Consider the following 115,343-nt stretch of genomic DNA (forward strand, 5'->3'; position numbering starts at 1 on the left):
TGAAAATGTGAAAACAAAACAGCTGAAAAACGGTAAATCTATTCTTTCAGGTGTGCTGCACAATGGTCAACTGGTGCTTGCTACAGAAGAGGGTATTCAAACAATCGAGGTTGATCGCTAATGCAGTCTATTTTAAATCAACTAGTGTATGTCGTTTTTAGGCATCGTTTTATGGTTATAGCGCTGTTTGCGCTAGCGACGGTCTTTTTAGGTTATAAGTCTACACATATCCAGCTTGATGCATCTTTCAATAAAAATATACCTTTAAACCATGATTACATGAAGGTGTATCTCAAGCATGAAAAACAGTTCGGGGGTGCAAACAGTATTTTAATCTCTGTCTGCGATGCCGATGGTGATATTTTTAATCCGGAATTCTTTACACAGTTAAAAGCTGTTCATGATCAGCTTTACTTTATTCCTGGCGTGAATCGCCCTCTGGTTAACTCTATTTTCGCACCGAGTGCACGATTTGTAGAAGTCGTTGAAGATGGCTTTGCAGGCGGTCCAATCATTCCCGCGAACTTTACGGCAGATACTACTGGTTTAGCCATTGTGAAGCAGAATATTGAAAAAGCCAAAGTAGTAGGTCGCATGGTAGCCAGTGACTACTCTTGCGCAATGGTGTCTGCTCAGCTTATGGAAACCGATCCACAAACTCAACAGAAGCTGGATACGCTGGCATTTGCAAAGAAACTAGAATCTGAGATCCGTGACCCACTCAGCACAGATAAGGTATCCATCCATATTATTGGTTTTGCTAAGATGGCTGGTGACATTGCCGATGGTGCGAAAGATGTCGTGATTTTTTTCGCAATTGCGATTTTATTTACCTTTATCATGGTATGGCTATTCTGTAAAAGCTTTAAGCTGACATTGCTTCCTATTGCATGTTCACTCATTGCGGTTGTATGGCAGATGGGTTTACTTTCAGTGCTTGGTTTTGGCCTTGATCCGATGTCAATTCTGGTCCCGTTCTTAGTATTTGCGATTGGTGTGAGCCATGGTGTGCAGATGATCAATGCTATTGGCAAAAAAGTCTCTGAAGGGGTAAGCAGTAAAGTGGCTGCCGAGGCAAGCTTTAAAGCACTGCTGATTCCAGGCGGTATTGCATTGCTCTCTGATACAATCGGTTTTATGACGTTACTTGCTATTGATATCGGCATTATCCGAGAACTTGCAATCACAGCGAGTCTAGGTGTGGCGGTGATCATTTTTACTAACTTGATTTTACTACCAGTACTTGCGTCTTATTATAAGTCGTCAAAAATGCATCGTGTAGATGATGGTAAAGACAAAGCGAACAGTGTATTCACGAAGCTAAGAGAAAGCCTTGTCTTGGCAACAGACAAACGCTATGCGGCGATTATCCTTCTAATCTCTGCAGGTTTATTTGCGCTTGGTTATTGGCAATCGAAAGATATGCGCATTGGTGACTTACATGCTGGTGCACCGGCGCTGCATGAGGACGCCCGTTACAACCTAGATACGTTCCTTATTTCAGACCGCTATGAAATATCATCAGACATTCTAAAAGTATTGGTTGAAGCTTATCCCGCAGCTTGCACTGAGCATGACACTATGGACAGAGTAAGCCGATTCCAGTGGAGAATAGAAAATTTAGCAGGAGTACAATCTGCGGTGTCTTTGAGTTCAGTCGCTCAAGCTGTCAATGCTGGTTATAACGAAGGAAATTTAAAATGGCAAACGCTGCCAAGAAATGGCGCTTCTCTTGTTCAAGCAACATCACGCGTTGAGACCAGCACAGGTCTGTTAAATGGTGACTGTTCAGTGATGCCAATCATCATTTTTATGGATGACCATAAAGCCGAAACCATTGACCATGTGGTGTCGCAAATTAAGTTATTTGCTACAGAAGAAGGTACTGATCGCGTAAGCTTTAAGCTGGCATCTGGCCCTATCGGTGTTATGGCTGCTACAAATGAATCTGTCGCGGCTGCACAATTGCCAATGATGATCTATGTTTATGGAGCGGTGATTATTCTGTGCCTTATCAGCTTTAGAAGCATACGTGCGACAATCGCAGTTGTCTTACCTCTGTACATCGTTTCTACTTTGGCGCAAGCACTCATGGTTAAGCTTGAGATTGGTTTGACTGTGTCGACTTTACCAGTCATTGCTTTGGGGGTCGGTATTGGTGTTGACTACGGTATTTACATCTTGTCTTCAATGATGAATCAGTTGAAGCAAGGTATGCCTTTATCAGTAGCATACCGTAATGCACTAGCTGAACGCGGTAGCGCAGTATTATTTACTGGTATCACATTAGCCATTGGTGTCAGTACGTGGATTTTTTCTGCATTAAAGTTCCAGGTAGATATGGGAATATTACTGACGTTTATGTTCTTGGTGAATATGCTCGGTGCTGTACTGTTGTTACCTGCGATAGGGACTTTTATCTGGCCTGACCAGAAAAAAAAGTGTGAATAATTGTGCTCTTAAATGGCCTTAATTGGCCATTTATATCTACAATTTGTGAATATATGACCAACTGGCTGAAAAGCCTCAAATGTTTTTGTCAAAAAAGCTTTTTATTAGCGCCAGAAAGGTTAAAATCCTCTGGACTCCACGCTAATAATTGGCTGTACAAATAATCTACCGTTCAAAGGTGGTATAGATTAAGGAACACATAATGACACAAAGTGAAGGTCCAGCATCGGTTATCCTTGATAACGTTTGCAAGTTGATCCAGAAAAAAGTTCATGCCGATAACGTGTCGCTCGTTGAAACATTTGCCAAAGCCTTGTACAGCAACATGTCTAAAGAGGACTTGGCTAACCGAAACGACAGCGACTTGTACGGCGCTGCTTTGAGTCTTTGGAATTCTCTAGAGAAGAATACCTCAGATGAAGCAGTGATCCGTGTATTCAACCCTGAAGTTGCAAAAGATGGCTGGCAATCGTCTCACACGATTGTTGAAATCATTTCAGATGATATGCCATTTTTGGTTGACTCAGTGCGTATGGCGCTAAGCCGTAAGAATATTGCTTCGCATCTACTTTTACACTGTCCTCTCAAGATCAACCGTGACCAAGATGATAAAATCTCAGCTGTTTCAGGCTTAAAAACTGAACAAGAATCTTCATCTACAAAAACTGTTTTCTTCATAGAAATTGATCGTCAAACAGACGAAGCAGTTATTGCTGACTTTACCCAAGAACTAGAGTCGGTGTTAAAAGATGTTTCTGTAGCGGTTGAAGACTGGTTATTGATCAGAGATAAGCTGGTTGCTGTTGGTGAAGATATTCCTAATCGCAAGCACAGTTCTTCAAAACAAGAGCTCAATGAGGCGGTTGAATTCCTTGATTGGCTTGCACGTGATAACTTCACGTTCATGGGATACCGTCAGTACGATCTTGTGCCAGTGCAAGGTGACTATGAACTTAAACCTGTAGCAGGTTCAAGTTTAGGCCTAATGAAAAACTCTTCTGAAAGCAGCCGCCTATTATCAGAATTACCAGAAGTAGCTCGTCTTGAAGCCCGCAGCAAGAACCTATTGATCCTGACTAAAACAAATTCTCAGTCACGCGTTCACCGTCCAGCGCATATTGATTATGTTGGTATTAAACGCTTTGACGAAGAAGGGAATGTAATTGGTGAAGATCGCTTCATTGGTTTATTCTCATCAAGTTTTTACAACAACAGTGCATCAGATGTTCCTGTGTTGAAGAGCAAGATTGCTCGTATTATGGAACAGTGTGATTTTGCTAAAGGAACACACGCTTATAAAGCTGTCTTAAATATCTTAGAAACGTACCCACGTGATGAGCTAGTGCAGGCTCGTGAATCTGAGTTATTAGATGTTGCTATGGGTGTATTACAAACCCAAGAGCGTGATATGTGTCGTCTATTCGTTAGAAGAGACGTATATGGACGTTTCTTCTCTTGTATGGTCTACGTGCCGCGTGAGAGATATAACACCGCGCTTCGTCGCGAAACTCAAAAACTGTTAGGCGATGCCTTTGGGTCTAACGAAAAAGTTGAGTTCACTACATTTTTCTCAGAGTCTACATTAGCAAGAACGCATTACATTGTTCGTGTAGCTGACAACAACATTAAGTACAACGTGAAAGAAATCGAAAATAATCTAGTAGAAGCTGCCCGTACTTGGGAAGATAAACTACAAACAGCTTTACTTGCGGGTGAAGGTGAAGCGCGCGGTAATGATCTAAACCGCAAATATGCTACGGCTTTCCCTCGTGCATATAAAGACGAAGTGTTGCCAAGTGCAGCTGTCGTTGATATCTCAAAACTTGAAAAGTTGAGTGATGAGAATAAACTTGAAATGCTGTTCTACAGACCTCAAGAAGAAGCAAATTCACAAATTGTGCGTTTGAGCTTATTCCACAAAGACGAGCCAATTCACCTTTCTGATGTTATGCCAATGCTTGAAAACTTTGGCCTACGTGTAATTGGTGAAACACCTTACGCTGTTAAGACAAGTGATGGTCAAGTCAACTGGATCATGGATTTCTCCATGCTGTTAGACAGCAAAGGCCTAGCCGACTTTGATAAAGTCTCTGCACGTTTCCGTGCGGCACTTATCAATGTATGGAATAACCGCCTAGAGAATGACGGCTTCAACCGTTTAGTTTTAAAAGCGGGCTCTACAGGCCGTGAAGCATCTATCCTTCGTGCATACGCTAAATATATGCGTCAGATTGGTGTGACTTTCTCACAGTCTTACATTGAAAATACCTTCGAACACTATCCTCATATCGCAAACCAATTGGTTGAGCTTTTTGAGAAGAAATTCTGTCCGCAGAAAAACGTTGCGCAAAAATCACTTGATAAGCTAGTAGAGAAAATCTACCACGAGCTTGAAAGTGTCGCGAACCTTGATGATGACCGCATTATTCGTTTATACGTAGCAATGATTGATGCGACGCTAAGAACGAACTTCTACCAAAAAGAAGCTGACGGTTCTAACAAGTCATACGTGTCATTTAAAATCCAGCCAAGCGCAATTCCAGAAATGCCGCTGCCATTACCTGCATTTGAAATCTTTGTATACTCTCCACGTATCGAAGGTGTTCACTTACGTGGTGGTAAGGTTGCTCGTGGTGGTTTACGTTGGTCAGACCGTCGCGAAGACTTCCGTACAGAAGTACTTGGTCTTGTTAAAGCACAGCAGGTTAAGAACACAGTTATCGTACCTGTAGGTTCTAAAGGTGGCTTCGTATGTAAGCAGTTGCCAAATGACCGTGAAGGCTTCTTCCGTGAAGGTCAAGAATGTTACAAGATCTTCATCCGTGGTCTATTAGACATTACTGATAACATCATTCACGGTGATATCGTTCCTCCTGTTGATGTAGTTCGTCATGACGAAGATGACCCGTACCTAGTAGTGGCAGCCGATAAAGGCACAGCGACATTCTCAGATATTGCTAACGGCATTGCTGATGAGTACAACTTCTGGCTAGGTGATGCATTTGCATCTGGTGGTTCAATTGGTTACGACCACAAGAAGATGGGTATTACAGCAAAAGGTGCTTGGGAGTCAGTCAAACGTCACTTCCGTGAAATGGATATTGATTGTCAATCAACTGATTTTACAGCAGTTGCTATTGGTGATATGGCGGGTGATGTATTCGGTAACGGCATGTTGCTATCAGAGCACACGCGCTTAGTTGCTGCATTTAACCACATGCATATCTTCATCGATCCAAACCCAGACGCAGCGAGCTCTTACAAAGAACGTGCTCGTATGTTCGAATTACCACGTTCATCGTGGGAAGACTACGATGCAAGCTTAATTTCTCAAGGTGGCGGTATCTTCTCTCGTGCAGCGAAGTCAATCACACTAACACCAGAAATTAAGAAAATGCTTGGCACTAAGAAAGCAAGCATGACACCAAATGAGTTGATTAAAGCGCTTCTAATGATGCCTGTTGACCTACTTTGGAATGGTGGTATCGGTACTTACATCAAGGCTAAAAATGAAAGTGACGCTGATGTGGGCGACAGAGCAAATGATGCACTTCGTATTAATGGCGCTGAACTTGGTGCTAAGATCTTCGGTGAAGGTGGTAACTTAGGTGCGACGCAACTTGGTCGTATCGAGTTCGCAGCTAAAGGCGGCCGTATTAACACTGACTTCATCGATAACGTAGGTGGTGTTGCGTGTTCAGATAACGAAGTAAACATTAAGATTTTACTTAATGGTCTAGTTGCAGAAGGTGACTTAACGAAGAAACAACGTGACGAGTTACTATATGCAATGACTGACGAAGTATCAGAACTTGTACTTGCAGACTGTTACCGTCAAACACATACGTTGTCTGTTACGAAGTCAAAAGGTCCTGCGACGCTTAAAGAGAAAATCCGCTTCATTCACGCGCTTGAAAAAGAAGGTAAACTTGACAGAAACATCGAGTTCTTACCGAGTGATGAAGAGCTTGCAGAGCGCGCAGCGGCAGGTCTTGATTTAACTCGCCCAGAGCTTTCTGTTCTAGTTTCTTACTCTAAGATGGTACTTAAAGAAACGCTAGTGGTTGATGAAATCACTGAAAACCCTTATTACCGTCAGTTACTAGTAAACTCTTTCCCTGTGCCTCTACGTGACCGCTTTAACGCGGCAATGGATGAGCACCCGCTGAGAAAAGAGATCATTGCCACTAAGCTTGCTAATAATATCGTAAATGATATGGGCTTGAACTTCATGATCCGTATGCATGAAGAAACAGGCGCAACGGAAGCTGAAATTGCACTTTGTTACTCAATCGCATGTGCAACATTCCAGATGTCAGAAACATGGGCTGAAATCTCATCGCTTGATAATAAGATCCCATCTGCGGTTCAAACAGAGATGTTGTATCAATTACGTCGTACAGTTCGTCGTGTAACACGTTGGTTCTTACGTCACCGTAATAAAGCAATGACGATTGAAGAAACAATTGAGTTCTTCGCGCCAACATTTGCAGATCTAAGTGCGAATCTGACCACTTATATGGTTGAAGAAGAGAGCTCACGTCTTGCTGAGAAAGCCGCAGAGTTAACTTCTGAAGGGGTGCCTGAAGCATTAGCTAACCGCATCGTGTCGCTATCTAGCTTGTTCTCAGTCATGGATCTTGCAGAAGTTGCAAACAATGCGAAGCGTGATATCTCAGTGGTATCTAACACGTACTTCAAGTTAGGTGCAAACATGGGTCTACACTGGTTCCTAGAGCAGATCACTGCACAACCAGTTGCAAACCACTGGCAAGCGCTAGCACGTGCTTCATATCGTGAAGAGCTTGACTGGCAGCAGCGTGCATTGTCTGAGGTTGTTCTTAATAGCTTCGAAGGTGATGGTGAAGTTGATGCGCTTATCAATCAGTGGATGGATAATCAGTCGTCATTACTACACCGTTGGCAGCAAATGCTTGCGGAGTTTAAGACTTCTCAAAACCATGACTTTGCGAAGTTCTCAGTAGCATTGAGAGAATTAATGCTACTAAGTCACAACTGTGACACTTCCAAATAAAAATTAACACGTTAAAATACCCCGGCAATTGCTGGGGTATTTTTTTGCCTCAAACTGTTACCAGGAACTTAAGGAGTCACGATGTTTTACGATTTAGCACGTCGTTATATGTTTAATAAAGATGCGGAATGGGCCCACGACTTTGCTCTAGGCAACTTGCGCCGTTTCAAAAATACCCCATTAAGTCTCGCTTGGTCACAGTCTCTGCCTAAAAAGCCGGTTAACTTTTTAGGTTTAGAATTTGATAATCCAGTGGGATTGGCTGCTGGTCTAGATAAAAATGCAGAATGTATTGATGCATTTGGCCAAATGGGCTTTGGGTTTATTGAAGTGGGTACTGTTACACCTAGGCCTCAGGCTGGTAATGACAAGCCACGTATCTTTCGTCTTCCAGAGGCACATGCTGTGATAAACAGAATGGGCTTTAACAATAAAGGCGTAGATAATTTAGTTGCTAACGTAAAGGCTTCAAATTATACCGGGATCCTTGGGATCAATATTGGTAAAAATAAAGATACACCAAACGAGCAGGGCAAAGACGATTACATTCATTGTATGCGTAAAGTCTTTGAACACGCATCCTATATCACTGTAAACATCTCATCACCTAATACTCCGGGTTTGCGTGATTTACAATATGGTGAAGCGCTAGATGATCTTTTACAAAGCCTTAAAAACGAGCAAGTCGACTTAATTGAAAAACACAAAAAATCAGTGCCAATGCTGGTAAAAATTGCGCCAGATGTTGATGCGGTGCAATTAACTCAAATCGCTGAATCACTTGTAAATAACCGCATTGATGGTGTCATTGCTACGAATACAACCTTAGCGAGAGATGCTGTACAGGGCTTGGAATTTGCAAATGAAGCAGGTGGCCTATCGGGACGTCCAGTACGTGAAAAATCGACACATGTTGTTGAAGAGCTAAAACGTCTAACAGAAGGTAAATTACCGATTATTGGCGTGGGTGGAATTGACAGCGCTGAAGCTGCGCAAGAAAAGCTCAACGCGGGTGCAGATCTTGTTCAATTGTATACCGGCTTTATTTACGAAGGGCCACAATTGATCAAAAGGATCGTAAATTCTTTATAAGGATCAGTCATATTACAAAATGATCCTAAACAAATTGTTATTATAAATATTTTTACACTTGCAAAAATCGCGATATACTTCGCGTTACTGGTTGAATTAATTTAATAGTAATGCGGAGGGCGATTTTGCAAGCATCAAAAGAGTGGCGTTGGCTCCAATGTCGCACACAAAACCGTTTGCTTGTTGATTTGGGTGACGAGTTACAACTTTGCACGCCTTATCGTTTACGCCAGCTTACAGCAGATTCAGACGCAAGTCCCACCTTTAGCGTAGAAGAGGCAGCATTCTATCAAAATGTATTTGATTACTTGTGTACTTATTCTGTTTGGTCAGAGGCACAGTGTTGCCAAATTGCACTTAATGCCACTGCGGCAAAATTTCACTTGTTGCCAGTTCAGGCAAAAAGTTGGTTTTTCCAAGCGTATTTTGGTAATGAAGTACTGTGTAATGCCGTAATTAGTCTCAAATCTAAAGTTATGACAGGCGAATGCTTGATTGTTGATCACGAACGCGACGCAAGCCTGTGCATAAATTTAACCGCCAACTTCCAACTTGATGAAAATATTAGCCTAGAGCAGTTCCAAGCCATCAAAGTTTTAAATGACCGTATTCACCCAGTCATGGTGAATAATAAAGTCAGTAGAAGCGCTTAATCCAATCCCAGTCTTTACATAGCTGTGTTATACTCGCGTCAATTGAAATTACAGGGTTATCACATTGCAGTTTATTGCGCTTACATCGATTGGCATCGAAAATTTACTAGTCGAAGAACTTCAATCTTTCGAAATTAAAGTTACTAAGCAAAGCATTGGCTCGGTTCGCTTTGAAGCCGACAATCTTACCGCTCAAAAGTTTTGTATGATGACGCGATATTCGACGCGCGTTATGCTGTTAATTGATGAGCATGAAGATATTAAAAATAAAGATGACCTGTATAAGTTTGCTCGTTTTCAAGGTTGGCAGGAGTGGTTTGGTCCGTCACAAACCTTTGCCGTTGAGTTTAACGGGACGAATAAAGAATTAAAAAATACGCAGTTTTCAGGCTTAGTCATTAAAGATGCGGTTGTGGATTATTTCCAAGATCTATACGAGCAGCGTCCATCTGTAGATAAACAAGACGCTAATGTTCGAATTATTGCGAAGCTTAATAAGCAAAAAATTGCACTATATCTTGATTATTCAGGTCCAAGGTTGTCTGACCGCGGCTATAGAACCAAGCAGGGTAAAGCGCCAATTCGTGAACACCTTGCAGCTGCGCTTGTAACTCGAAGTGGCTGGCTGAATGACACTTCAAAGCCTCTATTTGATCCGTGTTGTGGTTCGGGTACATTGTTAATCGAAGCCGCGAGCATGGCCTTAAATTTGCCAACAAACCTGCATAAAGCATTTGCTTTTAAGCGCCTTCCTAGCTTCAGAGAAGCCAAGTTCAAAGAAATCCAAAAAGAGCTGAAAGCGGAACAAGTCGACTCAAAATTGTGGTTAATTGGCCACGATATTGATGGACGAGTACTCGATACTGCTCAGTCTAATGCAAACCGTGCAGGGGTGGGCGAACTCATTCAATTTAAAGAAGCGGATGCGGGCAAATTGCAGTCTGTAGCAAAACGCCCAGGTACGATTCTGAGTAACTTACCGTATGGTGAGCGCTTGGGCTCAATGGCCGAATTGATCAATCTTTATCGCAATATGGGTGTGAGCTTCAAAAAGCATTATCGTGATTGGAACGCTGCACTGCTTGGTACGGACGATGAGTTATTTAGATTACTCAAACTTGCGTCTAAAAAACGATATAAGTTTAAAAATGGTCCTATTGATGTGACCTTGTATATGTATGAGCTGAATGAAAAGCAAGTTGCGCAAAATCAACAAGCGTCAGAATTGCATTTTGAGCAGTCTCGTGCGTTTGCTAACCGACTCAAAAAGAATAAGCAGGGTTTAAAAAGTTGGTTGAAAAAAGAATCTGTTGAAGCTTACCGGTTATATGATGCAGATATTCCGGAATATAACGTTGCTGTTGATGTATATGGTGATAACGCAGTTATCTTTGAATATGCTGCGCCAAAAGAAATCAACGCAGATGTTGCAGATAAGCGTCTACAAGACGTGATTTCTTTGACTGCTGAAACCTTAGATATTTCACCAAGCAACTTAGCGGTTAAAGTACGTAAAAAACAGCGAGGTGATGAGCAATATACTTCGTACGAGAAACAAAACCGCTATCAGATCATCGAAGAGTTTGGTGCAAAGTTCAAAGTTAATTTATATGACTATTTAGATACTGGGCTGTTTTTAGACCACCGTCTTGCACGTCGATTTATTCAGCAAAATGCCCGAGATAAGCGAGTATTAAATTTGTTTGCTTATACGGGATCTGCATCGGTTCACGCGGCAATAGGTGGCGCTAAGTCGGTTACAACTGTCGATATGTCAAAGACTTACCTTAAGTGGGCAGAAGAGAATTTCGCACTTAATAACCTTAAAAATCCACGTTTTAGATTTGAACAAGCGGATTGCTTGAAATGGTTAGAGCATGCCAAAGGTCAATATGATTTGATTTTCTTAGATCCACCTACTTTTTCAAACTCGAAGAGAATGAAAAATGTATTCGATGTTCAAAGAGATCATATTCAGTTATTGACTTGGGTTAAAAGTATTTTGAGCCCGGATGGTGTTTTGTTGTTCTCGAATAACAAACGAGGCTTTAAAATGGATGAAGTAGCCTTAATGGGATTGGGCTTGAAAGCAGAGAATATTTCAGCAGAGACGCTGTCTCCAGATTTTAAACGAAACAAACAGATCCACAATAGCTGGTTAATTACCCATGGCTAAAGTGATTTTATATCACACAGATGGGTGTCATTTATGTGAACAGGCATACCAATTGGCGGTGTCTGTCCTTACACATGAAGACATTCATCATCAAGATATCTTGGATGATGAAAGTTTGATGACACAATATCAAACTTCTATTCCGGTACTGAAAAATATAAAAACAGGTAAATTGCTAAATTGGCCATTTACCCAACAACAAATTCAAGAGTTTATATAAGAAGATGGATTTAATTAGAATTGCTAAAGCACAACTTGCTTTTGGTTCTCATCCGTTACTAGACAATGCCGACGCCCTAATCGAAGCTGGCGAACGTGTGTGTATTGTCGGAAGAAATGGAGCTGGTAAGTCAACCTTATTAAAAGTACTTGATGGGCAGGTGTTATTGGATGATGGTGAAATAAATCGTCTGACCGGCTTAAAAGTATCTCGCCTAGAGCAAGATCCACCTAAAGGTGCGCAGGGCAGTGTATTCGATTATGTTGCTCAGGGCTTACCTGATGTGGCAAGCCTTTTAATTGAATATAACCATGTCAGCGAAGCGCTTCAAACAGACCAATCTAACAGTTTATTGAATAAGCTTGAGCGCTTATCTGCTGAAATCGAAGCCGCAGATGCGTGGCGCTTTGAAAGCCGAATTAATCTGGTCCTAAGCCAGCTTCAGCTGACCGCGCAAATGCGCCTTGAAAAACTTTCTGGTGGTTGGCTTAGAAAGGTTGCGCTCGCCAAAGCGCTTGTCAGTGACCCCGATTTACTACTACTTGATGAACCGACGAACCACTTAGATATGGCAAGTGTGGAGTGGCTAGAGTCATTTTTGAAAGATTTCAAAGGTGGCATCGTGTTTATTTCTCACGACCGTGCGTTCATCAGAGCCGTTGCGACGCGTATTTTAGATTTGGATAGAGGAAAGTTGGTCTCTTACCCTGGCAATTATGCTAAGTACTTAGAACAAAAAGCGCATGATTTAAAAGTTGAAGAAGCGCAAAATGCGTTGTTCGATAAAAAACTTGCCGAAGAAGAGACTTGGATAAGGCAGGGGATCAAAGCGCGTAGAACACGTAATGAAGGGCGTGTTCGTGCGTTAAAAGCGTTACGTGTTGAGCGGAAGCAGCGAATTGAGCAAGTGGGTAAAGCGGACTTTAATATTGAGTCAGCAGAGCGCTCGGGCAAGTTGGTATTTGAAGCCAATTTTGTGAACCATGCATTTAAAGACAAAGCCATTGTCAAAGATTTTTCTACGCTTGTTATGCGTGGAGATAGAGTCGGTTTAATTGGTCCTAACGGGATTGGCAAGACGACGTTATTGAAATTACTTTTTGGTAAATTAGCAGCAGACAGCGGCAAGATAAAGCAAGGTGTTAATTTAGAAGTCGCCTATTTCGATCAATATCGAGAAAAGCTTGATGAAGAAATGACGGTGCAAGATAACGTTGCTGAAGGTAAACAAGAGGTCTCTATTGGTGGCCGAAGCCGTCATGTATTAGGTTATTTACAAGATTTCTTATTTCCACCTGCGCGCGCTCGAACGCCTGTTAAAGCCCTTTCTGGCGGTGAGAAAAACCGATTGCTTTTAGCTAAGCTGTTTTTAAAGCCATCAAACGTTTTAGTATTGGATGAGCCAACCAATGATTTGGATATTGAAACTTTAGAGCTGCTAGAGGAAATCATTACGCAATATCAAGGTACAATTTTGATTGTTAGCCATGATAGGGAGTTTATTGATAACACGTGTAATAGTGTTTGGGCATTTGAAGGCGATGGCGTTGTGACCGAGATTGTCGGTGGTTACAGCGATTTTGAGGCGTATCGAGATAACAAGCTGGCTCAGCAAAAAGAGCTTGAAAAGTTAGACAAAGAGAAGTCTGCATCTGCACCAGTTAAACGCGATACAACAAAAAACAAATCAAGTAAGCTCAGTTACAAATTAAAACTTGAATTAGAAGCTTTGCCGAGTAAAGTAGAGGAACTTGAAACCGCGCTTGAAGCGCAGCAGACATTAGTTAACTCGCCAGAGTTTTTTAAACAAGAATCTGATGTAACACAACAAGCATTGAACCAACTAGCGGATTTGGAGTCCAAGCTCGAAACCGCGTATGAACGTTGGGAAGAATTAGAAGCTTTACAGAATCAGCAGTAAGGATTGAAATGAGATATTCACTTTTAGCCACCAGTATTGGTTTGTGCTTTTCAGGGCAGCTTTTTGCTGCAACGTATCAGTTAACTGAGTTACCTTCACATAGTACCTCGACAAACACCCTTGTTATCGATGCAAATGAATCTGGCGAAGCAGTTGGCAGGGCGACAGGCCTCTTTGACTTAAAAATTGATACAACATATATCGATTTTAATGATGATAATCTAAAGAATGATTACAACAACTTTAAAGACGCACGTGAAAGAATTGACGACCCAATAAACTTTACATTGGATGACATTGAAAATAATAATGCCGCTGCAACTGATCCTGATGCACATGATTTCATCCGTTCTTATCTTAATCAGCGTAGTGGAAATGCCGAATTTCAAAAGTTGAATTCTAGTGCAAGTTTGTTGTACTCAACAACGACAGCAGATGAGAAAGTACTTTTTGATGTGGAACGAGATTACACCAACAATGAATTGTCTCGTTCAGTGGTATCTTATATCAATGGTGTGGCTTCGGATGGAGCGATGGTTGGTTGGGGTAGTGCGCCATACTCAAAAAGAACAGATTTCACCAAAGATGGTGAAAGTGAGCCTACGGTATTTTTTGAAAGAACGTTTTCTTCTCGTGGTGTGTTTATCACGCCAGGCGGAGAAGTAATAGAGCTACCGCCTGCGTTTGTTGGAGAGTATGGTGGTTTCAGTATTGCGAATCATATTGAGAAGCTGGACGACGGTACATACTTAGTTGTAGGGCAAAGCTCAATCGATGTTGCGATTGATGGTCAACAGCGTTTTGATGATTTGTGCAAAGGCGAAAACGAGCCGGTAAATGTGTGTGTATGGGAACTGCAAAATGGTTCGATTTACTATAACCGCCACGCTTACCAGTGGAAGCTAGATGCGAATTTCAACCTGGTAGAAGGCGAGTCTAAAATTCTCGGTTTAGGTATTGAGCGCGAAGAAAATGAAGAGAGAATTCATTTAGGTACTGCTTTGTCAGCAAACCAGTCAGGCTATGCTGTAGGCCACTCGCAAACTCGTAAAGATGGTGATTTCATCAGTAGGCAAAGAGCGGGTTACTATAAGGATGGTAAGTTCACTCAAATTATTGACCATGATAAGATTTATGAAGCCAGCCGTGGTGTTGATATCAATAACAACAATATCGTAATCGGCTACCGTTTTAATGAGCTTAGTACTTTTCAGCAAGTAAAAGGGTACTACTATGACATCAATAATCAGTCTTTCACTGAAATGGAGTCATTCTTTAATAGCTCTGACATGTATCCTCGAGACATCAATGATGCGGGATATATTGTTGGTCAAGCCGAAGCTGAAGATATTGGTGATACCCCAAGAAGAGAGGCTTTTCTATACAATATAGAAACTGCAGAACTGCAAAATTTAAATGACCTGATACCGTGTAAAAGTGCGGATTTTCCTTACCGTATAGGAGATGCAGTTAAAATTACAGAAGATAATAAAATCTATGCGATTGCAACTAAGACAGTTAAGCGCAGAGACAGCTTAGGTAATGTAACAAAAAACAGTGCCGGTGAAGATGAGTATGAGTCTGTATCGGTGCCTGTATTGCTTACGCGAACTGGCGGTCAGCCGGATACATGTCCGGTGGAAGAAGCTGAGACTTATGAGCGAAGCTCAGCATCGTTTGGTATGTTAGGCTTTTTAGCGTTGCCATTATTGATGCTTAGAAGACGCAGAAATTAAAAATTGAAAAAAGGGCCGAAAGGCCCTTTTTTAATTCATTCATTTATTGAACTCACCCTATTGATTTCTCGCTTCCCATGCTTTGTTGACAGAGCGTCGCCAAAGGTAGTCGATTCCGAAAAATCCGATAACAGCAGCGATGGATGCACAGATCAAAGAGCCAACGATAAAAGCTGGGCCTATCGTAGAGATGCTCTGCGTTAACCATTCCCAGGTAGGTTCAAACTGGAATGGCTGAATTTCTTGACCCAGTGCGAAAACACCGACAAGATAAGAGCAATAAAAGATAGGTGGCATTGTTAATGGGTTTGTGATCCAAACCAATGCAATAGATAAAGGTAAGTTGACTCTAAAAGGGATTGCTAGAGCAGCTGCGAGTACCATTTGAAAAGGGACAGGGATGAACGCAAAAAACAGTCCAACAGAAAAGGCGCCTCTGGCTGAGCGTCGATTAAGATGCCAAAGATTTGCATCGTGCAGTAAACTTCCAAAAATTCTTAACGATTTTTGTTCTTTGATCTTATTGTGATCGGGTAAAAAGCGTTGGATCGTTTTTTTTGCCATATAGAGCAACCATTTACTTCAATATTGATTTGCTGCGGCATCATTTTCGGAAGCCTGATATCCGTATTTTACATGGATACATGGCAGTTACCCGTCAGTGTTGCCTTGCTCGTTTTTGTTAGTAGCTATTTTAAGCTTTTTTCGAACGTTTTGGCAGGTTTTATTTTAGGTATTTTTGTTACTAGTCTTAATTACATTTTGTTTTATCAACTTTCATGGAAAAGCTTGGTTGTTGATAAGCCAATTAAAATTGACGCCAAGGTGAGCCAAATCATTAAAGCGGGCGACAGACCTTATATACAAGTAAAGATAAATAAGCTTGACCAGTTGAAAGTGAAGTCTTGGCAAACTGTACATGCTAACTTGTCAATCGTTGAAGGTGAAAGCGCGATAAAAGTGGGAGATACAATTAGCGGGACTGCCACACTCAAACCATTTTACTCACGAAAAAATCAATATGCTTTTGATAGTGAGTTATATGCATTTCGCAATCATATCTTCTTTAAAGGGAAGCTAAAAGTCGACTCTGTAGCTCGACATCACGGATCTTGGCGTCTTCAATATCAACTTTTTATGCTAGACGTTTTTGATGGCTATCAGTTTGGCTGGCTTTATTATGTCTTGATGACAGGGGATAAATCAAAAATTCCTAAAAGTGACAAAGCGCACTTTCGTACACTGGGCTTAAGTCACTTGTTAGCCATATCGGGCCTACATATCGCTATTTTATTCTCATTGAGCTTATTGTTAATAAAAGTATGCTTGTTCCCTTTTAAATCTTTTTTAGGTCAAACTGTCAATACACATTCAATAGGGCTCATTTGTGCGCTGGGGTGTGCTGGATTATATGTGGTGATGAGCGGTATGCAGATATCGGCTCAACGCGCTTGGTTTATGGCGTGTGCAGGTGTTCTATGTTATTTACTTGGAACACGGTTGAGCTTTATTAGGCTATTGATTTACACGCTAACGATAGTGACTATGGTATCGCCATTTGCGTTGTTAAATCTTGGTCTGTATTTTTCATTTACTGCGGTGGCTGGTATTTTTTGGTTATTATCAAAGCGTAAAGCATATCAGTATGAATTCTCAAGTTGGCTCAATAAATGTGTTTGGTTGTGCAAGGTACAAGTTGTCTTATTTATCGTACTATGCCCGTTGGTAGTGTACGTATTTCATGGCTTGAGTGTGAGCGGTTTGCTCATCAATCTCATTTTTGTACCGCTCCTTTCTATCGTGATCTTTCCGCTTTTGTTAGTACAGATCGTTTTACATAGTGTGAGTGAATCAAATGCGATAATGCTACTCGATAACTGGCTATTTAACTCATATCACTTTCTGATATCTTTTGATTTTCATTGGTTTGATGTGCAGCCAATTTCAACCAGTCAACTGTGCTTGATGATGTTATCATTTATTTTATTAGCTCATGTTTTAACTCGTATCTACGCGCTTATTCCATTAAGTTTACTGTTGGTACATTGGCTGTTATCGCCTAAACCCAGCTGGCAAATCAATGTTTTTGATGTAGGCCATGGCAGTGCAGTACTTATCTCGCAAGATAATAAAGCCGTTTTGTACGATTTGGGTGCGAATTACTTTGGTACATATTCTATGTTTAAGCACGTTGTACTCCCTTATATTAAAGCGAGAAATCTTAAGTTAGTTCATACAATTGTAAGCCATGATGATGGGGATCATGCCGGTGGGCTAATGGACCTTTATAAGCTGGGGTTTGGTGAGTCGTTGAATACTTTTCACCGAGCTACGTATGCGCAACCGTGCTTACTACAAGATGTAATATTAGGTGACCTTACGATACGATCCATTTGGCCGAAGACTTTGCAAAACAATGACAACAACAGTTCCTGTGTGGTTGTGGTCAGTGACGATCGATTTAAACTTTTATTACCTGGAGATATTGAAGCGGATGTAGAGGCTAAGATTATTTCTAAATATAGAAATGACTTGAAAGCAAACTTTTTGTTAGCGCCACATCATGGAAGTCGAACTTCTTCAACTAAGCAGTTTATTAAGGCAGTTGAAGGCGAGCTCGTTATTTTTTCTAGGAGTCGAAATACGGCTTGGCAATTACCTCATACTGAAGTTTTGCAGCGATATAGAGACGCTGGTTATGAAACATACGATACTGCCTTAGATGGAGAAGTACAGATCCGAGTTTTTAATGAACACTTTGAGGTTTACACCGCAAGAAACGCGAAAAATCTATGGTTTTTAAGATAATGCATTCAGTTTTTGCTTGATGGCAGATACAATAAGGGGGTTTTGAAGTTTTAGAGTAACACTATGCAACAGTCTGGAAAGCAAATATATAAAAGGCTTTTGGCTTACACTTACGAATTTAAAGCAGCGTCTTTGTTTGCGATAATTGGCATGCTCGGTTATGCCGCAATGGATGCACTGTTCATACAGTTAATGAAACCTTTTATGGATGATGGCTTAACGCAAGGTAATCAAGAAGTTCTGGCAATGGCCCCAATCGTTGTTATTCTTTTGGTTTTGGGTCGAGGTGTATTTAACTATATGTCCTCATACTGTTTAAGTTACGTTGGCTCTCAAGTTGTTAGAAAATTACGACAGCAGCTCTATGAGCATATGCTGTTTATGCCAGTCTCATTTCACGACAAACATTCCAATGGAGAGTTGGTTTCAAAAATTACTTTTGATACAGAGCAAGTACAGCAAGCTGTCACGCGCGCGCTTCAAGTGGCAATCAGAGAAGGGGCATTTGTCGTCTTCTTACTGTGGGGCATGTTTGCAATTAGCTGGAAGTTGTCATTGTTATTTTTAGTGATTGTGCCATTTGTAGCCATTGTTGTGAGTGTCGTTTCTAAACGTTTCAGAAAAATTTCAAAAAGTATTCAGGATGCCATGGGTGCAGTGACAAGAGGCTCAGAGCAGATGCTTTCTGGTCACAAAGAAATTCATGGTTTTGGTGGTCAGGATAAAGAAATCGCGCAATTTGCCAAAGTGAATAACCACAATCGTCAACAACGTGTGAAAATGGATGCGACGAGGGCTTTGAGTGTTTCTGTCATACAGCTTATTGCAGCCAGTGCGATGGCGGTGGTTTTAGCGATTATTGCTATGCCTGAGGTGCATGAATCATTGACGCCAGGCGTTGTCGCTTCATTGATCACGGCAATGGTCATGATGTTACGCCCTTTGAAGCAATTGGCAAATGTAAACAGTGATTTTCAACGCGGTATTGCTGCTGCCAAGAGCATTTTTGAAGTGCTTGATGAAGAGAAGGAGAAGGATACTGGGACGCACACTGTGGAAACCGTCACTGGCGCTATTTCCGTAAAAGGTGTCACGTTTACGTATCCAACAAAAGACGAGCCAGTTATCGAAAACCTTTCGATTGAGATCCCCGCAGGTAAGAGCATAGCACTAGTGGGCCGCAGTGGCTCTGGTAAGTCGACACTGTCAAGTTTATTACCGAGGTTTTATGACTTAGATAGCGGCTCCATCACACTCGACGGCGTAGAGCTGAGCGAATACACTTTAGCCAGCCTTAGAAATCAATTTGCGCTTGTCTCTCAGCACGTCACTTTGTTCAATGATACGATTGCAAATAACATCATGTACGGCTTAGATGAAAAGCTCAGTGAAGCTGAATTAATTGACGTTGCTAAAAAAGCGCATGTTTGGGAATTTGTTAAAGATTTACCACAAGGTTTAGACACTGAAGTCGGTGAGAATGGTGTGATGCTTTCTGGTGGCCAAAGACAGCGTATAGCGATAGCCCGTGCCATCGTTAAAGATGCGCCAGTATTGATACTAGATGAAGCTACATCGGCGCTGGACACTGAGTCTGAGCGCTTGATCCAAGAAGAACTAGATAAATTAATGGTGAATAAGACTTCCATTGTGATTGCACATCGATTGTCAACCATCGAAAAATCAGATCAAATTTATGTACTAGACAAAGGTCGTGTACTTGAGCAAGGGAAACATGAAGATCTACTCGCCAATGATGGTGCTTACTCTGCACTGTGTAAGATGCAATATGGTGAATGACAATGAGAAAAATAGAACAAAGTTGGTATAAGCCAATGAGTTTAATCAATGTTGTACTGTTACCATTGAGCGCATTGTTTTGGCTTGTAAGCTCCACTAGACGTTTGTTGTTTCGTGTCGGTATAAAATCAGCATATAAGGCGTCTGTACCAGTCATGATTGTTGGCAACATTGGTATTGGAGGCAACGGCAAAACACCATTTGTACTTTGGCTAGTGCCTTATTTACAATCACTTGGCTTGAAAGTGGCAGTTATTAGCCGAGGGTATGGTGCAAAACCGCCTCATACTCCTTACCACGTTACAGATGACAGTACTGCGCAGCAAGCTGGAGATGAACCGCTGTTAATTTATAAGCGATTGGGTTGTGACGTGGTCATAGGTGGTGACCGCAAAGCAAGCATTGAGTACCTTATCGCACACAATGAACCTGATATCATCGTGAGTGATGACGGCTTGCAACATTACCAGCTCGATAGAGATATTGAGATATGTATAGTTGATAATGAGCGTCGTTTTGGCAATGGTTTTTTGTTACCTGCAGGGCCACTGAGAGAGACTCCCAAGCGTTTGAAGTCAGTTGATCTGACGGTGTTCAATGGTTCAATTAAAGAAGATGGGTACTCACTCAATACAACCGGTATTTACAGTGTGAAAACAGGCGCACGAGTGACACAATTTGAACCCAAAGGCATTGCCGTGAGTGCGATAGGCAACCCGTCGCGTTTCGAGAAGTCGCTGAGTGTAAATGGGGTGACAATCACACAAAGCAAACATTTTGCTGATCATCACATGTTCACTGAACAAGACTTTGAGATATACAACAAAAGCAACGTTTTTATGACAGAAAAAGACGCGGTAAAGTGCCAGTCTTTTGCAAAAGACAATTGGTATTTCTTGCGCGTAGACGCTGTTCCGTCAGAGAGGCTTGTAAGCAAGCTTCACAACTTATTAGATAAAAAGGGGATTATTACCCATGGCGTTTGATACAAAATTACTTGAAATCATTGCGTGTCCAGTATGCAAGGGCAAATTGGTATACGACAAAGACAATAAAGAGCTGATTAGCACAGCGGCTAAACTTGCCTATCCAGTTAGGGATGATATTCCAGTTTTGCTAGAAAATGAGGCAAGAGAATTATCTCTTGAAGAGGTAGAAAAGTGGAATTCATAGTTGTCATACCTGCAAGGTATGCATCAACACGTTTGCCTGGTAAACCGCTGGTCGATATCTGTGGTAGATCAATGATCCAAAGGGTTTTTGAGCAAGCACAAAAATCAGGCGCAAAAGCGGTTTACATCGCGACTGATCACCCGCTGGTTTTTGATGAAGCAAAGCGTTTTACCGATAACGTATTAATGACCCGTGAAGATCATCAATCAGGTACCGAGCGCCTTGCTGAAGTGGTTGAACTTCTCAATTTAGATGACGATACATTAATGGTGAATGTGCAAGGTGATGAACCTTTGCTCGAACCAGAAAATATCTCTCAAGTAGCGGAGTTACTGTTCAACTCTTCTGCGCCTATGGCAACATTGAGCGTTGATATTGAAGATGTGGAAGAAGTACTTAACCCCAATGCTGTGAAAGTAGTTAGCGATATTAAGAATAATGCGTTGTACTTTTCTCGCTCACCGATCCCTTTTCAGCGTGACAGCATGATGACTTTGGATAAAGACAGTATTCCACTTGCACACTTTAAGCGTCATGTGGGGATTTATGCTTATCGCGCTGGGTTTATAAAAACCTATCTGGATTTGAGTGTATCGCCACTGGAAGTGCAAGAGTCTTTAGAGCAGCTTCGAGTGCTCTATCATGGCCACTCAATCAAAGTGACCAAAGCGTGTAAACCTGTACATGCAGGCGTTGATACACCTGAAGACTTAAACCGAGTGATTGAGTTTTTAAATGGCTGATATCAAAGTCATTGCGCAGCATGAAGATTTTGTTGTTGCTTATAAGCCTTGTGGTATCAGTTTTCATAGCGAAGAGCAAGCTGGGTTTGTCGCTTTGTTGGAGCAACAGTTGGAGATTAGTTTATTTCCAGTGCACAGATTGGATAAGGTCACATCTGGCTTATTGGTGTTGGCAAAATCTAGTCAAGCGGCTGCTAAACTAACAGAACTGTTCACAAGTCGCGAGGTAGATAAATATTATCTCGCGCTGATTTCAGATAAGCCCAAGAAAAAACAAGGGTGGATAAAAGGCGATATGGCCAAGTCTCGGCGTGGCACATATAAACTTTTAAAAAGCCAAGAAAACCCAGCGATAACCCGGTTTTATTCTATAAGCATTGAACCAGGTCTAAGGGCATGTTTACTGAAGCCGTACAGTGGTAAAACTCATCAATTACGAGTTGCCCTGAAAAGTCTGTCAGCGCCGATTTTAGGTGATGATAGCTATGGTGGTAAACAGTCCGATAGAGTATATTTACACGCGTATTATCTCTCGTTTAATTGGAATGACAAGCGTGTGGTTTTTAGTATTGAGCCTGAAGAAGGCACTAAATTCATGCAATTAATTGAGCATGAAGTATTTTTATCATGGCGTCAGCCTGAGCAGTTAGAGTGGTAATATGACAGATCAAGATACGTCACTTCGATTTGGTGGCATCGGCAGATTATATGGTGACCAACAATTAGCATGGTTAAGTGACGCGCATTTTTGCGTCATAGGCATCGGTGGTGTGGGCAGCTGGGCTGCTGAAGCATTAGCAAGAACTGGTATCGGACATATTACACTGATCGATCTTGACGATATTTGTGTGACGAATATCAACCGTCAATTACACGCAGTGACGCAAACAGTGGGTGAAATTAAAGCAGAGGCAATGAAATCTCGTCTTGAAAGCATCAATCCAAATGGTCAGGTCACTGTAATTGACGATTTTATTACGCAAGAAAATATCAAAGAGTACATTCAAGGCTTTGATTATGTGATTGATTGTATTGATGCTGTAAAAGAGAAAGCGGCACTGATAGCGCATTGTAAGCGTAACAAAATTCCCGTCATCACAACTGGGGGCGCGGGTGGACAAACTGACCCCAGTCAGATTAGTTTTGGGGATGTTGCTAAAACAACTCATGATCCGCTACTTGCTAAAGTACGATATTTATTGCGCAAGCAATATAACTTTACCACTAACCCGAAGCGCAAGTTTGCCGTAGATTGCGTGTATTCTACAGAGCAACTTGTATACCCAACAGGGGATGGTGAAGTGTGCAAAGCGAAACAACAAGCTGATGGCAGTAAAAATATGGATTGTGCGACAGGCTTTGGTTCGGCAACCATGGTGACTGGCAGTTTTGGTTTTTTTGCCGCAGCAAAATCTATACGAAAATACTTAGATAAAAAAGCGCGAGCAAGTAAGTAGCTCCAATTACTGGAGCTTATTTACCTGCTGTTGAATACGTTCGACAATCGCTTTGACACCATTACCTCTCGATGGGCTTAAATGTTTAATTAGGCCCATGTCTTCAAATAGCAGATAAGCGTCGATGTCTTTTGCTTCGTTTGGTAATGTATGGTTGTAGCAGGCCAGAATAATCGCCAATAATCCTTTTACGATACGCGTATCTGAGTCAGCAATAAGCACGAGTCGTTGTAAAGACTCGTCTAGGTCAATGTGTAGCCATACGTTGCTTTCGCAGCCTTTTACAAGCGCCTCAGAGGTCTTCAGCGGCTCTGGCAAATTTGGTAGTTGTTTACCAAGTAACATGATTTCACGGTATTTTGCTTGCCAGCCAGATAAACTGTTTAGCTTTTCTTGGATTTGATTGATATCCATTATTCTTCCAACATCTCAATGGTTTCTAGAAGTGCACTGATAAAAGTGTCTATGTCTTGCTTATTATTATAAAACGCAAGACTTACGCGAATTGTGCCGGGAATATTTAAATGTGTCATTAAAGGCTGTGTGCAGTGATGGCCACTTCTTACCGCGACGCCGTAGGTGTTTAATAGGGTAGCGATGTCAAAGTGATGCTCGTCTTTATAAGTAAAACTGACAACACCGATATTATGTGTTGTGTCGCCCCAAATTTTAACCCCTTCGACATCTTGTAGGCGGGATACCAAGTATTGATACAAAGTATGCTCGTGCTCAATTAACGCATCTCGTTCAATATTATTTAAATAATCAAGTGCAGCACCAAAGCCGAGGACACCGCTGATATTAGGTGTACCGGGCTCAAACTTTTCAGGTGCCTGTCTAAAAGTTGTGCCTGAAAAGCTAACTGTGTCAATCATCTCGCCACCGGTTTGGTAGACAGGCAAGCTATTGAGCAGATCAAAGCGACCGAATAGGCCACCAAGTCCCGTTGGCCCAAGCGCTTTATGAGCTGAAAACACGAAAAAATCACAATCAAGTTGTGTTAAGTCTGGCTTTAAATGCATAAATGATTGGGCACCATCAACGACAGTGATTGTTGAATAGGATTTTGATGCTTCAATCAATGATTTGACGTCATGAATATTGCCCAGCGCATTTGATGCATGGCAAATACTTAAAATAGTCGGTTTAACCTCGTGTATGAGCTCAATAGACGCAGTGTGATCTAGCACCCCATCTTTTGACGCGGGTAGAACAACGATTTTAGCACCTGTTCTGGCGGCTGCTTGTTGCCAAGGCACAATATTGGCGTGATGCTCAAAAGGGGAGAGTACAATGACATCATCTTCAGTTAACTTTTCTGATAGACCGTGGGCGACTAAATTAAGTGAATCGGTTGCTCCTTTGGTCCACACAATCTCATTTCTATGAACATTCAAGTATTGAGCAAGTTTGTCGCGTACCGCTTCATATTTTGTGGTTGCATCAGCACTAAGCGTGTGTGCTCCGCGGTGTACATTGGCATTTTCGAGCTGATAAAAATGGCTTACAGCATCAATTACACTCTGTGGCTTTTGTGTAGTGGCAGCAGAATCAAAATAACACAGCGGCTGCTCATCCACTAATTGGTGTAATAAAGGAAAGTCTTTGCGAAGTTGCTCAATCAAGATAGTTGCTCATTAAGAACCGGAAACCGCCGAATTTTACCTAATTGAAATTCCCTTGCAAGTCTGAACAATTAAATCAGGTGGGTAAATTGAAAAAGGCAGCTTGTTGCTGCCTTAATTGTGCCTTTAGTGCTCAACCTTTGGAGGGAAGTTGGCGAGAATATCTTTGACGGTATTATTAACCGACTCGGTGCGTTTTTCAGGCGATTGCTTTTTGCGTAAGCGACCTTCTTTTGCGCCGCGCCAAACCAGTTGATTTGACGCACTGTCGATAATATCAATAACCAAAGTACCTACTTCGTATTCGCGTGCTTGTGTTTGAGTATGCCAGCCTACGCCCCAGTAGTTCCAACGTGCGGAATAGCTGGTATTAAAAGTATCCACGTCAAGCTTTGTATCTACTGCCGCGTGGAAGTTTACCATCACATCTGCTTTAGCACCTTCTACAAGGGTGATACCGTGCTGCGCCATTTCAGAGATAATTGCATTGCGAACGCGCTTTTCCATCAGCTCACTGATTTGGTAATTGTCTGCACCCTTATCAAAATTGGCAGTATCGGGAGACCACGAAAAAGTTTTGTAATTGGCAAACTCGACAGATTTGTCATAGTCCCAGTCAGGGGTGTTAGAACAAGCACTTAATACAATTAAACTTAGCGCTACGAGCAGGTTACGAGTCATTTTTTACTCCTTAATTAAGGCCTAAAGCCTTGTAATACTAACTGGACCTAAGTCGATAAGCAAAGATGCAAATAAACTCTATAGTCCAGTTAATAAGACCATTTTTAACTACGAATGTTCCACTTCAATCCAGTCTTTTTCATCTACCCAGTTTTGGCTGCCTTTATTCACACTGCGAATTGGCACTAGGTAATCACAACTGATCTGTGGCTTCACCGAAGCAAAGATTGGTACAAACCCAAAGCTTAAAGCAGTCTCTATAATTGCTTTTTGGTTTTGTGGGTCGATATCAGCCGCTTCATCAATATAAATAGGTATACGGTACAAGGCTTGCTCTTGATCAGAAAGCAGATAACGAATAAACAACATACCACACAGTAGCTTAATGGTGATACGCGTCCCGTTTGAGCCGGCAGAGTCAATTTTATCAAAATGCTCGGTTTCACCAGCACGATTGACGACTTCAAAGCGGATGTCGAACAAATCTGTTAGCGTCAGGCCTGCTTTTTCACTCGCCAGCTTGATAATGTGATCTTTTGCTTCATTTACTGCATTTTCGTCCGCTTTGGCTTCACTCAGTAAATCAAAACTTTCCCCTTGCTCGTAGACTTCAGAGGTGCTGATGATGGTATCAATACTGTCAACCAGCATCTTGCGAGGGATGACATTTATCTTAAACGCTTTTAAATTGGAGATACGGTGCTGGCTGATCCCACGGTTGAAACTGTTCATTTCGCGGCGTAAGCGATCTAAGTCTTCCCTCAAACCTTTAATTGTTGCCGCAACCTCTGTCAGTGCAACACGTGCTTGACGCTCTACCGCATCGCGCTCGTTATCAATATTATGATAAGCACTGATCAACTTAGCGTATTTTGTAGATTCATCGGTTTCGTTATCAAACTTTGTGATGCCCGCATTGTAAATGTGTAAATAGGTATTGCGAACATTCACATCAAGGTTTCTAAGCTCTTGGCAATCTTTGTTAAACTGGTGCACAATTTCCGAGAGATTATCAAAATCAATTTTAACATCGATTGGGTAAGGGGTTTGCTTACCTTCATAAATCGCCAAGGTATGGTCGATACGCTCAGACTTAACTTGCTTTAAACGATCGCTTTGTCTTAGGATTAGATCTTGTTTGCTCTTGATGATCGAACGGCGATCTGAAATGGATCCCGCATTGCGTTGTACATCTTGCAAATAGTCATCGACTTGCTCGCGTTCAGCCGTTAATTGGTCTTTAAGCGCAAGCTGTGCTTCAGCTGATTGCTGCATCGTTTGGAATTGCTCGAAGCGTTTTAGAGCTTCCTCAGTTGACATAAGTTCTTGATATAATGCATCGCGCTCTTGCTGTTTATCGGCAACGTTTGCAGCAACCTCTCTTTGCTGCTTAAGTTCTGCCAGTGAGCGTTGCAGGGCTTCAAGCTGAGCTTGTAGCTGTGCTTTATTCTCTCCACTTTGCATTTGCACAGGTGCTAGTTTTTTCAGTTTAATGCTGACACCCGGCAGTTTAAGTTCACCGCCTTTTACAGCGTTTGATAGAAGCGCCAAGAAGTCAGCAAATGCATCTTCATCTTCAATTGTGACTTCACCCTGCGAGGTGGTGGCAAAAGACAGCAGATCAGGATTTAAAATTCGTGAAATCTCTTCAACTTCTTTTAGTGAAAGATCCTCACGCATTCGCGTAAATAGGTTAAATTCTAAGTTTTTAAGCTGAAGCTTTAAACTCTTGATTTGCTTTTGAGTTTCACCAATACGATAGTCAAGTGTATGTAAGCTTTGACCTTGTGCGCTGTTAATTGAGAAAGACAGTTGCTCATATTCTTTTTTCAGCAGTGTAAGGTTAGTTTTTAAAGTAGCATGATTGGTCAGCTCAAACTCAGATTTAAGGGCTTGGTAGTCTGTAAACCACCGCTCAATTTGCGTTTGTTTACGCTCGATATCACGAGATTGTTGGACATAAAGCTGCTGTTTTTGCTCAAAATCACGCTTTTCTTGTTCGATATTTTCGAGTTGCTCGTTTAGCTCATCAATCTGTGTCGTTTGATATTCATCAAAAGCAATAATGGCTTGGTCAATTTTAGGCGCATATGCAGCTAGCTTACCTTTAATGGTCGCTTCACTTTCGATCATTTGCTCAAGGGCTGCAATGGGCTCTTGCATAGACTCTAGTGCATTAAGCTCTCGCTTAGAGCGATTAACCTTGTCGAATGCGCGGCGCCATACTTCGTAAAAATCGACTTTTGAATTTGACATATGACGTTCAAAAACACGTAACATAAAGCGTTTAACATCATGAGCACCCAGTTTGTGCAGGTTTAAAATACGCCTAAAGATCTCTTTGTAGATCGCGGCATCTTGCACATTATTGAGTGGGATCATTTTAAGGTTAATGTCACCGTCATAAGGTGTCGCACCACCGGTTAATAATGCGTTTAATTCAGCTGCTTTGAGTTCAATTGGTTTAAAACCTTTTTCACCAAGGTGATTAAATAACTTGGTGTATTTGATAATGCTTTTGCCTTCGGTAAAGTCATCAAGGTTTAATTTGCCGTTGTAGCAAAAAAACTGATGCGCATAGCCTGCGATTTTACCAAGACCAGCAACACCAATGACAACGTCACCGTGAGGCAGATTGGCTTCGAGCAAAATATATGATTGATCACTAGAGAAGTAGAACTTTCTGGTTTCCTCTAGGTCGTGACCATCCCATTCAGTCAAGCGTAAGTCATTGACTAATGGAAATTGTAGCGCATTAATGACCGAGCTTTTACCCGTGTTGTTAGGCGCACAGATTGATGCGCTTTTATTTAGTGGGATAACACACTTGGCATAGCCCGCTGTGTTTAAAAGCGCCAGTTTGCTTAGTCCATATAATTCGCTCATACTTCTTCCTCTAGCGCTTCAAAATTATCTTCATTGACTTCCATTAAGGCGTCGATATATCTATAAACTGGTGCCAACAATACAAAACCACGCTCGGTTTCTTTACAAAGGCCTAATCTCAACATTCTTAAAAAGACATCTTTTCTTAAATCTGATCCTGAGAAGATCTCTAATTGATCAAATAAGTGTTTGTTAAGTTGGATGAGGGTTTGCATTAGTTCTAAATCGATTTGCTCATCAAAAAGTGCACGTAAAGGATCTTTGCCTTGGTTTGCGTAATACTCGATGAGGATAAACACGGTTAAAGCGATCGCGCGGCTGATTTTACCCATGTTAGGTGTGCTTTCATCACTAGCAAGGTAATAAAAACCGCGAGCATCATGTTGAAGGTCATGGCCAAGTGCTGCAAACAACGCCTGATAAGCTTCAATGTGCTGATCAAGTTCTTGCCACAGTGTCGTATCTTGTTCGCTAATGTGGTAACCACCAGCAAGCTTTTTATTGATAGCTTGCAGCTGTGTTAGGTCATTTAGATTAATTTGTGTCATGGTCTTGTACTTATTACTTTGCTTTTTCAGCGTCGGATTGAGAGTGTTCCGAAGCGCTAAATGGATACAATTTAATTTTGGTATTTGCTAATTGCATTGACTCTTGAGAATCAGACTGCGTGACCGAGAGAGCAGGGTCGCTGATAAGCTTTTGGTATAAAAACAGCATCTCATCGGCTTCTAAATTCGGGTAGCTGTCACTTAGAAATCCAAGTAGGGCCGTGCGCTTTTTACCGCTGGTAGAGAATGACTTTCTAACATCCTGATAGTCGGGGATGTTAGGACTTTGGTATGCGGGTACATCATCGTGATCTGGGAGCTGATATTCTTCATGCTCAAACTCTGCGAGGCTTGCCATGTAAGCAACCATATGGCGTTTTTGACCAAGATTGAAACGTTGTATATCCGATACAAAATCTGGCTGTACAGGCGTGAGCATGCGGTCGACACCATTTTTACGAATAAGCCCCAATACCTTGGCTGCCTGACGGGTAATTAACGTATTGCGCCTGAGCTCTTCACGCAGCGGCATCAGCATATCAGCGCTTTTACTTAAGCTTTCACGACCGATTAAGTGCATGTCTAAAATTCGCGTTCTCAACTGCTCTAACATACGTTTATCATGTGCGCCACGACCAAGCTGCTCAATTTGACTTATTTGTTCGCTGATCTGTAATTCAATTTGGCTAAAGCACGCTTGGAAAGGACCATGAATGTCGACCATTTCAAGCATAGGCTCAATATACTCATCGAATGCTTCTATTACAGCTTGATAGCGTCGTTTGAGTGATAAGTTACTGTGATCAGATTTTGCTTGCTCAACTAAATTGAGTATTGCGCTTTCGTTGTGTTGATAAAGCTTTACAATTTTTCTGACTCGTTCATCCATTATCCGGCTGAAACGTCTTAGCTCGCTGTGGTCGCCTTCATTGCCGGCCTGAGAAAGTCGCTCGCCAAGGCGTTGCAAATCTTTCACCAATACAGTGATCTCTTCGGCTAAACCTAAGTGCTCTTCTTGTAATAAAAAACTTGTAAAATCAGCGACTGCACGATTGATTTCAAGTTGAGAAGACTTGGCCAGTGGAATAATAATTTCTTGATTTAAGAGTCGATTAGTCTCTTTGTAAATCCGCTCACTTGACCAGTTTGGATTTTTTAATTTTATTAAGTTTTGTACATCTTTTATACTGAAATCAGACATTTTAAAGCGTTTAAATAACAGCTCTAAAACACTCCAATGCTCATTTAATGTATTAAGAACTTTTTTAGCTGGGATCATAACTTTCCAGTTTGTATCATTTTTGTGACATCACTAGTTCACTAATTTGTCATAAAGTGTAATTAGCGATAGCAGTCACTTGCCCATAGTGTTAGACTCCGCGCCGATTTACATCGCCTTTTACAAAAATTACATATTATTACAGGTTGTTTACGCGTATGGTCACTTCCATAATCCTAACCCTAATAGCGCTAGCTTTTGTGCTTATCGTTATAGAGGATATTATCCATGTAAACAAGGCCAAAACGACGCTTTTTTTTGGCACTTTATGTTGGATTATCGCTTTTATATCTCCAATTCATGGTGAAAGCTCAGAAACTATACAACATCAGTTAGATCACAACATTTTAGAAATCGCGACCTTATGGCTTTTTTTAATGGCTGCGATGACCTTTGTAGCTTATTTAAACTCCAAAGGCTTTATTCAAAATATTGTGCATCGGATCATGCCAGAGCAAATTAGTGAGAGAAAGTTAATGTTTCTCGTCGGTGCATTTGCATTTGTTTTTTCTTCGATTTCAGACAATATTACAGCGACTTTAATTTCGCTGGCAGTTGTCATGTCCTTGAAGTTGGATGCTAAAAAGCTTGTTAAGTATGCCACATTAATCATATTTAGCGTAAATTCTGGCGGTGTCTCTTTAATCACTGGTGATGTGACGACCTTAATGATATTTTTGGCTGGTAAAGTCACTATCCCTGATTTATTGCTGTTGGTGATGCCCGCTATTGTAAGTGTATTTGCGTTGGCTGCGATGTTATCCATTGGCATGAATGAGCAGTTGTATTTTGCTCGCCAAGAAGTGAGAAGAATCGAAAAAACAGACATCACCATAGCTGTTATTTTTATGTCTACTGTGCTTGCCACATTGTATTTAAGTGTTCAGTATCAAGTACCGCCCATGCTTACGTTTTTGTTTGGTTTGTCTTTTATGTTTTTAGTCGCGCAGTTTCTTATGCGTAAAAAAGACGTCAACAAAAAGATTATTGATTACATACGAGAGATAGAATATGACACGCTGCTTTTCTTTGTAGGTGTGTTGTTGTTAGTGGGCGCACTTAAAGAAGTTGGCGTATTGAGTATGTTTACTGAGTTATATCAATTTTTGGCACCAGAGTATGCGAATTACTTAGTCGGGATATTGAGCGCGGCGGTTGATAATGTGCCACTCACAGCAGCTTTACTTAAAGCGCAGATAGAAATGACTCCTCAGCAATGGTTAACCTTTACGTATGCAACAGGCGTTGGAGGTTCGATGCTTATTATCGGTTCTGCTGCTGGGATTATAGCAATGAGCAAAGTCAAGGCACTGACTTTCATGAGTTATTTAAAAATGGTGTTATATCTACTGGTGGCCTACACCATTGGTTATGCGGGTTCATTTTATATGGGACAACTCATTTAAATAAATTTTTTGATGTCTAGGTACAAAATAGCTTGACACCTAGACGTCTAAAAGATAGTTTTTAAAAGCCTGCTCCAGAAGCAGGCTTTTATTTTGCTCTTGTTCAGCTTAGAACGCGCAAAATAAACAGAAGAGGTGCGATGCTTAGGTAGCTTGTTAGAGGACACGACATCCAAAGACAGCAAGTGAGGGAAGTATTCGCCGAGGAAAGTGATTGGTCGTCACAATGACTTTTCGGTTTACGGGGTTGAATCCCTGGAACTGTCACCGATTATTGGTGGAGAGCTTCTGGCAGTGGTTTTTCAATGTAGTTCTGCATCCTCTTGCCAATGAGTTCTCCTTATTTTTTTGACAGCACTCATGTTGTCACAAGGAGATAAAATGAATTCCCAGTATGTAGTTGCTAAGTTTGGTGGTACAAGTGTTGCCGACTACACAGCTATGCATCGTTGTGCGCAAATAATAAATGATGACCCGAGTGTTCGAGTAGTCGTAGTCAGTGCCAGTGCAGGTGTTACCAATCATCTAGTTGAGTTGGTACAACAAAAGGCCGATGAGACTCAGCGACAAATACTGGTTGACGCGGTAATGCAAATTCAGCAGCGTATTTTGGAACATGTGACACTTGATGCGGATTTACAGTCTGGTTTTGACGACACATACAAAGAGTTCAAAGAAATAGCGCTGTTACCTGCTTTAAGCACACAACAATGCGATGAAGTATTGAGCTTTGGTGAGCGTTTCTCATCCTATATTTTTACCCAAGTGCTGCGTAACTTAGGCGTTAGTTCAGTGCGTTTTGACATCAGAGAAGTTTTAAAGACTGATGATAATTTCTCTAAGGCAACACCAGATATTGCCGCAACAGCAGCCGCATCGTCAGAATACTTAAAGCCATTGCTTGAGGAGCACGTTGTGGTGACCCAAGGGTTTATTGGCAGTGACAAATATGGACAAACGACCACACTTGGCCGCGGTGGTTCTGATTACAGTGCTGCGCTTATTGCAGAAGCAATCAACGCACACAGTGTTCATATATGGACAGATGTGGTTGGCATATTTAGCACAGATCCTAGGTTATGCAGCAAAGCAAAACCAATTGCTAGGTTGAGCTTTGACGAAGCTGCTGAAATGGCAACTTTCGGTGCAAAAGTGTTGCATCCAGCAACGATTCTTCCTGCAAGTCGCAAAGGCATTTCGGTATTTGTTGGTTCGAGCAAAGCACCTGAGCAAGGGGGAACTTGGATTGAAAAAGAAACACAATCACAATCTGGTATCAGAGCTGTTACACAACGTAAAAATCAAATCCTATTGACTTTGAAGAGCCCTGAAATGCTGCTAGCAAGCGGCTTTTTAGCAAAAATATTTACCATACTCAGTAACTATAATATTTCCGTCGACCTTGTTACGACTTCTGAAATCAGCGTTGCGTTAACATTAGACAACGCGCCAAATGCTTCGCGTCCGGAATTGGATCAAGCTTGCCTTGATGAGCTAGGTGAATTTTGTCACGTGTCAGTCGAAAATAATCTCACACTAGTTGCCATGATAGGCTCAGAGATTCAGTTGAGAGGAGGAGATGACTGCTTGGTTGATGTGTTATCTGAATTTGATATTCGTTTGATTTGTCATGGAGCCAGCCGTCATAACTTATGTTTCTTAGTTGAACAGTCGAAATCGGATTCAGTGGTAAAAGCAATTCATCAAAAATTATTAGAAGCAGCATAAACGTGTCTTAATTGAAGAGAGTATACCCGTGTTCCGTATACTCTCTCTAGATATTGCCGGAAATACATAACTTTATAACAAATATTAATGATAAAGTTGCAATAATAGGCGTAAAGTGACAAGCTTATCCAAGAGGAGAGTTTTTACACTGAGGGTGACTTATGCAGTATCAAGATATTTACGAGTTTTGGTTTGTTACATGCTCCGAGCAAGATTGGTGGCAAAAATCTTCTGCATTTGATCAGAAAGTAAAAAGTCAATTTTCAATTCTCCACAAAATGGCACACAACGGTGAACTTGAAAAGTGGCGTGAAACGCCCGTTGGTTCTTTGTGCGAGATTATCGTATTAGATCAATTTCCAAGAAATATGTATCGTGATACACCCCAAGCTTTTGCCAGTGATGCATTGGCCTTGAGTCTATCACAACAGGCTATAGAGAAGGGTTTTGATAAAGCATTGAATGATACCGAAGTTGGCTTTTTGTATATGCCTTTCATGCATAGTGAGAGTGCCGTTATTCATCGTCAAGCGGAGGTTTTGTTTAGGGAACTTCCTGGTTACGAGTTTGAATTAGCACATAAAACGATTATTGATAGATTTGGGCGTTATCCGCACAGAAATGATATTCTTGGTCGCGTTTCAACAGATGAAGAGTTGGAGTTTTTGCAGCAGCCTGGTTCGAGCTTTTAACTGTTGTTTTTAAATCACCAATCCACTTTTGGAGTTCCTGTATCGGGGTTGTAGTGCTCGCATTCTTCGTTTAAAAAGGTATAATCGCTGGCCACAACAATAATTATATTTGTGTTCAATTATGGCTCAGGTACGTGATGGTTTTCAAAGCCGACTTGGCTTTGTTCTTGCGGCGGCAGGTGCTGCTGTTGGTTTAGGTAATATTTGGGCTTCCCTACGCAAGCTGCCAATCATGGCGGTGGTGCATTTTTACTCGCATATTTTATAGTTATCTTTTTATTGGCGTTGCCTGCTTTATACACCGAGCTTTATCTCGGTCATCAAGCGCAAGCAAACCCTGTTAAAGCATTAAAACAAGCATGGCAAGAAAAGCAACCACGGGTGGGTGCTACAGCAGGCTATGTGGGGTTAGCTGGTGCCATTGTGATGCTGAGTTTTTACTCTATTGTGGCGGGGTGGATGCTCGCACATTCTATTGAGCCCGTCACCTCTATGTTAGGCTTAGAGGCTGCTAGCCAGTTTTTGACTGGTGACTCTACACATAGAAACTTTATTTTCACGCCTTTAATGTTGCTACTAACAGCTGCGATTATTCTCAAAGGCGTGAAATCGGGTATTGAGACGTGGTCACGTCGTTTAATGCCTTTGTTACTGTTACTTTTATGCTGTTTGATTGCCTATATGGCGACACTGGAAGGCGCTGAAGAGGGCTTTAGAGCATACTTAGTGCCTGATTTTAGCAAAATCACAGATCCTGACTTAATCATCGCGGCAATGGGTCAAGCGTTCTTTTCTTTATCGCTCGGTGTAGGTTGTATGATGATTTACGGCTCATATTTAAAACCAAATGAAAATCTACCAAAGCTGACTTTTAGCGTTGCTATGCTAGACACAGGCGTGGCATTTTTAGCAGGCTTATTGATTATCCCTGCCATTTTTGTTGCGCAGCAAAATGGCGTTGAAGTATTTCAAGATGGCAAGCTAGCAGGAGAAGGGCGGCTTATTTTTGCAATTCTACCTGAGCTTTTCTCAAGTATGGGCCAAATTGGTATTTGGGTTGGTTTAACATTTTTTGTATTAATGTCAATTGCTTCTCTGACCTCGACAATTTCGTCAACAGAAATACCTGTCTCATTCTTAGTTGAAAATCACGGTATGGAACGAAAGAGCGCGACTTGGGTGGTGACGTTGGTTATTTTACTTTGCTCTAGTTTGATCATCTTGAATTTCGACTGGCTGTTTGGTTTAGTGATTTCGGTGTTTACTCGCTACCAGCTTCCTCTGATGGGCTTGTTCTACTTTGTGACAGTTGGTTGGATGTGGAAACGCGGTAATAAATTGACCGAAAATGCAACCGGTTTACAATACTGGTTTGCACAATACCTTCGTTTTGTCTGCCCTGTCTTAATGACGGCAGTATTTGTCAATGTTGTTGTAAACAAATAAGTTAAGTTTTGAAGGAAAAAGCGCAGCCTGGCTGCGCTTTTTTTGTATTTAGATTCACACAATATTGGGTGTATGAGTTTTATGCTTGAGTGCGTATAGGTTTTTAACCGTCGTCATGGCGATTTCAGTTAATGCTTCTTGAGTAAAGAAACCTTGGTGACCTGTGATTAACACGTTGGGAAAGCCACTTAGTCTTACAAAGGTATCATCTTGGATAATTTCTTCACTACGGTCTTTGAAGAAAAGCTCTGATTCTTGCTCGTATACGTCAAGACCTAAATAACCGATTTTTCTTGCTTTTAGAGCGGCAATACAGGCGTGTGTATCAATTAATGCACCACGACTGGTGTTAATCAACATAACGCCTGATTTCATTGTATTAAAGGCGGCTTCATCGATTAAGTGGTGTGTCGTTTCAGTGAGGGGGCAATGCAGGGAAATAATGTCGCTTTGTTCTAACAGCATCTCTAAAGAAACTTGTGTGTAAGAGCCCTCACCGATATTTGGATCATATACAAGCGTGTGTGCACCAAACCCATTTAAAATAGAAACAAGCGCTTGGCCTATTTTTCCACAGCCAATGAGACCGACTGTTTTGTTATGAATGTTAAACCCTAATAAACCGTTGAGATCAAAGTTTTCCTCTCTCACACGGTTATAAGCCTTATGCGTTTTTCTTGATAATGTCAGGATAAGTGCCATGCAATGTTCAGCAACTGCTTCGGGGCTGTATGAGGGAACCCTGACTACTTGAATCCCTAGTGCATGTGCAGATTCGATATCCACATTGTTATAACCTGCGCACCTCAATGCGACAAATTTAACCCCAAGCTCTGCCAAGTCACTCAACACGCAGGCGTTAAGATCATCGTTTACAAAGACGCACACGGCGTCATAGCCTGAAGCCAAAAATACGGTATCTCTATTTAAGCTATTTTCTATATAGCTTATCTCAATACCACTAAATTTTGAGATAGCGCTGGAAAAAAATGGGTGTTCATATTTTTGCGAACTGAAGAGTGCTACTTTCATCTTGCAACTGACCCTCGATGATCTGCTTTAAAGACTCTGGTTTGGTACGTGGTGCATAGCGAGAGAGCAGTTCACCATCTGTACCAATTAAAAACTTAGTGTAATTCCACTTTATCGCACGATTCTGTGCAATGCCACGAGTATGTGACTTCAGATAATTAAATAAAGGGTGAGCATCGGGCCCGTTTACTAACGTTTTTTCTGCAATTTTAAAGCTTAAGTTAAAGTGTGATTGGTAAAACTCTTTAAGCATTTCGTTTTCTAACGGCTCATTTTTACCAAACTGATTACATGGAAATGCAATGATCTCTAGCCCTTTTTTGTTATATTTACGATACATTTTTTCTAGGGCGGTAAGCTGTGGTGTAAAACTGCATTTGCTGGCTATGTTCACCAAAATAACAGGCCTGTCTTTTAACGACTTTAAAGCAAGCGTCTCACCTGTAAGTAATTTAACACTGTATCTGTAAATATTTTCCATGCTGCAAGGTTCCGTGCATATAACGAGTTCTATTAATGTTCTTCATGTGGCGCTTTTGTATAGTCCACTGACTGCTTTTGAGGTGAAATCCCCTCCATTGTTAAAGCATAGCAGTCATTTTGGTCAATTTTATGTCAAGTCAGTTTAAAATTAACGGAAAGTACACAATTGCAGGTAGGTTTGATTTTGAATGTAGGAAAAGTGCCACGGGTGTGGCACTGAAATGGGTTAAACTAAGCGCTTGAGTAAACTTGAGGTATCCCAGCGGTTTCCGCCCATTTTTTGCACATCAGCATAGAATTGGTCGACTAATGCTGTTAAAGGTAGAGTAGAGCCATTCTTTTTTGCTTCATCTAGCGCAATAGCTAAGTCTTTTCGCATCCAGTCAACGGCAAAACCATGCTCGTAATGGTCATCCAACATACTCTTATGGCGGTTTTCCATTTGCCAGCTACCCGCTGCACCTTTTGAAATGACTTCAACAACAGCTTCGCAATCAATATTGGCATTTTGACCAAATTGCAAAGCTTCAGCGAGGCCTTGAACAACACCTGCAATACAAATTTGATTCATCATTTTTGCTATCTGACCTGAGCCCACATCGCCAAGTAGCTTAGAGAAGCGTGCATAAGTTGCCATGACGGGCTCAACTTGATCATATATGTCTTTGTTACCACCACACATAATGGTGAGTTGACCGTTAACGGCGCCGGCTTCTCCGCCAGAGACTGGGGCATCAATAAAACCGATATTTTGAGCTTCACACGCTGAGAACAGCTCGCGAGCAACATCAGCAGATGCTGTGGTGTGGTCAACTAAAATGGTATTTTCTTTCATTGATTTTAACACGCCGTCTGCACCCGTAGTGACTTCACGCAGATCGTCGTCATTACCTACACATACAAATACAATATCTGCGTTGCTAGCGGCAAGTGCTGGTGTAGTTGCAAGTTGACCCGAGTATGTGTCTAGCCAAGCCTGTGCTTTGCTCGTAGTACGGTTATATACGGTGACATTATATCCTTGATTTGCTAAGTGACCAGCCATTGGGAATCCCATTACACCAAGACCAACAAAAGCAACATTTTTTTTATTTGAAGTCATATTTTACAATCCAGTTGTGGCGAATGACTCGATTGTAACTTAAGTAGAGGATTTGTGGCTGAATATTTTGCATGAAGATGTGAATAGGTCATGCTTTTAAATGGAAAAGTTAATGTAGAGTAGCTTCAGTATTAAGCTACTCTACATGTTATGCAGTTAAGATTTGGTTGTACTTAAGTTTTCCTCAAGCTCTTTTGCTGCATTTGGGTCATTAAATACTGAGTGATCTAATTCACCTTCAGATTTAGCGACAACGCAAGTTACCATACAATCACCAGTGACATTCACAGCGGTGCGGGTCATATCTAATAATCTATCTACACCCATGATAATGGCGATGCCCTCTACAGGCAGACCAACTTGGTTTAACACCATTGCCAGCATGATTAATCCAACGCCAGGCACACCGGCTGTTCCTACAGATGCTAATGTCGCGGTTAAAATAACCATGAGGTAATCACTTAAGGTTAAGTCTACAGCAAATACCTGCGCGATGAACACGGTTGCGACACCTTGCATGATTGCGGTGCCATCCATATTAATGGTCGCACCAAGTGGTACCGTGAAAGACGCCACAGAGTTTTTTGCACCCAGCTTTTTAGTTGCAGTCTCTAGCGTAACTGGCATGGTTGCACTTGAACTCGAAGTACTAAACGCAAACATACAGGCATCTTTCATTTTCGTTAAGAAAATGATTGGATTGAGACCTGTTAGGGTCTTAAGCAAAACGGCGTAATTGACAAGTGCATGGAAGAACAGTGCCGCGACAACCACTAAGAAGTATTTACCCAGTTCGACAATGAGCCCCATTTGAATATCAGTAAATAGCTTAGCCATTAAACAAAATACACCATAAGGCGCTAAGTTCATCAGCAAGGTAACCAGTTTAAGGATAACGGTATTTAAGTCATCAAATACAGCTGCAACGCGCTTACCTGGTTCACCACTGAGTGCCATCGCGATACCGAAAAGCAGGGCAAACACGATGACTTGTAACATATTGCCACTGGCCATTGCGTCAATCGGGTTGGTTGGGAACATACCAATGATGACTTGCGCAAGCGTTGGCGCTTCTTTGGCATCAAAGCTGCTTGTTGTTGGCATATCAATGCCAGCACCTGGGCTAACTAACAGTGCTAGGGAAATCGCAACAGTGATGGCAATGGCTGTAGTCGTTAGATAGAGTAAAATCGATTTTCCGCCTAAACGACCTAACTTTTTGGGGTCACTTAAACTGCATGTTCCACAGACCAGTGATATAAATACCAAAGGTACGACTAGCATCTTTAAACTTGCTATAAAAATCTGTCCGCCAACGTGGAATATCCCATCGACGAAAAAGCCTCTAACAGGAAATTCCGCAAACCCTAGTGGGATTAGAAACTCTGGTTCACCTGCAAGGATTTGCTGCAGAATTATACCGACACCAATACCCGCAATCATGGCTATCATGATACGGGTTGTGAGGCTAAATTTATTTTTATCAGTCATTGTTTTGGAGACGCCCTAAAACTTCTTGTTGTTAAAATGGTTATAGCCTAACAGGATGGCTCAAAATGAACAAAAAAAATTGTCTTCTACTACGAAAAAATTGTGATGTTTTGTCTGGTTTTGAGTTAACATTGTGCAAATAACTCTAATTTTAAATTGTGCGAGGGAGAACTGCGGATGTTTTCAATGCGTTGGTTTAGCACCATATTTATGATATTCCTTCTAACAGCCTGTGGCGGAGGTGGCTCAATTGAGAAAAGCTCCTCTGGTGACGGCGGTACTGATACAGACGATTATGCACTTGCATTAAGTCTTAACTCTCCAAGTGGTTCTTCCGAGCTAAGTGTTTCAAATCCGATTCAAGTTCAGGCCAAAGTAACCAAAGATGGTCAAGCTCAAGCTGATAGGTTAGTCAAATTTGTTGGGGATGAATTCTCTGAATTTAATGGCTCGTCATCAGTTCTAACCAATAGTGAAGGTATTGCTATTGTTGGCATCGTTGCAAACAGTAACCAAGGGGCAGGTGCCATAACCGCATCTTTTGATGTGAATAGCCAAACTCTTACCCAAAGTATCGAATACGCAGCGATGGGCGATGGGGGCATTCAAATTGCACTTGAGTTTAAAGATGCCAGTGGTAATGAAATCAATACTGAAAACAAACTGGCTGGAGAAAATGCGGCAACAGTGATGGCGACTTTGACAAATAATGGAGTCGCTCTATCTAACCAGTTATTGACCTTCACATTTGACGAACTGATCAGCACAACCAGCAATGGTAAAATCGTCACGAACGCCAATGGTCAAGCCAGTGTGCAAGTTAATGCCACGCAGCAAGTTGGTGCGGGGACTATTTCTGTCACTTATGAAGATGCGTCAACAGCCTTAAATTTTGCGTCTGATGGTTATGAGTTCTTCAATCGGCAAGTTTATGATTTGTCTGTTGTGGGATTAGACGCGCAAGGTCAAGAAACCAGTGAGTTATCTCTTAATACACCAATCGCTATTCGCGCCACGTTGACGCTTAATGGTAAGCCTGTCGCTGATGAGCCACTCACGTTCAGTGTTGATAAAGCACTTATCGGCACTGTGACAAACGTATTGAAGACAGACAGTAACGGTTCTGTGACATTCAACCTAATTGATAATAATGAATCTGGTGTGGGGGTATTAAATGTATCCTTTGATGCGCCTGGCGATGTTGAAGATGTGTCTTCCGCATTTAGCTTTGAAAGTGAAGGAGATGGCGGTTTACAGCTGGGTGTATCTATTACAGATTCAAACGGTGCGGTTATCTCTGATCAAAACAGGCTTGGTACAGGAAAAAATGGCTCTGTCACAATCTTGCTTGAAGATAACGGTCAGCCTTTGTCCGACGTGATAGTGACTGTAAATGGAGGTACTAAAGCGGTAACAATTCCTTCAGATGGCAAAGTGGCGACTAATCAACAGGGGAAAGCGATTTTGACACTTGTGCCTAATACGTTGTCTGGCGTTGATACACTGACTGTAACTTATGCGACTGAGTCAGAAACGGTGACTCGTACTGTAAATTATCATTCTAATGGTGATGAATTTTTCGGTATAGAAAAGTATGAAATTGCACTTACTGGTGAAACCGCAAGCGGTGCAACTTCAAATCAGTTGTCATTTTCGAACCCACTTACAGTCCGTGCTTTATTGACGCTCAACGGCTCGCCTGTATCTGGTCAAAACATCAATTTCACGGTTAATGACAAAGGCTTGTTATCGAGCAGTGTTTTGGAAACTGGTACGGACGGCTTTGCTGCGGTGGTATTAAGTGAAAACAATGTTGATGGTGCGGGGGTTGTCACTGCAACTTATACGACAGAAGATAATGTCGTTATCACGAAGGCGTTTAATTTTATCAGTGCCGGTGACGGTGGATTGCAAATGACGTTGACGGTTAACGACCAAACCACTGATAAAAACCCGATAAGTCAACAAAATCCGCTTAACGGCACGACTCGAGGCATGATTGAAGTTACGCTTTCTAATAATGGCACTTTGGTGAGCGGAGCAATTGTTAACGTGGCCGCTGGTGGAAAAGCAGTAACGGTACCTTCAGATGGGCAAGCCGTGACCCAATCCAATGGGCAAGCATCTTTAGAGCTTGTCGCTAATAAAGAGACTGGCATAGGTCAACTGTCTGCTACTTATACCGATCCGGTCACCTCGGAGACTGTAACTGAGCAGTATATCTATTATTCAGAGGGAGATCCTGACTTCAGTGACTCTGAGTTTGAGTTATCAATTGTTGCACGCAACGCCTCGGGCATTGAATCGAACGAGCTATCAGGTGACTCTGAATTGACGCTAAGTGCGACTCTATTACAAAACGGTTCTGCGTTTGAAAATCAGCTAATCCAATTTTCAGTCAATGAATTTGGTACTTTAGACCCTCAATCTGGCTCTGTTTTAACAAATTCATCTGGCGTTGCCGTTATTAAGTTAAAAGACAATTCGGTACAAGGGGCGGGCAGAGTGACTGCCACGTTTACCTCAAGCAGTGGCGTGAATGTATCACGCAGTTTCAACTTTAATAGCCAAGGCGATGGCGGCTTACTATTGGTTATTGAGTCAATCATAGGTAGTAACGGCCAGGCAATTTCACAAGATAATGTGATTAGCAAAGACCAAATAGGCGTAGTCACAGCACGGTTGACGGAAGATGGGCAACCGGTGACCAAGTCACTGGTTACGTTCACGGTAGATGACGTTGCAACTATGGATCCGGAAAGTGGACGTGCAGAGACTGATAGTGAAGGTAGGGCTCAGGTTAATTTATTGACAACACGTGTTGCGGGTGTCGGTGAAGTCTTTGCTGAGTATGAAGGACTGAGAACGAACAATGCCTTGTTCCACTCTAAAGGTGATGCTGAAACGATAGATGGCAATTACAGTTTTGATATTCAGTTGCTGACAGGTTGTAACGATGATTGGGATTCGGTTCGAAATGATATCAATAACCCGATAGATCCCATTACTGGCGGTTGTACTATTGTGACAAGTGTAGATTCAAGTGTGATCCCTGAGTTATTTATTCGCATAACACCTGTAACAGATGATGCAGAAGACGTTGACAATCAAATCATTGAAATCACCACTGATAAAGGGCAGGTGTTGCCTAGTTCAGGTAAAGTACTCACAGATGTCAATGGAATTGCGTTACTGAAATTACAGCCCGGCGACAGTGACGGTGCTGGGACAATTAGTGTGAGTTTTGATAATGAAACAGCCACGGAGAACTTCTCCGTGGGTATACAAGAATTGTATTTGCAGTTGACAGCAGAATTACCATCTTCGCCAACGTCTGAGCAACCTCTGCCTGAATTAGATTCAGGTGACAGCTTCATTATTACGGCGCAAGTTTATACGGATGAAGCATTGACTCAACTGTATCAACAACCCGTTGATATTGGCTTTTCGTCAATTTGTGCAAGCCAACAGCCAGCTGGCACATTAGCTACAATTGACAGTCCTGTTCGTTCGCAAGCTGGTGTGGCAACTTCAACGTATAGAGCAAGTGGTTGTAATGGTAATGATACAATCACAGCGAGTATCTCAGCTGCTGATCCAGCCAGTTATGCATTCTTCGTTAATACTGCACCTGTGCAGTCATTGAAGTTTATAAGTGCAAGTAACCGCTTTATCGGCCTACCACCGGCAACAGGAGGTGTACCGGTAACATCTACGATTACATTCCAGTTGATTGATACTGACGATAACCCGTTGCGTCAAAAGCAAATTGAATTTAGATTTGCGGATTTGACTGGGGAAGCGACTTTAAATACGTATAAAGGCAACACAGACAGCAATGGTGAGGCAAAGACCTTAATTGAAGGCGGTGTGGTCCCTGGTGGGCTGGTTGTTGAAGCGTGTTACCTGCCAGATGATGCTATCGAAGCCGCAGCGCAAAACCTGCAATTTCCTACCTGCTGGCAGTCGAAGATTGACCAATGTACAGCCGATCCTAGCCTAGAGTTTTGTGAGTTACCAGATAACTTATCTAACGGGTTTACGCTTATCCCAGCTGGAGATCAAGTCAATGCGGTTTCCTCTGGTGTTATATTATCGTCGGGTGTGCCTGACCAAGATAGTTTTGATGCAGCGCCGGACAAGTTTATTCTTAATACTCAAAACTATATAGGTGTCACGGCAAATATTAGCGTTTTCTTTGGCGATCAGTTTAATCAGCTCTCTAAAGATGACCTAGTTGCAAATGTGCAAGCTGAAGCGGGGGTTATCGGCAATATTGACGGTTCAGGTGGTGATGAATCTTATCAATGCTTTGCGGATAAAGGGCGTTGCCAAGTGCAATGGCGCTCTCAAGGTGAATTGCCATTTACGGACCCTAAATGGCTTAACCGAATCGGTGATGTGTGTGACACTTATAAAGGTGCCCCTGTGCCATGTATAGGAGACTATCCAGAGACAGTGACCGACGGTGGTGTAACTAGAACAGTGGTGCGCGGTGCGCGTGTGACGATACTTGCGACAGCAAAAGGGCAAGAAAATTTCCACGATAAGCCGTCTACAGATACGATACCACGCAAGAATGGCCTATTTGATATTGGTGAGTTTCAGCCGCTGAATGATGATTTACCTGAAGCGTTTGCCGACTTTAATGGTAATAACCAATTTGATGCGGTTGATTGTGTAGCAAATAATGACGACCCAGCTACAGATCCTTGTGAGCCAACACTGAGTAACGGTGGACACAACGAATTTTATTTAGATGCCAACAATAATGGCGTGTACGATGGGCTGCCGGATGACCCTACAATGGGCATATACAATGGTTTACTGTGTGGTCAGGCTGCTGAAGTAGCTGGACAGTGCAGTAAGGATTTAGTCGATATTAGGAAACAATTTGAAATTGTTGCGTCAAGCGATGTGGTTTATACGCGTTTTGTCGTCAATAAATCTCATATTGATGGTGGAACCTGTAGCAACGATGTCGGTAGAATTGATCCTGGAGATCTAGATTCAGACATTGTGACTTTCCCTAAGGAAGGTTTATTTGGGCTAGAGGACACTGAAAATGCCAATTATTGTGATATTGATGGCATCATGCTCGGCGACTTTGATAATGATAATGAGAATGAAACTGACTCAGTCACGGTTGAAATTTACTTTTCAGATTTATATGGCAACTCATTGCCTGAAGGAACTGAAATTAACATCGCTACAACCAATGGCGTAGTAAATATCATTGAATTATCTAGTACTGTATACTCTAGTGGTGGCTTTGACCGTGGTAAAGCGGTTGTTCAAGTGACGCCAGAGACGTCAGCGAATAGCCAAGATACTGGTAACTTAACGATTACGTTTGAAATTCCCAGTCCATCGGATGATGGAGAAACTATCACGAGAACCAAGTCAATAATTATCCAAGACAACGGTTAAGATTGTGAGTGAAAAGGGCCTTTTTTAAGGCCCTTTTTTATTAACGCTTGAATTTCCTCATATATCCGCTATATTCGCCTTTTTAATGAGTCCAGAGATGCAATTGAGCAAAATAGCAGCAAACATTGCTTAATAAATCGCTGTTCAGATAAAAGTTAGAATGAAAAGCTTGTAACAATAGGTGTTTGTGGATATACCTATAAATAATAACGCCCAATGGGGCACAACAGACAGAATTAGTCAAAATAGGCAAATATGGGCAAATCGCTAGTAATCGTAGAGTCTCCCGCAAAGGCCAAAACTATTAATAAGTATTTGGGAAAAGACTACATTGTGAAATCCAGTGTGGGTCATGTTCGTGATCTACCCACGTCAGGTGCGGGCAAAACCAAAGGTGTTGCTACTAAGTCTCCGGCTGAAGTACGTAAAATGTCACCTGAAGAAAAGGCGGCATATCGCAAACAAAAGGACTACGCTAATTTAGTTGCAAGAATGGGTATAGACCCAGAGAAAGGCTGGGAACCGCATTATGAAGTGTTACCTGGCAAAGAAAAAGTTGTTCAAGAGCTCACTAAGCTTGCACAGGATGCTGACCATATCTATCTCGCAACCGATTTGGATAGAGAGGGAGAAGCAATTGCATGGCACCTTGAAGAGATCATTGGTGGTGATGCATCTAAGTATAAGCGTGTGGTATTTAATGAGATAACAAAAAATGCCATTCAGCAGGCGTTTGAAGCACCAGGACAACTCAATACGGATATGGTTTATGCACAACAGGCGCGTCGATTCCTAGACCGTGTTGTTGGCTTCATGGTTTCACCATTGCTGTGGCAAAAAGTTGCGAGAGGCTTATCTGCGGGCCGTGTACAGTCAGTTGCTGTTCGTTTGTTGGTTGAGCGTGAACGCGAAATTAAAGCTTTTATTCCTGAAGAGTTCTGGGATATCCATGCAGACACTAAGCTGGCGGCGACGGATGTAAGATTTGCTGTTACTAAATACCAAGGCCAAGCATTTAAGCCTGTAAACGAAAAAGAAGCGCTTAAAGCGGTTTCAGAAATTGAAAACGCAAGCTTGTCAGTTGTTAAAGTCGAAGAAAAGCCAAGTAAAAGTAAGCCGAGTGCGCCTTTTATTACTTCAACAATGCAGCAAGCAGCGAGTACACGTTTAGGCTATGGCGTAAAGAAAACCATGATGTTGGCTCAGCGTTTATATGAGGCTGGCTTCATTACGTATATGCGTACTGACTCGACAAACTTGTCTAATGACGCTGTAGAAATGTGTCGTGACTACATTCAAGGCAACTTTGGCGACAAGTATTTACCTAAAGCACCAATTAAATACAGTGCGAAAGGCAATGCACAAGAAGCACACGAAGCAATTCGTCCTTCTGATGTAAACGTGTTGTCGGGACATGTTGAAGGTGTTGATGCAGATGCTAAAAAGCTATATGAGCTGATCTGGCGTCAGTTCGTTGCATGTCAAATGACTCCAGCGGAATATGACCTAACTAATATTACGCTAGGGGCCAATGATTACACGCTTAAAGCACGTGGTCGAGTACTGAGATTTGATGGTTGGACAAAGGTGCAACCCGCTGTTCGTAAGAAGAGCGAAGAAGAGCAAGCTCTGCCGGCTGTGACAGTTGGTGACAGCGTTGACCTTGTAGGTCTAGATCCTAAGCAGCACTTTACTAAGCCACCAGCAAGGTACAGTGAAGCAAGTTTAGTTAAAGAGCTTGAAAAACGTGGTATTGGTCGTCCTTCGACATACGCAGCTATTATTTCGACAATTCAAGAACGCGGTTATGTACGTGTTGAGAATAGACGCTTCTTTGCAGAAAAGATGGGCGAAATCGTCACAGATCGTTTAGTTGAGAACTTTAATGATCTAATGAATTTTGATTTTACCGCCAAAATGGAAGGTCGTCTTGATGACATCGCCGAGGGCGAGCGAGAGTGGACACAAGTATTAGATAAGTTTTATGCAGACTTTTCAAATCAACTTGAGTTAGCTGGCCAAGATGAAGCCGAAGGTGGCATGCGTCAAAATGTCATGGTTGAAACAGATATTGACTGCCCTACGTGTGGTAGAAAAATGGGTATTCGTACTGCTTCAACGGGAGTATTCTTAGGGTGTACTGGTTATAACTTACCACCAAAAGAGCGTTGTACGACGACAATGAATCTGATCTCTGGCGATGAAGCAATCGATGCGGATGTTGAAGATGCTGAAACAGAGAGCCTTAGACAAAAGAAACGCTGCCCAATCTGCGAAACAGCGATGGACTCATACTTAATTGATGAGACTCGTAAAATTCATGTTTGTGGTAATAACCCTGCATGTGGCGGTTATGTCGTGGAGCAGGGCACATTCAAGATTAAGGGCTACGATGGTCCTGTCATTGAATGTGACAAGTGCGGTGCAGACATGCAGCTTAAGTCAGGTCGTTTTGGTAAGTACTTTGGCTGTACTAAAGAAGAGTGTAAAAATACCCGTAAGTTATTGAAAAATGGTGAGCCTGCGCCACCAAAAGAAGATCCGGTTCCGTTACCAGAGCTAGAGTGTGAGAAGTCAGATGCACACTTTGTCCTTCGCGATGGTGCGTCAGGTATTTTCTTAGCAGCGCATACTTTCCCTAAATCAAGGGAGACACGAGCGCCAAAAGTTGCTGAACTGAAGAGATTTAGAGATCGAATTTCTCCGAAGTTTTATTATTTGGCAGATGCGCCAGAAAAAGATGGTGACGGTAATTTAGCGGTTGTGAGATATTCTCGTAAAACAAAGACACAATATGTCATGACGGAAGTTGAAGGGAAAGCCACTGGCTGGAAAGCAACGTTTGTTGAAGGCAAATGGGTCGAAGAAGAGAAAAAGCGCAAGAAGTAATGAGTAAAGGCCAGCAAATGCTGGCCTTTTACTTTATACCGATTGACACAATGTCAGAACAGCCCAGCCAAAGATCACTTCTTAAGTTAGCCACAATATAGACTCTCCGTGTTGCATCTAAATTGGAAACGCTTCCAGTTGACTTGCCAAAGCCTGCCCTCTATCCTAACGCCGACTGTATTAATCGGTTAATACAGGAAAATATCAGCAAAAAAATAACAATACTTGTTGATTAGAATAAGGAAAACAGTAATGAATAAGTACGGCAGTCATTTCGTTAAGTTGATTGGTCAAAGCTTAACATCCCTTGCCATTGTCTATTCAGGGGTATCTTTCGCACAACAAAACAACACGCTTGAAGCCTGTTATGTTGAAGGCCTTGCAGATCGTTTAATGTGTGGCTCTGTGAGTCAGCCATTGTCGAAAAAGTCACCTTCTGAGAATATCGATATCCATTTTGCTGTCATCCCTGCGATAAAGCAATTACATCCCAAAGAAGCGGTACTCGCATTCGCTGGTGGGCCTGGACAGTCAGCCATCGAAGTCGCATCCATTTTTGCTCGAAATTTAAAATACGCTCGAGAGAATCGAGATATCATTCTAGTCGATCAACGCGGGACAGGTAAGTCGAAACTATTGCAATGTGACACAGGTACAATTGAAGAGCAATTTGCGTTTAACGATCACGCTTTGTCATTCGTCACATTCACAAAAGAAGAAACCAGCGTATGTAAAGCACAGTTAGAAGTAGATCTATCCCACTTTACTACTGTTGCTGCGGCCAGCGACTTTGAAGCCGTTAGATTGGCATTAGGCTATGAGAAATTGCATTTATACGGCGCGTCTTATGGCACTCGTATTGCGCAAGAATATCTGCGTCAGTACCCAAGTTCTGTATTAAGTGCAACTTTAGATGGTGTCGTGCCTATGCAGCAGAGCCTTGTTGCGATAGGCGATGCCATAGATAGTGCACTTAACGAAGTGTTCTTAGATTGTATGGCGGATAAAGCATGTTTAGAACAATACCCCACTTTGGCTGATGATTATCAAGCTTTGTTGCTGCAACTAAAAAATGAGCCAATAACGGTAACAGTCAGGCACCCGAGAACACATAAAGAGATCACTCTTGTGATCACTGAAAGCAAATTGCGTGGTGCTGTCAGAATGGCGCTATATGGTCATACATCTCGTTCTTTAATCCCACTAGTTATTGATTCTGCCAAAAAAGGAAACTATCACCCGTTAGTTGGCCTACTCGGAAATGAACAGACTGTAGGTAGTATTGCAATGGGCATGCATAGTGCGATTACTTGTGGTGAGGATTGGCCTGTTTTAACGCAGTCTGACAGACAAAAATACGGTCAATCTTATTTCGGTAAGATGATGATTGAATCACTTGATATGGTTTGTCCAATTTGGCAGGTAGAGCCTGTTGAGCACGATTTTTACAAACCAGTTAAGACCAATATTCCTATTTTGTTGTTATCCGGTGGGCTTGATCCTGCCACTCCTCCTAGCTGGGCAGATCTCGCGATGGTGAGCTTTAGTAACGCGAAACACCTAGTTTCACCTTCTGCGACACATGGGGTTGCGTCACAGACATGCGCAAATAAAGTCATTGGGCAATTCATTAATACCTTGGCGTTTTCTGAACTCACTACGGATTGTCTCGATAAAGATAACAGAAAACAATATTTTATGAATATTAATGGACCCGTAGCTAATCACAGTAATGAGCATAAAAAATGATTGAAGTATTCGAATTAGAAAAGAAAATCGGCTCAGTACAAGCGCTGAACAAACTTAGCTTTCGTGCTGATGATGGAAAAATTACCGGCCTACTGGGACCAAATGGGGCAGGTAAAACAACGTGTCTTAGAACGGTATTTGGACTGCTCCAAGCCGATAGTGGTTATGCAAAAATAGATAACATTGATGTGTATACAGATCCTATGGCCGCAAAACAGCAGCTTGGGTTGTTCCCTGATCCATGTGGATTATATGAGCGTCTGACGCCGAGGGAGTATGTACAGTTTTTTGCTGAGCTAAGCGGTCTTGGGAAACACGCTGCAGCAAAAGCAACTCAAAGTGTACTTGAAAAGCTACAAATGACAGATATTGCAGATCGAAAGTGTAAGGGCTTTTCACAAGGTCAGCGGATGAAGACCGCATTAGCACAAGCCATTGTGCATCAGCCTACCAATATTATTTTGGATGAACCGACTCGTGGTCTAGATGTAATGAGTACGCGTATTTTAAGAGACTTACTTCTGATGCTCAAAGAGCAGGGGCATTGTGTATTGTTTTCCAGCCATGTTATGCAAGAGGTCGCAGCACTGTGTGATCATGTTGTGGTCATGGCTGACGGTAAAGTAGTGGCTGAAGGCTCACCACAAGCGCTATGTGAACAGACACAAAAGGATACGCTAGAAGAAGCCTTTATCGCATTGATAGGTTCAGATGAGGGACTCGCAGCATGATGAGGCTAGTACAGGTTTTATATAAAAAAGAGATGATAGATGCGAGTCGTGATAAACGCTCGGTGATGGCGGGTTTGTATTATGCGATTGGTGCTCCGATAGTGATGTGCTTGCTGTTTACAATTCTACTAAAACAGCTGAGCTCTCCTGAAGCACTTAAAATTAGCATTGAAAATCCAGACGCAGCGCCTAATCTCGTCGCTTATTTAGATGGATTTGATATTAGTCATAGTGATGATGACAGTGTTAAACCGATTAAACTCGTTATTGATTTAAAATACGCAGAAGACATGTCCGAAGGGCGAAGTGCACTGGTCACCATTATTGCGGACAAGTCTGATAATAAGCTGATTAAATCCGTGCGAAGGCTTGAGGGGGTTCTAGCAAGGTACAATTCGGAAGTGGCTGGGCTCAGGTTAATTAGTCGAGGTATTGACCCAAGTATTATGCGTGCAGTTAATGTCCAAACTCAAGATCAAGCAACCCCTGATTCAAAAGGAGGCATGTTCCTGGGCATTGCAACGCTCTCAATTATTATCGCGTTATTTTACTCCGCAATGAATTTGGCTATTGATACCAGTGCTGGGGAAAGAGAGCGAAATTCACTGGCACTGTTACTCAGTCACCCTTTGAGCAGCACACAGATTGTACTTGCAAAAGTCACTGCGATTGCCAGCTACTCTATGATTGGCCTTGTGTTAGTGCTTATTGTGTCAAAATTTGCTTATGGCATGGTGCCATGGGAGCAACTAGGCTTTAGTATTAACCTAGACTTGATGTTTATTCTATTTTGCACACTCATTGGCCTGCCAATTGCCTTGATGTCAGCCAGTTTATTGGTGTTTGTATCGTTTATGGCTAAATCTTTCAAAGAGGCGCAATCTTATGTGGCGTTTGTTTTGTTCGTGCCGATTGGCTTAAGTATGATGACCACATATGACATTGCAACCGACTATGTGCAGTGGGCACCTATTGCGGCTCAGCAATATGCAATGATTGAAGTAATTAAAGGGAATGAGTTGCCCTTGTTGCAAGTAATTTTATCATCGTTAAGTACGTTGGGGCTATTTGCGTTATTCACTATGTTAAGTAGCAAAATGCTTAAAAGTGAAAAGGTTGTTTTTGGACTTTAAGGCGACTTGGTTGGGCATACTTTATGCTCAACCCGCTTCTCCAATAGAGCAAAACCGAAAGCTTGTGGCTTAACTAATTATAGTCTGTATTCCTTGATACAGTTTAAACTCATCTTAAACAGCGCAAACCACTCGATTTCTGCCTGACTTCTTAGCTTGATATAGAGCGACATCTAATTTGCTGTATATTTTGTCCAGGCTTTGTGGCGATGTTTTATAGTAATAAGTTGAAAAGCTCGCCGTAATATGAATTGTCTCTCCAGATTCTGCTTCAATGGGAAGTTTGCTGAGTTCCTCTCTGAATTTCTCAATGACATTTTCGTTATGAGAATGTACTAAATTGGGTAAGAATAGCATGAACTCTTCACCGCCAAAGCGAGACAAAAGGGCACTCTTGCCAAAAAAGTGTTTGGCAAGCATTGCGGTTTGTTTTAAGGCTGTATCTCCGGTTGGGTGACCGTATTCATCGTTAACTTGTTTGAAATGATCTAAGTCGAATAGCACCAAACAATGCTGCTTGCCTATCGCTGGGACGGCAGAGCGCGACACGACATTGAGGAAAGTACTTCGAGTTAGCGCGCCAGTTAAATTGTCATGTTGTGCCCGATATTTGTGCTTAGAGTACCCTCTTAAGCTGATGAACAGCAGTAACAATGAAAATAGAATGATGATGGCTTGAAACTGCTGGCGCTCCTCTAGCTGAGAAATTTGGGCGAGTTGCTTGTTATTATGCTTTTCTAGCCGAATATTCTCCAGCTGCTGTGCTGTGACTTCAAGTTCAGATTCCAATGCCAACATTGCATGCATGGTCTTATGGGTATTAAATTGCTCTTTTTGCGCGACTAATTCACTTTGTAATGTATAAGCTTGCTCATAGTTGGATTGCAGCGCGTATAGATCTGATAGTAACTCTAAGCTGTGAATTAAGTGGGTTTTGTCGCTCACATTGCTTGATAGGTTGTAGGCCAAAGTTGCTTGGCTAATCGCATCCTCATATTGGCCAATAGCTCGCATATTTTCAGCCGCTTGCAAGCGAATGTCTGTGATTAAATTAATGTTATTCGTTAAGCTAATTTTAGATAATGCGCGTTCAAGTGCAATGTTAGCAAGATCGATTTTTTGTGTATTGGTATACACCTTCGCTTTTTGTACAAGGGTATATGCTTGGCGATAAGGGTTGTCGAATTTGACGTAGTACTGATGCGCTTGATTTAGCCACTGCAATGCAGTTTCATAGTTTTGTGCCTTGTTAGCAACAATTCCCAGATTTAACATCGTCAATGCAACCTTAAACTCATTGTTTTGTACTTTTCTTAAGGCTAGCGATTTTTCTAGGTATTTGGTTGCGTCATTGTAATTACCAATTTCTAAATAAGTCAGGGCTAAATTATTATAATAAGGTGCTTTGTTACCTTCATAATTGGCGTTTGCAATGGCTTGTTTGTAAGTTTCAATTGCCTGAGCATGATCACCTAAAAAGTTAGCATTCAGAGCTTTCGCATTGTGTAAAGAGTTCAAACCCCAAAATGGTTTATCAAGGGCATTTGCGTTGCGCTCTACTTCTTTAATATGGTGTTCGAGTTGTATGTAGTTCGCTAATGTAATCTTCGCGTTGATATAAAATAATTCAACGGTTGCTATTAGTGCGGGGTCGTCAGTTGTATAAGCACGCGTAATTGCCTGTTTAAAAGCATGCATGGTTTGCTCATACTCATTGTCATGCGCACTGTGTAAAGCGGTAACAAGGTTTTCTAAGATCTGGTCATATACATTCTTGTCATAGTTGATGAGCATACTCAAGGTGTGCTCTTTTTTTAATGCGAGTGCAGTTCTAGCAAGTGTTGCACCAATATAGACTCGTTTTGCACTGGGGTCCGTAGACTTTATTTCCTCACTTAAGAACTCGAATGCAGAGTGGGTATCTTGCGCGCGTAACATGTCATAGGTTTGTTGCCATGTGCTGTGTGTGCTGCTGAATACGGGGAAATTAATTACTAATGCGAGTGCAAGTACAACAAATAAGCGCAAAGATTTAGCCTTTGAAATAAAATAATTGCAAATAGTAACATAATAGCTTGGTGCTTTTACAGCCAAAACCTTGTTATCATTTGTAACTAGCATGCGGTAAAACAATAAACGCCAGTATACTGGCGTTTATTGTGAAGTGTTAGGCTAGGTCTTCTTGTGTGTCCGTGTGGTCGCGTTTATGATGCGCTGCGATTTCAGTGGCCAGCTCTTGTTTCGAGCGTTTCTCGGTAAACTTTCTTGTGGTTAACCAGTAAAAAAATAGTGGTACGAAGAATACCGCTAAGAAGGTAGCAGCCATCATACCACCCATCACACCGGTGCCAACGCTGTGCCTAGCGCCAGCCCCAGCACCAGAACTGAGAACGAGCGGCACCACGCCTAATATAAACGCCAGTGATGTCATTATGATGGGGCGGAACCTTAGTCTGGCAGCCTCAAGTGCAGCAGCGCTGGCACTCCAGCCTTGTTGGTGTTTCATCAGAGCGTATTCGACAATTAAAATGGCATTTTTACTAGCAAGCCCGAGAAGGGTAACAAGACCAATTTGGAAATACACGTCATTGGTAAGACCTGCTATCCAAATTGAGACAAGTGCGCCAAAGGTGCCAAATGGCAGTGCTAATAAAACGGATATCGGTAAAGACCATCGTTCGTACAAAGCGGCAAGAATTAAAAACACCATGACAACGGCTAGACCAAGCGCAAGCCCAGTTGTGCCAGAACTTCGTTTTTCTTGGAATGCAGACGCAGTCCACTCAAACGTCATATCTGGTGGAAGTACCTCAGCTGCAATGCGCTCGATTTCAGCGATCGCCTGTCCTGAACTATAGCCTGGCGCCGCATTCCCCATTAACTTGACTGCTGACAGGTTGTTATATCTGTGTAAGCTTTCAGGACCGCGAGAAAACTCTATGTCAGTAAACGCAGAGATGGGAACCATATCTCCTTGATTGTTCTTTACATAAATGCGGCCAACATCTTGTGGTGACATTCTAAATTGAGCCTCTGCAGACATGATGACCTGCCATGAGCGACCAAATTTATTGAAATCATTCACATAGTAATTACCTAGGTTTGCTGCAAGCGCATTAAATGCAGCGTTAATATTCACGCCCATCGCTCTGGCTTGCTCTCTGTCCATATGCACTTGGAGTTGCGGTGCATCAGGTCGCCATAGTGTTTGTAATCCCCCCAAAATAGGGCTTTGCTGAGCTGCATTCATCATTAGCTGCATACCTTGCTTTAACTTTTCAGGGTCGGCACCTGTCTTGTTTTGTAAGTAAAACTCAAAACCACCAGTAGAGCCTAAACCAAAGATTGCAGGAGGGTTAAAAGCGAGGACTAATGCTTCTTTGATGTGAGCTGTTTTCATAAACAGCTCACCCACAAGTGCCTTTGAGTCAACTTCACGTTCATCCCAATGCTTTTGTGTAATGAATAAGGTCGCAGCATTATTTTTATAGCCACCCCCTAAAAAGTCAAAACCGGTGAATGCAACAACATTCTCGTTTGCAGGGTTTGACTGCGCAGCTTCAATAACTTGTTTTGTCACCTCTGTCGTGCGCTCAAGAGACGTTCCATCAGGTAAGAAAACAGCGCTGATGTAAAACCCTTGATCTTCATCTGGTACGAGTGAGCCTGGCGTTTTTTGCCACATAAAGATGGTTGTACCAACCATCGCTGACATGAGTACAAAACCCAGTGCGCCGCGACGGATCATAAAGCTCACTGAACCGACATACTTACCTGTAATGCGGGTAAACCAATCATTAAACCATAAGAAGAATCGTGCGGTTTGTTTATCTTCATGTTTTAAAATCAAAACACATAGGGCAGGCGTCATTGTCAATGCAACTACACCTGATAAACTGACAGAGATTGAGATGGTAATGGCAAACTGTCGGAATAGTTCACCGGTTAACCCGCCTAAAAAGGCGATAGGAATAAACACCGAGCATAATACGAGTACAATTGCGACCACAGGACCACTGACTTCTTCCATCGCTTTGTAAGCGGCTTCTCGGGCGCTGACATGTTGCTCATGCATGATACGCTCGACGTTTTCCAATACAACGATGGCATCGTCAACGACAATACCAATTGAAAGTACCATACCGAATAGGGTCAAAGTATTGATTGAATAACCCAGCATGTACAGACCTGCAAAAGTCCCAATTAAAGATACAGGTACGGCGAGCGTTGGAATTAAAGTCGCACGCCAGTTTTGTAAAAACAGGTATACTACTAAGAAAACCAGCACCATGGCTTCACCAAGTGTGATTAAGACTTCGCGAATAGATACTTCTACAAAGCGTGTTGTATCGTAAGAATTGATGTGAGCAAGGCCTTGTGGAAATTGTGCTTTTAGCTTTTCAATTTCAGCTTCAACTTCATTGGCTACATCTAACGCATTGGCGCCAGGTTGTAAGAAGATACCCAGTAATACAGCATCTTTGCCATTGATAGTCCCGTTGAAGTTATAATCTTTTGAACCGAGTTCAACACGTGCAATGTCTTTGAGTCTTAAAGTTGAGCCATCTGCATTCGTGTAACGCGCGCTTTGAAATTGGAAAAAAGTACGTTTGAATTTAGACATACTCATTCCCACCTTTAATTATGTTAAATAAAAACTGTTTATTCTTTTAGCCAACCAAGCGGAGTAGTTGAGATAGATACTCCAAAGCGAACTTTAAAACCATTGTTATCTATCATTGAATTTTGCTTATCAGAAAACTGAAGCTTATCGTCATCTCCCCACGAAGCACCATCAAAGCGCAATTCTTTATAGTAATACTTTATATATGCCTTGCCTTTATGAGAGCATTTTGAAGTTATGAATTTAACTGCAGAAGATGTTTTTAATTGCGAATTCAGTCCTGCTGAGTGATGAGTAACAATACTTTCATGTTCTTCATTAACTGAATACGATGTGATCACATATTCACTGCTTCCAACATTTGCAATGGCAGGCTTGTTAATCAAGCTATGCGCTAAATGTTTACTATCTAAACCCGCTACCTGCACAAAACTTGGTTTCAATAGAAGAGTTGATGTTGTTGGTTGAGTTAGGTTGGCTAACGTACTGTACAGCAAAACAGTAATAGAGTTAGTAGGAGCTACAAACGTTACTGAGCCAGATGTATTATCAACAATATTGCTAATACCAAGTGGGGACCATGTTTCACCTAAATCCGAAGAAATTGCTCCTGAAATGTCTCCTGCAATTGGCTTTGACACTATAAATGATTTCTCTGTACTGTCGGGCGGTGTAGGGATCCACTTACCAACCCAGCCGCCTTTTAAAGTATCACAACGAACTATTTGCTCAGGGTGGCCTATTACGTCACAATTAAGATACTCACCAGAAAAACCATCAAACAAACTTATCTTTACAATGTAGCATTTATCAGTTTTATTTAAGCTCCCTACATAACTTCCAGCATCTTGAGTAATCACGTTGGTTTCATAACTTTGCAATTTGATATGGCCGCTTTCGGCGTGTAACGCACCATAGCCAATATACCCAGTATTCGGTTGGACAACGATAACGCTAGATCCGGATTCAAAGCCCAATGCGACAAAGTCTATTAATGTGCCGGAGTTGTTTTGTCCTGATTTAAAATATACGTTACTGTTTACGTTGTAATGTGCAAAGTAGAAATGCGTGGCTGTCAAAAATTGCATATGAAACTGATTTTCATATCCGCGCCATTGCCCCGACTTGATGAGAGTGTCTGCTTTATGAATTGATTCAGTACATACAGGCAATGAAGAATAGCGCATATCTTTGCAAACCCCACCGCACCCCTCCGCATATATAACACTATGCACTTTGCCATCTGGCCTGCCTGTAGTCGATACATCTTGCCCCCAATCCTCATGACCAAATCCATCAGTGCCAAATGAGAAACAATCTTTGGTAGCAGTTGGGTTTTTATATTTTGGTTCAAACCACTTTGCAGAGCCATTTTTTGATGCGCTGTAAAAACGACTAGTTCCATTTGGGTTAAAAGATGGGTGATAAATACCAGAGTTCAGTCTATTCACTTCCCCGCAAACTAGAAAATATGTTTCGTGCAGTTCGCTTGTAAACACTCCTTTGTTTTCATTGTTGGAATTAGACTCATAAATCGCTGCAAGCTCACTATTCGAAGTCGCCTTGACTTTGACGGTAGAACTATTATTCCCATCGAACGATAAATGTGAGTGAGCTGTTGAATCAATGTGGCTCCAGTTACTATTACCTGAACCTTGAAATGAGCGACCGCGAACACTCCATTGGTAAAATTTACCACTCAAATCATCAAAATAAATATTATTCTTTGGGTCGCTTGCGATAGCGATACGCTGTGATTCGCTGGCAGTTTGCCAATTAATCCCTTTGCCGACACTTAAATCATCTCCTTCAAACCAAGCAAAATACGCTGCAGGGCGGATAGTATCCAAACTTGTTGCAACTCCATTAATTTCATTGGCTTGACTTTGGATAACCCCGTACTTGTAGACAAAAGGGTCGGCATCATTAATTTCCCTTGAAAACAACTCAAAACCGAACATATCACAGCGCTCTGTGACTACTTTATTCGAATCTGTTTCACTTGCAAAAGCGACATCAGATGCAGCGTGAACAACACTTAGCCCTGTTGCACCATCGTAAGTTCGCAAGCCTTTTTCAGCCGGTGGCAACTTGATTGTATTGAACGCTTCGCCAATATTGCAAAGCTGTGATAAATGAGTGATGACGCCAGCTATGTGTAGAACAGGCTCATCAGTAGGTGAGGCCCCCGCATGTGAATAACTAGCACCTAATTGTAAAACATTCAGCTCAGTAGTTTGTTCATAAAGCCCCTCATTGACAGATTTAGCAGAAGCCAAATGTTTACCAAAATGCACAAAACCACCTGCCGCATACTTTTCCAGATTTTGCTGCCTACGCGCTTCAAATTCGACTTTCCGCATCGCCCAAGGGTAGGGATTTACAGCGTCAATTTCGTTTTGCATTTGCCTGAGTGTTTTGACTGTTTGCGTATTTCCATCTAAATCACTGAATTGCACAGATCCTGTTTTTGTTTGCCAATCCAACATGGATTTGTAATTATCATTAACCATTTTGGATGCATTATTGAGTGCAGAGACTGCGGTATTAAAATCCCCTGAAGTGGGCAAAACCACACAAGGCACTTGGCTTTGTGTGGCGTTTGGCCAAGGCTTAATGAGTTCGATGAATGTGCCATGGGTTGTCACGTAAGCTTTGGATATTTCGACAGGGGCAAATGCACCCAGTACTAATGCATCGCTTGCTCGTATGTTCGCAACGCTCTGATTATCATTGATTTTGATGATATTACTGCCATTTGTGGCGTTTGAATTTGTAGAGTTAAACCAGGTCATTTTTTATTATCCTCGTAAGTAGATGACTGCGATTTTTTTAATTTGCGTTGATGATGTGAATGTCACTGAATGCCGAGCTTGGGCGATAGTGAAGGGGCGTTCATAGTCTTGTTCTGCTTGGCGCATCGCTTTGCCAGGCAGGTCACTTGAACAGAGGTAGTCCCCAGATTCGATGTTGCCGCCTTGGCCACACACATTGAGTAGACCTTCACCAAGCGCGTTAAACTCAATGATGTCGTGGCTATCTTTATACTGATTAAATTTAAGTGAGCCTTTAAAGCCTCTTAGCCCTTCGGGAAGATTTTCATTAGTTAGTGCTTTACGGCTAACGTAAATACCACGCACGTTACGTTGTGCGCATTTGGTGGAGGGCACCATTTTAAAGATGGCATTTGAGATATCGGACATATTGACGAGCACATCATCACACACGATATCGCCTGGTGTTAACTGTATAAGTTTCGAGATTAGACCTTCGTGCAAACCCGTAAAAGGTTTAAAACCTTTACCGGCATACACTTTTAGGGGCGTCCACAGTGCAGTTGCCCCATTATTGTTGGCTCTGACATCAATGACGTTATTATTACCGCCAGTACCAACAGCACGAATTGCGTGTTTACCGCCGCTAACTTCCAATCCATTGCCGTAGTTACTGCCAAGCACTAAAGCCGTTGAAAGCGTTGAGCCACCTAAATTTGCAATAATTGCAGCTCTACCAATTCGACTCGCGTTGACGTTTATAACATCAACACTTGTATTATCAGCACTGACTAAAAGGCGACCACTAAACGTGCCTGTAGCTGCTGCTAATTCATGCGCAATAACAGTACCGTCTACCAGTTGATTGCCATGCACATGTAAAGCAAAGGGGAGCCAATGCGTTCCGTTCCAACTTTTTGTTGTTTGGACGCTTGGTTCGTCTTCTTTATACAGCGTGACCACATCATAATGGACCGCTCGCCCTGCGGTGCATGCGGCGTGGGCTAATGCGTCTGTCCAAACACCGTTAGAAGTTGATGTTACAAAACGACCAGCTCCCCGAGCCCCATTTTGACCATTAGTGCCGTTGGTTCCAGAGTCTCCCTTATCACCTTTTTCGCCTTTACTTCCACTTTCACCTTTATCCCCTTTGTTTCCCTTGTCACCTTTTGCACCAGGCAAGCCGTCTTGACCATCTTTTCCATCAAGGCCCCGAATATCTTGCTCTGAGTCAATCACGAAATCACCAAGCTCTAATCGACCTCGAAATACATGAACTGGATTTTGCGGGTCGCGGTTATCAATGTAGGATGTAGGGACGAATGTCTCTCCAACCATGACGCCTTGACGGATGACATCGCCAACTAAATCCAAATTACCGATTTGCCCATCGTTCAAACCAACTACACCAGTGGCACGATCCTGATTGTTTATCAAAAAACCACCACGAGCGATAAGCCTACCGTCTTGGGTTTCAAACGCTTGACGAATATCAGAAATGCTGGCTTTGTCGCCTCTGGCATTTTCAATTTGCAACTTACGAATGAATTCAGCGAGTGGGCCGTCTACCCAACTATGGCCTGCAGCCACACACAGGGTGGCATCGGTCTCACTCGTGAGATTGCCTTGTGCATCGATGCAATATCCAACGGCAGCGCGGGTGTAAGTAATAGCGCTTGCTAAAGTAGCCGTGTCGTCTTGCTCGATTTTGGCAACCAAGTCTTGGCGTTGAGTGGCCATAGCTGAGTCTAGGTTAGAAATAAGCTGAGTCGTTTCTTGAAAAGCCGTCTCAGTGTTAGCTGCGAACGCGGTGAATACTTGGTCTCGCACCAAGTTTGCTTGGTCTATATCTGCAATAGCTTCGGTTACGTCACTAAACGAAGCTTTTGTTGATTGCGTGAAAGCCGCAAAACGCTCATCACGCGAAAGAGACGCTTGGCGTTCGTTGGCAAATGCTTTGGCAACGGATGTGATAATTGCACGGTTTTGCTTATGTATGGCACCCAGCTCCATTGTGTAACTGGCAACACTTTCCAGCTCATTGGTTGTCGCTTTTAGTTGGTCTTGCGCCAATGCCAATTTGACATCTAATTGCTGCAGCTCGTTGTTTTGAAGTAGTGTGTTATAGGCGGTGATAACCTCATTGAGACTATTTTCATCAGCGCCTAATTGCAAACCTTGAACTTGCACGATATTACGGTTTATCTCGCCTTGAATGGCATCGAGTGTATTAGACACGTTCGAGAACTTTTCATCCACACCGTCTTGCTGGGCATTAAATACGGTAATTTGGTCTTTGATATAACCAGCTGCGCCCGCGATAAAACGCTCTGCGGCGTTGGCTTTCTCTAACGTGCCATTGTCGTAAAATGACTGTAGCGCGGTGGTGACTCCGTAAGTCGCATCAAAGGTGCTGATCGCTTGGTTCACTTGACTGGAAGTTTGATAGCCTCGGCTATCGACCATCAGCGTTGCCAGATTCATTGAGCGCTCAACCACAGGGCCATCTACCCACGTATGGCCAGCTAATTCACAGGCGGTGGCATCTTCAATATCAACTCGATTGCCATCACCGTCTATGCAGTAGCCAGTGATGGCACGAGAAAAGTCTTTGGCTTCAGCAATAGACCTTTGACCTTCTTTGGTAATTTCAGCGCGCAGTGTTTCTGAACGCTCAGCACTTGCTTGGCGCTCATTAGCAAAAGCTCTGCCGAGAATATCAATACTGGCGGCACTTTGATTGTGCAGTGCAATCAGTTTGGTAGATTGTGAGGATAGGGCGCTTACCTCATTTGTGACTGCAGTTAATTTATCTTCTGCATGGGCAAGGGTGATAGACTGCTCAGCCAAAGCGTTATCACGTAAAAGTTGGCTATATGCGTCTAGTACTTCATTTAAATTTTTGTCGGCTAAATCAAGCTGAATGCCTTGGATTTGCGTGACCGATTGTTGTATTTCTCCCGCCAGCGCATCTATGTTTTGCTCGGCCGTAGCGAGTTTTTGGTTTATACCGCCTTCTTCATTTAGGTAGCCAATGACTCGGTTTCGAATAGTAGCATTTGCGCCATCAATCCAGGTCTGGGCGGCATTGGCTTTGATGATGACATCATTGTCGTCGAGTGCTTGGAGAACCGCACTGATACTGTACTGTGTATTAAACGAATCAATCAGTGTTTGGACGTTACTTTGAGTTTGAAAGCCTTGATTTGATACCCACGCGGTGGTGGCATATTGACCCATACGGCCCGTACCGGCATCGAGTTCTTGTTCTATAACCGTGGTTCGACTTGTTATATCTTTAAGCGCTAAATCGTTTGCCCCGCGCTTGCCGATTTCAATAAAATCAAGGTCGCAATGGCCCAGAGAGAATTGTAGCCAAGTGATAATACCGCTATAGCCTGCCGTGCCAGTTGCATCAATTTGGATGACTTCCCAATCAAAACTAGTAGGTTCAGGTAAAAACAGTTCGCCATTATTGAATTGGATATGACCTAACCAGGTGCTGTTTTGATGTTTGCGCACGCGTAGCCTGAACATCGGATTGTCGATAGCATCGAGAGAAATGGTAGGGCTATTTAGCGTATTTTTACACACCAAATACCCCAATGCATGATGACTCTCAATCCCAGTAAAACCCTCAGCGCTGCTGTTGAATTGCCAGCTATATGCTGGGGTTAGCGCTGCGATGGCCCCGGCAATGTGGGCATCGACTTCTGTGTGAGTTGCACGCTGTGTAATTTGGCCTGCCTGCAGCTCGATTTGAGCGGTCGCATCAACGAGCTTTTCTTCAGCCTGCTTTATGCGTCGAGACTCAAAATTGATGCGTGCGTGGGCACCGTCTATCTGGCTGACCGCCTCATTAAACTGGGTGTCGGTATAAGAATATGCCCGATTCACGATAGTGCCAGACTCAGCATCCACAAATACCGCAGCGTCAATAAGCCGCTCATTATTGAGCGTGCGTCGCTCGTACTCATGACGAAAGTTGGTGTATCCAGCTGTCACATCTAAGACGCTTTTTTGCATATCAGTCACAGCCAAAGCGGTTTCATCCAGCTTGATTTTATTCAGTGCTATCTGCGTTGGGATACCATCGACAATCGATGTATCTAAAATCTTAGTGACATCTTCCAAACCCTGTATCTGCTCGATGTTTTTAGCAACAAGCGAGGGCAAGTTGTTGTCCGTTTCAGGCCGCAATCTATCAACTTGGGTGTTCAAGTCGTTGATGAGGTCTTGTGCTTCCTGGCTTAACTTAGCCAGCGGTATGTCGTTAATAAACTCAGTTAAATCTACCTCTGTGGTTGAAGCAGATATCTGCACCCAGTCACTGTTGCCAAGGTGGTTTACTGCACGACATTGAAAGTGATACTCAGTCTTCGACTGTAAGCCAATGCGGTTGTAGATTTGCACAAAAGCGGTGTCGCTTTGTTGAGGTGCGTCATTAGAGCCCAAGAACTGCCACTCAAACTGGGTGCCTATCCCAATAGCGGGTAAAGTGGCGGTAAGCGTGATTTGGTTATAGTCTGCAACAAAGGATATCCGGGGGTTAGTCGGCGCTGAAACAGTAAATTGAATGGCCACCGATTTAGAGCGCTGACCGAATATGTTTCTGGCAAAGACTTTTGCCGTATAGGTGCCAAGAGCGAGTTTGGGAATAACAACTTGCGTATAGGTTACGGACTCTTTATACACACGCGTGTCATTCGTGCTGTAAAACTCCACATCGAATTCGTGTACCGCCAGCGGAGCGGGGTGGGTCCATTTAACAATGCCATTGCCATCTCCATCCATCTCCACACGCGCTTGCTCAATTGGGGACGGTTTGCCAATCACATAATCACTGTTTGGGGTGATATCAGACGCTCCTGGCACTAAATCATCTGCCCACAAAAGCGGGCTGTCTTCCACGCATGTCAGTGTTATACCGCCATCTAGCCGAAAGCGCCTTGCAACAACGCGATAGACTTTTCGATTAATACGCTCGTTGGGCAAGTCCACATACACAGTGCGTCCCACAGCAGCACGCAGTGCTTTATGCTTTAGTGGCAGCTCAATAGAGCCCAAGCGAGTTTGCTCAAGGTGAATGGTCGCCAAACGCTGAGCAGCCGTGGCACTGCGAACAAAGGGTAGAGAAATGCTGGTTTCTAATGGTTGATTATCTTTTTCAATGTAGCCTTCAGCGCGCACAGGCGGTGCATCGGTGCGTTCATAATGCTGATTAGGGTCGGTAAAGGTGGCACGGACAATATTGGCTCTATCACGTAGGTCCGCATGCCACTTGATTTTAACGTTGCCCATCACATCCGATTGATTAATCTTATACGTGGGATTGCCATACCAAGCACCAACGCGTACAAACCATTGACCCATTTGGCGGAATATCTTGCCTGCAAAGCAGCGCTCAAGCTGGCCTAACACTTCAATGGGCTTGCTGGTAAACCGAAAGGTCCCGTTGCAGGTGTAGCGAGGCTCATACCTATCAACGCCGTCACTGTCTTGATAGATGGCGTTTTCATCACACACATTGGCTGCAGCTATCCACCAGTTGAGTGGAATACGATGATAGGGCACTTCGTGGGCCCCATAGAATCGAATGTAGTGCAGGGCGCAGAGTACTGCGTTTTGTGACCAGGTCCAAGTTGTTGCATCATCCGGGGTTTGCTCACTATCACGGGGGTCCCAAATACGCGAGCCGCGTATTAAAAACTCACAATCGGAAATACCATCGGGGAAGACTTCACGATTGTTTTCAAGCTCGATAAACACATGGGCTTGCCCATAACCCACATGTTTACTGGTCCAGCCCGCCATCTTAAAAACAGCTTTACTATTGGCAGACGTATGATTGCCATCAGACAATGCATAGTCCCAGCTTTCGGCTGGGTAGTCACTTAGCGGCTTATTGGCAATATACACATCTTCTAAGGCATCGATGGGCGCACCGTTTATAAGCACGATCAACTGCACCCAGTTTTTCTCACCACGTTCAACCGTTGCTTGATGCGCAATCACGCCCCCAACGCGGTCACGACCGAACGTGATACGCCTTGGCTGGTCAATTCCTTTTTGCAAGCCCTTGGCCAGCGTTGCATAGTCTTCTTCAGGTATCTCTGGGCTCATACTGTCCCAGAGTGCGCCCACGGTTTCATCCCAGATTTTTTCGCCGATATCTAAAATCGGGTCGGCAATATCTTCAATAACATCGGCAACTTTACCCATGTGACACCTCACTTTCAGAGCAAGGTAACACTTGAGAAAAGCAGCAATTGACCGCGCTCATTTCTAGCGCGCTTAAGCCAATATTCGTGACACAATAGACATAGCCAAGGGCCACAATGCCGCCTATCAATTCACCCTCATATTCAACCAAGGCGACATCACCGCGCTGAGCATAGGATGTTTCAATGGACTTTAAATGGTGTTTAAACACACTTTCAATACTATTAAACCCTAAGCGAGTTAAACGACGTTTTGCGCCAATGGCCGTGCTGTAATGACCCCGAAAGTCTTGCGCTACATCAACCCCGTTTCGGGCAAGGAGCCAATCAGCAACGAACAGGCAGCAATCAAATTTACCCCATGCAAACGGCTTGTTTTCGCACGAATCTAAATAGCGCTGGAATATAATCGGGCGAGAATTAAGGCAGTGCATAACCATCCCTCTCACCAATTGGAGCGCCTGGCTGTGTGTCTGGTAACACAGTTCCAGTTGCCTCAGCATGCTCATTAAAAAACATGTCGTCTGGATATAACGCTGTTTGCGTCGCATGGTTCCAACGTTGATGTAAACGCGATTGCTTCCAACGCTCAGACTCGCCAGCCACTGACAAGCTCACTTTACTGACTTGGCCGCGCTCTACATCACACGCCACGATATAACCGCTTTCTAATAGCTGAGACTGATTAACACGATAATGTTTGTCGACCGTGGCCAAATAGATTTCAACACCCACGCCAATGGGGTCATTCTCGGCGACTTCAGCTAACACAGTTTCGTTTTGCGTGTGTAGCATTAAGCGAATACGTGCCGCATCATTTTTATCGTTTGCAGGGATTTCACCAATACGACCAAGCATACCTAAGCCATGCCAGGTGTAACCTAAGAACCGACGCTGGCCCACACCGGTATGTAATAACACATCGCCACTTTTAAACGCCAAGCGCACAAAGTAACGGGGGCGGCAATTTGCAAGCTCGGCCACCAACGCGGAATTTAATGCTTCCATACTAAAACGCCTCTCTGCCTTTGATTTTCCATGAGGTCACAAAGCCGTTTTTCACCTGCGCCTCAGCCAACCCTTGCTTGTTATCAAGTAACCTAAAAACACCTTCAGGGCGCTTAAAATAGACTGGCGTATTGCTCGCTGGGATTTGACGCAAAGGCGATTCAAACTCAAGCTCGCACTCACCTTGGCTATCAACCACCACATCCGAAGTAAGAATCTTAAGCTCGGCGTTTTCGCCCGTACCAATCTGAATGCGGTTACCGGCTTTGGCATACACGCTATTCACTGGTAAACCAGTAACTTTCAGCAAATTACCGTCCTGGAAAGAGCTAGTAACGCGGGCAAAACTGTCCAAGTCATCTTGTAAAAACCGATAGTCAAAACACAAGAACCGACCAACTGAACCACGGCACTTGGCCAAGAACGCATCCAACGCCAAGGCATCGGCCTCTAACACGTTGGTCAGCTCAATCTCAAACTCCCAATACGCACCTTCGTGGTCATACACCTCGGAGGCATTATTGGTTTTACTCACATGCAAGTGACTATTAGGAACCAGCCGAAAAACACAGCTTTTTGGGGGCTTAGGTAGGGGAAGGTGCTCCATATTTTTTATCGCTCTTTGCTTTACTGTGTGAGCGAGTTTAAAAAATTAGGAGCGGGGATTTAGGTGGAAAATGTTTTACGTTGTGTGCTCTATTTGATTCCGAGCTTTTCAAAAATCCTTATTCTGCGTTGTTTATCCGGCCATGCATTGAAGTAAAGAAAGATATTACTAAGCTGGTGATCTGTAAATGTAGCTGTCAATTCATGCCTAATATGCTCTAATGCCAAAGCTTCGGCATGTTCAGCTATTGAAATAAAACTCGTTAACGTGCGGGTTATGTTAGTTTCTAAAGAGTCGATTGAATTCAAGTTCGCTTCTGATGCATTCCAAAGCATAATGTCAAAGGCTAAATCCAAATGTCCGCTATTAACCCAGTATGAAGACTTTCGTCTCAGTCCGCTATTTCCAGTATTCAAATGTTCCAACCAGCTTTGCTGTTGAACTCGGTAAATAATATAGTTACTTATATCAATAAGGTCACGCTCTAAACTCTTATTGTCTACTATTGTCATTGGTATTGAGGCAGAAGTACCACTTTTAAAGTCTTTTGAACCCTTGACAAGGTTTAGAAGCTTGCCAACATGTTCAGGTATATATGCTAATTTTCTATCTACTTGCATAGCAACAATTTCCGCATATGATTTGGATGCGTTTTGAGCACAATAGTGCTTCAACTCCATCAATTTTTTTAGTAATAACTCATACTGAAACTTTGCTGTATCTAATTTTTGCTGGTTTTTCAACTGCTCCTTCGTCTCATGCAACTCTGACTTACTTGTTTGCCAGGTTAGGAAAATCAAAAACGATGTAATGGCTAACAACGGTGGGGTCAATAAATTATTAAAGTATGTAGCTGTATCTACCCAGGATTTATGGGGTGCATCAAGGTCAAGGTCAAAGCGATAGAAGTACACTGTGAGCGCACCAAAGAAGATTGATGCCAAAGTAAGTAGGTATATTAAACCGGCAAGTCCATAGTGCTTATCTCTTTTCTTAGTGTAATAGATTAGAGATACAAAAAGCAAAGCTAAACACAACACTGTTAATTCAATTAATGTGTGTTCTCCAGCTAAACATTTATCTTTCAGTAAAAAACACGATAACTTTTGATTGTTAGGTGTTTTGACGGCAAAAAAGTGAAGTAATATCAAGGCAATAAATAGATACAACACGCATGCTGATATAACATTTATTTTCCTCTTATGTGAGTCATTTAGAGACGCAAACCAAGCAGGCTGTGGTAACTCTCTTTTTGAACACAATATTTCAATAAAAAAGTCTCTATGTAAATAAATGAGACCCGTTAAGCCAGGCGAAATTACAATCAAAGCGAATAGAATGTAAAAATGGAGTTCGTTCATAAATATCCTTCTCGACTCTTAAGGTTCGTGTTTAGCAATTCTAGAAACCCATTTTATATGAGGTCAAAATTGACCTCTTACTTGACCTCAATAGGCTTGTTGCACAAAATACAACAACTGTATATATAACCAGTTTTATTATGCCTATAATTCGATATCTACACAATTTTGGAAATCTCTATTTGGGAAGTGATGGTCTTGCTTCGCCTACCAAATGTATTACGGCTGACTACGTCCGGTGTACACTTTTTTATGGCGGTTTTAGATTAGAGAATTTACTTACACGTTTAGAACCAAACAATTCAACCCTGTTGCAGTTCATAGATTAGACGCTGAAATTGAATTAGCGTAAGAGGTGACAATGTTGGTATTTTCATTGAGGGTTGTGTTAACCATTGTAATGAATGATAGAGGCTTTCCGCTTCTAGAGCTTAGTTACTGCAAATCAGATAAAAAATTCTAGGGACAGTAGCTTACTAATCATATTAACGATAAATTTATTATGATTAGTAGTTAAAATGCACCCAATATGCACTATATCAAAACAAATAATACACCGTGTTTACACTCAGCAAATTTCATGCAACGATTGTGTGGTTACTTATCTAGTATTTGTCAAAGATTAAATTGACGAAGAGATTCATTGATTAGGAGAGTTAATTGAAATCTTCAAAAGTAAACGCAGGTGATTGGATCAAAGTCGGCGAGACAGGTATTGATGCCTACGTATTTCATGTTCATAGTGAAGATGAAATCTCGGCTGGATACTATCAAAACAAAGAAAAAGCTATAAGGGAGGACTTTGTCTGGGATGGTCAAAGGTGGCAATTTAAAACAATGATGCCATGTGGTTTATATCTGAGAGGTCATGACGCTACGATTGTTAAAAATGGTCCTTACTTCAACAAACCCTTTAAATAGTAAGATGGGATTAAAATCGTAACTTTGTGTCACCATAGTATAAGAATTCCATAGTAATAATTTTAAGGAGAACACAATGGCATCATTGGAAGAAGCATATAGCACTGAGTATCAGGAAATCATTGATCCTGAGTTAGCATATGATCTCTATTGGGCAGGCATCATAACTGATAAGTCAGCTTTTGAGTGCCCTGGTGATAAATGCGATGCAAAGGTTACATGCATAAACCTCGACCAGGAAAAACAGGATATGCGTCAGTCTCCGCATTTCAGAGGATACAACCATTCTGACAGTTGTGACGCAACATTTGGCCAAGATCGCCCCCCTGGTGAAGAGTCACCTCAAACACCTGCTCAATCAAAATTTGTAAAAAGTGACGTAATATCTGATATCTTTCACTTAAAGCGTCCAAAAAATCAATTCGCAAAGAAAGACCCAAAAGGTATAGACCCAACGAAGGAAAAGAAAAAAAGTCGTCGAAGGGGAAGGAATATAACAGGGGATGAACTCTACGGAGGTTCTAAATATTACTCTGTCCGCTCTCTAGTGTCTAAGTTTATTCGATATCGAAAAAATGACTCATTAACCGAATACAACGTTAATATTAATGGCAAAGATGTTAGCTACAAGTCATTGTTCAAAGGAGTTTATCAACAGCCTTTGGAGGCATTACCTGATGAAAACTTAATTTATTGGGGAGTTGCGTTTATTGATTACTTGGACAAGCAAAAATGCTACAAGATTAGTTTTGTTCAAACATTAGAACATAATGGAGACAATTTACGACCTTCATTTTTTGTATCTGAAAATATGATTGCTGACTACCCAGTAAAAAACCTTGTAGTTAAAAGGTTAAACAAATTGTCTAAAGAAAAAGATAAAAGAGCATTTATTTTCATCTATTCAAAACCCCGCTTTGCTGGAGGAAAATATATTAACTTTCAACTAGATAGTCTAGACTATCTTGAAATACGCTACTTGGATCTTTTTGAAGAGCTGGTAAAGAAGACATAATAACCTGACTTTTCCTTCAGCTTACACCACGCTCCTAATAGCTCTAAACACAGCACCACGGGAGTTCACGCTCTCAACAAATACAGCCTCTATCTGCCGAGTCAAGTTTGCACCAATGACATTGCCTTGCTCGGCATTGGCTGCGCCTTCTACTGTGATCTGATTCGTAATATTAAACACCACATTTTGACCTGCACTTTGTCTGTTACCAGCATTGTAGTGTCTGGCCATGTGGCTAATTTCAACGTTTTGCTTTGGTGAAAGGACGCGTTCACCGCGTTGTAGTACATAGGTGCTTTCGTTTGGTACGTAGTCTAAACCACCATGTGCGATACCTGCTGGTTGCTGCGCCTTTATCATACGCACTTGTTGTAACCCCATGGCTACGGCGGCGGCTGCTGCAGCGGCACCAAGGGCAGGGCCAACGACTGGAATAGGGGCTAATGCTGCATAAGCCCCCGTTGCGGATTCATAGGTCTTAATCATCGCTTGAGTGATTGAAAACGCTTTATACAGTTTAAACGCGGTTTTACTTTGGCCTGCCATGGCTTTAAAGCCTGCTGCACCAAGGCCGACAACAGCGGACGTTTTCTCGCGGGCGTTTTTAGTCTCCCAGTTTGCAAACTGCGTGAGATGTTGTTGCATCGCACCGGTATTGCGGGTGCGGGCTTGCATTAAACGCTCCTGGTGCGCGTATTCATCCGCTTCGCGCTGACTATGGAAGCCTCTCGCCGCGTTCAGCTCTTGCTGGCGCTCTAGGTCTCGAATTTGATTATCAGCGTTGTGTTTGATTTCGCCGACTTCATCGTTAGCAGCAAGGCCGAGCATGCTGCGCCGTTTTGCATCAATACGTGCTTGTTGCTTTGCTTCTTCTACTGCAAGCTGGTTATTGTAGCTGGCCAGTGCTTCACGGTTTGCATAGCCTTTGATTTGCGCTATGCGGTCTTCTAGCTCTGCACGTAAATCGTTTTTACGCTTCTCCACTGCTTGGTTTTGTATACGTGTTTTTTCGGCTTCATGCTTGTCTGCTAGTGCTTGTTGGTCTGCGTGAAGCTTGGCGTCTAGCTGCTTCAAAATTGCATCGTATTTGGCTTTATTGCCCAGGTCATTTTCACGGGCTTGTATGACCATATCTTTACGTTTTTCATAGCTGGCTTTTAGCCTGGCTTCTTCATCCAGTAGCGAGAGTTGCAGCTGCTGAATGTTTTGGGGCAGGGCGTTTGTTGCTTGTTTTGAGTTTTCAGCGATTTGCTTCCAGTCCAGTGCTTTGAGGTTTTGCTGCAGGTTTGCTGCCTGTGCGGCGGTTTTCATTGACTCACTGCGCAGTTTTGCTTGCTCGTTGATGTAACGCTCAATACCTGCAATTTGATTTTGATAGGTGAACTTGGCGCGGTCACTGCCCGCATTATTCATTTGTTGGCGCAACTGCTTAATACGTTTATACGCGTTTTGAATGTTGTTTGTGTAGTTGATTGTTTGCTTTGACGCAGAGGCTATTTGCGCTTTAGCGCTGACGTTATTGACGGAATCGAACGCATCACCCAAATCATACAAATGTGTTTCAAGTCGTTTCGAGCTGGTACTAGCTTTGTCGCCTTGGGTCGCAAAGTAGGCGATGGCCAAACCTGCAGTAACAGCTAACCCAACTGGGCCACCTAGCATGCCCATTGCACCGCCAAGCACTCGGCTGGATAACGCTGCGCGTTTAGACACGACAGTATAAGTGGCAGTTGCTGCGTTTAGGTTGGTTTGTGCAAGTGTCGCCCGTTGATTAGCAAGGGCCAGTTGATGAATGGCTTTTGTTCTAAGGGCTGTATTGCTAGCCATCGCGAGTTGGCGCTGAGCTGCAGCTTGCTCTTGAATTGCCCGTCTGTGTTCTTCTGCGGCTAAACGTTGATTGGACGCAGCTAGCTGTAGGTCTGCTTGCAGTGCTTTGTGTTTTGCCATCGTCGTGGCGGTAAATGCCGCTGTCGCTTTAGCTGCACCGCCTGCAAGCTTACCACCGAGTACGATTGCCAAAGTTGTGGCTGAGGTTGTTAGTCCTTCAACCAGTTCTTGGTTTTCGCGCAGTTCTCGCATACCTGCAGTGACGGCATCGGCTACGCCTGTCACAGCAAAGTTAACTGGCTTTTCATACTCACGAATAAGGCGCTGATATTCATTACTCATCTCTGCGAACGACGCATTGATTTTACCCTCAGTGGCTTCAGCTGCGCCTGCATATTCGTTTAACGCTTTAATTAAATAGCGTTTAAACATTTGGCTGGTTATGCGGCCATCGTTGACCAGTTGCCTAAAACCACCTGCAGCAACACCCGCCGCTTTATCAAGCTTTTGCAAAAGCCCTGGTAAAGGCTCGGTGACCTGGTTAAGTTCCTCGGCTCGCAATACGCCTGCGGTCATACCTTGCGTCATACCAAACAGCGATTGCTCAAGCTGTATATTGCTTGCGCCCGTTTTGGCGGCGGCATTGGCCATGCCTTCTAAGATTGCTTTGCCTTGTGTTTGAGTCACAATACCTGCTTGTTGCAGGTTGAGGATTTTAGAGTAGGAGTCTGAAAGGGTCGTGTAATACGTATTGAGTCTATTAGCCGCTTCAAATAGATAGCTTTGTACTTGTTTGTATTCGCGGGTAGAATCGGTCAACCCTTGCAGCCGAGTATCTAATTGCTGCGCTGCGCCTGTATCGCGAATAAACATGGCCGCAGTACCAATGGATGCAACGCCTGCGAGGGTTATTCCCAATTGCTCATAGCCGCTTTGTAGAACCCCCAGCTGTTTACCCATTGCAGACTGTTGCTGCATCACTTTTGTCTGACTTGTACCTAGTCTCTGATTTGCGGCCACCTGATTTTGGATTGTCTGTGGTACGCGATTTAAGGTGTGGATATGTTGGTGAGCGCTTGAAGCGGCCATTTTACTCATGGCAGCTTGCTGTTGCAGTACTTTAGCTTGGCTTTCACCCAAACGTTGATTTGCTGCTATTTGATTTTTAATAGCATCAGATAAGCGGTTTAAGTCATTAATCGTTTTGTTAGTGCCAGACGTCACCGCTTTGCTCATGGCCGTTTGTTGCTGCATCACTTTCGCTTGGCTTGCACCTAAGCGCTGATTGGCCTTGACCTGATTTTGAATGGCACCCGGTAATCGGTTTAAGTCTTGAAGGTTTTGATTAGTGCCCGTTGAAACAGCTTTACTAACTGCTGTTTGACTCTTCGCGACTTTGGACTGACTTTCACTTAAGCGTTGATTCGCGCCGACCTGACTTTGAATTGCTCCCGGCAGGCGATTTAGGTCCTGAAGATTTTTAGCTGTCCCTGTTGTTACCGCTTTACCGTCGTATCGTATACGTAAGGCCAAATTCAGTTGGTTTTTCATCAGTCTGCCTCAAGAGCTTTATTATTGTTCGTTCTAGATATTGGAGCTTGTCAAAATCAGTGGGGGTCAGGGCAATACCTGCATAACGCCAAGCGATTTCAGCCCTGGCATAATCAAGGGCGAGTTCGACCCCATCTTTGCAGTACTGCCATTGTGTATTTGCTCTTGAAAGCGCTTTAACCGCATTCCAATTTTGTGGGAGTACGTATAAATCTGCTTTGCTTTTTACTGGCTCAACCGGCGCACCAAAATGGGCTAAATCGTCATCCAAGTGTTTGCTATTTGTTGCTAAGTCGCCCACAAACCACCTAGCAACATCGATTAGTTTTTTTCTTGGACTCGATATTGCGCGTTTATACACTCTGCAGATAACCGCCCAGTAATACCGCCAAATTCCAGCATTTCGTGAAGCACGTCTTTTGAAAAAGGGATACTTTTTCCCTCATCTACAAAGTCGTCCCAACCTACAAGTAATTGTTCAACGATGACTTTATCTGTGGTGCTGTGTGGGTCGGTCAGCTTTTCAATGTCGCTATCTGGCACCAACTTGATGTGTGCGTTGAATTTAAACTCCACACCGCCGTATTCAAAATGAAGTGGTGCGTGAATGGTGGCGTCTTTTAATTGCTCTAATTTTTTTAATTTCATAAGGATCACTCAAATACTAAGGTTAATTCGTCATAGCCACTGTCTGAAGGCACCAGCTTGCCGTCCAGTTCGTAGCCTGTGAGCTCGCTTTCTAAGCTGGCATACTTGGGCGTGGGCATTTGAAAGCGTCCTAACAAAGTCACTTTGTTACCTGCGCTTTGGCCATGGTTAAACTCAAAGTTTTGGATACTGCCAGCGAGCTCAAATGGGTTGAAAATGGATAATGAATCACTGGTGACAGTGATATTCGCCGTGGACTCATGACCTGTGATGAGGATTTCTTCGTGATTAATGGCGCGGTCAAACACAACGTTATTACCCACATCGATAGTCAACTTGTGTAATGTGCGTGATAGACCATTTAACTTAAATGCACTGCTATTGGTCACACCCAGTGTTGAAGGTTTTTTCCAACGAGACCAATCCGTGGCAGGCGGGCCGCTTGATTGTACCGGCGCACTGAATAGGCCTTTAAATTGCCAGTTAATCATTGGCTGACCTTTTTCAAGGTTAATGCTGAACGTGCCTAACATCTCAGAGATTTGATGTGTGTTTTGGCCAAAGCGCATTAAACACGTGGCTTTAGTAGCCGCGCCTTTGGTGAAGGTGACTGCATTGGCGCTAGATACTTGTACCATGCCACACGCTAATAAAAGAGGTGCAAGCGCCGGCGCAGAGCCCGCACTACCACTCATGGCCAGTGGCGTTTTAAAGTTCAGTGTCACATGCTCGCCATAGATAATTTCAAGGCTAGAACCTGAATGAGCGCGCTCAACTTCGTCTTTTTCGGTTTCAGCTTCGATGTTAAATTCAACTTCACTGGCGTATATTGCATGATTGCCTGTCAGCGTGGTCCCGAGTGAGTCTGCCATTATTAAACGGTCTTTAAATCGCCAAGTCATGATGATGCTCCTGGTTTAACGGTGTCACCATCCAGTACGAATGCACCAGCGGCATGACTGCGATTGCCGTTTTGCTTCAATGCTTGCTGTACTTGATTGGCTATTTGACTAGGACTGAGCTTTTTAGGTTGTTTGTCTTCTTTCATGTTGGTTCCTTGGTGTTGACTGTAATGTGCCCACTTACTGAAAACTGGCACTGATAAATGAGGTTTTTTGTCTGTTGGTTCAGCTCGACCATGCGGCCCCTGTGTAATTTGATGGGTTCATAAGGTGCGACAGTAAGGCCAGCAAGCGCCGCTTTTACGCGCTCGCGCAGCTGTTCAATTTGTGCGTCGGTTTGCCTGTTGGCGATATGACAGGGGACAACTATCATGACCGCAAACAGTTCAGTAACGGCGTACTCATCCTGGCCTGTTATGCTGTTTGTTGGCTGGTAGTCTTCATCCAACGGCAAAACGTACAACAAAGGGCTGTGCACGGGTTTGCTTCGCGCTTGATTAAAGTCAGGGGCAAAGCCTACTTTGGCAATTCGTGCTTTAGTCAACGCGCTTTCAATGTGGTTTAAATCGAAATTAAACATGCTTTAAACTCCGTTTAAACAAGCCAACTAGTGAGCGTTTCAACAATGGCACCGGCTTGATATTGCTCAATACCAATAATCGGGCGAGCAGGGAGTGTAACCGCATGGCCACGGCCCGTCTTGCCGCCAAAATGGTGAATGGCGGCATAATCCTCGCCCAAGCCATGCACCAATTCATCGCCTTCAACGTTATGGGTAACTGAGCCTGCAAGGTTACGTTGGTCAGTCAGAGTTAAACCTCTACGTTCTTTGGCTGCTTCTGATTGCTCCCACCGACTACCATCTGGCGCAAGTTCATTTAAAAAGCGGGTCGTGACATCCATATCTAGAAAGGCCCCGATATCATCCAGCACATCTTCAGGAACTTGGCTTTTATGGTTGAGCACTTGTAACTTCTCTAACGCATCGCCCGAGATATCAATGAATACGCCCGCCACGGTTTAGTACCTCGCCCAATCAAAATTGCTAGAAACAGGCTTGGTTTGAATAGGCCCAGAGGCAACTGGTGACGGAGTTTTGATTTGAATGGTTCCCGCCTCAATTTTACCAAGCTCTTGCATGGCGTTTTTACGTCTGACCATTAAGCCTTCGTCAGCGTCGTTGTTGCACAGTTCGTAGCGCATGAGATCTGCGGCAATGCCAAGAAGGGGAGAGGTATCAATCTCGGCTTGTGTCAGTTCAAGCTTGGCCACGTAACCCGCAATCGTGTTATTTACATTGGTCGAGGCAGTTTCAAACCAATTTAAAAGGGTGGTTTGAATGTCTGTTTCAGGCGTGGCTAATAGCGCGTTCTCTATGTCTTCTGCTGTGATTTCTTGCGAACCGTAAGCAAGTGAAAAGCGGCCATTCGCGTACTCAACCAACTGATTGACACCCAAGGTATTTACTGTGTGTTGTGTATTTACAAACATAGGTCTTTCCTTATTTATAAAGGGGCCGAAGCCCCATAGGGAGTTAATAATTAGGGTTTAAGTAGATTGGTTAAAATCATGCCGTAGTCTTTTGCGATAGAGAGCTCTTTGACTTTTTCGCCCACCATCACTTCAATAGCACCATCAAGGCCAGCTGCTACATCGCGCCTGCCAGAAATTCTGTCGCCAAACTGGGCAGTAAAGGCAAAAGTCATACGGCCATTACTGGCACTGGCTAAGGGGTCAGAGCGGGTAAAGCTAATGTGGTCATTGCCCCATGCCTCAACAAAGCTCGGGGTTTCGCCTTTTTTGGCTGTGTTTACCCAAGCCTCACCCACGTGCACTTTATCTATACCCAGCGTGTCCTGAATAAACCCGATTGGTACGAGGCCGCTATCACCTAACGAGCCGTTATACGCTTTAATCACATGCTTACATGAGCGGAGCTTAGTTAGGATTTTGCGGGGCAACGTCATGTGATTTGGCGTTACTAACATGTCATCGATGAGCTCTTGAAAGAACTGCAAGATATCGAGACTGTCATCATCCAAATACTTTAAATTGTTCTTACCTAGTTCTCGGTGGTAGCCATAGTTAGTAGGGTTTTTAAATAGCTCTGCCACACGGACTTCACGCGCCAAAAGCATTAAGTCTGAGATACCTTCTGTGGCATGGTGCAACGGGTTGTAATTATGTGGTGCTTCTTTAATGTCTGAATTTGGCACTACATCCGAAAGACCGTGGTCTTCGCAAGATGCACTACCTTCTTCTGTGGTAAATTCAACCTGATTAATGGCAGACTTACGGCCAACGCGCGTATTTGGAATGGTCATACGCTCTGCTTTATCGTACGTTCGATACTCAAATGTGCGCTTACCGACAGGCATACGAGGGCAGACTTCATCCGCAATCATACGTCTATTTCGATAGGCAATAGCAATGGCTGTTTGCTCTATATCAGGGGTAAAGGGCATTCCGTGACTCATCATCTCACTCCTATTTCACGATTAACTGTGGGGTAACAGTGGTTGTGCCAATGGTCCCGAGCTTGCCGCTTTCTTGGGCAACGCCCAAGGTCCATACTTCGGCATCTTCAGCTTTGGCGCTCATATCCAACTTAACGGCACGGCCTTCAGTGTCAGGAACCAGCGTATCTCCTGCGAGAATGTCACCGCCGTACTCAACACTGGCCAGTTGAGTCATAACGACATCAACACGCCCAGATATGTTCTTACCCCATTCAGTCACGCCTGCAATGGCAATATCGCTACCAGAGGCTTGAGTTACTTCAAAGTCAGCGCCGGTATACACCGCCACTCTGAACTTCCCAACTTCACCAGAAGCCGTGTAGTTTTGAATAAATCCAGGATTAGCCATTGTTAGCCTCCTTTTGTACGTGACCGAGTGCGTCACTCACGCTAACCGTAATGCCTTTTTGAGACTGAGCATGTTGATACTCCAAAGCCTTTGCAGCCAGCGCATCAGCCGAGTTATCAATTTCTGTCTCGTCGCTGTCGTCTCCACGGCTAAAGTCTTTGGTAAGTCCGGCTTGCTCAGGTAATGAGAGCAGCAAAGTTTTAAAGAACTCGGCTGGCTTGGCCGACGAGGTTTGATTGCCATCGCTAGCAGCAAATTCAAATGTATTGGCACTGTCTGTTTCAAGGTGTGCCATGAATTCGGCCAAACCGTCTGTTTTGGTGATACGCGGGGCATTGCCACCATTGACCTTGGTATCAATAAACGTTTGCGCATCAAACTTACGTTGATTGAATTCATGCTGGGCGTTTTTTGCGTTCGCCGCGTCCAGTTGCGCCTGCAATGCTTTCTCGGCTTCGGTGGGTTCGTTTTTAGTTTTGTCACTCACTTCTAGTTCCTCGGGGTTATTGGTAGGGGCGCTAAAGGCATGATTGCCATAGCGCTGTTTGTCTTGTTCGTGTTCAGCGATGATGGTTTTGCGGATAAGCCAGTCGGCTTCCCAGTTTGGGATGAGTCGGTTTGCGGTCTCTAGGTCATGCTGCTCAATAACCCACTCACGGAAATTACCCATAAAGTCGGTAAGTAAACGCGCAGTTTGCATGGCAACATCTTCTATACGCTCGCTTGCTTCACTGGCAGCAAACTCAAATACTGCGCCTTTTGTTTCATCGTTAAATTGCCAAGGCATGCCAGCAACAGCAGGGGCTTTGCCACCCAAGTAACCAACGTGACCTAAAAAGTAGTTACCTGGTTCGCCTTCTAAACGAACACTGCGGTTTGGGTAACGCTTTGCTTCGACTGCTTCTGCAAACTCAGCGGCCACGTCTTCGGCTTTAGCAAACAACTTACCGTCTTCGACTTTTAAGTCACTTACCCAACCCCATGCGGGGTCGTTAGTCTTAGGGTGGCCAATGACCAAAGGGCTAGTCTTGGGGATAAAGTTTGTGACCACAGAGTCTAAATCTGCGGCGGTAAACTCCTGTGTATTTCCGTTTGAATCGGTGTGGGTGCCAGCGGTAAAAATCTCATACCAGTCAAACTCAGTGTTTTCCATTGTGGGTGCTCATCGTTGAATCAATGAGCTCAGAGTAACGAGGGAGGAATAGAAAGTTAGGCGTAAAATGTTTTACATATAAGTTAATTAGAGCAATTTAATAGATTAAACAGGCAATCAATTTGGATCAACAAATTCCTATCTTCGTACATGTTTTCTAATAAAAAACCCAACAATTTAGTGCTGAACCTGACTTTTCCAGCCTGGTGAATAAAACCCCTTGATTGTCTGTTGACATATTTATTACATTTAATTTGCCGCCAAAGTCCGGCGCGATAATTTTTATTTAAGGAAAAAGTATGTATAAAAAAACGATGCACACAAGCAGGTTCATGGAGTTAATAGGCCTTTTAGGCGTGCTATTTTTAATCCCGTTTTTACAGTTTCAAATTAATGAAATTGCTAGCTATGAAGACAAGTATCACAGAGAGGAGATAAAGGCCGTTACTCGACAGGTATATAACGATGTACAAAAGCTGATTTGTGAGCAGCTAGGCGAACAAGCTGGTAATCATGATTGCACCAAAGGTGTCTATCAAGATGGAGTCGTTAAGGTCGCGATTGAAGCGCAAGAAGAATTTGCTGAATTTCGTGCTGAGTTTGTTAGAGATTATTGGATTACGGTGGGCATTTTTGGGTTTGTTATTTTGACTGCAGCATATATTGGATTCAGGCGAGAGTACCGTCTTCAAGCTAAAGAAAAATAAACCTAAAGCAGGAACTATGGTAACTTTCACCCGCAAAGTTACCACCTAAACCAGAAACAGACCTTAAAACCAAACTGGGATAGTGTTTAGAAGGTGTTTAACAGACTCTCAGATTGTTTAACCCACTTTTAAATAAGCTACCCTACATAAAATTCCACTTAAACGCTTAGAGCGGCTTACAAGCTTGAAAAGCACATAATTGGTAACTTATTAAGCTACATTTACCAAAAGCGTAAAATCCTACTCATTGCAGGTACACTTATCGCAGTGTTAATATGGTTTTAATTAAATGCCATTGTTAGTAACAAAGGAGTCGGCATGTCTAAGTTATTTGCGCTCATTCTATTTTTTATCTCTAGTTCAACATTTGCCATAGTACCACCATACGAACCAGGCGATTCTATTTCAGACCCTGTTGCGTTCTCAAAGCTCTCGCCCGAAGAACAAGCTAAAGTCGAAGTACTCAGAGTAGAGCGAGAACGGCACATGGCCACAGTGACATTTTGGCTCATTGTGATAGCAACCATAGGAACGCTTTGCCACTTACTTTTTGAAGGTTACAGAGCTGGGAAGTTTGATCGCTTTCTGCGTATCTCTTTTAAATATTCTTGGCTTCGATATCGAGACCCCGAGCAGTTCATAATGGAAATGACGATATTCGTATCGCTACAACTTGAAGACCCTCCATCACAGAGGATCTTCTCTAATGTCATAAGAAACTATTTCACTGCGCTTCACTCTGTAGTACATAAAGACAAAATTAAAGATGATGAGTTACATGACCAACTAGTTGCGCTTGGAAAAAAGCTTCATTACCAAAGCCAATTTTGGATTTCAGATAAAAATTCGAATGTAGATACTTCAGATAGCAGATTCACTTCAATACACCTTGAATTTATGAAGACCATAGAATTGATGTCAGAAAAAATTAGTTACTTTGAATCTGTCGAAAAGCAGTACGTTAAGTTTTTCTCTGAGGGAACAATCAAGCTTCGTATGTGACAATATTCTTGATATTGAATTTGTCTCTTTTCTTTTTTGTGTAAATACTTAATAAAGTGCTGCTTAATTACCACAGCGCTACAAACAGGACCACCTGAATTTATGATAAAAGGGAGCTAGAACATATGAAAGAGCAAGAAGGACAACCAATTGAAATATGCAATGAGTCATTTAACGAAGCATTAAACTCGGGTAAGTCTATTACTCAAACCAATAAAACTGAAAATATGATTATTTATGATCTTACAATCTCAGGGGTTAAAGTGAGTGTAGAACTTGCACCCAAACATTCATTGAGCCTTTCGCTCGCTGACAACAAATAAAAGCCGCAGGTGCGGCTTTGTCCTTTAATTAGTGTTTTTGCTAACTAACCCTCAAGAATACGTAATTCACTGTATGTTTCATCCAGCTCCACAACCTCGCACTCTTTGACTGTTTCTGCAACAAATCCGTTTATCATTTTTAAATTGGTCCAAGAATACCAAGCATCATCTGACTTTCTTCCAGAAGACCTTAAACTATCCTCAATAAAGAGGATTTTTTCTTCTCCCGTTTGCCTCGGCGAAATATCTAAGAGTGAACCATTTTCTTTTATAACAGCGTGAAATTCAGCCTCTATAAAAGACTTTTTTGGATCTTCCCAAATCTGCCAACCATAAACTACTTTAGCGCCAGTTTTCTTGCTCTCCAATTCACAGTTATTGAAACAGTAGCCTGCACGATAACTTTTGTCGCGTGCTGTTAACCTCAAAAACGTGGAGTTCTTGTGATCTAAGTTTAATTCTTGAATTAATGATTTTACTCGCCCATTGATTTTTTTAGGCGTTTTTGGTTTTAAATGCATATTTATATCTAGACTTCTTTAACTTATTTTACGAGAGCCAAAACAAAGCTATCGTTTGCTCTCGTACTTTTTCTACTTCAAAAAAGACTACTGTTGGCCAGTACACTGGTACTCTTTTGTAACCAACCAAGAGTTACAACCATTGGCCGACGGGGAATTACAGTTTTTTGTTATTCCGCCGAACGCCTCTGCGCTTGAATAACCCCATGCCTGACACCGTTTTGACGCGAGTCTTATTGCTTGCTCTTCATTTACTGTAGGCGACTCAAATAACCCATATTGATAAGAAAGCTTTACTGTACCGTCAGATTTACTTCCGCCTGTAGCAGACCAGTCTTTTTGAGTCGACATACAACCCGTTGCGAATAAAGCTACTAGTGATACCATCAATGCTTTTTTCATTTCTATTTTCTCCTCGTCCTGTGAGTGCAGAGTTATTAGGCTGGACGTTAAACCTAATAATCATCAAATCCTTTCAATAAGCTTTTTATTATCGCTACTTTCGCCAACGGGCCTGTTTCGCTCGATAATTGGAAACACCATGCGGATCGTAGAGCCTTTTTTTGAAGCTTTGATACTAAACTTAGTTTTGTACACTTTGGCAATTTGCTTCATGTTGTAAAACCCAGAGCCAAAATTTAGCTTGTCCAATAGAGTGATGCCTCGGCCATCATCTTCAACACATACTTCAATGGTTTTATGTTGCAATATTAAGCTAGCGTTTACGTTCTTGGCTCTCGAATGCTTTATTGCATTTCTTACAGAGTGATATAAAACCAAGTAAATATCGTGCTCTAGTTGGTTATCGAATCTCTCATCTCCAACTGTAGATTTAATTTTTACGTTCATAGCTAGCTGCATTGAAGCATGTATTTGCAATATATTAATACCAGCGGATAAAGGCTGCTTTCCTAAACTGGCAATGTCATGAGCTATTGGTTCTAACTTTTCTATGATGTAGGCCATTTTGACCAACCCTTCCGTTAGCATCGTATCATTCCCGCTGCTGCAAAGTGATTTAGCATCAACCATATTCACGTATGCTTCAGTTACATTAGATTGTTGGAAGTGTTTTTGATTTCTACGATACACACTGTGAAAACTCTGCACCCATTTATAGACTAAATAGAAAGCTGATATACTTAAAATGAACGTAAGTAATAAATATATAGCCAAAGCTGCATTCGATTTATAAAAAGGAGCTATAACCTCAAACATATACTCAGTTACATCACTTATTTCATTTCCCTGGATGTATCTAAACCTCAAAGTATGAGTTTTTTCTTTGAGCTCACTTAAAGTCAATATGGCTGAGTCTAGTTGAATCCAATCACTTCCGTTATGGCTATATTGATAAGTGCCTTTTTTCTCAGACACAAAGTCAAAAGATGAGATCGCAACCTTAAGCTTACCATCACCGAGAGAGAGAAATTCAGGCTCAGGAAGTAGGCCTAATTCAGATTCTATAAACACTATTTTGGGCTGTATAGGTTTATCATCAATTGACTTGGGTATTTCAATAAGACCTTTATCACTTACAGCTATGAGCTTATCACCAACAAGCTTTATACTGCTGGTGCTAAATGAGTCTTGTAAAGTACCTTGTATTGCAATTGTATAGTTATGCGCATTGCTTACTTTGTGAAGACCATTCGTCGTTTTTATAAAAAGCTCTTCCCTTGTTACATTCAATTCGACTATATAGCTAGGGGAGGGAACTGATTGCCATGTATTATCAATTTTCTTGAACAAGCCTTTTCCATAAGTTGACAAAAACAGCTCGTTATTAAGCTCCGCAACATCCGTAACCATTACAGATTGTTCAAAATCCAAAATAGAATTTCCTGAACGGTCTGCAACGATTAACCCACTAGCAGTACTTATATATGTTTTTCCAGAATGCCTATCAACATTTAAAACCTCCAAGGACGGAAGCGAATTATTGTATTGTGATGAATCAAGTTGAGTGAAGTGACTACTGAAAAGTTTTACCCCTTCGCTGTTAGTGGCCAAGTAAAGACTGTTCTCAATTACCGATGCATTAATGACATGACTATCAATTAGCCTTGTTACGGTTTTTGCTGCAACATTAACCTTGAAAGCTCCCAAGCTTGTAGAAACAATTAGGTGACCACTAAAAAGTTCGAATGAATTTATTGAATAGTTCATTTTTGGCATTTTTTCGATTAGCCAGCCAACTTTAATAAACTCGTTATTAACATATTTATATATCCCTTTACTCGTACCTATCCATATTTCACCATTTACATACTCAATAGCATTGTATTGAGAGTCTAAATGAAGGTCCGCAATTTTATTTTGGCCATCAACACGTACAAAGCTGTTTATACCTACTCCCCATAAGGTATTACTTTTATCTACGAATAAGTTACGGTAAGACATTGGTTGGCTCGCAATGTTTTTACGTTTTATTTTTAAGGTATTTATGTTCAACTCACTCACATTGCCAGCACTGGTATAATACAACTGATCAGGTGGTATGAAGGTAAGGTTCTCAGCTGAGCTGATGTCCTCATTTTTTATTGATGATTGTTGACCATTAGAGTAATAATACAATGTTGAATTAATGCTATACGCTACACCATGTGGTGTCGCTTCTAAGTTTCCTTTATGTACTCGACCATTTTCCAGCTTTCTTACACCTAATTCAGAGTACACATACAACCCATCTTCACTTAGAAAATATACATGCCCATAGCCAGAGTCTATATCAAACAACTTGATATCTTTATTAAATATAGTGTGCGCTAATCCGTTATTTACGTTAACTTTTACAATCTGCGTGTCCATCATAGCGAAGATGCTGTTGTTGTTTACAGCCAACTTATACGCACCAATGTCAGATACCTTTGTTGCTTGATAGCCATTTAAATTAACTTTCCAAAGCTCTCCATTTTGGTACAAAGCAATTAAATAGTTAAGCTCAGGCATAAACTGTACATCTATGACCATCCCATTAGGCAACTGCGTAAATCTACTCATGCTCGTAAAATGTTCACCATCGTAGCGGTAAACTCCATCATGAGAAGAAAAATACATCAGTTGCCTTTCATCTTGTGCAACTGTATTTAAATGTTTCATTTGCATAGACAAACAGTTTGCACTGAGCACTAGCGCAAATAGGAAAAATAGACCACGCATAATATTATATCCGTTAATGATCGGCCCTCATGTAAAGGGCCTCACGTCCTAGTTCTTTATTGATTATTTATTGTACTTGGTGAGGGTTATGTATTTTAGTCCCACATCCTGCCGCTAACACTGGCACAAATGTGTCTATGGAAGTTTCACTAACATCTTGACTGTCACCATTATATGAACCCAGTGTATCACGAGTTAACACTTTGTGAACTTTGTTGGTGTATTTATTTTGCCAAACGACAGGTTGCTCTCTTGGAGCAATTACAAATAAGTAGGTTGGTTTTCTTGGGTCGGACTCGTGTTTTTTATTATTCCAAGCGTCCATCACTTGTTTACCGAACTGTTCTCCATACAAATGTGTATAAGCGGCTGCAAGTATTTTTGCACCGGAATCGCTCATGATCATCATTGCAGTATCTTGGTAGTCACTACCACAATCAAATGAAACATCTACATTCATTAGTCTACCATCAGGTAAAAGTAGATCTGCATTCATATGTTGTACACGAGCTCGGTCAGGTAATGGTTCAATGGCTTGTGTGTTTGATGCCAAAGCCCCAGCTAGTAGTGCGAAAATTCCCGAAAGTAATTTCATTTTATCGTCCTTTAAGCCATGTATAGAGCTCCCTCCGCGGCTGTTTTTACCATGACCTCATTGAATTGATATTCAAATGTTTTTTCAAACAACATCGGTCTCAGTTTACCACGAATGAATAATTCCCTATCAGCGGGCAAGTTTTTTACAAACATTAAGTCATCAAGTATTTTTTCCACCAATGCATTTGCAGCAACAGCATCAGATACGTCAAAGGCTTGGGTTTTATCTTGTGACTCCACACCTTGGTTATTATCCCGTTCTACATTCACACCAAATACATGGTTGAGATCGATTTTCCGATCTGCGCAAGTTTTCACGATTCCTTCCCAAGGCAAAGATTGCCTATTTCTTGCGTTCCTGACAGCTGAAGGGGATAAACCTAAAATTTCAGATAGTGCACTATCGCTTGTTACATTGAGCAATTTATACAAACGTTCGTACACAGCCTCAATATCAAAATTAACGGTTTCAGATAACATAGCACACCTTTAATACATATGTATAGTAAAATATATTTGTATCATTTTACTGTAAATAACTTGACTCCGATTGATACAGGTGTATTGTTTATGTGTAGTTTAAATATACAAATGAACCAATGGAGTCATACAAATGAGTAACTCTCAAAAGTTAACATCTCGTGAGATTATAGAAAAGTTAAAACCGAAAGATATTTGCTTAACAGACATAGCTGAAGCCCTTGAACTTAGTCCTAGTCACGTTTCTAGAATAGCGTCAGGTGATGCAAAATCTCTTCGTGTCGCACAAGCAATTTGCAACGCTCTAGAAATGCCAATCCATGAAGTATTTGGCAAATCCTATGAACCTAAAAATAGAGGCCCGAGAAAAAGCCAAATTGTCAAAGCCATTAGGCAGGGCACACCAATACCTCCTCCTCTAACAATTACACAGCCCTCAGAGTAGAGACAGGTTTATTTAAGGAGATTTTTACATGTCTAATAATGAAAAGTTCGACAGCGTTTTTAGTTGCCATACACCACCCGATTGCGTGGTTTTACACCAGTTTATACACTGCGTTAACGCTTGTATGCGTCGCTGCGGCTACACTCGTACTGGGCTGGCGGAAAGAATGAATGAAGCATTAAAAGTGCATCAAATTGAAGTAGATGAAGGTAAATTGAATAAATGGTTCGCTCCAAGCCAGCCTACAGCTATGCCAATCCATTACCTACCAGCGTTACTGTGGGCTGTTAAAAGTACGGAACCTGCTGATGTTTTACTTGCTCCATTAATGTATACGGCTGTAAATGAGCGAGCCCTTAAGCTCAAAGAAGTTTCTGAGTACGAAGTTCAGATCAGGAAGTTACAGCAAGAAAAAGAGTCACTCCTCGACGATATCAAAATCGATACTTAATTTTGAGGTTTATACCTATGCCTATCAAAGACCAAGATCTGCCTAAAATTTGGAGCTCCTATGTCTAATCAGCATGTAAAGGAACTAGTAAACCAAGAGTCTCAAAATGAAATCAATCATCAGATTGCTCAGATAGATTCTCCACTTAACATTGTGATGCCAAGCACAATAGAAGAGGCGATGGACCGTGTTGTTTTTCTCGCAAATAGACAATTTACTGACAATGCCGAAATGGGGTTTCTCTTACTTAAAATCAAAGCTGAGACAGATCACGGGAAATTCAATTCTCTGCTACATGAGCGAGGTATTCATCGCCGTACAGCAAGTAGGACTATGGCAATAGCAAAAATGCTAAATGGGCTACCAAAATCCAAAGTGGACACAGTGTCCCTTTTGAATTTTAGTCAAAGACAGCTTACAGAGCTTGCAAAAGTTCCTATAGAGACTCTTAAAGAGCTAGATGATCAAGATTACGAAATCTTAGCTGAAACCTCTGGAAGTGCTATCAAGCAACAAGTTGCAGATCTGATGAAGGAACGTGACGGCTTTCAGGAAGCAGCAGCTAAGGCCATCAACGAACTTGAACATGAAAAGCTGCGTAAAGTGCCTTCTGTTCGGTTCGACATGCCTGTGTTTATAAGCGAAATGCGCAAGGACGCGATTTGTAATACGGAGCTTTTAGATGAAGCACTGGTAAATACGATCACGCAAGTGGGCCAGCTTTGCGATAACCGACAATTGGACTTTGATACCCGCGTGAGCGCAGCGCAAGTTTTGCACCACACCTGGGCCGCGATATATAGCCAAGTTGGCAATATTCTTGAGCGTTTAAGTGGCGAATTCTCGGGTCATATTGAAGGCATTGAACACCTACCAAAATTTACCAAAGCAGAGTGGCAATACGTAGATACTGAACGTAGTCGGCTACTTGAACAATTTCTTTTAGAAAAACAAAGCAAGGAGGTACGCTAATGCATCCTGCTGTTATTAAATTCAATAGTTTAAAGCTCGCAGACAGTGATATCACTTGGGCTAATGCGACTGATAAAGCACGTAAAACAGCGCAGAATAGGACCATTTTTGTTAAGCATTTGCTGTCTAGTGGCTTAAGCATTGATAAAGCAAGACAAGCTCTTGTGACTGCATTGGACCAGCACTTGGTTACGCCTGCATTACACCAGGCAATAAGTTATTTAGGCAAAGTGCCAACACGAGCCACGGCACATAACTGGGTAAAAGCCTATAAAGAAAAGGGCACTGAGGGGTTACTACCTAACAATAAAGGGAGGGTTGCAGCACCGCCGCCATGGGCTGCAAAAGCGCTCGAAATTTATCATAGTCCTAACTCTTTAAGCTTTGCGTTTGTAGCAAGGGACCTAAATAAAATGGGCTATAAAGTCGATGCGGCCCAAGTGAGGCGTTTTATAAACTCTATGCCCCACGAGCTAGGCCCACAAAGCCCGTATCGGGTCGGCACTAAAATCTATGCTGATAAACACAAAGATTTTAAGTTGCGAACGACAAAGAATATACCCGCCGGATTCATATATAACGGTGATGGCCACACAATAGATGTGCACCTTGAGCACACCGAAAGTGGCGAGTCATTTAGGTATGAGTTAACGGCATTTCAAGATGTTCGCAGCCGAAAAATAGTCGCTTGGGATTTGAGTATTGCTGAGAACTCGTTAGCAACACTACGAGCACTGACTGACTCAATAAAAGACTTAAATCATAAGCCTTATTTGATTTATGTTGATAACGGCTCTGGCTACAAAAACCACATGATGTGCGATGAAAACTGTGGTGTGTATACCCAGTTAGATATTGAGCCTATTTTTGCAATCCCTGGGAACGCGCGTGCTAAATGGATTGAGCGTTTTTTTCGAAACATGGAAGAAAACGTGGGTAAACGCTTCGAGACATATTGTGGCCGTGGCCATGATAACCGCCACTTGCTTAAAGTGCTCAAAGAAGTGAAACAAGGCAAGCGCAGTTTACCCACACTAGAAGATTGGATTGCCGAGTTTGAAGCCTGGCTTGAGGAGTATCACAACAGTGAGCACCCAGAAGAAAAGGGCAAAACGCGCAATCAAGTCTGGGAAGAAAGCTTTGAGCAAAGTATCCCTGAAACCATCAATTTTGAGTATTTACCTAAGACCATTGTAAACGTACGCAAAGGTCAAATTAGGTTCGATAACCGCATCTATTCAGCTGACTTTTTATATCAGTTTAATGGCAAACAGCTAGTTGCTGGCTACAGCATGAAGTCATCTGAGCGCATACACCTGTACGAAGTGACGGGCGAGTTTTTAATGTATGCCTTTCTTAAAAGCAAGGTTAAGGCTGTGCCTGATTCTCGTATCGACCAACGTAGGCTTGAACGTAAAGAGAATCGCAAAAAGCGCTTGACTAAAGAAATCCAAAAAATTGAGCGTGAAGACTCTCTCACACGCATTGTGGATGTTGAAGAAGTCGAGCTCATTGAAGCTGAGACAAAAACACTGCCACTCAAGGAGCCTGAGCGCCTTGATATGGATATTGCAGACTTTGTGATTGAGCCAATACCAACACCGAAGCAACCCAACTCTATCGACTTATTTGGAGAAGACCAATGAACTTTACTGAGCACTATAGCGAACTGCAGCAAAAACAAACCAACCTCGTAAACGCAGAAATTGAGTTTTATAACTTAGGCCCAGAGGACTATACATGCGGCTTTAACTTAGAAGATGTAAAAACTGTATTGGCAGGCAAGTCACCAATTAATCCTAAGAAGATTATCAATGCAGTATGGGAACTGTGCTTTGGTGACTGCGACCCAAAGGCGTTTTCAGAAGAAAGTGGCTTTAGTCCCGTTTATAAAGAAGATGATAAGTTGATGGTTGCGCGTATTAAGAAGCGTATGCGAGCCTCTGATATTAGCGGGCAAGGCATAACCAGCGCAGACTTAGCGCGCAAAATGGGCCGCACAGCAGGCTTTATTAGCCAACTATTAAACGGAAAATACACAGCAAACCCCACACAGCATCTACATGACATTTTTGCACAAGTATCACCGATAGATACCAGCGAAGTTGAGGTAACAAATATCGCTGAAGAAGAGCGTATACGTCTTCGCTACGGTGAATACCCATTCGTCGAAACCAGTATTTCTAAAACCATTAATGTGTCTTGCCAACAAGCAAGAGAGCGCCGCCGTATTTCTGTTTTTGCAGGTCAAGCTGGCCTTGGAAAGAGTATGGCCGCAAAGCAGTATGCTGAACAACACAGTGACGACACGATACTGATTGAAGGCTCTGAGCTCACAACTGTGACTGAAATATTAGAAACGCTTTGTATTGCATTGAGTCTTACGCCCAAAACATCTGGCTCACGTAACGTTAAAGCAATTTGTAAGGCGCTGCGTGGCTCTGACAAGTTAATCATCTTAGACGAAGCAGATAAGTGTAAACCGAATTCTTTGGACCCGCTAAGAACCATATCTGACCAAGCCTATGTTGGCGTGATGCTGATTGGCAACCTTGAGTTAGACGAACGTATTCAAACCAACCCTAGATACAACCTTATTCGAAGTCGTGTGAGCTTTTTCTATAAACCTCTAGGCGAAGTGCCAGTGAACGATTTAAAAAGCATTTTTTATGGCTTAACGAGGAACACCGTGCCTGTTGAAGACGACAGCGACACATTTTGGAATTGGTTGCACAAGCGTGTCGAAGGTAATGCTAGAACACTCGGAGACAATCTGCTCCCCCATGTGCTTACGCAATTTTATAAGTACCCAGAGCGCAAGTTTAATCAAACCATGGTGAATCAAATCCTCACCACGTATTTGAATAAACCGTATTAATCGAAGCTAAACGGACATGGAACCAGGTAATCGAAAGGCCAAATCCCTTCTTTAGTGAGGTGGCAATTTTGCTGTATTTCGCTCCAACTAAAGATTTGATCGGGTTTTGTATCTTCCAGTTCTAACAAAGTTGAATTGACCAAAGGAGTTAGTAATGAAACAGCCTCAGACAAAACATGCATGCAAGCTAAGCGAATTTTTAACTGATGAACAGATTGCGGTGATCTGCAGGAGGCAGAATTCGCCTTGTATAAAAATTCCTTTACGTGTTCGGCATGCTCGTCGCGCCAGGTTTCAAAGTCGAAATAATCAACGCCATCAAGCTCAAGTCGAAGTTGATCAACCTCATCTTGAGAAAACGCATTCTCCATCTGAGACAGGAGATCAGTCGCATAAGAAAGATACTTTCGATGATTAGGGTATCGAATCATTTTATTAAATCCCTTTTTTGTAAAGCGAGCCTAGCGGCAACTAGGCTCATCATTAAATAAGGAAAACACCATGATAAGAGTGAAAATTTATCAGCCCATATTCGGCGGTCATTTTGTCCTAAATGACACGCTGACCGATCAACATATGCTCAATGTGCTCGCCATGAACGACCCAAAAGGACGTATTCTGGATAGCGTAGAAGGCAACGTTGCCGTGGCTTTTTGCATCTTCCTTGGGGAAAGGTTATACGAGTGCAAGCAATTAGTGAAGGTAAAACAACAGGTAAGTTTTACCACGCTTTTTACCCGTCTATATTCAAACGTCGCAAAAATCTGTATCGACGATACAAAGCCCTGGGACTTCGAGTTAGAAGAATTTGCTGTATTCCCGAATCACCAAGTTTCTCAAGTGGAGCGTGCAGCATGAACCCGATGATTAAAGCAATAAAAGCAGCACAACGCGCAGCCGGTATAGATCAGGTATGCCATGTAAAAAACGTTAAACAGATCAGCGGTGGTCTCACAAATAGTTGTACTGGCCTTACTAAGAACCAACAAAAGGCATTATTACGGCGTTATCAGTATATGGCGCCAAAGTATGAAATGCCAAAGCAATTGAAATTGATTTACTCGTTGTGGGGGCAATTGGCCAGTGCAGGGAAAGTCGAAAAAGACTCAAAACAGGCATGTGATGCTTTTTGTGAGAAGTATTGCAATGGACTGCGCTTGTATAAAGCTGAGAGCCATTGGTCCGCCATTATAGAAATCCTGAAGCAATGGTTACATCGTGGAGGGCCAGATCATGCCTAGAGGTGAATCTATCGTGATCAACCCCGACAGACCGCTCTATGAAGAGGCCGAGTACGACAACCTGCCATTGGAAATTAGGCGTGTTGGCAAGCTAAGAACCAAGTGGGATGAAGTTCGTGAAATGAAAGCGGCTTCGAATGAGCATAGTTTGGAATCGTTGCTAGAGGAACTTGAAAATGGCTGAGCATGATATTGACCTGAGCTTGTTACCGCATGGTGTGCGTAAGTTCGTCGAAGTTCTTGGGGTTGAGAGGGCTGTTTCTTTATTAAAGCAGCATCAGCTAAGGATGATGTATATCCCGCTAAACCCAAAACCAGAACACGAATTTTGCCAGGTCTTTGGTACTGAGCTAGCTATGCACTTAAGTGAAAATCATGGTGCAAAAAGTTATCAGATCCCAAAGGTAGATAAAGTGCTCTTGCAGTTTAGAAACCAGGAGATCATTAAAGCGCATGAATTAGGCGTACAAGTTCAAGAGTTGGCTGAGCAGTATGGCTTAACCAGGCAATGTATTTGGTTAATCCTTAGTGGCACAGCATTAAGCACTGGTGACCCAATTGCTTTAGAGGCTCAACTGGATCTGTTAGGCGATAAGCACAGGCAAATAGATTTACCGCTTTAGGAGTAACAATGCACAAAAATAATTTTGTGTTACTCACCGCGCAGCAGCTATCTGGTAAATGCTTACCTTCCAAGGTGCAATGTCAGATAGCGCTGCAGATAACCGAAAATTACATAGCTGGTAGAAAGGACTTAAAGCTACCGCTAAATAACCTCGAAGCTGATTTAGCTGAGGCGAAAAACGAAATAGGAAATTGATATGTTAATACAAATGAAAGAAGAAAACGGAAAACTCGAAATCAACGATACATTGGTGCATGGCAAGGAGATTGAGATCAGAGGCAGTGAACTTATTGTTGACGGTAAACAGCTTAAAATAGATACCGACCAAAAAATCTCTATCCATGTATATGGTAACGTGGAAAATTTGGGTGTGTTACACGGCTGTGTAGAAGTTCACAATGCCACCACGGTAATATGCCGCTCTGGTGATGTGATATGTGGTGATGTCGTAGGCTCCGTAACTAATACCTTTGGCAACATAGAATGTGGTGAAGTTGAAGGAAGCGTGTCGACCATTGTAGGTGATGTAAATCACGGCAAAATTGTTCCAGGCTTATTTTGAGGTGATGTATGGGTATTTGTAAGAAAACACTTTTCAATTCAGCCATCGAAAAATGGGGTGTTAAAACCCAAGCAAGTATGGCAATGGGTGAATGTGGTGAGCTAACCGCTGAATTAAATAAATTGTTCATTCAAGAACGAATGGGACACCGCGACAATGTGATTGAAGAAATTGCCGATGTTGCGATTATGAGTGAACAAATTATACATATGCTTGGGGCTGAAGATGAGCTCGAAAAAGTGAAGCTCAAAAAACTAGAAAGACTCAGTGGCATTATCAACGACACCATTTATCACCCACATAAAGAGGTGCATCATGACGAAATTTAGTAAGCTAAACCTTGGTGAATGGACAACGGAACTACCAAACAAAGACGGTATGTATTGGCATTGGTGGGGAGATGACAGCGCGCCTTTTGCATTTCATATTGGGAAGGCAAGCAATGGACGTTGTTTTATCCAAATGGGACAGGCTGGGTATACAGAGCCTAAGTATTGTGACGAATACGGTGGTTTATGGGCCCCGTGTTTACCACCAAACACCTTTATAATTGAAAATATGATTTGTGAACTAACTGAGTTTGCAAAACAACTGAATGTTTAAACTCACTTTAAACATCATTTAAACGGTCATTATTGCAGTAGACCGTTTTTTGCTTTAGCCTAATATATCCACATCGCTTCAAATCACCGCAAAACATTTTACACCTAATTTCCCGAACTTAATTTGCCAGACTAACCATGTAACTCACGACATGGAAATGGCATGGAAAAACTAAAAAAACAATTAATCAGCCATGAAGGGTATGAACGAACCGTTTATATGTGCCCAGGCGGCTACAAATCGATAGGTGTTGGCAGGAACCTTGAGCAACGAGGCCTAACCGACGACGAAATCAATTATCTCCTTAACAACGATATCGCTTATTTTACTGCCCAAGTTGAAAAGCATATAGACACATCAAAATGTAACCCCGCACGCAAAGCTGTACTCATCAATATGGCGTTTAACCTTGGCATTCATGGGCTACTCAACTTCAAAGAAACCATTGCCGCCGTAGAGCGCGGTGATTGGGACAAAGCGGTAATTGAAATGTTCGATAGCCGCTGGGCTGTTCAAGTTGGAGAGCGTGCAGACCAATTGGCTGAACAGATGAAAACAGGGGAATGGTATGACGCCTGATAAGGAAAACGAACTATTCCAATCTATTGGTCAAATTCAAGCAACCCAAACATCTATTTTGAACGAGGTCAAACAGATCAAAACAGACCTCAATGCACGCGTAGATAAGCTAGAAACCCGTGTAGATAAAGTGGAAGGACAGCTCACTAATACTCGCCTAAAAATAGCGGGGGCAAGTGGCCTTACAGGTATTGCTGCGGCTATTACATCTGAGCTGATGAAGCTAGGAGGCGGTTAATGGCTCATGGTGATGAAGTGATGACTGCGGTCCGTGATAGCTATGTGAACGGCCTTTTAAATATAACCCTTTCAGCACGTAAGCACGATGTGCCCGAAAGCACAGCACGGCGCTGGAAGCTTGATGCTAAAGCGGCTGGTGATTGCTGGGATTTAGCCCGAGCAGCTGCTAGAAAAGCGACTGGCCCAGCTGGCGAATTTACCGAAATGTTCATTCAGGAGTTCTCGCTTGAAGTAAGTTCAGCACTTGAAGCCCTGAAAGAAAAGGGCGATGACATGCCTTTGGCCGAACGAGCAAAGGTGCTAAAGCAGCTAAAGGATATGTACACATCTGTCATAGATTTAGCTGGCGGTGATAAGAAGATCGGTAAACTTGCTGTAGCTGCAACGGTTATCAAAGAGTTTGGCCAGTACATCACGCACCATCACAGTGAACACACCGAAACCTTTGTAAAAATCATTGATGGTTTTGGGCCATACATAGCTAGAAAGTTGGAAGAGTAATGGCCAAAGACATCAATTCAAAAGACTTTTTAAAGGAAGTCGAAGAGCTTACCTCGTCACTCAGAAGAGACATTGAAGCAAAGCACCGTGATATAGATCCCAGTCCAAAAGCCATAAAAGAACGGCGTAAGCGTGTATTGAGAGGCGACTTTGAATTCTTTGTTTATACGTACTTTCCTCACCATATGTGGTTGGATGAAGGGCAAAAACCGAGTGAGTTTCAGCAATATTTTATGGATTGGTTTCCGGAAGCCATTGCGTTAGAGAACGGTTGGAAAAACTGGTTTGTAGCACCCAGAGGCGAAGGAAAATCAACGCTAGGCGTTAAGCTAGCACCTGTTTATGTATCTGTTTTGGCCTTATTACAGGACGAAGAAGTGTGTAATGATCTTGGCCTTGTAAAGCCAGAGCTGTTTATAGATTACGTTATTTTATTTGGTGCTGAAGCCAAAATGCCAGCCAAAACGCTTGAGGTGGTTAAAACTGAGCTACTAAACAATAGTAACTTAATGCTCGACTTCCCTGAGGTTTGCCAAACATCTCCTGTATGGAAGATTGGCGAGTTTGTTACAGCGCAAGGCGTTCGCTTTGAAAGCCGTGGTGCTGACCAATCAGTTCGGGGCGCTTTCCATGGGGCAAGCCGCCCTAAGTTATTGTTAGCCGATGACATCATCACCGATAAGGAAGCACGCTCTGCAACTGAGCGAGATAGCCGCTGGGCATTTCTTGAAGCAGCAGTACAGTATCTTGGCCCACCAGATGGTTCGGTCAAATTCTTAGGTGTTAACACCGTACTCAACAGTGACGACCCTATCTCTCGTGCGGAGCATGCACCTGGTCATTTAGTTCATAGATTTAAAGCCATTTCTCAGTTCCCTGAAAGAATGGATTTATGGGAGCAATGCCGTGAGCTCATGCTTTACAAAGACAAAGAGTTTGAGAAAAAGGCAGCAGCCAAAGGTCGAGCTGTTTCAAAAGAAGAAAAGCCCAGCTTTAAGTTTTGGGTTAAGAATAAAAGGCAAATGTCTAAGGCCGCTAAAACCAGCTGGCCTAGCGTACGGTCTTTGTATGACCTAATGGTGATGTGGGCATCAAATAAACGAGAGTTTAACCGTGAGATGCAAGGTATTGCCAAATCAGATGAAGAACAAATTTTCTATCAATTTGAGTTCTGGGTAGACCGCCTTCATCTCTGGAAGCCATATGGCGCATGCGACCCATCAATGGGGAAAACCGCAAGTGCAGATCCAAGTGCTCTAATGGTAGGTTTTTGGGCTCCTGAGCTTGCAAAACTTCATGTCGAACACGAAAGCCGCAAAGTACGCGGCCCAAGCAAATTACTAAACGATTTAATACGGCTACAACGCGAATACAACTGTTTGGTATGGGGGTTTGAAAATAATAATGCGTTTGAATACATGCGCCAAAGCTACATAAAAGAAGGTCTTGAGCAAGGTATAGCTTTACCACTTAGAGGCATAACTGCAACCGTATCACAGGAAGAGCGGATCGAAAGCTTAGAACCTTATATAACTAATTCACCAGCCCAAATTGCATTCCATAGTCGGTGTAGGCAAACCATAGATGAGCTCGAAAACTGGCCTGATAAACAGAGTACCCACCATTACGATTTAAGCTGTGCACTCACACTTTTGTGGATGGTTACAAGCACAGGAGCAGGCGGCATTCCAAAAGTAAGAAGCCGTAAAGTAACCAAATCAATAGGGGGCTACCATGTCTAAACCCCATTTAAGTTATAAGGGCTATCGAGCACTACAAAAAGCCTTTTCAATGAGCAAAACAGACCCAGCACTATGGGCCATGATGCGTGAATTACCAAACCCTGACCCGATCTTACGCAAAGCAGGTAAAAGCTCACTGATATATGACGAGATAGCCCGTGATGCCCATGTAATCGGTGAATTACGTAGTTTGCGCTCTGGTATGTTCGCATTCAATGCTGAACTGGTGCCTGGTGGTGATGATTCAGCAAGCATGAAAAGCTATGAGATTGCAAAGACCCTCATGGCATCAAGCCCTGCCAAAAATACTCAATGGATGGACATCGACTGGCACAACTATAGCGCGATTTTACACGGGTTTGCAGTAACCCATTTAGGCAAATTCGAAAAACAAGATAACGCCTGGATACCTTCCTCCATCGAACAGTGGCAAGCAGGGCGTTTTGCGTTTAACTCTGACCATGAGTTGCTCGTTAAAACCCGCGAAACTCCCGAAGGTGAGCATATCAATGAAGACCGTTGGACATGTGTTCGCCACATGCCAGAGGCTAAAAACCCTTACGGAATTGCCCTACTCAGTAGCTGTTTTTGGCCTTGGATGTTCAAGCATGGTGGCTTTAAGTTTTTCGTTCAGTTGTGCGAGCGCTTTGGTGTACCTTTTCCTGTCGGAAAGTATCCAATTGGTACGCAGGACAAGGAAATTGGAGAATTACTTGAAGGCCTAGCTAAGTTGATCACTGAAGGTATTGCCGTCATTCCAGATGACTCAAGTTTAGAAATCATTGAAAGCAAAATGTCTGGTGAGCCTGTCCAGTTGCAGCTTATTAATTTGTGTAACTCAGAAATGAGTAAAGCGCTGACTTCCCAAACACTCGCCACAGAGCAAAAAGCCGGTGCACGTGCAGCAAGTGAGACACACGCTAAACGCGCGGGTGAAAACCAACGTGCCGATAGGGCGCTCGTATCTGGTTATCGAAACCAGCTATTAGAAACCATCCATAGAGTGAATTTTGATGGTGGCGAACCACCCAAATACGTCTGGCGAGACAAGAAAGAGATCAACCTCGAAACAGTAAACGTGATAAGGGAGTCAGCCCGTATGGTGCCTGTTTCAGAGGACTATGTATACAAGACTTTGGGCATTCCAAAGCCACAAAAAGGCGAAGCGCTGTTAGAAATAAAAGACGACGGCCAAGGCATTGCTAGCGCACCAAAACAAGACTTTTCGAGTGATAAGCAGGGCGCTGACGTCTCTGTTTTTGACGAGTTTGACCAAGCAACTGACGCCGAAATAAAGCAGATTTTTGAGTTTGCCAAACAAGCAAACAACCTCGACGAACTAAAACAAAACGTCCTCAATGAGTTCCCAAATATCTCTAATTCAGCCCTAGCAGAAGTAGCCACAAAGGCCCTTGAATTGGAGGTTTTAGAGGGAATGAACGAGGCAAATCAACAGGAGATTTAATATGCCAACAAACAATATTGTAGTGATTACTAAAAAAGAAGATGGTGAAACTAAAAGGAAAGCAGCACCCGCCTTAGCTGAACTTGCGCAACGTGGGTGGGAGCTTAAAACAACCATTGATAATGCACAAAAAGAAGTGAAAGAGATAAATACTGAGATACTAAAGAAACTGAAACCTGGTCAAGCGGTAGTCATTGAAGAAGTAGGGCGTTGCACCGTTGTTGAAAGTACATCCTATAAGATATCTGATGCTGATGAACTTAAATCCATTCTTGGCCCTCGCTTTAAAGATTTAACCAAACAGACTGTAAATTATTCCGCAACACCAAAGCTAAAAACAATGTGCATCGACGCTGACGAACCTAAACAAATGCAAATCAACGCCTGTTTCACAGTTTCAAGCTCAACAGCTGCAAAGTGGACTGGTGAAAAAACCAAAGCTAAAGAAAAAGCTGCTTAAAAAAGCTAACAAATGTCCGATACAACACCTCAATATGGCCAACTCGTGAAATTCGATGAGGCCATTTCAAATCTAAAATCAAAAGTACAAATACCAAGTGAGTCATATAAAGATTTACTTGGGCACATACATGCAAGAGCGTTTACTGTTGCCGGTGCAACAAAAACAGAATTGTTAAATGACTTATACAAAGATGTACTTACTGCAATTGAAAATGGTGAGACAATCACTGACTTTAGAGCGCGCTTTGATAAAACCATTGCCAAACATGGTTGGTCATACAATGGAAAACGCGGTTGGCGAACTCAAGTAATTTATCAAAACAATAAAAACACCGCGCGTGCAGCTGGCCGATGGCAACAACAAGAACGGATCAAACATCGTAGACCATATCTTTTATATTTAACTGCAGGTGACTCGCGAGTAAGACCGCAGCATAACGCGTGGAATTACATTCTTTTACCAATTGAACATAATTTCTGGCACACGCATTATCCGCCTAACGGTTGGAACTGTAGATGTAAAGTCGTGAGCTTAAGTGATGCTGACATAAAGCGCATGGGTTTAACTGTAACACCTGATTCCGCTTTGACCTCATATCAAAAACCATTTACCGAAGTTGATCCAAAAACAGGTGAAGAATTAGAGCGATTGCCTGGTATCGACCTCGGTTGGGATTACAATCCTGGTCTTGCATGGTTAGGCGCAGACAAGTCAACAGGCCAAATGCTAGCGAAACTCGATCACCAAATTCGAGAAGTGGCTACGCCAATTTTTAATGCCGCAATTAACGAAGGCCAAAACCATTTTAAATCTCAAGTTGCAAAGGTCGCAGCCAAACAAGCCTTAGGAAAACCTGACTCTGGAACAAAATTAATAATAGGGTACTTGCATCCAAAATTATTCAAATCAGTTTTAGATGTTGCGCCTGAAACAAAAAGCACGCTGGTAGTTATTGATGAAGCAATGCTAAAGACAGCGATTCAAGTTATCGGGTTTGAGCAAACGACCGAGTTAATGAAGTTAGTCCAAGCTCAAACAAATTCTACATTTAACCAGAGTGTTTTGCAGTTCATAGCGAATGGAATTCAGGTCACAATTCAAGTCGACCCAGATATGAACCGGATTGTTGAAGTTAAGCTTCTTGATGTTTAAACCGTATTTAAAGCGGCTTTAAAGTCTTTTTAAAGGGCGTTTAAACGTTTTTAAAAATGGCGATTTTTAGTCTAATTCTAAACGTATTGTGAGCAGGAATGAGCGCAAAATGATATGGAATGAGCGGGTTTTGTCTAAAAACAAATGTATTTTTAATATTTGAGATTTTGGCTCGAAAATTTTAAAGGTCTAGTAACTACGGGGCTTACAGAGGAATCAAAAGTTGAATTTCATGGTTTGGCTAAATCTAGAAATGAACGACCCCTTACAATTCGCACGAATGATGATATTGTCAAACTCTTCAGGTGTAGAGAGTCGCCCTTGAGCGGTGACACTGTAAACCAATTCTTGTGCGCTTGTTGATGTGGGTGTAGCGCCAATGCTACCCGCTGCATATTGTGAATTTTGCTCACGGATTGCGTTGGTGACTTCTTCAACTGTGACTTTCAATTGACTCATGATGTCCGGTCTAAGCCATATACGCATCGCGTAGTCACGCGCACCGAATATCTGTACATTGGTCGTGCCAGGAATACGTTTAATGTTATCCAATATATTCATGGTGACATAATTCGATGTCCATAAACTTGAACGGCTGTTATCAGGCGAGTAGAAAGCGTGAACTTGCAAGAAGCTGGATGAACCTTTGGCAACAACGACACCCTGACGCCTAGTCTCTTCAGGTAATCGGGCTTCGACTTGTTTTACTCTGTTATTGACATCGACAGCTGCTTGGTCAACGTCTGTCCCAATCTCAAAAGTCACTGTGATGGTCGTTGCGCCTGCGCTACTGCTGATTGATTCCATATACATCATGCCTTCAACACCGGTGATGGCATTTTCTATAGGGGCAGCAACAGTCTGCTCTAGTACATCGGCCGATGCACCAGGGTATACTGCGGTAACTTGTACTTGAGGAGGGGATATTTCAGGGTATTGTGCCACAGGTAAAGTTCGCATTGCGGCAAGGCCTGCTAGCACGATCACAATTGAGATCACAAAGGCAAAAATAGGCCTATCAATAAAGTATTTAGAAAACATAGGGCTTATTCTCCTTGAGCCGCTACGTTAACGGGCATGCCGGGGAAAAAAATACGTGCCATGCCTTCAACAATGACGGGTTGATTTGGTTGAAGCCCGGAGCGAATGACCCACATATTTTGACCATTTAATTGTACCCACTCACCGACTTCAACTGGGGCAGGCAAGGCAACCTTCATACCTTGCTCATTCTCAGCAGCAATGTAAACGAATTTACCCGTACCATTATCTAAAACGGCACGTTGAGGCACAACGATGGCGTTGTTTCTAACCGCACCACTGAGCTGCACACGTACAAATTGACCAGGCCTTAATTCACCTTTTGGATTGGCGATACGCGCTTGCAATTCAGAGGTACCAGTAAAGCGGTTGACTCGAACATCTGAGAAATTCACTTTGCCTTGCTCTGAGTATGTTGAGCCATCTTGTAAAATGACAGTGGCGTCAAACTCGTTATTGTTTGGTAGGGTTAATGTACCAAGCTCTACATCTTTTCGCATAGCGAGCTGCTCACGCTCAGAAAATCCGAATCGCGCTCTCATGAAGCTGGTGTCAGTAAGTTCAGTTAACAGCACCGTTGGGCCTGAGATGTAACTGCCTTGAGATTCTCGTTCACGGCCAATAATGCCGGATACAGGCGCTTTAACTTGTGCATATTCAAGGTCAAGCTTGGCTTCGTTTAAAGCAACTTTTGCAGACTCTAAATTAGCAAGTGAGATATCGTAAGCTGAAACGGCATTATCGAAATCGCGCTTAGAGACGGAACGCTCATCTTTAAGTTTTTCTAATCTATCTCTTTCACGCTTCGCTTGTGCCACATTTGCTTGTGCGGCGTGGAGATCAGCTTGTGCTTTTTCAAGTTCTAGTTCAAATGGTTTTAATTCGATGGTGAACAGGGAATGTCCAGCTTTTACGTATTGTCCCTCATCAAAGTTTCTGGATTCAATCAGCCCTGATACTCGAGCACGTATTTCAACTTCTTTGTCGCCAAGAAGTGTCGCTGGTAATTCAATTTTAAACGGTACGCTTTGTGTTGAAACATGAGTCACACTGACTTGAGCAGGTTGCATACCGAATCCTGCTTGTTGCTGTGGAGCTTCTGAGCAAGCACTTAAAATGCCTGCTGTAAAAAGTGCTAAAGAAAGGTGTTTAACTTTGCTTTTGAATGATGCTGGATACATGAACACTCCAAATCCTATTAACTATCGTGCTTCCAAACTGTCGCTGGTATTGCTCATCACAGTTTAGCTTACTACCTTGTATAAATTATTCCACATAGGGTGTTAGTGGGCAGATTGTCCATTTGATACCTTCCTCACACCAAAGTAAAGGTTATAAACTCGACAACCATACAAGTAAACGCTAGTGTATACTTGTTTAATATAAAGGTAAACGATATCGTGTACTTTTTATTTTATAGATAAACGCAACCGTATACTTTTTATTGTCCCGATAATTGGTTAAACTGGTGTTAATTGTTAAAAGTGAGAGAAATAAATGACACAATTGTCAGCCAAACAGCAAGCAATCGTTAGTGCCGCGATAGAACAATTTGCGCTAAATGGGTTGCAGGCCACAACAATGGAGGCGATTTGCCAAAAGGCTGAAGTATCAAAAAGGACTTTATATAAGCACTACCCGAATAAAGAAGCGCTATTTGATGCTGTTGTTAGTTTACTTATTGAAAGAATAGAACCATTAACTGCAATTCAGTTTATTCCGAACTATGACTTTGAAGTGCAATTAAAACACTTAGCGACCAGTGTTGTAAGTTTGCTGTGCGACCCTGACTATATCCGGCTATCCCGTATTGTGATGATTGAGTCAATGCGAAGTGAGACACAAGCACACCGATTAAATGAAAAGTTCAGTCACTGTGAGCAGTCAATGGTAGTGTGGTTTGAAGAAGCATCGAGTGCAGGCTGCCTAGGCGATCATGATGCCCACTTTGCAGCAGCCTTTTTTTGGGGTGGGTTAAAAAGACTCACATTTTGGGAGATGGCCATCAGGTGGCAGCCCCCCGTAGATGATCAACAACTTGAAGCATTTATTGAACAAGCCTGTAAATTGTTTTGTCGTGGTGTTAGTCCACGCCAATAAACCCGCCTGTTTGATGTGCCCAGAGTTTGGCATATATGCCATTTTGACCTAGTAACTCTGTATGTGTGCCTTGCTCTACAATGGCGCCTTTTTCAAGAACGATCAAGCGGTCCATTTGTGCAATAGTCGAGAGTCTATGGGCTATCGCAATGACCGTTTTTTCTTGCATTAGCTCATCTAAACTGGCTTGTATCGCTTGCTCTGACTCAGAGTCGAGGGCCGATGTCGCTTCATCGAGCACCAAAATAGGCGCGTCTTTAAGTAAAACGCGAGCAATGGCAATGCGCTGTCTCTGGCCTCCGGAGAGTTTGACTCCTCGCTCACCAACTTGTGCATCCAGTCCTTGATTACCCTGGCTGTCTTCCAGATCCCATATAAATGAGCTGGCTTGTGCTTTGTTGAGTGCTTCTAGCAGCTCTTCTTCAGTTGCTTCAGGCCTGCCATACAGTACATTATCTCGGATACTGCGATGTAACAATGCGGTATCTTGAGTGACCATCGCAATCTGCTTCCTTAGGCTTTCTTGGGTTACGCGGCTGATATTTTGGTCGTCTATTGAAATATTGCCTTGTTGAATATCGTAAAATCTGAGCAGGAGATTCACAAGCGTTGACTTACCTGAGCCGGAGCGTCCTACAATACCGATTTTCTCTCCGCTCTTTATCTCTAGAGATAATCTATCAAACACTGTGGTCGATAAATTTTTATCCATGCGCTTGTAGGCAAAAGTGACATCTTTAAAGTTGATCCGTCCACTGGTTACGATGAGATCGTTTGCATTGGTTGTGTCGGCGACTTCGATGGATTTTGAGAGTGTATTCATACCATCTACGACGGTCCCAATATTTTCAAACAAGCTGCTAATTTCCCACATAATCCATTGGGACATGCCATTTAATCTTAACGAAAGGCTAATAGCGATGGCAATTTCACCCGCTGAAATCACGTTTTTTGACCAAAGGTATAGGGATAGGCCGGCAATGGAGAAAACCAAAAGGTAATTTAAGACTTGAATACTGACATTTAGGCTCGTGACTAACCGCATTTGTCTATAAACGGGTTGCATAAACACATCCATGCTGCTTTTGGCATATTCTTCTTCTCGTTTGGTGTAAGAGAAAAGTTTCACTGTAGAGATATTGGTATAGCTGTCTACGATGCGTCCTGTCATTTCAGATCGAGCATCGGCTTGCTCTGAAGAAACCTGTTTAAGCCTTGGCAAAAAATAGACTTGCACGCAGATGTAAAAGCATAACCAAATGAATAGCGGAATGAGTAAGCGTATATCACTGCTCCCAATAAGCACCAATGTGGCACTAAAATAGACAACAATATAGACCAATACATCGAGCAGCTTCATGACCGCTTCTCTGATTGCTAAGGAGGTTTGCATTAATTTGGTTGAAATTCTGCCAGCATAGTCATCTTGATAAAATGACATACTTTGTTTGAGCAAGTATTTATGCGCTAGCCAGCGAATTGACATGGGGTAATTCCCGAGCAAACTTTGATGTAAAAATGCGCTATGTACAAAAACTAATATTGGAATTGCTATTACGGTTATTGCAGCCATAGTCATTAAAGTCTGGCTTTTGCTGCTAAAAAGCTGCTCTGGGCTCATGGTTTGCATCCAATCAACCATGGTACCCATAAAACTGAATAAGATGACTTCCAGAGTTGCAAGTGAAGCGGCGCATATTGACATAATGATCAGTGGGTATTCCATGCCACGGCTGTAATGTCGACAAAAAGCATAAAGGGAATTAGGAGGTTGGTTTGCATCTCTTGTGGGAAAAGCATCAGTGAGTTTCTCAAACAACTTATACATTAATACATCCTTTTTTATTCCAACTTGCGCGAATAATTTAGCGCTATTTTTCGAGGTTAGCAGAAAATGAAGGGTATAAGTATGCGTTTATGAGAATAGTATTGATGAGGGTGAAATGACGAAAAGGAGGAACTGTAAAGGTGAGTAGTGACACTCACCTTGAAATACGTGTATTGACGATGCAGTTTAAGCTTGCTCATCCTCTATATCATGTCCATATGTTTTACGCATTATCAGTACGTAAGCATTAGTGAACGCTTGTTCTTGGTATTTTCGTAAACCAGTGTCAGCATAATCAACAGGAACTGGATTGCGCTTTAATTGCTCTTTCACTTCAGTTGCGTTGAGTAAGTGCACCTCGGTGTTTGGAATAAGCTGAAAAGCCGCTTCCATTTTAAACCCTGCAGCACTACCAGCAAACTTTCCCTTGTGTGCTCTTTGACGAATAGCAATGGTGTCGATTTGGTAATCTTCTACCAGTTTTGATACATCAAAGTGAAATTTGCGCATTGCTTCTTGGTCTTGGCCGATGTTTGCCAATGTGAAGCGAGTTTGTCGAATATCCCTAATGTCGAATACGTCGTTCTCTTTTGATAGAAGACAAAGCATCGCTTCGCTACCAGTAATTTCAACACCTAATGTTCTCATTATATTTTCCAATTTATACCTAATGGCAGGGATAATAGCATAGCTTTTTTATTTAATTGTAATTTCTATCGCAATTGCTGCATGATCTGAATATCTTATGTCCTCTTCGTCTCTTTTAGGGTCCAAGTGGCTCGCATAATTGTGATAAGTGAGCGAGTTAACACGAGTATTTGGATCTCTTGGTGAAAACTCCTTCGACGCCAAAATATAATCTAATACGTTACCTTCACCATGGTAGTAATGAGTTGGAGGCTTTACTCCCAGCTCAGGCTGATTGTCTGCAATGGCAAAGCTTTCAAATAACCCAACACTACCCAATTGAGTAGATTCACTAATAATAGGAAATTGCTCTGTCATAAATGACAAAGCAGGGCTGGTTATGTGCGCATTGAAGTCGCCCATTACTAATGTTGCCGAATTTTTCTCTCTTTGTGCTTTTAAGGCGTCGTAATACACAATGGACGCTTCTAAAGAACGAGATATTTGCGACTGCATTGTTCCCACGGTTTGATTGAGCATGACTAAAAAGGGATCTTCTTGGTCTGGATCTCCAAGTAATTGCGCCATTGAATGAATACGCTGAGATTTAAAGTGTACGGCGTAAATTGTTAGCAAACCAAAGCCATCTAGTTCAAAGGTGCACTTGATAGGCGTGCGATTAAATTTAAAGTGCGCGAGGTTATTTAAATATTCCAATAACTCATGACAAGGTTCGAGTGGTTTGCATTGCTTAAATGGTATTTTTGAAGCGATGGCGACCACTGGATTAAATAGCACATTAGAGTAAACGGCATCCGGTTTGGGTGAGTCAACTGTTGCAAAGTAACTTAGGCCCAAGTCCTCGCAAAGTGAGGCTAATACATCAGGGTTGAACACCTCTTGGAATACGATGACTGTTGGGTCAATGTGTTGGATCAGGCCTGTAATGAATTGCGTTTTTGTGGCCCATTGAGTGTCATTATAGGTTTCTTCTGGTTGATAAAAAGCATAAGGAGGCGATGCAAAATTCAAAAGATTGAAAGACGCAAATTTGAAAGTTTTTCGCTGCTCCATAAAAATCCCTCTGCTTTCCATTAATAATGACTATTTAATCTTAGTCTTTTCCTTGCAACTCGTCACGCATCAGGTCACAATAGCCGCAGGATTGAAAGACCCCAGTCAAATTTAGCATATCACTGAATAACCAATGCTTATTCGTAAAAGCGTTGATGGGCAACACTAACACTTAAAATTGATAATAGATACATGTGACGCGGCGTAGGTGTCACCACTGTAAATAGGATTAAAAATGCCAGTAATTACTCTTCCTGACGGCAGTCAGCGTATTTTCGAAAACCCTGTTTCTACTCTTGATGTTGCTAAAGACATCGGCCCTGGTCTTGCAAAAGCGACCATTGCTGGCCGCGTAAATGGCGAGCGTGTAGATGCATGCGACATCATTGAACAAGATGCGAATCTTGAAATTATTACCGCAAAAGATGAAGACGGTTTAGAGATCATTCGTCACTCATGTGCGCACTTAATTGGCCACGCGGTAAAGCAGCTTTTCCCAGAAGCCAAAATGGCGATAGGTCCAACTATCGATAATGGTTTCTATTATGACATCGACATGGAGCATTCATTAACTCAAGAAGACCTTGATGCTATTGAAAAGCGTATGTTGCAGCTAGCTAAAACAAATTATGATGTTGTTAAAAAGAAAGTAAGCTGGCAAGAAGCGAGAGACACGTTTGAATCTCGTGGTGAAACTTACAAGATGGAAATTCTTGACGAAAACGTTGCTAAAGATGATCGTCCAGGCCTATACCATCACGAAGAATACATTGATATGTGTCGCGGTCCTCACGTGCCGAACATGAAGTTCTGTCAACACTTCAAAATTATGAAGGTTGCAGGCGCATATTGGCGTGGTAATGCAGACAACAAAATGCTTCAGCGTATCTACGGTACTGCTTGGGCAGATAAAAAGCAGTTAAAAGCATACCTTAAGCGTTTAGAAGAAGCTGAAAAACGTGACCACCGTAAAATTGGTAAAGCATTAGATTTATGGCACTGGCAAGAAGAAGCGCCAGGCATGGTATTTTGGCACAACGATGGTTGGAGCATCTACCGTGAGCTAGAAGACTTTGTGCGTGAAAAATTGCGTGAATACGACTACGAAGAAGTAAAAGGTCCATTGATGATGGACAGAGGACTTTGGGAAAAGTCTGGTCACTGGGATAAGTATTCAGATGCAATGTTCACGACTGAATCTGAGAAGCGTGAATATGCAATCAAACCAATGAACTGCCCAGGTCACGTACAAATCTTCAATCAAGGCTTGAAATCATACCGTGATTTACCACTGCGTATGGCTGAGTTCGGTTGTTGTCACCGTAATGAGCCGTCAGGCGCTCTACACGGCCTAATGCGTGTCCGTGGATTTACTCAAGATGACGCCCATGTATTCTGTACAGAAGAGCAGATCATGGATGAAGTTTCATCTTGTATTAAAATGGTCTACGATACGTATGAAACATTTGGTTTTGAAAAGATAGTTGTAAAACTGTCTACTCGCCCTGAAAAGCGTATTGGTGAAGACGAAATGTGGGACAAAGCTGAAGCTGCACTTGCTGAAGCGCTTAAGTCTAACGACATTGAGTTTGAATACCTGCCGGGCGAAGGTGCGTTCTATGGACCTAAGATTGAGTTCACACTGTACGATTGCCTAGAGCGAGCTTGGCAATGTGGTACAGTACAGCTAGACTTTGCGTTACCGGGTCGTTTGGGCGCGACATATGTCGCTGAAAACAACGAGCGTAAAACGCCTGTTATGATCCACCGCGCAATTTTAGGTTCGATTGAACGTTTCATCGGTATTTTAACCGAAGAGTATGCTGGTTTCTTCCCAACATGGTTAGCACCAAAACAGGTTGTGATCATGAATATCACGGATAAACAGGCAGATTATGTCCAAGAAGTTGTGCAAAAACTAAATAAACTTGGAATAAGAGCTTGTGCTGACTTGAGAAATGAGAAGATTGGCTTTAAAATTCGCGAGCATACTTTAAAACGTATACCTTATTTACTTGTTGTTGGCGATAAAGAAGTCGAACAACAAGAGCTAGCAGTAAGAACGCGCAAGGGTGAAGACCTTGGCAAATTCTCTGTAGATGATTTTGTTGCTAAAATTAGCGAAGAAATCAAAAACAGAGTTTAATTTTTGAAACCCGTGCGGCAAACATATTTACAACAGTGCCGCACGTTTAATTTTGGATTTTTTGGAGGAACGTACCATTAGAGGCGGCAAAAAAGGGCAAACTACTGCTCAAAAGAATCGTATCAATGATGAAATCACAGCGAAAGAAGTTCGCTTAATCGATGCTGAAGGTGAGCAAGCGGGCATTGTCTCTACGAGAGATGCGCTAGCGCAAGCAGAAAACGCAGGTTTAGACCTTGTTGAAATCAGTCCAAACGCTGAGCCACCAGTGGCTAAGGTAATGGACTATGGTAAGTTCGTTTTTGAAAAAGCAAAATTACAAAAAGAACAGAAGAAAAAGCAAAAACAGATCCAGGTTAAAGAGATTAAATTCCGCCCTGGTACTGACGAAGGTGACTATCAAGTTAAACTTCGTAACTTGCGCAAGTTCTTAGAAGGTGGCGACAAGGCGAAAATCACCATCCGTTTCCGTGGTCGTGAAATGGCTCACCAAGAAATCGCAATCAGCATGCTTAACCGCTTAAAAGCAGATTTGGAAGAGATCGCTCAAGTTGAGTCTTTCCCGAATCGTGTTGAAGGTCGTCAGATGGTTATGATGATGGCACCTATTGCAAAAAAAGCATAAGTCAGGCATAATTCGCGCCGATTTTTGAAAGAATTTAACACAGGTATTGAAAGTACTCAGGTTTTTAATCTGAAGTCACCTGTGTTGACCGGTAGTAAGTAAGCTGTTTGTTTACATTCAGCTTCGCCGGAATAGGGTGTAAGTTGGGCCTTAAAAGTGATGTTCGCATCCGCCTACTTACATATATTAAACGCAATATCATTTGGAGTTATTGCAATGGCTTACAAGCTAAAAACACACAGAGGTGCTGCAAAGCGCTTCAAAAAGACTGCTTCAGGCGGTTACAAGCGTAAACAGTCGCATCTTCGTCACATTCTGACTAAGAAGTCATCTAAGCGTAAACTACACCTACGTGCTAAGTCTATGGTTCATAAGAATGACCTAGGCCTTATCGATCGTATGTTACCATTCGCTTAATAGAGGATATCAGAAATGGCAAGAGTTAAACGCGGTGTTATCGCACGTGCACGTCACAAAAAAGTATTAAAGCAAGCTAAAGGTTACTACGGAGCACGTTCACGTGTTTACCGCGTAGCGTTCCAAGCTGTAACTAAAGCTGGTCAATATGCATACCGTGACCGTCGCGCTAAGAAACGTACTTTCCGTCAACTATGGATTGCACGTATCAATGCTGCAGCACGTCAAAACGGCCTATCTTACAGCCGCTTCATTAACGGCCTTAAAAAGTCGTCAATTGAAATCGATCGTAAGATCCTAGCTGATATCGCAGTATATGACCAAGTAGCTTTCACTGCTCTAGTAGAGAAAGCAAAAGAAGGTCTTGCAGCTTAATTTATTAATTAAGTATAGCGATGTTTAAAAGGAGCCTGTGGCTCCTTTTTTAGTGTTTACCTATTCAGTTCAGTCTGTCCCACAGGCTTGGTTTTCTTCACGCTATCATCAGCGATTCTTTAGTAATAATTTGTCTAACCAGCGTGAACTTAAAATGCGTTTTAAGTAACCCATCAAATAAGTTGGAAACGTCACATAATATCTCGCTTTTGCTTTTGGCGACTCAATTGCATGTAGAAGTTTGTCGTAGACCGCTTCTGGGCCGAGCGTGAATTTCTGCGGCGCTGTTTGGGCTTTGAGCCTAGTTAATTGTGCTTGATATTCATCTTTATGATAACTGGATTCAATATCGATATGTTGTTCAAATGCTTGGCGAGCATTTTTTCTAAAATCAGATAAAATTGGTCCTGGCTCAATGAGACTAATTTGTACATTGGTGTCTGAAAGCTCCATTCTGAGCGTGTCAGTAAGTCCTTCGAGTGCAAATTTGCTGGCGTTGTATGCACCGCGATAAGGCAATGCCACTAAGCCAAGAACAGAAGAGTTTTGAATGATTCTACCTTGCCCTTGCGCTCTCATATGTGCGACAGCAAGACGGGTTAGGGTATGCCATCCAAAAAAATTAACTTCAAATTGTTGTCTTAGCACATCCGTTGGTAAGTCTTCGACCGCGCCGGGTTGACCATATGCGCCGTTATTAAAGAGCACATCGAGTTTTCCGTCACATAAGTCAAGTGCTTGTTGGAAACCTTGGTTTATTGACGTCTCGTCTGATAAGTCGAGCAAGATACAAGGAATCCCGAGTTGTTCAAAGTGCGAGAGGTGCTTTGAGTTTCTCACTGAGGCGATAACCTTGTACCCGGATTTATACAGTGTTTCTGCACAATACAAACCTATGCCTGTAGAGCACCCTGTGATTAAAATACTTTTACTCATTGGTTTTGTTAAACTTTCCTTAAGTTGACCGCGAATTAGTGCGTTTAACTGTGAATTTTTGTTGAATCACCGCACATTGTAAGCTGTTAAATAAAATATTGATATAATCATCTTTATACAAAAAAGACACAAAGAATGTTTATGAGTTTAGGTATTGTTCTGCTTTCCGCAACGCTTAATTTGAATAGTCATCTCCCTCCATTGCAACTTTGGCAAGGTCAAAGTGAGGCTTTGATGCAGCAAGAGGGACCTCTGACAACAGACTTTGAGTTAAGCGGTGGATTAGAGTCCCCGAATTACGAGCAAACAAATGCGTTTTTAAAGCGCTTAGTCGCCTCTAATCCAACGCAGTTCCAGTCGGTCAAGATTGGTGTGAGTGATCAGGGAAGAGACATTAATATGCTATTAGCTGTTGAAGATAGTCAATTTTCTCCAGCGATGATGAAAAATAATAATAAACCGACACTGCTGATCCAAGCGGGTATTCACGCTGGAGAAATTGACGGTAAAGATGCCATGTTTATGTTGCTAAGAGATATTGCTACAGGAAAGCGCCGCGATATCTTAAGTAAAGTGAATATTTTGTTTATTCCAATACTGAACGTAGATGGTCACGAGAGAAGCAGTGAATTTAATCGTATAAATCAACGTGGCCCCGTGACCATGGGCTTCAGAACAAACGCAAAGAATCTAAATTTAAACCGCGATTACACAAAATTAGACACACCAGGTGTGCGTTCGGTGTTAAAAGTCATTAATGATTATGCCCCAGCGTTGTACGTAGATGTTCACGTCACTGATGGCGCGGATTATCAGTATGACGTGACCTATGGCTTCAATCCTAGTTTTGCGAGTGAATCTCCAGCAATATCGAAAGTACTAGAAGAGCAATTTACGCCAATCATTGACACAAAGCTGGCAAAAAGTGGACATATACCTGGTCCGCTTGTATTTGTAATGGATAAACGTGATCTTGAGAAAGGTCTTGCTGGCTGGGTAGCATCGCCAAGATTTTCAAATGGTTGGGGTGATATCAAAGGGTTGCCAACTATTTTAGTTGAAAACCACTCATTGAAGCCTTATAAACAGCGTGTACTAGGTACCTATGTATTTATTGATGGTGTGATTGATGCGCTTGCGCAGCAGCATAAAGCATTACACAGCGCCGTGGAAGCTGAAAAACAGTCTCACCCTAAAGAACTTGTTGTCTCAAGGTCTTACAGTCAACAGCCTGATTATATACCTTTCAAAGGCATTAAGTATAAAAGCTTTGAAAGCGCTTTATCAGGGCATAAAGAAGTAAAATACCTCGGTGAGCCAATCAATTATGAGAAATTGCCCGTATTTTGGCAGAAGGATGTTAAAACGATTGTGCAAGTCCCGGAAGCGTTTTACATTCCACCACAATATGCTTATTTAGTTGATAAACTAAAGCTACATGGTGTAGAAGTTGAGGTACTACCAGCAGGGACGTCTCTAGTAGGTCTAACCCAGCTCACGGTCGATGATCATAGTTTTGCTCACACACCATTTGAGGGACGATTTAGAGTAGATGCGACATTCAAATCTAACCTGTTAAATGAAGAAGTTTCTCTTTCAGGATGGACTAAAGTTTCGACAAAACAAGCGTACTCTGAACTTGTAACACACTTACTTCATCCAGTAGCGCCTGACTCATTTTTTGCATGGGGAGACTTCCATAGTATTTTCCAGCGTACAGAATATGTTGAAAATTATGCACTTGAGCCATATGCTAGGAAAATGTTAAAAGAGAGTCCTAAGCTTGCTTTGGCATTTGATAAAAAGATCCGCGAAGATAAAAAGTTTGCTAAAAGCGATAAACAAAGGCTTGAATGGTTGTATGAAAAAACACCATACTACGATAAAGCATATTTAAAGTATCCGATTTTAATGTCGTATACGGGGCAGTAACATGAAAGTTTTAACAATACCGGTAACGCCGTTTATGCAAAACTGTCGAGTTATCGCTTGCGAGTCTACAGGAAAAGCTGCCATAGTAGATCCCGGTGGCGATGCCGACAAGATTATTGCAGCTGTTAAGCAATACAACCTTGATGTAGATCTGGTTTTGCTCACACATGGTCACTTGGATCATGTGGGTGTCAGTGAGGAGCTTGCCAAACAGTTTAATGTAGACATTGTTGGACCTCACATTGATGACACGTTTTGGTTGGAGGGGTTACCTATGCAGGCGCAAATGTTTGGTTTTGCACCGCATGAACCATTTTTTCCCCAACGTTGGTTGAATGGAGGGGATATTGTTGAGCTTGGAGAGCTAAGCTTACAAGTGAGACATTGTCCAGGTCACACTCCTGGGCATGTTGTTTTTTATGAACCTGCAAGTGCGACAGTACTGGTTGGTGATGTGCTGTTTAAAGGTTCGGTGGGGCGTACTGATTTTCCTAAAGGAGATGCCTCACAACTTAAGCACGCTATTAAAACACAGCTTTTTACCTTGGATGATGAAACTCGGGTATTGAGTGGTCACGGAGAAGATACCACAATAGGGTACGAGAAGCGTAATAACCCATTTATGAGCGGTCGCTTTGGGTAACGCTACGTGAATAGCGTAAAATTTAACATTAAAATATAAAGAAAAATATGTCATTAAATCAAGTTGATCGTCAGATACTAGCGTTGTTACAGCAAGATGCAAGTTTGTCTACTGCAGAAATTGCAGACAAAGTAGGATTATCACAATCTCCTTGTTGGAGACGCATCGCTAAATTGGAGCAAGATGGGTTTATCAAAGGGAAAGTTGCGCTTCTAGACGAAAAGCAACTTGGCTTCGATATGTTAGTGTATGCTCATGTGAAATTGTCAAACCATGGCCGTAGTAACCTTGCAGAATTTGAAAAGTTGATTATGAGCTATGATGAGGTTACTGAGTGTTACACTATGGCCGGCACTATGGACTTTATGCTTAGGATAGTTTCAAAAGGCATAGAAGGATATGAGCTATTTGTTCGTGATAATTTATTAAACCTAGAATATGTACAAGAAGTTCACTCTAATGTGACCATGACATGCGTTAAGCGTTCAACTGCCTTACCAATTATATAGTGTCATACAGACATCTCAATTTAACACTATAATGTATCATGTTTGTTAAAAGCGCTGGATTTTGATAGGATCCAGCGCTTTTCTGTCGTAGTAAAAACACTTGGGGATATAAATGTTTAATCTTATAGGCAAAGCGCCAAGCTCTGCTAAGAACGACGTGCTTTCTGGTTTAACTGTTGCATTAGCATTGGTACCAGAAGCGGTCGCATTCGCATTTGTTGCACAAGTCGACCCATTGGTTGGCTTGTATGCAGCATTTATCGTTGGATTGATCACGTCTATTTTTGGTGGTCGTCCAGGAATGATTTCAGGTGCAACTGGTGCACTTGCAGTAGTTATGGTAAGCCTTGTGGTTGAACATGGCGTTGAATACCTCTTCGCCACTGTATTATTGATGGGTATTTTGCAGATATTAGCGGGTATATTTAAGCTTGGTAAGTTTATCCGAATGGTCCCGCATCCTGTTATGCTTGGCTTTGTTAATGGTTTGGCTATTGTTATTTTCTTAGCGCAATTAGGTCAATTTAAAGTCATGGATGAGTCAGGCACACTTCAGTGGATGCAGGGATCTGAGCTTTATATTATGGCGGGTTTGGTTGCTTTAACTATGGCAATTATTCATTTCCTGCCAAAGCTGACAACGGCTGTTCCATCAAGCTTGGCAGCTATCCTAGTGGTGACGGGTATTGTAATTGGTTTTGATTTAGATGCGCGCAATGTACTAGATTACCTAAAAGACATGAGCGGTAATGCAGATGCAACAATTGCTGGTGGTTTCCCTGCTTTCCATATCCCTGATGTACCATGGAACCTTGAAACACTTAAAATTATCTTCCCATATGCACTTATCTTGGCTGCTATTGGCTTAATTGAATCGCTACTAACATTAACACTGATTGACGAAATCACAGAAACTCGTGGTAATAGTAACCGTGAGTGTGTTGGTCAAGGTGCTGCAAACGTAACATGTGGTGTGTTTGGTGCGATGGGCGGTTGTGCGATGATTGGTCAATCTATGATTAACATTAACTCAGGTGGTCGTAGCCGATTATCGGGTATTACTGCGGCTTTGTTATTACTTGGTTTCATTTTATTTGCGGCAAGTTTAATCGAGATGATCCCACTTGCGGCACTTGTCGGTGTGATGTTTATGGTTGTACTTGGCACATTTGAATGGTCTAGCTTCCGTTTAATGAAGCGTATTCCAAAGAGTGATGCGTTTGTCATTGTATTGGTATCTGGTGTGACTGTGATCACAGACCTTGCAATTGCAGTTTGCGTGGGTGTGATTGTCTCAGCGCTT

The 115,343-nt window shown here is 42.4% G+C and carries 99 protein-coding genes, 2 pseudogenes and 1 riboswitch (2 of these 102 only partly in view); of the genes and pseudogenes, 59 read left to right on the forward strand and 42 right to left on the reverse strand.

Annotation, left to right across the window (positions count from 1 at the left end; translation table 11 throughout):
- The 9 genes from JF50_RS12965 to JF50_RS13005 form a co-directional block, all read left to right on the forward strand.
- Positions 1 to 121: the 3' portion of a YCF48-related protein gene (locus JF50_RS12965; protein ID WP_039609872.1), read on the forward strand. It extends 878 nt beyond the left edge of the window; only the last 121 of its 999 coding nucleotides appear in the window; its start codon lies beyond the left edge, outside the window; its stop codon occupies positions 119 to 121.
- Complete coding sequence (locus JF50_RS12970; protein WP_039609873.1) at positions 121 to 2,451, forward strand: efflux RND transporter permease subunit; 2,331 nt, start codon at positions 121 to 123, stop codon at positions 2,449 to 2,451. Before JF50_RS12965 ends, JF50_RS12970 begins: the two co-directional genes overlap by 1 nt.
- Before the next feature lie 202 nt (positions 2,452 to 2,653).
- The gene (locus JF50_RS12975) at positions 2,654 to 7,486 is read left to right on the forward strand and encodes an NAD-glutamate dehydrogenase (protein WP_039609874.1); all 4,833 of its coding nucleotides are present in this window, start codon (positions 2,654 to 2,656) and stop codon (positions 7,484 to 7,486) included.
- An 81-nt stretch (positions 7,487 to 7,567) separates the two neighbouring features.
- Positions 7,568 to 8,578 (forward strand): quinone-dependent dihydroorotate dehydrogenase, encoded by a 1,011-nt coding sequence (gene pyrD, locus JF50_RS12980; RefSeq protein WP_039609875.1) that lies wholly within the window; start codon positions 7,568 to 7,570, stop codon positions 8,576 to 8,578.
- A 122-nt stretch (positions 8,579 to 8,700) separates the two neighbouring features.
- The gene (locus JF50_RS12985; protein ID WP_039610164.1) at positions 8,701 to 9,231 is read left to right on the forward strand and encodes a cell division protein ZapC domain-containing protein; all 531 of its coding nucleotides are present in this window, start codon (positions 8,701 to 8,703) and stop codon (positions 9,229 to 9,231) included.
- Positions 9,232 to 9,295: 64 nt separating this feature from the next.
- Positions 9,296 to 11,407 carry a bifunctional 23S rRNA (guanine(2069)-N(7))-methyltransferase RlmK/23S rRNA (guanine(2445)-N(2))-methyltransferase RlmL gene (gene rlmKL / locus JF50_RS12990; RefSeq protein WP_039609876.1) on the forward strand — a complete coding sequence of 704 codons (2,112 nt, stop codon included), beginning with the start codon at positions 9,296 to 9,298 and terminating at the stop codon, positions 11,405 to 11,407.
- The gene (locus JF50_RS12995; protein ID WP_039609877.1) at positions 11,400 to 11,627 is read left to right on the forward strand and encodes a glutaredoxin family protein; all 228 of its coding nucleotides are present in this window, start codon (positions 11,400 to 11,402) and stop codon (positions 11,625 to 11,627) included. Before rlmKL ends, JF50_RS12995 begins: the two co-directional genes overlap by 8 nt.
- 4 nt (positions 11,628 to 11,631) lie before the next feature.
- Positions 11,632 to 13,548, forward strand: coding sequence for an ABC transporter ATP-binding protein (locus JF50_RS13000; RefSeq protein ID WP_039609878.1), 1,917 nt, complete (start codon positions 11,632 to 11,634; stop codon positions 13,546 to 13,548).
- A gap of 8 nt (positions 13,549 to 13,556) precedes the next feature.
- Entirely contained in the window at positions 13,557 to 15,284 is a 1,728-nt protein-coding gene (locus JF50_RS13005; protein WP_039609879.1) for a DUF3466 family protein, read from the forward strand.
- Positions 15,285 to 15,341: 57 nt separating this feature from the next.
- Here JF50_RS13005 and JF50_RS13010 read toward each other — a convergent pair whose 3' ends face one another.
- The gene (locus JF50_RS13010; protein WP_039609880.1) at positions 15,342 to 15,848 is read right to left on the reverse strand and encodes a DUF2062 domain-containing protein; all 507 of its coding nucleotides are present in this window, start codon (positions 15,846 to 15,848) and stop codon (positions 15,342 to 15,344) included.
- 72 nt (positions 15,849 to 15,920) lie between these two features.
- Here JF50_RS13010 and JF50_RS13015 point away from each other — a divergent pair, with 72 nt between their 5' ends.
- The 7 genes from JF50_RS13015 to tcdA all read left to right on the forward strand — a co-directional run bounded on the left by JF50_RS13015 (position 15,921) and on the right by tcdA (position 23,265).
- On the forward strand, positions 15,921 to 18,092 hold the full coding sequence (locus tag JF50_RS13015) for a DNA internalization-related competence protein ComEC/Rec2 (protein WP_052262284.1): 2,172 nt from the start codon (positions 15,921 to 15,923) through the stop codon (positions 18,090 to 18,092).
- A 63-nt stretch (positions 18,093 to 18,155) separates the two neighbouring features.
- Positions 18,156 to 19,892, forward strand: coding sequence for a lipid A export permease/ATP-binding protein MsbA (gene msbA, locus JF50_RS13020; protein ID WP_039609881.1), 1,737 nt, complete (start codon positions 18,156 to 18,158; stop codon positions 19,890 to 19,892).
- A gap of 2 nt (positions 19,893 to 19,894) precedes the next feature.
- Positions 19,895 to 20,878: a tetraacyldisaccharide 4'-kinase gene (gene lpxK, locus JF50_RS13025; protein ID WP_039609882.1), complete on the forward strand. Its 984-nt coding sequence runs from the start codon at positions 19,895 to 19,897 to the stop codon at positions 20,876 to 20,878.
- Positions 20,868 to 21,065, forward strand: a complete 198-nt coding sequence (locus JF50_RS13030; protein WP_039609883.1) for a Trm112 family protein — start codon at positions 20,868 to 20,870, stop codon at positions 21,063 to 21,065. The genes lpxK and JF50_RS13030 overlap by 11 nt, the downstream gene beginning before the upstream one ends.
- Entirely contained in the window at positions 21,053 to 21,808 is a 756-nt protein-coding gene (gene kdsB, locus JF50_RS13035; protein ID WP_039609884.1) for a 3-deoxy-manno-octulosonate cytidylyltransferase, read from the forward strand. Before JF50_RS13030 ends, kdsB begins: the two co-directional genes overlap by 13 nt.
- Positions 21,801 to 22,466 carry a TIGR01621 family pseudouridine synthase gene (locus JF50_RS13040; RefSeq protein ID WP_039609885.1) on the forward strand — a complete coding sequence of 222 codons (666 nt, stop codon included), beginning with the start codon at positions 21,801 to 21,803 and terminating at the stop codon, positions 22,464 to 22,466. The genes kdsB and JF50_RS13040 overlap by 8 nt, the downstream gene beginning before the upstream one ends.
- A 1-nt stretch (position 22,467) precedes the next feature.
- A complete protein-coding gene (gene tcdA / locus JF50_RS13045; protein WP_039609886.1) occupies positions 22,468 to 23,265 on the forward strand; it encodes a tRNA cyclic N6-threonylcarbamoyladenosine(37) synthase TcdA in 798 nt (265 codons plus the stop codon).
- A gap of 6 nt (positions 23,266 to 23,271) precedes the next feature.
- Here the strand turns inward: tcdA and JF50_RS13050 are convergent, their stop codons facing one another.
- The 6 genes from JF50_RS13050 to JF50_RS13075 form a co-directional block, all read right to left on the reverse strand.
- Entirely contained in the window at positions 23,272 to 23,679 is a 408-nt protein-coding gene (locus tag JF50_RS13050) for a SufE family protein (protein WP_039609887.1), read from the reverse strand.
- A complete protein-coding gene (locus tag JF50_RS13055) occupies positions 23,679 to 24,890 on the reverse strand; it encodes an aminotransferase class V-fold PLP-dependent enzyme (RefSeq protein WP_235423426.1) in 1,212 nt (403 codons plus the stop codon). Before JF50_RS13055 ends, JF50_RS13050 begins: the two co-directional genes overlap by 1 nt.
- Positions 24,891 to 25,016: 126 nt before the next feature.
- A complete protein-coding gene (locus tag JF50_RS13060) occupies positions 25,017 to 25,571 on the reverse strand; it encodes a DUF4136 domain-containing protein (RefSeq protein WP_039609889.1) in 555 nt (184 codons plus the stop codon).
- Between the two features lie 108 nt (positions 25,572 to 25,679).
- On the reverse strand, positions 25,680 to 28,457 hold the full coding sequence (locus JF50_RS13065; RefSeq protein ID WP_039609890.1) for a hypothetical protein: 2,778 nt from the start codon (positions 28,455 to 28,457) through the stop codon (positions 25,680 to 25,682).
- Complete coding sequence (locus tag JF50_RS13070; RefSeq protein ID WP_039609891.1) at positions 28,454 to 29,005, reverse strand: condensin complex protein MksE; 552 nt, start codon at positions 29,003 to 29,005, stop codon at positions 28,454 to 28,456. The genes JF50_RS13065 and JF50_RS13070 overlap by 4 nt, the downstream gene beginning before the upstream one ends.
- A 13-nt stretch (positions 29,006 to 29,018) precedes the next feature.
- Complete coding sequence (locus JF50_RS13075) at positions 29,019 to 30,284, reverse strand: hypothetical protein (protein ID WP_039609892.1); 1,266 nt, start codon at positions 30,282 to 30,284, stop codon at positions 29,019 to 29,021.
- Between the two features lie 158 nt (positions 30,285 to 30,442).
- On the opposite strand from JF50_RS13075, the gene nhaD reads away from it, so the two are divergent.
- The 4 genes and pseudogenes from nhaD (at position 30,443) to JF50_RS13095 (ending at position 35,556) form a co-directional block, all read left to right on the forward strand.
- Positions 30,443 to 31,690, forward strand: coding sequence for a sodium:proton antiporter NhaD (gene nhaD / locus JF50_RS13080; protein ID WP_039609893.1), 1,248 nt, complete (start codon positions 30,443 to 30,445; stop codon positions 31,688 to 31,690).
- Between the two features lie 122 nt (positions 31,691 to 31,812).
- Positions 31,813 to 31,986, forward strand: a riboswitch (Lysine riboswitch).
- 85 nt (positions 31,987 to 32,071) lie between these two features.
- The gene (gene lysC / locus JF50_RS13085; protein ID WP_039609894.1) at positions 32,072 to 33,418 is read left to right on the forward strand and encodes a lysine-sensitive aspartokinase 3; all 1,347 of its coding nucleotides are present in this window, start codon (positions 32,072 to 32,074) and stop codon (positions 33,416 to 33,418) included.
- A gap of 161 nt (positions 33,419 to 33,579) precedes the next feature.
- Positions 33,580 to 34,110, forward strand: coding sequence for a DUF924 family protein (locus JF50_RS13090; protein ID WP_039609895.1), 531 nt, complete (start codon positions 33,580 to 33,582; stop codon positions 34,108 to 34,110).
- A 121-nt stretch (positions 34,111 to 34,231) separates the two neighbouring features.
- Positions 34,232 to 35,556 (forward strand): annotated as a pseudogene (locus JF50_RS13095) (sodium-dependent transporter).
- 54 nt (positions 35,557 to 35,610) lie between these two features.
- Here JF50_RS13095 and JF50_RS13100 read toward each other — a convergent pair.
- The 4 genes from JF50_RS13100 to JF50_RS13115 all read right to left on the reverse strand — a co-directional run bounded on the left by JF50_RS13100 (position 35,611) and on the right by JF50_RS13115 (position 39,664).
- The gene (locus JF50_RS13100) at positions 35,611 to 36,588 is read right to left on the reverse strand and encodes a 2-hydroxyacid dehydrogenase (RefSeq protein WP_039609896.1); all 978 of its coding nucleotides are present in this window, start codon (positions 36,586 to 36,588) and stop codon (positions 35,611 to 35,613) included.
- Positions 36,554 to 37,069 carry a glutathione peroxidase gene (locus tag JF50_RS13105; RefSeq protein ID WP_039609897.1) on the reverse strand — a complete coding sequence of 172 codons (516 nt, stop codon included), beginning with the start codon at positions 37,067 to 37,069 and terminating at the stop codon, positions 36,554 to 36,556. The genes JF50_RS13100 and JF50_RS13105 overlap by 35 nt, the downstream gene beginning before the upstream one ends.
- Positions 37,070 to 37,297: 228 nt before the next feature.
- Complete coding sequence (locus tag JF50_RS13110) at positions 37,298 to 38,173, reverse strand: NAD(P)-dependent oxidoreductase (protein WP_039609898.1); 876 nt, start codon at positions 38,171 to 38,173, stop codon at positions 37,298 to 37,300.
- A 156-nt stretch (positions 38,174 to 38,329) separates the two neighbouring features.
- Positions 38,330 to 39,664 carry a dicarboxylate/amino acid:cation symporter gene (locus JF50_RS13115; RefSeq protein ID WP_039609899.1) on the reverse strand — a complete coding sequence of 445 codons (1,335 nt, stop codon included), beginning with the start codon at positions 39,662 to 39,664 and terminating at the stop codon, positions 38,330 to 38,332.
- Positions 39,665 to 39,841: 177 nt separating this feature from the next.
- On the opposite strand from JF50_RS13115, the gene JF50_RS13120 reads away from it, so the two are divergent.
- The 5 genes from JF50_RS13120 to JF50_RS13140 all read left to right on the forward strand — a co-directional run bounded on the left by JF50_RS13120 (position 39,842) and on the right by JF50_RS13140 (position 51,596).
- Complete coding sequence (locus JF50_RS13120; RefSeq protein ID WP_039609900.1) at positions 39,842 to 45,094, forward strand: Ig-like domain-containing protein; 5,253 nt, start codon at positions 39,842 to 39,844, stop codon at positions 45,092 to 45,094.
- 255 nt (positions 45,095 to 45,349) lie between these two features.
- Positions 45,350 to 47,983, forward strand: a complete 2,634-nt coding sequence (topA, locus tag JF50_RS13125; protein ID WP_039609901.1) for a type I DNA topoisomerase — start codon at positions 45,350 to 45,352, stop codon at positions 47,981 to 47,983.
- A 252-nt stretch (positions 47,984 to 48,235) separates the two neighbouring features.
- Positions 48,236 to 49,732, forward strand: a complete 1,497-nt coding sequence (locus tag JF50_RS13130; RefSeq protein WP_039609902.1) for an alpha/beta fold hydrolase — start codon at positions 48,236 to 48,238, stop codon at positions 49,730 to 49,732.
- Positions 49,729 to 50,463, forward strand: coding sequence for an ATP-binding cassette domain-containing protein (locus tag JF50_RS13135; RefSeq protein ID WP_039609903.1), 735 nt, complete (start codon positions 49,729 to 49,731; stop codon positions 50,461 to 50,463). Before JF50_RS13130 ends, JF50_RS13135 begins: the two co-directional genes overlap by 4 nt.
- Positions 50,460 to 51,596, forward strand: coding sequence for an ABC transporter permease (locus JF50_RS13140; RefSeq protein ID WP_080760234.1), 1,137 nt, complete (start codon positions 50,460 to 50,462; stop codon positions 51,594 to 51,596). The genes JF50_RS13135 and JF50_RS13140 overlap by 4 nt, the downstream gene beginning before the upstream one ends.
- Positions 51,597 to 51,710: 114 nt before the next feature.
- On the opposite strand, the gene JF50_RS13145 is transcribed toward JF50_RS13140, so the two are convergent.
- The 8 genes from JF50_RS13145 to JF50_RS13180 all read right to left on the reverse strand — a co-directional run bounded on the left by JF50_RS13145 (position 51,711) and on the right by JF50_RS13180 (position 68,191).
- Entirely contained in the window at positions 51,711 to 53,624 is a 1,914-nt protein-coding gene (locus JF50_RS13145) for a tetratricopeptide repeat-containing diguanylate cyclase (protein ID WP_160290475.1), read from the reverse strand.
- 139 nt (positions 53,625 to 53,763) lie between these two features.
- Positions 53,764 to 56,220 carry an efflux RND transporter permease subunit gene (locus JF50_RS13150; RefSeq protein WP_235423427.1) on the reverse strand — a complete coding sequence of 819 codons (2,457 nt, stop codon included), beginning with the start codon at positions 56,218 to 56,220 and terminating at the stop codon, positions 53,764 to 53,766.
- A 38-nt stretch (positions 56,221 to 56,258) separates the two neighbouring features.
- Complete coding sequence (locus JF50_RS13155; protein ID WP_039609905.1) at positions 56,259 to 59,015, reverse strand: hypothetical protein; 2,757 nt, start codon at positions 59,013 to 59,015, stop codon at positions 56,259 to 56,261.
- Positions 59,016 to 59,021: 6 nt separating this feature from the next.
- Complete coding sequence (locus JF50_RS13160) at positions 59,022 to 65,216, reverse strand: phage tail protein (protein ID WP_039609906.1); 6,195 nt, start codon at positions 65,214 to 65,216, stop codon at positions 59,022 to 59,024.
- Positions 65,209 to 65,649 (reverse strand): DUF6950 family protein, encoded by a 441-nt coding sequence (locus tag JF50_RS13165; protein ID WP_052262318.1) that lies wholly within the window; start codon positions 65,647 to 65,649, stop codon positions 65,209 to 65,211. The genes JF50_RS13160 and JF50_RS13165 overlap by 8 nt, the downstream gene beginning before the upstream one ends.
- On the reverse strand, positions 65,636 to 66,223 hold the full coding sequence (locus JF50_RS13170) for a hypothetical protein (protein WP_039609907.1): 588 nt from the start codon (positions 66,221 to 66,223) through the stop codon (positions 65,636 to 65,638). The genes JF50_RS13165 and JF50_RS13170 overlap by 14 nt, the downstream gene beginning before the upstream one ends.
- Before the next feature lies 1 nt (position 66,224).
- Positions 66,225 to 66,758 carry a hypothetical protein gene (locus JF50_RS13175; protein WP_235423428.1) on the reverse strand — a complete coding sequence of 178 codons (534 nt, stop codon included), beginning with the start codon at positions 66,756 to 66,758 and terminating at the stop codon, positions 66,225 to 66,227.
- 161 nt (positions 66,759 to 66,919) lie between these two features.
- A complete protein-coding gene (locus tag JF50_RS13180) occupies positions 66,920 to 68,191 on the reverse strand; it encodes a hypothetical protein (protein ID WP_039609909.1) in 1,272 nt (423 codons plus the stop codon).
- Positions 68,192 to 68,851: 660 nt separating this feature from the next.
- On the opposite strand from JF50_RS13180, the gene JF50_RS13185 reads away from it, so the two are divergent.
- Together JF50_RS13185 and JF50_RS13190 are read left to right on the forward strand one after the other, a co-directional pair.
- On the forward strand, positions 68,852 to 69,112 hold the full coding sequence (locus JF50_RS13185) for a hypothetical protein (RefSeq protein WP_039609910.1): 261 nt from the start codon (positions 68,852 to 68,854) through the stop codon (positions 69,110 to 69,112).
- 76 nt (positions 69,113 to 69,188) lie between these two features.
- Entirely contained in the window at positions 69,189 to 70,127 is a 939-nt protein-coding gene (locus tag JF50_RS13190; RefSeq protein WP_039609911.1) for a hypothetical protein, read from the forward strand.
- A gap of 21 nt (positions 70,128 to 70,148) precedes the next feature.
- Here JF50_RS13190 and JF50_RS13195 read toward each other — a convergent pair whose 3' ends face one another.
- From JF50_RS13195 to JF50_RS13240, 11 genes are read right to left on the reverse strand one after another with little or no spacing between them, the layout of a single operon-like run.
- Positions 70,149 to 73,505, reverse strand: coding sequence for a tape measure protein (locus JF50_RS13195; RefSeq protein WP_235423429.1), 3,357 nt, complete (start codon positions 73,503 to 73,505; stop codon positions 70,149 to 70,151).
- Positions 73,459 to 73,806 carry a DUF1799 domain-containing protein gene (locus JF50_RS13200; RefSeq protein WP_039609912.1) on the reverse strand — a complete coding sequence of 116 codons (348 nt, stop codon included), beginning with the start codon at positions 73,804 to 73,806 and terminating at the stop codon, positions 73,459 to 73,461. Before JF50_RS13200 ends, JF50_RS13195 begins: the two co-directional genes overlap by 47 nt.
- A 20-nt stretch (positions 73,807 to 73,826) precedes the next feature.
- Positions 73,827 to 74,153, reverse strand: coding sequence for a hypothetical protein (locus tag JF50_RS13205; protein ID WP_039609913.1), 327 nt, complete (start codon positions 74,151 to 74,153; stop codon positions 73,827 to 73,829).
- Positions 74,154 to 74,158: 5 nt separating this feature from the next.
- Positions 74,159 to 75,055 carry a hypothetical protein gene (locus JF50_RS13210; RefSeq protein ID WP_080760235.1) on the reverse strand — a complete coding sequence of 299 codons (897 nt, stop codon included), beginning with the start codon at positions 75,053 to 75,055 and terminating at the stop codon, positions 74,159 to 74,161.
- Positions 75,052 to 75,201 carry a hypothetical protein gene (locus JF50_RS27170; RefSeq protein ID WP_160290476.1) on the reverse strand — a complete coding sequence of 50 codons (150 nt, stop codon included), beginning with the start codon at positions 75,199 to 75,201 and terminating at the stop codon, positions 75,052 to 75,054. Before JF50_RS27170 ends, JF50_RS13210 begins: the two co-directional genes overlap by 4 nt.
- The gene (locus JF50_RS13215) at positions 75,198 to 75,635 is read right to left on the reverse strand and encodes a phage tail terminator protein (RefSeq protein WP_039609915.1); all 438 of its coding nucleotides are present in this window, start codon (positions 75,633 to 75,635) and stop codon (positions 75,198 to 75,200) included. Before JF50_RS13215 ends, JF50_RS27170 begins: the two co-directional genes overlap by 4 nt.
- A 14-nt stretch (positions 75,636 to 75,649) precedes the next feature.
- Positions 75,650 to 76,072: a phage virion morphogenesis protein gene (locus JF50_RS13220; protein WP_039609916.1), complete on the reverse strand. Its 423-nt coding sequence runs from the start codon at positions 76,070 to 76,072 to the stop codon at positions 75,650 to 75,652.
- 3 nt (positions 76,073 to 76,075) lie between these two features.
- On the reverse strand, positions 76,076 to 76,546 hold the full coding sequence (locus tag JF50_RS13225; protein ID WP_039609917.1) for a phage protein Gp36 family protein: 471 nt from the start codon (positions 76,544 to 76,546) through the stop codon (positions 76,076 to 76,078).
- A 50-nt stretch (positions 76,547 to 76,596) separates the two neighbouring features.
- Positions 76,597 to 77,535 (reverse strand): capsid protein, encoded by a 939-nt coding sequence (locus tag JF50_RS13230; protein ID WP_235423430.1) that lies wholly within the window; start codon positions 77,533 to 77,535, stop codon positions 76,597 to 76,599.
- A gap of 7 nt (positions 77,536 to 77,542) precedes the next feature.
- Entirely contained in the window at positions 77,543 to 77,923 is a 381-nt protein-coding gene (locus tag JF50_RS13235) for a hypothetical protein (RefSeq protein ID WP_039609919.1), read from the reverse strand.
- A complete protein-coding gene (locus JF50_RS13240) occupies positions 77,916 to 79,076 on the reverse strand; it encodes a hypothetical protein (RefSeq protein ID WP_039609920.1) in 1,161 nt (386 codons plus the stop codon). The genes JF50_RS13235 and JF50_RS13240 overlap by 8 nt, the downstream gene beginning before the upstream one ends.
- A gap of 299 nt (positions 79,077 to 79,375) precedes the next feature.
- Between JF50_RS13240 and JF50_RS13245 the strand changes: the two genes are divergently transcribed.
- The 3 genes from JF50_RS13245 (at position 79,376) to JF50_RS13255 (ending at position 81,108) form a co-directional block, all read left to right on the forward strand.
- Positions 79,376 to 79,783, forward strand: coding sequence for a hypothetical protein (locus JF50_RS13245; RefSeq protein ID WP_039609921.1), 408 nt, complete (start codon positions 79,376 to 79,378; stop codon positions 79,781 to 79,783).
- A gap of 318 nt (positions 79,784 to 80,101) precedes the next feature.
- A complete protein-coding gene (locus JF50_RS13250) occupies positions 80,102 to 80,785 on the forward strand; it encodes a hypothetical protein (RefSeq protein ID WP_039609922.1) in 684 nt (227 codons plus the stop codon).
- Between the two features lie 125 nt (positions 80,786 to 80,910).
- Positions 80,911 to 81,108 carry a hypothetical protein gene (locus JF50_RS13255; RefSeq protein WP_039609923.1) on the forward strand — a complete coding sequence of 66 codons (198 nt, stop codon included), beginning with the start codon at positions 80,911 to 80,913 and terminating at the stop codon, positions 81,106 to 81,108.
- A 44-nt stretch (positions 81,109 to 81,152) separates the two neighbouring features.
- Here the strand turns inward: JF50_RS13255 and JF50_RS13260 are convergent, their stop codons facing one another.
- From JF50_RS13260 to JF50_RS13280, 5 genes are all read right to left on the reverse strand, one after another.
- Positions 81,153 to 81,629: a hypothetical protein gene (locus JF50_RS13260; protein ID WP_039609924.1), complete on the reverse strand. Its 477-nt coding sequence runs from the start codon at positions 81,627 to 81,629 to the stop codon at positions 81,153 to 81,155.
- 87 nt (positions 81,630 to 81,716) lie between these two features.
- The gene (gene yecR / locus JF50_RS13265) at positions 81,717 to 82,031 is read right to left on the reverse strand and encodes a YecR family lipoprotein (protein WP_039609925.1); all 315 of its coding nucleotides are present in this window, start codon (positions 82,029 to 82,031) and stop codon (positions 81,717 to 81,719) included.
- A 63-nt stretch (positions 82,032 to 82,094) separates the two neighbouring features.
- Positions 82,095 to 84,791 (reverse strand): ATP-binding protein, encoded by a 2,697-nt coding sequence (locus JF50_RS13270; protein WP_039609926.1) that lies wholly within the window; start codon positions 84,789 to 84,791, stop codon positions 82,095 to 82,097.
- Between the two features lie 67 nt (positions 84,792 to 84,858).
- Positions 84,859 to 85,386 carry a hypothetical protein gene (locus tag JF50_RS13275; protein WP_039609927.1) on the reverse strand — a complete coding sequence of 176 codons (528 nt, stop codon included), beginning with the start codon at positions 85,384 to 85,386 and terminating at the stop codon, positions 84,859 to 84,861.
- An 11-nt stretch (positions 85,387 to 85,397) separates the two neighbouring features.
- Positions 85,398 to 85,868 carry a hypothetical protein gene (locus JF50_RS13280; protein WP_039609928.1) on the reverse strand — a complete coding sequence of 157 codons (471 nt, stop codon included), beginning with the start codon at positions 85,866 to 85,868 and terminating at the stop codon, positions 85,398 to 85,400.
- Positions 85,869 to 86,001: 133 nt separating this feature from the next.
- Between JF50_RS13280 and JF50_RS13285 the strand changes: the two genes are divergently transcribed.
- From JF50_RS13285 to JF50_RS13305, 5 genes are read left to right on the forward strand one after another with little or no spacing between them, the layout of a single operon-like run.
- Positions 86,002 to 86,313: a helix-turn-helix domain-containing protein gene (locus JF50_RS13285; RefSeq protein WP_039609929.1), complete on the forward strand. Its 312-nt coding sequence runs from the start codon at positions 86,002 to 86,004 to the stop codon at positions 86,311 to 86,313.
- A 28-nt stretch (positions 86,314 to 86,341) separates the two neighbouring features.
- Positions 86,342 to 86,764, forward strand: a complete 423-nt coding sequence (locus tag JF50_RS13290) for a hypothetical protein (RefSeq protein WP_039609930.1) — start codon at positions 86,342 to 86,344, stop codon at positions 86,762 to 86,764.
- A 60-nt stretch (positions 86,765 to 86,824) separates the two neighbouring features.
- Positions 86,825 to 87,736 carry a hypothetical protein gene (locus JF50_RS13295; RefSeq protein WP_039609931.1) on the forward strand — a complete coding sequence of 304 codons (912 nt, stop codon included), beginning with the start codon at positions 86,825 to 86,827 and terminating at the stop codon, positions 87,734 to 87,736.
- Positions 87,736 to 89,382 (forward strand): Mu transposase C-terminal domain-containing protein, encoded by a 1,647-nt coding sequence (locus tag JF50_RS13300; RefSeq protein WP_052262286.1) that lies wholly within the window; start codon positions 87,736 to 87,738, stop codon positions 89,380 to 89,382. Before JF50_RS13295 ends, JF50_RS13300 begins: the two co-directional genes overlap by 1 nt.
- Entirely contained in the window at positions 89,379 to 90,614 is a 1,236-nt protein-coding gene (locus tag JF50_RS13305; protein ID WP_039609932.1) for an AAA family ATPase, read from the forward strand. Before JF50_RS13300 ends, JF50_RS13305 begins: the two co-directional genes overlap by 4 nt.
- Here the strand turns inward: JF50_RS13305 and JF50_RS13310 are convergent.
- Entirely contained in the window at positions 90,611 to 91,045 is a 435-nt protein-coding gene (locus tag JF50_RS13310; protein ID WP_039609933.1) for a hypothetical protein, read from the reverse strand. The genes JF50_RS13305 and JF50_RS13310 overlap by 4 nt on opposite strands.
- 70 nt (positions 91,046 to 91,115) lie before the next feature.
- On the opposite strand from JF50_RS13310, the gene JF50_RS13315 reads away from it, so the two are divergent.
- The 15 genes from JF50_RS13315 to JF50_RS13385 all read left to right on the forward strand — a co-directional run bounded on the left by JF50_RS13315 (position 91,116) and on the right by JF50_RS13385 (position 99,787).
- Positions 91,116 to 91,472 carry a hypothetical protein gene (locus tag JF50_RS13315; protein WP_039609934.1) on the forward strand — a complete coding sequence of 119 codons (357 nt, stop codon included), beginning with the start codon at positions 91,116 to 91,118 and terminating at the stop codon, positions 91,470 to 91,472.
- A complete protein-coding gene (locus tag JF50_RS13320; RefSeq protein WP_039609935.1) occupies positions 91,469 to 91,855 on the forward strand; it encodes a phage protein GemA/Gp16 family protein in 387 nt (128 codons plus the stop codon). Before JF50_RS13315 ends, JF50_RS13320 begins: the two co-directional genes overlap by 4 nt.
- On the forward strand, positions 91,848 to 92,039 hold the full coding sequence (locus tag JF50_RS13325; RefSeq protein ID WP_039609936.1) for a hypothetical protein: 192 nt from the start codon (positions 91,848 to 91,850) through the stop codon (positions 92,037 to 92,039). Before JF50_RS13320 ends, JF50_RS13325 begins: the two co-directional genes overlap by 8 nt.
- Positions 92,032 to 92,478: a Mor transcription activator family protein gene (locus tag JF50_RS13330; RefSeq protein ID WP_052262287.1), complete on the forward strand. Its 447-nt coding sequence runs from the start codon at positions 92,032 to 92,034 to the stop codon at positions 92,476 to 92,478. Before JF50_RS13325 ends, JF50_RS13330 begins: the two co-directional genes overlap by 8 nt.
- Positions 92,479 to 92,486: 8 nt before the next feature.
- A complete protein-coding gene (locus JF50_RS13335; protein ID WP_039609937.1) occupies positions 92,487 to 92,675 on the forward strand; it encodes a hypothetical protein in 189 nt (62 codons plus the stop codon).
- Between the two features lies 1 nt (position 92,676).
- Complete coding sequence (locus JF50_RS26090) at positions 92,677 to 93,042, forward strand: hypothetical protein (RefSeq protein ID WP_052262288.1); 366 nt, start codon at positions 92,677 to 92,679, stop codon at positions 93,040 to 93,042.
- Positions 93,043 to 93,050: 8 nt separating this feature from the next.
- On the forward strand, positions 93,051 to 93,371 hold the full coding sequence (locus JF50_RS13345) for a hypothetical protein (RefSeq protein WP_039609938.1): 321 nt from the start codon (positions 93,051 to 93,053) through the stop codon (positions 93,369 to 93,371).
- Complete coding sequence (locus tag JF50_RS13350) at positions 93,358 to 93,645, forward strand: hypothetical protein (RefSeq protein WP_039609939.1); 288 nt, start codon at positions 93,358 to 93,360, stop codon at positions 93,643 to 93,645. Before JF50_RS13345 ends, JF50_RS13350 begins: the two co-directional genes overlap by 14 nt.
- 162 nt (positions 93,646 to 93,807) lie before the next feature.
- The gene (locus JF50_RS13355; protein ID WP_039609940.1) at positions 93,808 to 94,224 is read left to right on the forward strand and encodes a glycoside hydrolase family protein; all 417 of its coding nucleotides are present in this window, start codon (positions 93,808 to 93,810) and stop codon (positions 94,222 to 94,224) included.
- The gene (locus tag JF50_RS13360) at positions 94,214 to 94,462 is read left to right on the forward strand and encodes a hypothetical protein (RefSeq protein ID WP_039609941.1); all 249 of its coding nucleotides are present in this window, start codon (positions 94,214 to 94,216) and stop codon (positions 94,460 to 94,462) included. Before JF50_RS13355 ends, JF50_RS13360 begins: the two co-directional genes overlap by 11 nt.
- Positions 94,462 to 94,965, forward strand: coding sequence for a DUF1804 family protein (locus tag JF50_RS13365; protein ID WP_039609942.1), 504 nt, complete (start codon positions 94,462 to 94,464; stop codon positions 94,963 to 94,965). The genes JF50_RS13360 and JF50_RS13365 overlap by 1 nt, the downstream gene beginning before the upstream one ends.
- Entirely contained in the window at positions 94,965 to 96,707 is a 1,743-nt protein-coding gene (locus tag JF50_RS13370) for a hypothetical protein (protein WP_039609943.1), read from the forward strand. Before JF50_RS13365 ends, JF50_RS13370 begins: the two co-directional genes overlap by 1 nt.
- Positions 96,700 to 98,172, forward strand: coding sequence for a phage portal protein family protein (locus tag JF50_RS13375; protein ID WP_039609944.1), 1,473 nt, complete (start codon positions 96,700 to 96,702; stop codon positions 98,170 to 98,172). Before JF50_RS13370 ends, JF50_RS13375 begins: the two co-directional genes overlap by 8 nt.
- A gap of 1 nt (position 98,173) precedes the next feature.
- A complete protein-coding gene (locus tag JF50_RS13380) occupies positions 98,174 to 98,632 on the forward strand; it encodes a hypothetical protein (protein ID WP_039609945.1) in 459 nt (152 codons plus the stop codon).
- A 12-nt stretch (positions 98,633 to 98,644) separates the two neighbouring features.
- Entirely contained in the window at positions 98,645 to 99,787 is a 1,143-nt protein-coding gene (locus JF50_RS13385) for a phage minor head protein (protein ID WP_052262289.1), read from the forward strand.
- A 258-nt stretch (positions 99,788 to 100,045) separates the two neighbouring features.
- On the opposite strand, the pseudogene JF50_RS13390 reads toward JF50_RS13385, so the two are convergent.
- Positions 100,046 to 100,828: pseudogene (locus JF50_RS13390) on the reverse strand (efflux RND transporter permease subunit); the annotation flags it as partial.
- Positions 100,829 to 100,833: 5 nt separating this feature from the next.
- Entirely contained in the window at positions 100,834 to 102,009 is a 1,176-nt protein-coding gene (locus tag JF50_RS13395) for an efflux RND transporter periplasmic adaptor subunit (RefSeq protein ID WP_039609947.1), read from the reverse strand.
- A 316-nt stretch (positions 102,010 to 102,325) separates the two neighbouring features.
- Here JF50_RS13395 and JF50_RS13400 point away from each other — a divergent pair, with 316 nt between their 5' ends.
- Positions 102,326 to 102,928, forward strand: coding sequence for a TetR/AcrR family transcriptional regulator (locus JF50_RS13400; protein ID WP_039609948.1), 603 nt, complete (start codon positions 102,326 to 102,328; stop codon positions 102,926 to 102,928).
- Here the strand turns inward: JF50_RS13400 and JF50_RS13405 are convergent.
- The 3 genes from JF50_RS13405 to JF50_RS13415 all read right to left on the reverse strand — a co-directional run bounded on the left by JF50_RS13405 (position 102,912) and on the right by JF50_RS13415 (position 106,457).
- Positions 102,912 to 104,756 (reverse strand): ABC transporter ATP-binding protein, encoded by a 1,845-nt coding sequence (locus JF50_RS13405; protein ID WP_039609949.1) that lies wholly within the window; start codon positions 104,754 to 104,756, stop codon positions 102,912 to 102,914. The genes JF50_RS13400 and JF50_RS13405 overlap by 17 nt on opposite strands.
- 186 nt (positions 104,757 to 104,942) lie before the next feature.
- The gene (locus JF50_RS13410) at positions 104,943 to 105,404 is read right to left on the reverse strand and encodes a DUF3010 family protein (protein ID WP_039609950.1); all 462 of its coding nucleotides are present in this window, start codon (positions 105,402 to 105,404) and stop codon (positions 104,943 to 104,945) included.
- A 48-nt stretch (positions 105,405 to 105,452) separates the two neighbouring features.
- Entirely contained in the window at positions 105,453 to 106,457 is a 1,005-nt protein-coding gene (locus tag JF50_RS13415; protein WP_039610174.1) for an endonuclease/exonuclease/phosphatase family protein, read from the reverse strand.
- A 235-nt stretch (positions 106,458 to 106,692) separates the two neighbouring features.
- On the opposite strand from JF50_RS13415, the gene thrS reads away from it, so the two are divergent.
- From thrS to rplT, 4 genes are all read left to right on the forward strand, one after another.
- Positions 106,693 to 108,603: a threonine--tRNA ligase gene (gene thrS, locus JF50_RS13420; protein WP_039609951.1), complete on the forward strand. Its 1,911-nt coding sequence runs from the start codon at positions 106,693 to 106,695 to the stop codon at positions 108,601 to 108,603.
- A 61-nt stretch (positions 108,604 to 108,664) separates the two neighbouring features.
- Positions 108,665 to 109,228 (forward strand): translation initiation factor IF-3, encoded by a 564-nt coding sequence (gene infC, locus JF50_RS13425; protein ID WP_080760236.1) that lies wholly within the window; start codon positions 108,665 to 108,667, stop codon positions 109,226 to 109,228.
- Positions 109,229 to 109,444: 216 nt separating this feature from the next.
- Positions 109,445 to 109,645: a 50S ribosomal protein L35 gene (gene rpmI, locus JF50_RS13430; protein ID WP_023398350.1), complete on the forward strand. Its 201-nt coding sequence runs from the start codon at positions 109,445 to 109,447 to the stop codon at positions 109,643 to 109,645.
- A gap of 15 nt (positions 109,646 to 109,660) precedes the next feature.
- Positions 109,661 to 110,020, forward strand: coding sequence for a 50S ribosomal protein L20 (rplT, locus tag JF50_RS13435; protein WP_023398349.1), 360 nt, complete (start codon positions 109,661 to 109,663; stop codon positions 110,018 to 110,020).
- A 108-nt stretch (positions 110,021 to 110,128) separates the two neighbouring features.
- On the opposite strand, the gene JF50_RS13440 is transcribed toward rplT, so the two are convergent.
- Positions 110,129 to 110,956: an SDR family oxidoreductase gene (locus JF50_RS13440; RefSeq protein ID WP_039609952.1), complete on the reverse strand. Its 828-nt coding sequence runs from the start codon at positions 110,954 to 110,956 to the stop codon at positions 110,129 to 110,131.
- Between the two features lie 141 nt (positions 110,957 to 111,097).
- Between JF50_RS13440 and JF50_RS13445 the strand changes: the two genes are divergently transcribed.
- The 4 genes from JF50_RS13445 to JF50_RS13460 all read left to right on the forward strand — a co-directional run.
- Positions 111,098 to 112,888, forward strand: coding sequence for a M14 family metallopeptidase (locus JF50_RS13445; RefSeq protein WP_419177509.1), 1,791 nt, complete (start codon positions 111,098 to 111,100; stop codon positions 112,886 to 112,888).
- 1 nt (position 112,889) lies between these two features.
- Positions 112,890 to 113,531: an MBL fold metallo-hydrolase gene (locus JF50_RS13450; protein ID WP_039609954.1), complete on the forward strand. Its 642-nt coding sequence runs from the start codon at positions 112,890 to 112,892 to the stop codon at positions 113,529 to 113,531.
- A gap of 47 nt (positions 113,532 to 113,578) precedes the next feature.
- Positions 113,579 to 114,040, forward strand: a complete 462-nt coding sequence (locus tag JF50_RS13455) for an Lrp/AsnC family transcriptional regulator (protein ID WP_023398345.1) — start codon at positions 113,579 to 113,581, stop codon at positions 114,038 to 114,040.
- Between the two features lie 112 nt (positions 114,041 to 114,152).
- Positions 114,153 to 115,343 carry the 5' portion of a SulP family inorganic anion transporter gene (locus JF50_RS13460; RefSeq protein ID WP_039609955.1) on the forward strand. 366 nt of this gene lie beyond the right edge of the window, so 1,191 of the gene's 1,557 nt are visible here — the first part of the coding sequence; it begins with the start codon at positions 114,153 to 114,155; its stop codon lies beyond the right edge, outside the window.

Origin of the sequence: Pseudoalteromonas luteoviolacea (genome assembly GCF_000814765.1) — a bacterium.
Classification (GTDB): domain Bacteria; phylum Pseudomonadota; class Gammaproteobacteria; order Enterobacterales; family Alteromonadaceae; genus Pseudoalteromonas; species Pseudoalteromonas luteoviolacea_H.

What these genes read in the sequence shown, in the direction of transcription:
- JF50_RS12970 (WP_039609873.1), top strand. Translation starts at nt 121, where the DNA reads ATGCAGTCTATTTTAAATCAACTAGTGTATGTCGTTTTTAGGCATCGT.
- JF50_RS12975 (WP_039609874.1), top strand. Translation starts at nt 2,654, where the DNA reads ATGACACAAAGTGAAGGTCCAGCATCGGTTATCCTTGATAACGTTTGC.
- pyrD (WP_039609875.1), top strand. Translation starts at nt 7,568, where the DNA reads ATGTTTTACGATTTAGCACGTCGTTATATGTTTAATAAAGATGCGGAA.
- JF50_RS12995 (WP_039609877.1), top strand. Translation starts at nt 11,400, where the DNA reads ATGGCTAAAGTGATTTTATATCACACAGATGGGTGTCATTTATGTGAA.
- JF50_RS13000 (WP_039609878.1), top strand. Translation starts at nt 11,632, where the DNA reads ATGGATTTAATTAGAATTGCTAAAGCACAACTTGCTTTTGGTTCTCAT.
- JF50_RS13005 (WP_039609879.1), top strand. Translation starts at nt 13,557, where the DNA reads ATGAGATATTCACTTTTAGCCACCAGTATTGGTTTGTGCTTTTCAGGG.
- JF50_RS13010 (WP_039609880.1), bottom strand. Translation starts at nt 15,848, where the DNA reads ATGGCAAAAAAAACGATCCAACGCTTTTTACCCGATCACAATAAGATC.
- JF50_RS13015 (WP_052262284.1), top strand. Translation starts at nt 15,921, where the DNA reads ATGGATACATGGCAGTTACCCGTCAGTGTTGCCTTGCTCGTTTTTGTT.
- msbA (WP_039609881.1), top strand. Translation starts at nt 18,156, where the DNA reads ATGCAACAGTCTGGAAAGCAAATATATAAAAGGCTTTTGGCTTACACT.
- lpxK (WP_039609882.1), top strand. Translation starts at nt 19,895, where the DNA reads ATGAGAAAAATAGAACAAAGTTGGTATAAGCCAATGAGTTTAATCAAT.
- JF50_RS13030 (WP_039609883.1), top strand. Translation starts at nt 20,868, where the DNA reads ATGGCGTTTGATACAAAATTACTTGAAATCATTGCGTGTCCAGTATGC.
- JF50_RS13040 (WP_039609885.1), top strand. Translation starts at nt 21,801, where the DNA reads ATGGCTGATATCAAAGTCATTGCGCAGCATGAAGATTTTGTTGTTGCT.
- tcdA (WP_039609886.1), top strand. Translation starts at nt 22,468, where the DNA reads ATGACAGATCAAGATACGTCACTTCGATTTGGTGGCATCGGCAGATTA.
- JF50_RS13050 (WP_039609887.1), bottom strand. Translation starts at nt 23,679, where the DNA reads ATGGATATCAATCAAATCCAAGAAAAGCTAAACAGTTTATCTGGCTGG.
- JF50_RS13060 (WP_039609889.1), bottom strand. Translation starts at nt 25,571, where the DNA reads ATGACTCGTAACCTGCTCGTAGCGCTAAGTTTAATTGTATTAAGTGCT.
- JF50_RS13065 (WP_039609890.1), bottom strand. Translation starts at nt 28,457, where the DNA reads ATGAGCGAATTATATGGACTAAGCAAACTGGCGCTTTTAAACACAGCG.
- JF50_RS13070 (WP_039609891.1), bottom strand. Translation starts at nt 29,005, where the DNA reads ATGACACAAATTAATCTAAATGACCTAACACAGCTGCAAGCTATCAAT.
- JF50_RS13075 (WP_039609892.1), bottom strand. Translation starts at nt 30,284, where the DNA reads ATGATCCCAGCTAAAAAAGTTCTTAATACATTAAATGAGCATTGGAGT.
- nhaD (WP_039609893.1), top strand. Translation starts at nt 30,443, where the DNA reads ATGGTCACTTCCATAATCCTAACCCTAATAGCGCTAGCTTTTGTGCTT.
- lysC (WP_039609894.1), top strand. Translation starts at nt 32,072, where the DNA reads ATGAATTCCCAGTATGTAGTTGCTAAGTTTGGTGGTACAAGTGTTGCC.
- JF50_RS13090 (WP_039609895.1), top strand. Translation starts at nt 33,580, where the DNA reads ATGCAGTATCAAGATATTTACGAGTTTTGGTTTGTTACATGCTCCGAG.
- JF50_RS13100 (WP_039609896.1), bottom strand. Translation starts at nt 36,588, where the DNA reads ATGAAAGTAGCACTCTTCAGTTCGCAAAAATATGAACACCCATTTTTT.
- JF50_RS13105 (WP_039609897.1), bottom strand. Translation starts at nt 37,069, where the DNA reads ATGGAAAATATTTACAGATACAGTGTTAAATTACTTACAGGTGAGACG.
- JF50_RS13110 (WP_039609898.1), bottom strand. Translation starts at nt 38,173, where the DNA reads ATGACTTCAAATAAAAAAAATGTTGCTTTTGTTGGTCTTGGTGTAATG.
- JF50_RS13115 (WP_039609899.1), bottom strand. Translation starts at nt 39,664, where the DNA reads ATGACTGATAAAAATAAATTTAGCCTCACAACCCGTATCATGATAGCC.
- JF50_RS13120 (WP_039609900.1), top strand. Translation starts at nt 39,842, where the DNA reads ATGTTTTCAATGCGTTGGTTTAGCACCATATTTATGATATTCCTTCTA.
- topA (WP_039609901.1), top strand. Translation starts at nt 45,350, where the DNA reads ATGGGCAAATCGCTAGTAATCGTAGAGTCTCCCGCAAAGGCCAAAACT.
- JF50_RS13130 (WP_039609902.1), top strand. Translation starts at nt 48,236, where the DNA reads ATGAATAAGTACGGCAGTCATTTCGTTAAGTTGATTGGTCAAAGCTTA.
- JF50_RS13135 (WP_039609903.1), top strand. Translation starts at nt 49,729, where the DNA reads ATGATTGAAGTATTCGAATTAGAAAAGAAAATCGGCTCAGTACAAGCG.
- JF50_RS13140 (WP_080760234.1), top strand. Translation starts at nt 50,460, where the DNA reads ATGATGAGGCTAGTACAGGTTTTATATAAAAAAGAGATGATAGATGCG.
- JF50_RS13150 (WP_235423427.1), bottom strand. Translation starts at nt 56,220, where the DNA reads ATGTCTAAATTCAAACGTACTTTTTTCCAATTTCAAAGCGCGCGTTAC.
- JF50_RS13155 (WP_039609905.1), bottom strand. Translation starts at nt 59,015, where the DNA reads ATGACCTGGTTTAACTCTACAAATTCAAACGCCACAAATGGCAGTAAT.
- JF50_RS13160 (WP_039609906.1), bottom strand. Translation starts at nt 65,216, where the DNA reads ATGGGTAAAGTTGCCGATGTTATTGAAGATATTGCCGACCCGATTTTA.
- JF50_RS13165 (WP_052262318.1), bottom strand. Translation starts at nt 65,649, where the DNA reads ATGCACTGCCTTAATTCTCGCCCGATTATATTCCAGCGCTATTTAGAT.
- JF50_RS13170 (WP_039609907.1), bottom strand. Translation starts at nt 66,223, where the DNA reads ATGGAAGCATTAAATTCCGCGTTGGTGGCCGAGCTTGCAAATTGCCGC.
- JF50_RS13180 (WP_039609909.1), bottom strand. Translation starts at nt 68,191, where the DNA reads ATGAACGAACTCCATTTTTACATTCTATTCGCTTTGATTGTAATTTCG.
- JF50_RS13190 (WP_039609911.1), top strand. Translation starts at nt 69,189, where the DNA reads ATGGCATCATTGGAAGAAGCATATAGCACTGAGTATCAGGAAATCATT.
- JF50_RS13195 (WP_235423429.1), bottom strand. Translation starts at nt 73,505, where the DNA reads ATGAAAAACCAACTGAATTTGGCCTTACGTATACGATACGACGGTAAA.
- JF50_RS13205 (WP_039609913.1), bottom strand. Translation starts at nt 74,153, where the DNA reads ATGAAATTAAAAAAATTAGAGCAATTAAAAGACGCCACCATTCACGCA.
- JF50_RS13210 (WP_080760235.1), bottom strand. Translation starts at nt 75,055, where the DNA reads ATGACTTGGCGATTTAAAGACCGTTTAATAATGGCAGACTCACTCGGG.
- JF50_RS27170 (WP_160290476.1), bottom strand. Translation starts at nt 75,201, where the DNA reads ATGAAAGAAGACAAACAACCTAAAAAGCTCAGTCCTAGTCAAATAGCC.
- JF50_RS13215 (WP_039609915.1), bottom strand. Translation starts at nt 75,635, where the DNA reads ATGTTTAATTTCGATTTAAACCACATTGAAAGCGCGTTGACTAAAGCA.
- JF50_RS13225 (WP_039609917.1), bottom strand. Translation starts at nt 76,546, where the DNA reads ATGTTTGTAAATACACAACACACAGTAAATACCTTGGGTGTCAATCAG.
- JF50_RS13230 (WP_235423430.1), bottom strand. Translation starts at nt 77,535, where the DNA reads ATGATGAGTCACGGAATGCCCTTTACCCCTGATATAGAGCAAACAGCC.
- JF50_RS13235 (WP_039609919.1), bottom strand. Translation starts at nt 77,923, where the DNA reads ATGGCTAATCCTGGATTTATTCAAAACTACACGGCTTCTGGTGAAGTT.
- JF50_RS13240 (WP_039609920.1), bottom strand. Translation starts at nt 79,076, where the DNA reads ATGGAAAACACTGAGTTTGACTGGTATGAGATTTTTACCGCTGGCACC.
- JF50_RS13245 (WP_039609921.1), top strand. Translation starts at nt 79,376, where the DNA reads ATGTATAAAAAAACGATGCACACAAGCAGGTTCATGGAGTTAATAGGC.
- JF50_RS13250 (WP_039609922.1), top strand. Translation starts at nt 80,102, where the DNA reads ATGTCTAAGTTATTTGCGCTCATTCTATTTTTTATCTCTAGTTCAACA.
- JF50_RS13255 (WP_039609923.1), top strand. Translation starts at nt 80,911, where the DNA reads ATGAAAGAGCAAGAAGGACAACCAATTGAAATATGCAATGAGTCATTT.
- JF50_RS13260 (WP_039609924.1), bottom strand. Translation starts at nt 81,629, where the DNA reads ATGCATTTAAAACCAAAAACGCCTAAAAAAATCAATGGGCGAGTAAAA.
- yecR (WP_039609925.1), bottom strand. Translation starts at nt 82,031, where the DNA reads ATGAAAAAAGCATTGATGGTATCACTAGTAGCTTTATTCGCAACGGGT.
- JF50_RS13270 (WP_039609926.1), bottom strand. Translation starts at nt 84,791, where the DNA reads ATGCGTGGTCTATTTTTCCTATTTGCGCTAGTGCTCAGTGCAAACTGT.
- JF50_RS13275 (WP_039609927.1), bottom strand. Translation starts at nt 85,386, where the DNA reads ATGAAATTACTTTCGGGAATTTTCGCACTACTAGCTGGGGCTTTGGCA.
- JF50_RS13280 (WP_039609928.1), bottom strand. Translation starts at nt 85,868, where the DNA reads ATGTTATCTGAAACCGTTAATTTTGATATTGAGGCTGTGTACGAACGT.
- JF50_RS13285 (WP_039609929.1), top strand. Translation starts at nt 86,002, where the DNA reads ATGAGTAACTCTCAAAAGTTAACATCTCGTGAGATTATAGAAAAGTTA.
- JF50_RS13290 (WP_039609930.1), top strand. Translation starts at nt 86,342, where the DNA reads ATGTCTAATAATGAAAAGTTCGACAGCGTTTTTAGTTGCCATACACCA.
- JF50_RS13295 (WP_039609931.1), top strand. Translation starts at nt 86,825, where the DNA reads ATGTCTAATCAGCATGTAAAGGAACTAGTAAACCAAGAGTCTCAAAAT.
- JF50_RS13300 (WP_052262286.1), top strand. Translation starts at nt 87,736, where the DNA reads ATGCATCCTGCTGTTATTAAATTCAATAGTTTAAAGCTCGCAGACAGT.
- JF50_RS13305 (WP_039609932.1), top strand. Translation starts at nt 89,379, where the DNA reads ATGAACTTTACTGAGCACTATAGCGAACTGCAGCAAAAACAAACCAAC.
- JF50_RS13310 (WP_039609933.1), bottom strand. Translation starts at nt 91,045, where the DNA reads ATGATTCGATACCCTAATCATCGAAAGTATCTTTCTTATGCGACTGAT.
- JF50_RS13315 (WP_039609934.1), top strand. Translation starts at nt 91,116, where the DNA reads ATGATAAGAGTGAAAATTTATCAGCCCATATTCGGCGGTCATTTTGTC.
- JF50_RS13320 (WP_039609935.1), top strand. Translation starts at nt 91,469, where the DNA reads ATGAACCCGATGATTAAAGCAATAAAAGCAGCACAACGCGCAGCCGGT.
- JF50_RS13325 (WP_039609936.1), top strand. Translation starts at nt 91,848, where the DNA reads ATGCCTAGAGGTGAATCTATCGTGATCAACCCCGACAGACCGCTCTAT.
- JF50_RS13330 (WP_052262287.1), top strand. Translation starts at nt 92,032, where the DNA reads ATGGCTGAGCATGATATTGACCTGAGCTTGTTACCGCATGGTGTGCGT.
- JF50_RS13335 (WP_039609937.1), top strand. Translation starts at nt 92,487, where the DNA reads ATGCACAAAAATAATTTTGTGTTACTCACCGCGCAGCAGCTATCTGGT.
- JF50_RS26090 (WP_052262288.1), top strand. Translation starts at nt 92,677, where the DNA reads ATGTTAATACAAATGAAAGAAGAAAACGGAAAACTCGAAATCAACGAT.
- JF50_RS13345 (WP_039609938.1), top strand. Translation starts at nt 93,051, where the DNA reads ATGGGTATTTGTAAGAAAACACTTTTCAATTCAGCCATCGAAAAATGG.
- JF50_RS13350 (WP_039609939.1), top strand. Translation starts at nt 93,358, where the DNA reads ATGACGAAATTTAGTAAGCTAAACCTTGGTGAATGGACAACGGAACTA.
- JF50_RS13355 (WP_039609940.1), top strand. Translation starts at nt 93,808, where the DNA reads ATGGAAAAACTAAAAAAACAATTAATCAGCCATGAAGGGTATGAACGA.
- JF50_RS13360 (WP_039609941.1), top strand. Translation starts at nt 94,214, where the DNA reads ATGACGCCTGATAAGGAAAACGAACTATTCCAATCTATTGGTCAAATT.
- JF50_RS13365 (WP_039609942.1), top strand. Translation starts at nt 94,462, where the DNA reads ATGGCTCATGGTGATGAAGTGATGACTGCGGTCCGTGATAGCTATGTG.
- JF50_RS13370 (WP_039609943.1), top strand. Translation starts at nt 94,965, where the DNA reads ATGGCCAAAGACATCAATTCAAAAGACTTTTTAAAGGAAGTCGAAGAG.
- JF50_RS13375 (WP_039609944.1), top strand. Translation starts at nt 96,700, where the DNA reads ATGTCTAAACCCCATTTAAGTTATAAGGGCTATCGAGCACTACAAAAA.
- JF50_RS13380 (WP_039609945.1), top strand. Translation starts at nt 98,174, where the DNA reads ATGCCAACAAACAATATTGTAGTGATTACTAAAAAAGAAGATGGTGAA.
- JF50_RS13385 (WP_052262289.1), top strand. Translation starts at nt 98,645, where the DNA reads ATGTCCGATACAACACCTCAATATGGCCAACTCGTGAAATTCGATGAG.
- JF50_RS13395 (WP_039609947.1), bottom strand. Translation starts at nt 102,009, where the DNA reads ATGTATCCAGCATCATTCAAAAGCAAAGTTAAACACCTTTCTTTAGCA.
- JF50_RS13400 (WP_039609948.1), top strand. Translation starts at nt 102,326, where the DNA reads ATGACACAATTGTCAGCCAAACAGCAAGCAATCGTTAGTGCCGCGATA.
- JF50_RS13405 (WP_039609949.1), bottom strand. Translation starts at nt 104,756, where the DNA reads ATGTATAAGTTGTTTGAGAAACTCACTGATGCTTTTCCCACAAGAGAT.
- JF50_RS13410 (WP_039609950.1), bottom strand. Translation starts at nt 105,404, where the DNA reads ATGAGAACATTAGGTGTTGAAATTACTGGTAGCGAAGCGATGCTTTGT.
- JF50_RS13415 (WP_039610174.1), bottom strand. Translation starts at nt 106,457, where the DNA reads ATGGAGCAGCGAAAAACTTTCAAATTTGCGTCTTTCAATCTTTTGAAT.
- thrS (WP_039609951.1), top strand. Translation starts at nt 106,693, where the DNA reads ATGCCAGTAATTACTCTTCCTGACGGCAGTCAGCGTATTTTCGAAAAC.
- rpmI (WP_023398350.1), top strand. Translation starts at nt 109,445, where the DNA reads ATGGCTTACAAGCTAAAAACACACAGAGGTGCTGCAAAGCGCTTCAAA.
- rplT (WP_023398349.1), top strand. Translation starts at nt 109,661, where the DNA reads ATGGCAAGAGTTAAACGCGGTGTTATCGCACGTGCACGTCACAAAAAA.
- JF50_RS13440 (WP_039609952.1), bottom strand. Translation starts at nt 110,956, where the DNA reads ATGAGTAAAAGTATTTTAATCACAGGGTGCTCTACAGGCATAGGTTTG.
- JF50_RS13445 (WP_419177509.1), top strand. Translation starts at nt 111,098, where the DNA reads ATGAGTTTAGGTATTGTTCTGCTTTCCGCAACGCTTAATTTGAATAGT.
- JF50_RS13450 (WP_039609954.1), top strand. Translation starts at nt 112,890, where the DNA reads ATGAAAGTTTTAACAATACCGGTAACGCCGTTTATGCAAAACTGTCGA.
- JF50_RS13455 (WP_023398345.1), top strand. Translation starts at nt 113,579, where the DNA reads ATGTCATTAAATCAAGTTGATCGTCAGATACTAGCGTTGTTACAGCAA.